Raw genomic sequence first — 92210 nt, forward strand, 5'->3', positions numbered from 1 at the left:
ATCTCCTGACCTGCCTTTTGGCGCTCACCTGCCTGCGGCTTTTGGAAATCAAGGTGAAAGGGAAGTACAGCGGCGGAACCATCATGGAAGAAATGCAGAACCTGAACTGCGTCCTCACCTGGAATAAGGGGGAAAAGTCCCCCAAGGTGCGGATTGAAGATCCCAACCCCATCCAGGAGGAGGTCCTGAAGGCCCTGGGATACGCCATCAAAGACGGTTGGGTTCTACAGATATAGCTGAAATATCGTCCATTATATCAAATCATTAGGATGCATATAGGCCATTAACTCTGAAAGTCCTGTTAAACAGATTACGAACGGGCATCCAATAATTATTAACCCTTGTATATGAGGAGGAATTGCAGTATGGGGGCCAATCGCAATTGTGCCAATCATTATACAAAGAATGATTTGTGTTACCAGTTTCATGTAAGCTCCATAAAAGAAAAGAGGCTTAACGAAGTCAAATACTTTGTTGTCAAGTTCTGATGATCTCTCATGTATCGGGCAGTATTCAAATCCACTCGATCAATAGCCATCTCCCGCAGGGAACATAAACTTTTCACAATTGTGGCAAGTCAATTGCTTCAAACATGGCGTTCTGTTTGATGGTAATTTGAGGTTACCTCTTTATGGGGTCGGTTCCTCGTTTCCATTCCCACTATTGCTACTTGATCCAGTACCATCGTGAGCATCTTCCCCTGAGGACGAGTTAGTACCATTCTGAGAATTGTTGATGCTATTTTGATTACTCTCGTCTAAAGACAAAGGGTCATCTTCGCCTTCATCATTAGAAAACCATCCTCTGATCTTTTTTCCAAGATAGGATTTGGCAATCTTTCCAGCTAAATTTGCAAAATAGCCGGCTTTGGCAGCCTTGTCTCCATCCTGTGCCACCCTTTCTACTGTTGCCTCAAACTTTGGAGCTTGTGGGTTGCTAAATGGTACGGGCTCAATCGTTCCAATTTTTGTTTTTGGCGGTGAAACAGCTTCTTTTACGCCTTGTGCTACAGCCGTTGCCCCAACAGTAGTCACAACTGTAGTAAGTTGCTCATTAACGGAGTCCGGCGAATCCAAAGGCTCTCCCTTATCTGTTTGGTTAGCCGCATTATTTATCATCCCAAGCCCGACTGCCTCAACAACCCCTATCTCTGGTTGAGTTGCCACAATACCGCCAAAAGCGGCTCCTCTCGCTAAACTACCACCATACTCTGCTCCGGTCATTTTACCATTTTGGTAATCATCAAAATTTTCAGTGTGATTGGCATATGCTCCTAATGCCATGGCGAGTCCTGCTAACAACCCCGCCGTTAATCCACCATCATGCCCCGTCGGATCAACATAAATCAGCGGATTATTGCTGCAATAGGCGTAGGGGTTGAGCTGTTGGGGATCGAATTGATCAGGTATCAAAGAATCCGGGCTGATGAACCGGCCGATGGCGGGATCATAGTGCCTGGCGTCGTAATTGTAAAGGCCCGTGGATGCGTCCAGTTCCTGGTCCGTGTATTTGTAGGGCGTGGGTGCGGCTACGGTTCCGGTGTAAAAGCGGTCCTCGCCGAAAGGCCGGTAATCGGCCTGCTCGACCACGGCGCCGGAGTCGTCCGTCACTACCGTGGAGCTTCCCAGGTGATCCTTGGAAAAATACTGGACGCCCTCGCCGTCCGTGATCTTGGCGATGCGCCGGTCCGCGCCGAAGATGTACTTGGTCGCCGCGCCGTCCTTAACTTCATACAGGCTGCCCGCGTAAAAGGTGGTGCTTTCGCCGAGCACTTCCTTGCGCACCCGTGCGCCGTTTCCGTCATAATAGAAATTGGTGGTCACGTCCGGCTGGTAATGGTTGAGTTAAATTGAGCCAAAAATGGTCGTGTAAAATTGAGCCGCCCTGCGGGGGTGACGGGAGGATGTTCTGAAGCAGGTTCCTTTGTTTCCCTGCCGTGCAAAAAGGGCATGTTTCCACTTTTACCCGCAAAACAACAGAGTGGTTTCGGGCTGAGGACTCTCAGGGCGGACAATAAAATGACTCCCCATACACACGATAGAAGAGAGGCCAAGCCCCTGCGCCCAAGAGCCGGCGCCAAGCCTAAAGCAAAACAGGGCCTTTTCCTCGAAAGGAAAAGGCCCTGTTTTAAAATCATATTGGGCGAAGCCGGGGCTTGGTCTTCTGTTCGGCTACTTCTTTTTGCTTTCCTCCCGAATCTCCTTGGCCAATTTCATGACCTGCTCGGCGTTTTTACCGTCCAGGTCTTTTTTCATATTGGCCATCATGTCTTCGGGGGATTTCATGCTGCTCATTACGTTGCCCATGCTTTTAAATCCAATGACCATGAGCGCTTTGTCAAATTCCGAAGCCTTTTCCGGCTCCAGGGAGTTCCTGACTTCCGTGATGGACTTTTTGAAGGCCTCGTCGCTGGAACCGTCGATTTCCGGTCCGCCGCCGCATGCCGTAAACGTAGCGAGCATCAACACAACCAACAGGGTGAACAGTCTTTTCATATGCCGCTCCTAGAAAGAAGGCGGGAGCAAGAGCATCCCGCCTCTGAATCGAATCAATTCTGCGTGCGCTCTATTCCTCGATGGTGATGCTGTTGACTTTCACCGGAGTCTTGGGGCGGTCCGTGGGGCCGGTTTCCACCTTGCCCAGCTCTTCCACCACGTCCATGCCTTCAATGACCTTACCGAAGACGGGGTGCTTGGAGCGTCCGGGGGTGAACCAGTCCAGATAGTCGTTATGGACCAGGTTGATGAAGAACTGGGAGCCGCCGGAGTTTGGCATGCCCGTGTTGGCCATGGACAGGGTACCGGGCTCATTGGAGAACTTGGCGTCTTCCGGGAACTCGTCCTTGATGCAGCCGCTGTCCGGTCCGCCGGTTCCGCAGCGGGGGCTCAGGGGATCCTTGCTGTGGGGGCAGCCGAACTGAATCATGAAGTCGGCGATGATGCGGTGAAAATGCAGGCCGTCGTAAAAGCCCTCTTTGGCCAACTTGATAAAATTGCCGGCGGTGACGGGCATTTTATCCTTGTAAAGTTCCGCCTTAAAGGCGCCCATGCTCGTGTCAAAAACGGCGACAGGATTTGCCATGGTGAATTTCCTTTCATGCTTTGTAAGGATGGCGAAAAAGCAAAGCGGGGAGGCCCGGTCGCAGGACTCCCCGCTTGTTGATTACGGGTGACTATTTTTCTTCAGCGTCGCAGCCCTCAGCCATTTGCTTGAGCACCTGGTACCTTTCGCCGAGTTTTTCCTGGAGGCCGGCGTTCAGCTTTTCAAACTCCTCGGGGAAGGTCTTTTGCAGGGATGCATAGCGCACTTCGCCCTTGAGGAAGTCGGCCAGGGTTCCGTCAGGCTCTTTGGAATCCAGGGAGAAGGGATTCTTGCCTTCGTCCGCCAGCACCGGGTTGAACCTATACAGCGGCCAGTAGCCGGAGGCCACGGCCAGTTTTTCTTCTTCCTGGCTCTTGCCCATGCCCTTTTTAATGCCATGGTTGATGCAGGGCGCGTAGGCCAGAATCAGGGAGGGGCCTTTGTAGGACTCCGCTTCCTTGAGGGCCTGGAGGAACTGCTTTTTATTGGCGCCCATGGACACGGAGGCCACGTAGACATAGCCGTAGGTCATGGCCATGCGGCCCAGGTCTTTTTTGCCGGTCTTCTTGCCGGAAGCCGCGAACTTGGCCACGGATCCCAGAGGCGTGGCCTTGGAGGACTGGCCGCCGGTGTTTGAGTACACTTCGGTGTCCATGACCAGCACGTTGATGTCCTCGCCGGAGGCCAGGACATGGTCCAATCCGCCGTATCCGATGTCGTAAGCCCAGCCGTCGCCGCCGAAAATCCAGATGGAGCGTTTCAGGAACAGGCCCTCCATGGAGAGGATTTCGTCCGCCAGAGGCGTTTCGGGTTCGTCCAGCAGCAGGGACACGATTTTATCGCCGGCGGCTTCGGAGGCTTCGGGATCTTCCCGGCCTTCCAGCCATTCGTCGATGGCGTCTCCCAGTTCGCTGGAGCAGATCTCCTTCATTTCAAGAAGTTTGGACGCCAGGGCGTCGCGCTGAGAGGTGACCGCCTGCAGCATGCCGTAGCTGAATTCCGCCGGATCTTCGAAGAGGGAGTTGGCCCAGGCCGGACCGCAGCCGTCTGCGTTGGTGCAGTAAGGCACGGAAGGCGCGGAGCCGCCCCAGATGGAGGAGCAGCCGGTGGCGTTGCCGATCATCATGCGTTCGCCGTAAAGCTGGGTGAGCACCTTGACGTAAGGAGTTTCGCCGCAGCCTGCGCATGCGCCGGAGAATTCCATGAGGGGCTGCTCGAACTGGCTGCCCTTGACGGAATCGCGGCTCATGGGGTTGGTTTTGTAAGGAATAGTGTCGGCGAATTCCTGGTTGGGAACCTGCACCTCGGTCTGGGTGGCGATGGGCCGCATGACCAGAGCCTTTTCCTTGGCCGGGCAGATGTCGGCGCAGTTTCCGCAGCCCTGGCAGTCCAGGGTGTTGACCTGAATCCTGAAGCTGAGTCCGTCAAAACCCTTGCCCTTGGCCTCCAGGGTCTCGAAGGAGTCGGGGGCCTCGGCTTTTTCCTCTTCAGTCAGGAGGAAAGGCCTGATGGCAGCGTGCGGACACACAAAGGAGCACTGGTTGCACTGGATGCAGTTGTCCATGATCCATTCGGGCACTTCGATGGCCACGCCGCGTTTTTCAAACTTGGTGGTGCCCAAGGGGAAGATTCCGTCCGGGGAGAAGGAGGAAACCGGCAGGGCGTCGCCTTTGCATGTGAGCATGGGGCGCATGACGTCCTTGACGAATGCAGGCTCGTCCGCGGCGGCTTCTTCTTCGTCCTGAGCAGTCGCCCAGGAGTCGGGAACGGCAATTTCCTGAATGTTGGCGATGGTTTTGTCCACGGCGTCGTAGTTCATCTGGACGATTTCGTCGCCTTTTTTGCCGTAGGCTTTTTTGATCTCGTCCTTCAGGTAGGCGATGGCGTCGTCAACGGGAATCACGTTGGCCAGGTTGAAGAAGGCGGTCTGCATAATCATGTTGATGCGTCCGCCCAGGCCCACTTCCTTGGCGATGGCCGTTGCGTCGATATTGTAGAACTTCAAGCCTTTTTTGGCGATGGTCTGCTTGACGTCCGCGGGCAGCTTTTCATCCATCTGATCCTGGGTCCAGGTGGAGTTGAGCAAAAAGGTTCCGCCTTCCGCAATGCCTTCCAGCACGTCGTAGATGTTGACGTAGGTGGAGTTATGGCATGCGATGAAGTTGGACCGGTGCACCTGGTAGGTGGACTGGATGGGCTGCTTGCCGAAGCGAAGGTGGCTGATGGTGATGCCGCCGGACTTTTTGGAGTCGTAGGAGAAGTAGCCCTGGGCGTACATGTCGGTCCGGTCGCCGATGATCTTGATGGCGCTCTTGTTGGCGCCCACGGTTCCGTCGGAGCCAAGACCCCAGAACTTGCATGCGATGGTGTCGATGGGAGCGGTCTCGAACTTCTCGGGAACTTCCAGGGACGTATGGGTGACGTCGTCCACAATGCCCACGGTAAAGTGGTTTTTGGGCTTCAACACGGTCATGTTGTCAAAGGTCGCCTTGACCATGGCCGGGGTGAATTCCTTGGAGCCCAGGCCGTAGCGGCCGCCGACGACCACCGGAGCGTCTCCGGATTCGTAGAAGGAGGTGCACACATCCTGGTACAGAGGGTCGCCGATGGCGCCGGGCTCTTTGGTGCGGTCCAGGACGGTGATGCATTCCACGCTTGCGGGCAAGGCGCTCAGGAACGCGTCGGAAACCCAGGGACGGAACAGGCGGACTTTGACCAAGCCAACCCTTTCGCCCTTGTCAACCATGTAGTTGACCACTTCTTCAATGGTCTCGCAGGAGGAGCCCATGGAAACGATCACCCGTTGCGCTTCGGGATGGCCCACATAATCGAACAGCTTGTAGGAACGGCCTGTGATGCCTTCCACCTTTTTCATATAAGCGGAGACAATGCCCGGAACGTCCTGGTAGAAGATATTGGAAGCCTCGCGGCCCTGGAAGTAGATGTCAGGGTTCTGGGCCGTGCCGCGGAGCTCCGGGGTCAGGGGGCTCATGGCCCTGGCGCGGAATTCCTCGATGGCCGCGAAATTGGTCAGGCTGGCCATGGCGTCGTAGTCAATGACTTCGATCTTTTGAATTTCGTGGCTGGTGCGGAATCCGTCGAAAAAGTGCAGGAAAGGCACGCTGGACTCAATGGCGGCCAGGTGGGCCACCAAAGCCATGTCCATGGCTTCCTGGACCGAGTTGGAGGCCAGCAGGCTGTAGCCGGTCTGACGCACGGCCATAACGTCCTGATGGTCGCCGAAAATGGACAATGCGTGCGCGGCAATGGCGCGAGCGGTTACGTGGAAAACGCCCGGGAGCAATTCACCCGCGATTTTGTACATGTTAGGAATCATGAGCAGGAGGCCCTGGGACGCCGTAAACGTAGAGGTAAGGGCTCCGGCGGAAAGGCTGCCGTGCACTGCAGCGGCCGCGCCTGCTTCCGACTGCATTTCACGAATGCGAAGGGTTTGACCAAATATATTCTTCCTGCCCTGAGCGGCCCATTCGTCCGCGATTTCGCCTATGGGAGAAGAAGGGGTGATGGGGTAAATTGCCGCGACCTCGCTCATGGCGTATGCCACATGGGCGGCCGCGGTGTTTCCATCCATGGTTTTCATTTTTCCGGACATTTTTTGCTCCTTTTAATCGGGGTTTGTCGTCTTGCACAAACTTACTGATTGCGATGCGTTGCGTTACCTGCCTTGTTTTGGGGGAACGTGGGCAGGAAGGCCTAAAGTGACGGTGAACGCCGCGCAAATCAACTTGGAACTTTAATTTGTAAAAACAAACCGTGGGTAAAGTCAACTCATTTCGGGGTAAAAAGTCCTCAATACTTAAATATTGTGCTTCAGGACCTTGGCATTATACACGTCCGGCCGCCTCCGGGAGAGAAAGGACGTCATGCGGTGGCTCCGCACCTGATTGATTAAATCCGCCCTTAAATCAGCAATCAGCAGGCCTTCGCCCCCTTGCAGACGGGCCTCCACCCGTCCCAGAGGGTCCAGAACCAGAGCAACGCCGGGAAAGGAAAGCCCCGCCTGGTTTTCGCCGGACTGGTTCACAGCCGCCACATACAGGCCGTTGTCATAAGCCCTGGCCGTTAGATGCCTGAGCCAGGATTCCTCTTTTTCCTGGGGGGTTCCTCGGGGGGAGGCATGGGGAATAAAAAGGATGTGGGCGCCAGCCAGGGCCATGTTGGTCGACAGCTCGGGAAAATGAGCCTCGTAACAAAGTTGGATCCCGAATGCATAATAGCTGTTCCTGAAGACGGGCAGCTCGCTCCCCGGGGTCAGCCAGGCTTCCTCCACAGTGCTGAGATGGGTCTTTCGATGAAAAAACACCCGGCCGTCGGGAAAACACGCCAGGTGGGTTGCGTATTTATTGCCCCGGGGGCCTGCCTCCAGAAGGCCGGCCAAGACGGTCAACCGCCTGGAGCGGGCGATTTCCGCCAGCGCCTGGTATTCCGGACCGTCCCTTTCCAAGGCTTTGGGGAGCGGCTCGGAGGCGCAGTAGCCGGTCAGCGTCATTTCGGGCAAGACCAACACCTCGGCGCCGCAACTGCGAGCTTCCTTGGCGTAGGCATCCACAACTTGCAGGTTCCGATCCGATTCCCACAAGGGGCAGTGCATGGGGGCCGCTGCAACCCGCACATCTTTTCTCATGGGTTTAAAATCCATGGCAAAGGCTTTGCTCGCACCCTAACCTGAAAAAGCCGGGGGGCTATAACTCGAACTGCGCCCTGATTTTATAGACATTGGTGGCCGGCAGGTTGATAATGTCCTCCACCCCGGTTTTTGCAGAGATTTCGCTCAGGTTGGCCTTGATTTCATCCATGGACGGAGAAATAAAGGTAAACCAGATATTGTAATCGTTTTCCCTTAAGTAATTGTGGGTCACCCCAGGGTATTGGTTGACGGCTTCCGTAAACATTTCCACCTTGTCTTTCGGAACCCGTGCGGCGCAAAGCGTGCTGACAAAACCCAGTTTGTCCGGCACGAAATTGCCGCCTATCCGGCGGATGATCCCGGACTCCTTGAGCCTGGAAACCCGTTCAATCACCTGGGCCTCGTCCAGGCCGAACTCCTGGCCTATGGCGGCGTAAGGGCGCTCGGTCCTGGGAAAATCGGATTGAATACGATTGATAATGGCCTTGTCTGTTGCGTCCATGGCAAACTTGTCCCGATCCACTGTCATTAGTATTTTTCGGCCATTCAGGCTGACTTATAAAGCGACGACTCTGACCTTGCGCGTCCTGGGGCCGTCAAACTCACAAAAGAAAACGCCTTGCCAGGTTCCAAGGACCAATCGGCCTCCGGAAACTTCCACCAACACGGAAGAGCCCATCATGGAGGACTTGATGTGAGCCGGAGAATTTCCTTCGGCGTGGCGATAGTCCAGGTCGCCGGGAACCAGGATGTTCAGGGCCATGATGATATCCCGGGCTACGTCCGGGTCGGCGGACTCGTTGATGGTCACGCCGGCCGTCGTGTGGGGGACGAACACCATCACGGCGCCGTCCTGCACGCCCTCTTCCCGGACAAAATCCTGAACCCGCGAGGTGATGTCCACCATTTCGGTTCTTGATCGCGTGGAAACCGTGAATTGCATGGCCATACTCCATCTGCTGGGAATTGCGGCGAATCAGCAGGGTTCAAAGCCCGCCCCATTAAATAGAAAAAGCCTTGCGCAAAGCAAGGCTTTTTCAAGATGCAACTTAAAAAACTGACAGACTACACGCAGCCCGTGGGTTTGGGCAGGCCAGCCATTTTACAGGCTCCCTTGCCGGGTCCGGACGGGAACAGCTCGTAGATGTGCTTCAGTTTGAAACCGGTGACCTTGGACAGAACGCGAACCATAGGAGCGATGCCGTTCTTTTTGTAGTAGTCTTGCAGAACGTTGATCACTTTCCAGTGTTCTTCGGTCAGTTCGTCAATGCCTTCCACGCCCTTGACGTAGGTGACCCATTCTTCGGACCAGTTCTCAAAGGAATCGATGAATCCGTCTTCATCAACGGTAAAGGATTTTCCTTCAAATTCGATTGTTGCCATGTCCAACTACCTCCTTTTATACAGGATTTATCAATCTGGCTTTCTCGCCATTACATGCCGCAATACATACTCAGGGTGTAATATAGGACACAGTGGTCAATGTCAATAGCAAATATTACAGTTCCTTGCCCATATTCTTCCCTTCCACAAGCCTGTAGCACAGGAGTAAACTTCTTGCAAACCATTCCACTAACAGATAAAAGGCCCTGTATGAACGCCAGGATAACCATACCAAAAGAGTCCATTCCCTCCTCCAATTGCGCGGCCGCCATATTGGCCGGAGGCGCCAATTCCCGCATGGACGGACGGAACAAGGCTTTTTTAAACATCAACGGCAAGTCCATTTTTGAATACCTGGTGGGCCGGCTAACGCCCTTTTTTAAAGAGATTTTCGTCATCAGCAATAATCCCAGGGAGTATTTAAAATACAATCTGCCCGTATACTCGGATCTTTTTACCAAGCGCTGCTCCTTAAACGGGGTCCACTCCGCCCTGACTTACGCCAAAGCGCCCTTTGTTTTTTTGGCGCCCTGCGACATGCCTTTTCTTCGGGACGAGATGATAAGCCTTTTGCTTGGAGAGCGGGATTCGAAATTTGATATTATTATACCCAAGACTCAGGCCGGGTACGAACCTTTGTGCGCCATATACTCCAAGCGGTGCCTAAAGCCGGCGGCCAGAATGCTTGAAAGCGACCGCCTGAGCATCCGGAGCATTTTTTCGCAGGTCCGGGTGAAAGAGATTCCCGAAGATAAACTTCATGCAGCGGACCCGCAGCTTGCATCCTTTATAAACGTTAACACGCCCCAGGACCTGGAAAAGGCCAGGCACAAGGAGGAGCTTGATGGCTGATTTTTCCCATTTGGATGAAAAAGGCAGAGTGCAGATGGTGGACGTCTCGGAGAAAAAAACCACTGACAGGCTGGCTATCGCCGTGGGGAAGGTCTCCATGAAGCCGGACACCCTGGCATCCATCCTGGATCAGGCCATGCCGAAAGGCAACGTTTTGGAGACGGCGCGGATCGCCGGAATTATGGCGGCGAAAAAAACCTGGGAGCTTATTCCCATGTGCCACCCCTTGGAACTGACCCATGTGCGAGTGGATTTTTTCCCCGAGAAAGAAACCTCCAGCATCCGCATTGAGGGCCAGGCCCGGGTGGCGGGCCGCACCGGCGTGGAAATGGAGGCCCTGACAGCCGTCTCCGTGGCCGCCCTCACCATTTATGACATGTGCAAGTCGGCGGACAAGGCCATGGCCATCGAACAAATTCATCTTGTGCGGAAATACGGGGGAAAAAGCGGCGAGTTCGTCAACGAAGGTTAGAAGCTCAACTTTCGGGATTGCACTCAAAAAGCCGTCTGATCCGTTTAAACCAACATGGGCCCTGGCGTGGGAGCGGCGTAAGCCATGAGCTTTTCCCGGTTTAGCTCGCCCAAAGACACGGACAAGGCCTCGCCCCGGCTTTTCGCCAGCCTGAACCAGTTTCTCAACTCAGCCAGAAGATCTTCCTGGCCCACCCCCAAAGAGGGAACCCGGTCCCCGATATTATTGTCCATTCTGCCGGAATTGATGTAGGTCCATTGGTCGTCCCGGGCCGCCACCACGCCTGTATGGCCGCGCGTCCTGGTGGACAGGGAAAGGATGCCCCCGTGCCTGAGGTTGGGGCCGAGGCTCTCGTACACCTCTTTAGCCAGGGCGTCCGGATCGTTTATATTAATATAGGTCCCGTTAAACAGATTGTTCCCGCAGGCGTTGACCAGGCCCTCGCCGGTAAGATAGGCGTTGGACGGCAGGCTGGAAGCCAGAGCCCGGTTCATGAGGGCGTCTTTCAGCCCGCCGCGGCCGCTGTATTGGATTCCCAGGCTGGAAAGGCCTTTTACCACCAGTTCATAGCAGTCCACATCCTCGTAATTTTTTCCTATCTCCTGACTCACCGCCCGGACCAGGCTTTCCGCCAGGGAATCGGCTTCCTTGGAAAAGTCCGGAGAGCGCCGCACATGAACGTTTTTGCGGGTTTGCACGGCCGGCTCGGCAAGATTTTCCTGGCGCCAGGAAATCTCCTTTGTCTCAGGATCTATCCAAACCTGGGCGCCTGGTTGAATTTTAGTAAAATCTTTATTTTGGTTTATGGGGCTATGTATGATATTCCATGTGTCCGCCGCGAACTTGCTGTTTCGGACCAAAAGGTGGGAAACAGTGTAGTTTTCGGCTGTTATAACGCCCAGAGACTCTTTGGCTTGCGGAGTTAAGGGAGCGGACGCGCCGTCTTTCCCGGCTCTGGCCAGGACGGCGGAAAAATTCCCTTTGTTTTTTGAGGTTTTTTTTATCGAGGATTCCGATAAAACGCCCGACTGGGGGCCTGTTCGCGATATTTCGGACATGCTTTTTCTCCTGAATTTCCTGGCAGGGCTTCACCGGCCCTGTCCGAAAGAGAAGCATCTTTCGTGCCAGTTTTTGGGAAGCCGGAGAGAGCCGACAAAAGAATTCAACTGACGCTTGACAAAATGGGCGGTTCATGTTGTACTTGCTGGTCTTTGTATGGGCCGGGGCGGGCCTGAGTGAACGACCTTGTTCCGACCCCACGACTACGACGATAAAAAACTGATTAAATGCAGGAGACATTAATATGAAAAGGACGTTTCAACCCAGCAAAATTAAAAGAGCCCGCACACACGGATTTCTGAAGAGAATGTCCACCAAGGCCGGGCGCCGCATCATCAAACGCAGAAGGGCCAGGGGCCGCAAGCGCCTTAGCGCATAGGGACTATGGGTTCGTTCTCCTACACCAAGGAGCAGCGCCTTCGGAAAAGGCCGCAATTTCTGGCTCTTGGCGAGCGGGGAAAACGGGTTCAAAACGCTTACTTTATCGCGGTTTTCGCCCCTGCCCAGGGAAAAGTCTCCCGATTGGGCGTTACAGTGACCAAAAAGGTCGGAGGCGCCGTCACCAGGAACAGGATCAAACGCTGTGTGCGCGAGTACTTTCGCCTGAACCAGCATAGGCTCAAAGCCCCTGTTGATATCAACGTGATTGCTAAAAAGGCTTGCTGCCAGCAGGAGTCGCCCTTGCTGGCAGCCTCCCTGGACCATCTGTTCAACAGGGTTTCGGAGGGCTCCCGCCATTAAACGATTATTCATCATTGCCATCCGGATATACCAGCGTTTTGCGTCCCCCCTATTGGGTCCTCATTGCCGTTTTTACCCCAGTTGCTCTCAGTACGCCGTGGAGGCCATAGAAAAACACGGACCGGTCAAAGGCGGCTGGCTGGCTGTCCGAAGAATTTTACGGTGCCATCCCCTGAACCCAGGGGGGTTTGACCCGGTGCCCTGACCTGGGCAAATTACTCGTTTGCCCCCAGGAGTTTAGGTAGCATGGAAAATATTCGTCTTATCCTGGCCGTCGTGCTCTCCATGATGGTTTTTATCGCATACCAGTATTTTTTCGGCCCCAAGCCGCCCCAAGGCCAATCGCCCGTGGAAAGCCAGGAAATTGCAGAAGTGCAACAAAGCGCCCAAGCCCCCGCCCAGGAAGCCGCTGCCGCAATAACCCCTGCGCCGGCCGCCGCTCCCATCCCTGAAATCGAGGCGCCCCCCGGCCGCCCAGCCAGGGATATCATAGTGGATACGCCCCTGTATCACGCGGTGTTCACGGAAAAAGGCGCCGGATTAACAAGCCTGACCCTGAAAGATTATTTTGAAACTCAGGGCGAAAACGCCGATCCTAAAAAAGTGCTGGATCTTCCCCCCGGCGCCGCCACCATGCTGAACACCATGCAACGAGGCAGCCTGGGCAATCTGGAAACCGCGATTTTCCAAGCCCAGGAGTTGGATGACATTCAAATAAAGGACCAGGATCATTCTCTGACCTTTACCTACAAAGCGCCGTCCGGAATCGTTGTAAATAAAATCTATACCTTTCACCCCAACTCCTATGCCATGGATTGTCAGCTTACCGTGGCCAACAATACTCTGGGGCCCATCAACGACAACCTGACGTTCATTCTGAACAACACGATGCCCACGGATAAGTCCTCCCGCATTGTTTTTAACGGTCCTGTGGCCTTGGTGGACAATACCCTGGAAGAGTTTAAAGTCTCGGAGAAAAAGCCTGAAAAAAGCATGGAGGGAACCGCCAAGTGGGTTGGTTTGACCTGGCGCTACTTCATGTCCGGCATAATTTTCCCCGACGCCCAGGAAGGCTCCGTAAAAGCCGTTATGGAGTCCCTGGACGATTTGGTTCAAACCCGTTTTACAACCAACCCCATTGTCATACCCCCGGGCCAAACGTACTCATTTTCCAACTCAGCCTTTTTTGGACCCAAAGAAGGGAATATTCTTGAGCAAGCCGGCATGGATCAAGCGCTGCATTTTGGATTTTTCCACGTTATTGCAAAGCCCTGCCTATGGCTCATGAAGCATCTTTACAATTACATCCCCAATTACGGCGTGGTAATTATTCTATTGACCCTGCTCATCAAAGTCGTCCTCTGGCCCCTGGGCAACAAGAGCTACCGGTCCATGGAAAAAATGAAAAAGCTCCAACCGCTCATGCAGGAGCTTCGGGAAAAATACAAGGACGACAAGCAAAAGATGAACCAGGAGGTTTTTGCGCTGTACAAAACCTTCAAGGTCAATCCCATGGGCGGCTGTTGGCCCATGCTCATCCAAATCCCTATTTTCATCGCTTTCTACAAAATGCTGTACGCCGCCATCGAGCTGCGCCACTCCCCATTTATTTGGTGGATCACCGACCTGTCAGCGCCTGACAGGCTGTTCCACCTGCCCTTTAAAGTGCCTTTCATGGCAGAGCCTTACGGAATCCCCGTGCTTACACTTATAATGGGCGCCAGCATGCTGCTGCAGCAAAAAATGTCCCCTCCCCCAGGGGACCCCACTCAAGCAAGGATGATGATGCTGTTGCCTCTTGTATTCCTGTTCATCTTTATCAATTTTCCGTCAGGCCTGGTCCTTTACTGGCTGGTCAATAACGTCATTTCCATTGCCCAGCAGTATTATATAGGCAAGACCAGTTCCTGAACGCGGAGGAACCATGAATTCGAACGTGGAATTTGAAGGAAAAACAGCGGACGACGCTGTGGAACTCGCTTGTAAGGAATTAGGAGTCGTTAAAAAGCAACTTAAATACGATGTATTATCCTATGGATCCACTGGTATTTTCGGCCTGGTGGGCGTAAAAAAAGCCCGCATTCGCGTCTATCCTCCGGCTGCCAGCGCCGAGGCGAAAAAGGGCCGCAAGTCCGGCTCCGCCAAAGGAAAGGGGAAAAAACCCAAAAAGGCCGCAGAACCAACGCCTGTACAGGCTGAAGAAGAAACTGCGGCGCCGGAGACGCTGGAGACTCCGGAGACGCTGGAGCCGGCTGCGGAAAAGGCGCCCGAACCCGTGGATGCAAAGGTCGCCGAGGAGGCTCCGGAACTCCAGGAAGACCAGGCGGATCTTGAAACGGATCTTGAGGAGGTCCAGGCAGTGGAGGCCGACTTCGCAGACGATGCAGACGAAGACGAGCCCAGCCAAGCCGCCGAAGACGATCCCAACCTGGAGCAATGCATGGACCTGGCCATAGAGGCATCCGTGACCATGGCCCGCACCATTGCCGAGGAGTCCACCGGAAAGGCTTCCCAGAACGAGGACGGCGACATTGTCGTCACCCTGGAATGCGAAAAGCCGGCGGTGCTTATTGGGCGCCGCGGCCAGACATTGGACGCCATCCAGTACCTGGTGGAGAAAATCGTCAACCGCGCCCGCAGCAAAAAAATCAGGGTGCGTGTGGACGCCGGCGATTATCTGCTCAAGCGGGAGGAAAGCCTGATCAAGCAGGCCAAGCGTTTAGGCGCCAAGGTGAGAAAATCCGGCAAGCCGGCCAGTTTCAGCCCCATGAGCGCCCATGACCGCAGGATCGTGCACCTTGCCTTAAAAAGCGAAAAAGGCATTCGCACCCAAAGCAAAGGCAACGGGTATTTGCGCAAGCTGGTCATATTCCCCCAGCGGGGGCAAGCCAAAAAACAGTCCTGAACTTAAGCGCCCGGGCCTGGAAAGCAGGCCCGGGTTTTGTTTGACGCCATGAACCTTTCTCAAACCATTGCAGCCATCGCCACCCCTCCCGGGGTAGGCGGCATTGGCGTTATACGCATATCAGGCTCCCTGTCCTCCTCCATCTTAAAAAGCATTTTTCAGCCCGCGCACTCAAGCCTGTTCGATATTTGGCCGCCCCAAGCCTATAAACTGATTCGGGGAAAAATCGTCGATCCCCAGACTTCGGCCGTTAAGGACGATGTGCTAGCCGTGTTTATGCCCGGACCCGGAACCTATACCGGAGAGGACGTGGTTGAAATTCAGGGGCACGGAGGCCCGGTGGTTTTAGGCGCCGTGCTGGAGACGGTGTTGTCCCAGGGCGCTCGCCTGGCGGAGCCCGGGGAGTTCACCCGCCGGGCTTTTTTGAACGGCCGCATGGACCTTTCCCAGGCCGAAGCCGTGGTGGACCTCATTCACGCCCGCACCTCCCAGGCGGCCAAAACCGCAGCGACGCATGTGGGCGGCGGTCTTAAGAATCAGGTGAAAGGCATACTGGAATCCATCATGGAATGCCGGGCCCATGTGGAGGCCGCCCTGGATTTTTCGGAAGATGCGGGGGACGGCGAAACGGAATCGATCCTGGCCAAACTGGACCAAGGGGTCATTCCTCCGTTGAGGGAGCTGGCGGAAGCCGCGGAACTGGGCAAAGCTTATATGGAAGGGCTAAAGGCCGCCATTGTCGGCCGTCCCAATGTAGGCAAGTCCAGCCTTATGAACGCTCTGGCCGGCCAGGAACGATCCATCGTCACCGAGACTCCGGGCGCCACCCGGGACGTGGTTCGCGAGCCCGTGCTTATTCGAGGCCTGCACTTCACCTTGTCCGACACAGCGGGGATGCGCACCTCTTCGGACGCCGTGGAGATGATCGGAATTCAGCGGGCCAAGGACGCCATGGGCGAATCCGATTTGATCATACTAGTCGTGGAGGCCGGGAGCGACCTTTCCCCTGAAGACCAGGAATTGCTGCGTCAAGCCGAGCGCTCCTGCAACCGCGTTTTGATGGTTTACAACAAATTAGACCTGCACCCCGGATTTAACCCCTCCCCACTCGGGGATTACACCCCTGTGGCGGTCAGCGCCAAGACGGGCCAAGGCCTGGAAGGCCTTCGCCAAGCCATGGAAAAGGCTTTAAGGCAGGGGCGGGAGCTGGACGCTGCGCCCGGAATCATTCCCAACCTCCGGCAAAAAGGCGCCTTGGAGGACGCTTTACAAAGCGCCGCTCACGCCCGGGATCGCATTTTGGAGGAGGCCTGGGAGCTTGCCGCCTTTGATATGGAGGAGGCCCAAAAGTCCCTGGAGCAAATCCTGGGGATTGGCGTTTCCCCCGACATATTGGATCGCATTTTTTCCTATTTTTGCATTGGAAAGTAGGCGTTATACAGAGGTATACACCATCTGGGGGTTGAAATTGTTCCACGTGGAACATCTTGGGGCCGGCCCGGGGCATGGCCCCTGTATTGACAAGCCAGCCAGGGCTCTTACTTTGTAGGGAAAGGGCTTAAGCCCCTAAACCCGTAAAGGAAAAGGATATTAGCCTTATGAGTTTTGAGACCAAAGAGCAAATTCTTGATAAAATCATGCACACGCCTGTTCCTGTATGCCCGCACTGCCGGCAGGCCATGAAAATCTGGGAAGTTCCGCCCGTAAACTTCTCGGACGGCCTGGGATGGGGCGAGCCATACCTGTTTGTCTGCTTCAATGACGAGTGTCCGCCTTTTGTCTCCGGCTGGAGCCATTTTGAAGAGGAGCACGGGCATTGCGCATCCACGCGGTGCTTTTGCTATCCCAGTTCCGGGCAGTTTGAGTTCATGCCTGTTTTTTCCAAAGTGGGCGGCACCGGGCAAATTGTGGACGAGGATATTTTAGCCAAAATGGAGCAGGAGAAAGTCGCCATCAAGGAGGGCTTCGCCTCCCTGGCCCAGGCTTACGCGGACAAGGACGCCAAGGTTCCTCTGGAGTTTCTTTTGGACGCCTGCGCACCCGGCAGGGTCCGCATTAAAGCGGCGGATATGCTGGAGGAGTTGGGCGGCGTGGATTGCCTGGAGGCTTTGCTAAATAAGAAATTCGGGAATCGGCTGATTAAGGAGGCTGTGGAAAAAACCATCAAGGCGGTCATGGAACGGACTTTCACCAGGGAGTGCCCTTATTGTGCGGAGATTGTCAAGCAACGCGCCCAAGTGTGCAAGCATTGCGGCAAGGACCTGACGCAATAAACAGCCGCCCAAACCTGAAAATACAAAAGGGCCGGATTTTCATCCGCCCCTTTTTTTTGCGCGTTTTTTACGCTTCTAGGCTTTGCGGGCTACATTCACGTTATCCATATCGTAGGACCTGAATATCAGGCGCTCCCGCATAAGGGCTTTTCCCTCCAGGGGTTCCGGGGTGTAACCGGTAAGGATTTCGATAGCTTGGCTTTTGTCCGGGACGGAATCCGCGCCCCGCCCCATCTGCTTGCCGGATTTAACGTCCCACAGCAGCCATTCGCTCCCGTCAGTGGACGCGGCGATGGGCGGGATGGGATCAATGCATACCCGGGCCGCGGCGATGACTTCCTTTTGCCGGGAGTCCAGAGAGCCTGCCGCGCATTTGATCACCATCACGGGTGTGCCGCCCACGGAGACCAAGAGGTCCAGGGCTGAGGTGTAATCCTGGCCGTTCACCTCGATGGACACGGGAGTATCAACAGCGATATCCTCCTTACTGAAGCCCTTCTTCTCCAAGAGGGTTTCCTCCGCTTTTTGGCGATTGACTTCAGCCCCTATATTGGAAACCAGCTTCCCTGTTACCTTGTCGATGACATAGGCTATTTCCTGGTCTGTCTTAATCATTGAAAACTTCCTCTTCATTTTCCGGCCGGCCCTTGGGATAATAGCGCTTGGCGTCCGCCCACAAGCCTTCCAGATCGTAAAAATCCCGGGCGGAGTCATGGAATATATGGACGATGACATCGCCGTAATCCAGGAGCACCCATTGGCCCTCCGTCTTTCCCTCCACGCCCAGGGCTTTTTGTCTGCGTTTTTTCATGTGGCGCTCCACATGCTCGGCCATGGCCGCCACCTGCCGGTTGGACAGGCCGCTGCAGATGACCATGAAGTCCGCCACGGAGGATATGCCGCGCACGTCCAGCCCCACCAAGCCCCGGGCCTTTCTTTGCCCCAAGGCGTCAAAGAAGGGAGCCAACTCCTGCGGTAGGTCTTTGCTCATAAATATAGTCCTTGTCGTTTAATATATTCTTCCACGGATTCGGGCGCCAGAAAAGCAATGCTTTTTCCCTGGTTCACGGCTTTGCGTATATGGGTGGCGGAAATATCCAGCGCCGTTGTCTGTGCAAAGTAAATCCGCTTGTTTGTGTGCATGGTCCTGAAATATCCCCCGTCAGGCTCGGGGACGGCCAAACCGGCCAGGTTCTTCCGGATATAGTGTTCCACGTGAAACATTTCCGCCCTGCCTCCCTGCCAGGGGCGGGCCAGGACCAGGAAGTGGGCCAGGGAAAAAAGGCGCTCATACTCCCTCCAGGTATGAATCTCCAAAAAGGCGTCCAGGCCCAGGATAAAGAAAATCTCCCTTTCAGGAGACTGCAAAGCCTCCAGAGTGGCCACGGTGTAGGATGGGCCTCCCTGCCGTATTTCCATGTCCGAGGCTTCCAGGCCGGCCCGGCCCTCCACGGCCATGCGAACCATGGCCAATCTGTCCCGGGTCGAGGCGGCGGCGCCGTTTTCCTTATGGGGCGGCGTGTTGCAGGGAATGAGCATGACTTTATCCAGGGAAAACTTCTCCTGCACCTCCACGGCCATGCGCAAATGGCCGATATGGATGGGGTCGAATGTTCCTCCGTATATTCCTAAACGCATTCTCGTTTCCCGTCGCTCCCGGCGCTTGCCGGGATGATGCAGTAAATTCCTAAGCTTCGTCCGGCCCACTGTCCTGTTAGGATATCCCAAATAAGGGAAAATGAAAAGGAAAACCCTGGCACGGAAAAATGGCACAGGAACATGCCGTGCACATGCCCTGTGCATCCTGGGTACAGGCGTGGACGGGTCCGCCAGGGAAGGAGTCCGGTCATCCATGGGCAACCCCTTGAAACAGCGTGTATTTGGAATGAGCCTGAGACTTGGCGCCAAGATTGCCATAACGAACAGCGCGTCGGTTGCGTCAATAACTCAGGAGGCGTTTATGAAATCGCAAAAACAGGACATATGCGTGTGCGTGGGGCTGCCGGAGGAATACCGAAAGCATGTGGCGGAAACCTATGTGCGCACATTCCCCCACAAGTTTGAAACCATTATGGGAGGGGCGGAAAAGGCCCGCCAGGTGCTGGAGAAGGATTTGAACCGGGATTGCGCCATTGTGGCCTCTTGGGACGGTGATTTTGCAGGCGTCGCAGGGATTAACTTTTTGGGAGCCCGGCTGGTGAAAACCCGCAAAAGAACCTTTGTTCGCACCTTTGGCCTGTTAACCGGATTGTTGCGCTTTGGAGCGTTTCGGGCCGTATCCGGAAAGGCTTCGGACAAGGAGCTGCTTTTCGACGGACTGGTGGTGGAGGAAAAAATGCGAGGCAAAGGCGTAGGGTCCAGGCTCCTGCAAGGAGTGGTGGATTATGCGAGAGACCGCGGCTTCTCCGTGATTAAGCTGGACGTCCTGGACACCAATCCTCGAGCAAAAGCCTTGTATGAGCGGAGCGGCTTCAAGGCCGTGAAAACTGTAAGCTATCCCTATTTGTACTCCTTGGGGTTCTCCGGGGTGACCACCATGGCCTTGTCTTTATGATCTATTTCCGTATTGAAAAAGGCATTATGGGAAAAACTATTTATTTGTGAGGTGATTTTTAAAAAAGTGTGAATAATATCATAGATTTCTTCGGTTTCTTATGATACCGCCTATATCTGGTGTATGCGCGCCCTTATTTCCATACCTGAAAACAGGAGACACGCAATGAGGCTGAGAAATCTTTTATCCATATTGGAGAATGCGGATCTAAACGGCCTGCAGCTTAAAGCCAAGCAACTGGATACGGGATATTCCTTTTCGGACGTCCAAACCTTTAAGAAGGCCATGGAATCCCTATCGGCCGTTCCGGTTTTCGAGGCGCCCATCAGCGCTTTGCGGGATTCGGCCATGGGGGCGGAGGAAAAGGATTATCTGGATCAAAGAAACCAGGCGCAGGCGGAGGATATAAAGGAATCCGCAGCCGCCCTGTTCCACGGCGCCAGGGCACTTTTGATGACCCTTCGCCAATTGATGCCGGCGGACGCCGCCAATGTGCTGAATATCCAAATCCCCGAGCCGGTAAACATCAAGAAGCTCATGTATGTTTGCAGCAAATTGGAGAAAACGCTCCAGGGTTCGGTAGTCGGGGATTATACAAAAGGCAAGTCCGCCATCTGCCACATCGACCCGGCCGCCAACTGGATTGAAATCGACGTGGGCACGGAAGCAGCCCTCTGCCTGGCCGGCGATCTTGCCTGGTCCGCCGCGGTGGTTTACGGCAAGTACCAGGAAGCCAAAATTTTTGAAGAGCATGTCAGGGCTCTGAAATTAAGGCCGGAGAGCCTGGAGGATATCAAAAAAGGCCAGAACGAGGCTATTGTGCGTTTGATCCATATGGAAAGCCATAACCTGGTGGAAAGGCATTTGAACGGAAACGGCGGGCAGATGGAAAAACTCAAGATTCCCATCAAGCTGATGGCGGATCTTATCAAGGACGGAGTCCGGATCTATCCCCCGGAAGACGCTCCTGACAATGTTAAAGCCCTGTTCCCGGACTATGACAAGCTGGGCGAAATAGAGTCCCGGGCGCCCGCAAAAAAGAAGGCGCCCGAACCCGAACCCGAGCCGGACCCGCAGCCGGAAGAGCCTGTGGAGCTGGACGTGCAGCCCGAAGCCATTGAAGAACAAGCGGCTGAAGAGGCGCCTGAAGAAAAGGCGGACGAAGCTCCCGAAGCCGACAAATCAAAAACCGAAAAGCCGAAACCGGTTACCGAGCCTAAGGTTCCGGTTTTGCCCAAGCAGGCGAGCTTTAACGATACTGTCGATTTGGAAGTCTGATCCATGCATGTTTGCGAAGCGCGCCTGCGGGCGGACCTTTTCCCGGATGTGGATGTTTATCCTTTTAACCTGGATGTCTTCACGAAGACGGAAAGCCTGGAATTTACGCGGCCTGTGACCTTTTTTACTGGGGAAAACGGCACGGGGAAGTCCACGTTGTTAAAGGCTATCTGTCAAAGGTGCGGCATCCACATCTGGGAGGGCGCCCACAGGGTTCGCCTGGAAAACAATCCTTGGGAAAAAACTTTGTGGAAGGCCGTGCAGGTGACCTGGGAAAAAGGCCGGGTTTCCGGGGCTTTTTTCGGGTCTCAGATTTTCCAGAACTTCGCGTTTTTGGTGGAGGAGTGGGAAACCACCAGTCCGGGCGTCCTGGAGTATTACGGAGGGAAATCTCTGGTAACCCAATCCCACGGCCAATCCTTGATGTCTTTTTTCTCCGCCGTGACCAAAAGGCCGGGATTGTATTTTTTGGACGAACCGGAGACCGCTTTATCTCCAAAGACTCAATTGGTTCTTTTGGACCTGCTGGCTCAGGCCAACAAAAAGGGGGAGTCTCAGTTTATTATCGCGTCCCATTCCCCCATATTGATGAGCTGCCCCGATTCCGTGATCTATAGTTTCGACCAGGCGCCCATCAACCCTATCGCATACAAGGACACGGACCATTTCAAGGTTTACGCCCAATTTATGGAAGGCATGAAATAAGGTTTTTCCCGTAGATCTCCCCTGCCCTGTTTGCACTCCCTTCTTGACAGTCCGGCCTGCTTGTGTTTCTTGAGAGTCCATGAAAGTTTTACTCATATATCCTCCTTTCCTGAACAAAAGGGTTTCCTCCGATGATGTGGCCTCCGTTCCCATAGGCTTGTATCATGTAGCGGCCGTACTGCGGGACGCGGGGCGCGACGCCCAGGTGGCCAACTGGCATTCGCCCAACCTGGACATGATCAAGGCCGTGGAGACCGTGGAGTCCTTCGGGCCGGCGGTGGTGGGGTTTTCCATTGTCAACGGCAACCGGTTCGGCGCCCTGGACATGGCCGCCATGCTCAAGGAAAGAAATCCCAACCTGACTATTGTATTGGGAGGAATTGGCGCAACCTTTTTATGGGAGCATTTTCTCACGCACTTTCCCCAGGTGGATTACGCGGTTGTGGGCGAAGGCGAGGAGGCCATGGCCTCGCTGGTGAAATGCCTGGAAATCGGAGATACCCGGGGAATTGCCGAAATACCGGGAGTCGCTTCCAGGGTGGACGGCGCGCCGGTCCTGACGGAGCAAAAGGGATATATAAAGGATATTGACGCCCTGCCCCGGCCTTCCAGGTTTTACAAGTTTCAGCACCTGTCCCTTTCCCGCGGATGCCCGCACAACTGCACCTTTTGCGGATCCCCCAAGTTCTGGGGCCGAACCATGCGTTTTCATTCGGCGGATTATTTTGTGCGCCAGCTTCATACCCTGGCCAAATCCGGCGAAAAGTTCTTTTACGTCTCCGATGACACCTTTACCTTAAAAAAAGACTTGGTCATCACGGTATGTAAAGAAATTATCGCGGCGGGCCTGGATATATCGTGGAATGCAATCAGCCGGGTGGACCGGGTGGACGAAGACATCCTTTACTGGATGCGGAAGGCCGGATGCATCCAGATAAGCTACGGGGTGGAAAGCGGCTGCGAGACCACTCGCGACATGTTGAACAAAAATATGTCCACCCAGGATATTTTGCGGGCTTTTGAACTGACCGCCCATTTTGGGATTTTGTCCAGGGCGTATTTTATTTATGGGTGTCAGGGTGAAGGCCCTGAGGTGCTGCAAGCCAACCTGGACCTCATGGACGCCATCCAGCCTTTAGGCGCCGTGTTTTATATCCTGGACATGTTCCCAGGAACCAAGCTGTATGAAGAATATTTGCAAAAAAACAACCTCAGGGACGACATCTGGCTGGAGCGGGTGGAAGACATCATGTATTGGGAGACGGACCCCGCCCTCACCCAGGAATTGATTGAAGAAACCGGCGACGCCCTGCGCAACCATTTTTATCGAAATCTTCCTGATTATGTATATAGCCTGCAATTGGAAAACCATCCGGATTTGACTTTGGAGCACGGCGACTTTTTCTCCCGCCTGGGCATGACTTTCACTGCGGGTGATTACGCAAACGATTCTCGTATTCCCAACGCGTCCGGGGTTGCGGAGTTTTTATTTGAAAAGGCCCTGACTTTTGCGCAGGATCCACGGGCTTATCTTGGCTTAGGATTGCTCCGCCAGAAATCAGGCCAGTTTGAAAAAGCCTTGGGAATTTTGGAAAAAGCTTTGGAGTTGTTCCCCAACAACGAACAAATCCGCCTATGCCTGGGGACCAACCTCATGAACCTGGGCGCCTTTGGCCAGGCTTTGAAGCATTTTGAGTCAATGCCCCACCTTCCCGGGGCCGCCAAATACGCCGAACAATGCCGGGCGTGTATAGCCGGCTCTTATAGATAGCCGTCCCCATTTTTATCAACTCTTCCATTGATTTTACAAGGAATAACCTGGATTTTTGGGTTTGCCCTTGACTTCCTAATGAATTCATAACAAAACCCTAACAAAAATTGTCTTGCTTGCCTTGGCTTGCAACCAATAACCACTCAAATTAGGAAGCAGATAATCATGCCCGAAACAGTAGTACTCATCGCAGGGTTTTTGCTCGGCTTTTATATGTCCTGGAACATTGGCGCCAACGATGTAGCCAACTCCATGGCTTCGGCCGTGGGCGCCAAGGCTATTACTGTAAGACAAGCTGTTGTAATTGCTGGAATTTTAAACATTGTGGGCGCCGTTTTCATAGGCTCCCATGTAACCCAGACCATCCGGAAAGGCATTGTTTCCACGGAGGTGCTTGCAGACCCTCACCTGGCTTTGGTGGGGGCGATGTCCGCCTTGCTGGCGGCGTCTTTGTGGATCAGCTTTGCAACATGGCGTTCCTTGCCGGTTTCCACCACGCACTCCATAGTGGGATCCATGATCGGCTTTGGGATCATGGCTTCGGGCTTTTCGGTAATCAATTGGGGCAAGCTTGGCCAGGTTGTGGCCAGTTGGGTTATTTCGCCCGTATTCGCCATGGTGCTTTCCTTTTTGATGTTCAAATTTATCGTGGGGTTGATTCTATCACGGGAGAATCCTTTTGAGAGAGCCCTGCGATGGTCCCCTTTGTTTGTGGGGATCGCCTGCTTTGTAATTTTTTTATGCTTCCTGTTTAAAACGCCTTTGGGAAAGACCTTTTCCATCAGCATGCCCATGGCATTGACCTTGGCTTTCGGCCTCGCTTTGATATTCGGGTTTATCGGCAAGTTTCTTCTTGCGAAGTTCATTTCTTCCGACAATCCGGATGGAACGGAGGAGGTTTTCAGGAAGATTCAAATCGGCACGTCCTGTTATGTGGCTTTGGCTCAGGGCGCAAACGATGTGGCCAACGCAATCGGTCCTTTGGCGCTGGTGTATTTTCTGGTCAAGGACGGCAACGTGGGGGCCAGTCTGCCCGTGCCCTGGTTTTTACTGCTTTTCGGCGGCATAGGCATCGCTTTGGGAGTCGCCATGGCCGGCGAACGGGTCATGAAAACAATCGGCGAAAAAATTACCACCCTCACCAACACGCGGGGTTTTGCGGTGGATTTTTCAGCCGCCACCACGGTGATGGTAGCCTCCAAAATGGGCTTGCCGGTATCCACCACGCATGCCGCTGTGGGCGGCGTCCTTGGCGTGGGTTTCGCCGGCGGCGTGGACGCGGTGAACGTAGGCATCATCGGGAAGATTGTCTTGTATTGGGTGCTTACGGTTCCGGCGGCGGCTTTGACCAGTATGTTTTTGTTCCTGATTTTAGAACCCATACTATAAGAGAAGGAGTTCTCCATGCGTATACCGTTTTCGAGTCTATTCGTTACATCACCGTTTGAGGGGCTTCAGGAACATGCGGAAAAGGTGAAGGAATGCGCCTGGGCATATCAGCAAGGCATAGAATGCTACGTTACGGACAAGTGCGAATCCTTTGAAAAATTTCGCCACGAAGTCATTCGGTTGGAGCATGAAGCCGACGCCATAAAAAGGCGGGTCAGGGGCCATTTGCCGAAAAACACCATGCTTCCCGTGAGCAAGTTTCTCATATTCAGGTACATCCGGGAACAGGACTGCGTGCTGGATTCCGTAAAGGACTCCCTGAACTGGTTGTCCTACCGTCCCCAGAATGCCATTCCCAAGGAATTGGAGAAGGATTTCTTCCTGCTTGTGGACTCGGTGGTGACTCCCATTGAGGAACTTTCGGCCATGGTAAAAGAAGCCAGGGAATACTTCAATACGTTCTCAGAAAAGCAGCGTATTAAAGCCAAGGAAATCATCGCCACCATGCGCAGCCTGGAGCATGAGGCCGACATTTGCGAGGACCGGTTGAACCGGAAGATATTTTGCTGCGAAGCGGACCCTGTTACGGTTATGCATCTTCTTAAACTGACCGAGATTACAGGCTCTATTGCAGACCATGCGGAAAACGCCGGAGACATGATGCGGGCCATGCTGGCGAAATAACCTGCCGGAACAATTTTGACCGAAAATAAAAACCGGACGGGAAAATCCTCGTCCGGTTTTGTAATTCTTGGGTGTTCCTTTTTACAATCAGCTTCTGATCTGGCCCTGGCCTTCCACCACAAACTTGGTTGCGGTGAGCTCTTCCACGCCCATGGGACCGAATGCGTGGAGCTTGGAGGTGCTGATGCCTATCTCCGCACCCAGGCCCAATTGCCCGCCGTCGTTGAACCGGGTGGAGGCGTTGACCATGACTGCCGAGGCGTCCACCTCGCGGCAGAACCTTTTTGCGCGGGAATAGTTATTGGTCACGATGGTTTCAGTATGAAGCGAGCCGTATCTGGCGATATGGTCCATGGCTTCGTCCATATCCTTCACTATCTTGACCGCCAGAATCAAATCCAGAAACTCCGCGGGCCAATCCTCTTCCTGGGCGGGCTTGGCGTCTTTGAGGATTGCGCAGGTTTTGGGGCAGCCCCTGAATTCCACGCCGTCCTTGCTCAATACTTCATAGACCTTGGGCAGAAAAGCCGCCGCCTCGGCCTCATTGACCAGCAAGGTTTCCACGGCGTTGCAGACGCCTGGACGCTGCACCTTGCCGTTTTGGCAGATATTGACGGCCATGTCATGATCTGCTGAGTCATCCACATACACGTGGCATACGCCCTTGTAATGCTTCAGCACGGGAATGCTGGAGTTGGTCACCACAAAACGGATGAGGCCCTCCCCTCCCCTGGGGATGACCAGGTCGATGTATTCTTCCTGGGCCAGCAATTCCTTCACCGCCTCGCGGTCGGTCATGGGCACAAGCTGCACTACGGTTTCGGGCAAGCCGTTTTTGGCCAGGGCCTTGGCGATAACCTGACCCAGCGCCCGGTTGGAATGAATGGCTTCGGAGCCGCCGCGCAGCACCACGGCGTTTCCGGCTTTAAGGCAAAGGCCTGCAGCGTCGATGGTTACGTTAGGGCGGGATTCGTAAATCATGCAGACCACGCCCAGGGGGATGCGCATTTTCCCTACGGACAAGCCGTTGGGGCGCTGCCACATTTTAACCATGGAGCCGACCGGATCGGCCATGGCCGCCACTTCTATCAAACCCTGGGCCATGGATTCTATGGTGGCTTCCTTGATGGTCAAGCGGTCGATCATGGCGGAGCTCAGGCCGCTTTCCTTGGCCGCCTCCAAATCCTTGGCGTTTTCTTCGTATAAAAAGGATGCTTCTTCCTTAAGCAGGGCGGCAATGTCTGTGAGCACCTTGTCTTTTACCTGGCCCGAACATTTGCCGATTTCCCGGGAGGCCGCGCGGGCCGCCTTGGCCATATCGAGTATGATTTCATTTACACTCACGGATTTTCCTCCTGATCTTCAAATGTAACGACTAAATTGTCACGATGAATGACTTCGTCATAGGCTTTGTGCTTTAAAATGCCTTCCAATTCGGAGCTTGGCTTGCCTTTTATCTTTCTGGCGTCGGCCGAGGAATAATTGGTAAGCCCTATCCCCAACTCCCTGCGATCCAGGTCCACAACGCGAACCGGAGCGCCCACGCCAAAGGCGCCTTCCACGGATTTTATACCCACGGGAAGCAGGCTTTTGCCATTATTGACCAAGGCGTTGGCGGCGCCCTTATCGATCATAAACAGCCCCTTTGGATTGGCGGCGAAGCCCAGCCAGCATTTTTTGCCCGCCATTTTTTTATTTTTGGGGGCGAATAGGGTCCCTACTTCTTCCCCATCAAAGATTTTTTTTAAGACGCCGGGAGTCGCCCCGCCCGCCACAATCATGGGTATGCCGGCGGCATGCGCCTTTTTGGCGGCGATAACCTTGGAAGCCATGCCTCCGGTGCCGTGCTGGCCTGTATGGCAGCTTGCCGACTGTTCCAGGGCTGAGGTTATCTTTTCGACGTATGGGACTATCTTGGCGTCTGAACAGGTTTTGGGATCGCTGGTGTACAACCCGTCGATATCCGTCAGATTGATCACCACGTCCGCGTCCAGCAATTGAGCGATCATGGCGGACAGGTTGTCGTTATCCCCGAATTTTAACTCAGCAACCACCACCGTATCGTTTTCGTTGATAATAGGCAACACCTTCCAGGCCAATAGGGTCTGAAGGGCGTTTCGGGCGTTCAGGTAGCGTCTGCGAGCCGCCAGGTCATCCCGGGTAAGCAGCACCTGGGCGACCTTTATATTATGCTTTTCAAAAGCCAGTTCGTATTCATTGATAAGGCTGGCCTGCCCCACGGCGGCTGCGGCCTGCTTTTCCGGAATTTCAGTAGGCCTTTTGGCAAGCTCCATTTTGCGTACGCCTGCGGCTACAGCGCCGGAGGATACCAGGATAACTTCCCGGCCGGCGGCATGCAGTTCAGCCAGTTGTTGGGAAAGATTTTTGACCATTTTCAAATTAAGGCCGGTTTCCTCGGTCAATATGCCTGAGCCGACCTTGACCACCACCCGTTTGACGCAGGAGAAAAACTCCTTGCGATTGCCAGCGCCTGAAAATACAGCGCCATTATTATTGGCTTGGCCTTTCATAATAAACCTGAATTCTATAGGAAATGATAAATAAAGCTGAATGCCGGCCTGAATAAATCAGGATGGTCGGCGGCCCGGTTCGCGGAGTTGGGCGAATATGGCTTCAATAAGTTCGTCCAGTCCCTCCCCTAATATAGCAGAAATCTGCAATACCTGCAGATTCCCACAAGATTGCTTAAAAAGGCAAGCGCCTTCTTCAGCTTCGGGAAGGTCCATTTTATTTAAAACCACAATTTGGGGCTTTTCGCCCAGAGCCTGATCATAGGAACTGAGCTCCTTATTGATGGCCTGGTACGATGCCAAGGGGTCTTCGGCAGTCACCTGAGAGGCGTCGATGAGATGGATAAGAAGGCGGTTGCGCTCTATATGACGCAAAAACCGGTGGCCAAGGCCTGCGCCCTGGGCTGCGCCTTCAATAAGGCCGGGGATATCGGCGATGACAACAGGCTCTCCGTAGGGATCCTGAAGCACTCCGAGACTGGGAGCCAGGGTGGTGAACGGATAAGCGCCGATTTTGGGTCTTGCGGCCGTAAGGGCTGTGATGAGGCTGGATTTGCCTGCGTTGGGCAAGCCTACAAGGCCGACGTCCGCCAGGAGTTTGAGTTCCAGCTTAAGGGTTTTCTCCTCGCCTTCCTCGCCTTCCTGTGCGAACTTGGGGGCACGGTAGGTGGAGGAGGTAAAGTGCTTGTTGCCTTTACCTCCCCTACCGCCGTGACAAACTATGCACCGTTCCTCTTCAGCAGAAAGATCCGCTATTATTTCGGATGTTTCCGCATCGCGGACAATCGTACCCACGGGCACTTCAATAAGGAGATCCTCCCCATTTTTTCCGTGTCGGTTGGCTCCACTGCCGTGTCCTCCACGTTGCGCCTGGAAACGATGTTTATAACGAAAATGATAGAGGGTGTGCTTGGCTCGCGTGGCTATAAGCACCACGTCTCCGCCTTTGCCTCCGTTGCCTCCGTCCGGTCCGCCCCTGGGGATGAACCTTTCGCGCCGGAAGCTGACGCACCCTCTTCCGCCATCGCCTGATTGTACAAGCAAGGTGGCTTCGTCTACGAATTTCACACCGGGTATACGCTCACTTTTTTCTTATCGCGGCCCTTGCGTTCGTAGGCGACTTTGCCATCGATGGTGGCGAACAAAGTGTAATCGCGGCCCATGCCCACGTTTTCGCCGGGATGAATTCTGGTGCCCACCTGGCGAACCAGGATGTTGCCGGCCCGAACGATTTCTCCGCCGTAGCGTTTTACGCCCCGGCGTTGGCCGTTACTATCCCTGCCGTTTCTTGAGCTACCGCCAGCTTTCTTATGTGCCATGACTCAATACTCCTGATATCGCTTAGGCTCCGGCCTCGATCTTGTTGATCTTGAGAGCCGTGAAAGGCTGCCGGTGACCTTGTTTTTTTCTATAGCCCTTGCGCCTTTTAAACCTGAAGACCAAGACCTTTTTGGCTTTGCCCTGTTCCACAATCTGGGCGTCTACAGCCACATTTTCCACAGTGGGCTGACCCACCTTCACGTTTTCGCCGTCGGAAAAAAGCAGGACCTGGTCCAGGCGCACGGTGTCTCCGACCTCGCCGGGGAGTTTTTCCACCCGGACGATTTCGCCTTCACCTACTTTGTATTGTTTTCCGCCGGTAGCTATTACGGCATACATTGTTATTTAAACCTCCTTGACATCATTTCAAAAAACCGGTCAAGCAAAACCGATCTTATAAAGACAAAAATCCGACCTGTCAACGGAAAAAGAATCAACCACCGGATATTGGGGCGGAGTCCATGAACTCCATAATCTCAAAACGTTCAATATGCAGGGCGGGATCCGCCTGAATTAAAATGGGCGTTTCAATCCGTTGCTCCAAGGAAAGAACGGTGGTGTTTTCCTCTTCCAATAAAAATCGGGCTATCTCCGGATGCGCCTTTACGGATATCCGGGATCCTTGGATATCGTAGGATTGGCGCAAAATTTCCCTGTAAATATTGTGGCAGATGCTCTTTTTGGAAAGGACGATGCCCTCTCCATCGCAATAAGCGCAAGGCTCTGACAACTGGCGATTGATGTTTTCCCGGGTCCGTTTCCGGGTCATTTGAATCAATCCCATTTCCGACATGGGCAGGACGTTGGTAGTGCTCCGGTCTTTTTTCAGGGTTTCCACCAGAACCTGATACACTTTGTCCCGGTCTTCCAGCTTTTCCATATCGATAAAATCAATGACGATGATTCCGCCGATATCCCTCAACCGCAACTGATAGGCGATTTCCTTCAGCGCCTCCAGGTTGGTCTTGAGGATGGTTTCGGAAAGATCCCCCTTGCCCACGTAACGGCCGGTGTTTACATCAATGGAAACCAGGGCTTCGGTCTCCTCGATCACTATGTAGCCGCCGGACTTGAGCCACACCTTTTTCCGGCCCAAGCGGGAAATGTCCCCTTCCAACTGATAGGCGTCGAAAATTGGCTCGCGGCGGTCGTAATACTGCACGGCGTCGCGCAATCCGGGCATGTTGGGCTCCAGAAAATCCTGGATTTCCCGATATCCTCTTTCCGAGTCGATCACCAGCCTGTCCACTTCCTTGGTGAACAGGTCCCTGACCGACCTCAGGCTGGCTGAAAGCTCCTGATGCAGCAAAGACGGGGCCGAGCACTGCCAATAGCGATGGACCACGCGTTTCCAGACCCTGGTGAGGAATTCCACCTCGTGGGTGAGTTTTTCAGGCCCTATTCCTTCGCACACGGTGCGCACGATGTAGCCAAAAGGCTCCTCCCGGGACTGCATCAGTTGCTCTTTTAAGCGGTTGCGCTCTCCGGAATCCGTGATGCGGCGGGACACCCCAATATGGTTGGTGGTGGGCATGAGCACCAAAAAGCGGCCGGGAATCGTGATTCGGGAAGTGACTCTGGCGCCTTTTTTTCCAATGGGCGACTTGGCCACCTGCACCATGATCTCCTGGCCTTCCCGGATCATATCCTCAATACTGGGCCGAATGCGGGGAGGCCTGATTATTCTGGCGGCCTCCTCGATTTCATCTTCCTCGTCCCCGGCGTCCAGCAGAATGACTTCCTGATCCTCCTCATCCTCTTCCTGCATGAGGGGGGAGCCGGTTTCATCCGAAGGAAAGTCCATGACCACGTCGTCAACATATATAAAGGCGGCCTGATCCAGACCTATATCCACAAAAGCGGCTTGCATGCCGGGCAAAACCCGCATGACCCTGCCCTTATATATATTGCTGACAATATCGGATTCTCCGGTGCGTTCGATATATAACTCGGCAAGAGCGCCGTCCTCCACCAGAGCCACCCTGGTTTCAAATCCGGCGTCATTAATTATCAGTTTTTTTTCCATTGCATTTTTACCCCTTATTGCTAAGGGTCAACTCCCTGCGTTGGGTGCGGGCTGCTTAACCACGCGGCATCCCGCCAACGATTCGGGAGAGAGTCCCAATATATGACCGAGAATCTCCATGGGCCGGATGCTCTTTCCCGGAATATTTTTTACAGACAAGAAAAAGGCTCCATCCCCCATTGATTGTATTTCAACCAATTGGGCCAGATCAAGCTCCCATTGCTTTCCCTTATGATTCGTATGCGTTACTATATACTCTTTCGCCTCGTTAAAGACCATTATTTTTTCATCGTGCTCCGGTTCGAGCCTGACCTTGTAATATATAACGTCCGGCTCTCCCGCCCTGGCCCCTTTGGTAAAGGGTTCGCACCGGAACACTTCCAAACCCTCGGGCAAGCGCCCTTCAAGGCGTTCCAACATGTACTCGGGCTGAAAACGGCTGTCTACCGTTATGACGAAATTTTCTTCCAGGCTTTCCATTCCCACCGGCAAGGCCTGAGAAAACGAGACCTTGGGCATGGGATGGAATCCCTTGGAATACATCATGGGAATGCGCGCTCTCCGCAAGGCTCTGTGGACCTGGCTGATCATTTCCAAATGGCCCAGGTGGCGGGCTTCATCCGTTTTGGAATAATAAACCATCAGCTTCCTGTAGTTTATATTTTCCGAGCCCTCCCCGGATTCCTGGTTTTCGATTTTTTCAGGATTTTTTGAAAATATGGGCTGTATATTGGAAAAATCGCACACCCCGCAGGCTGAGCAGGTTTCCTTGCTGCAGCCCGGGGTTTTTTCCACGTTCAGGGCCTTTTGCAACTCTTTTTGAAGGAATTTCTTCGTGGCGCCCATGTCTATATGATCCCAGGGCAAAGGCTCCTCCGTCCGTTTGCCGCCGATGTAGTCATCCGGATTGATGCCGCTGGATTCCATGAGTTCCCGCCAAAGATGAAAATCAAAATGATCGGACCAACCGTCAAACCGGGCGCCTTTATTCCAGGCGTCGACCAGCAAGGGGGCCAGTTTTCGGTCCCCGCGGGAAAATACCCCTTCAATAACGCTGACCTGGGGATTTTGCCATTTTGTTTTAACGCCGGGCCGTTTAAGCCTGTCTTTGATGTAATCCAGGCGCTCCCAAGCCTCATCAATGGAAATCTGGCGAGCCCATTGAAAAGGAGTGTGCGGCTTAGGCACAAAAACCCCAATGCTTGCGGTGATGTCGGCTTTCTTTCCGGCCAAATCCTTTAATTTGTGCACCAGGTCCACGATGCCTTGGACGTCTTCCTGGGTTTCCGTGGGAAGGCCTATCATGAAATACAGCTTAATCAGCTTCCACCCCATATAGAAAGCGTCGGAAACGGTTTGAATGATTTCCTCTTCGCTGATATTTTTATTGATGACGTCCCGCAAGCGCTGGGTTCCGGCTTCCGGCGCTATGGTAAATCCTGTCTTACGGACCTTTTTGATCTCTTCCATCAGAGGCCGGGTAAGGGTTCCTGCACGCATGGACGGGAAAGAAACCGCCACTTGCTGCTTGCTGAATTCCTTCATGATCCCGCTCATGAGCCAATCCAGACAGGAATAATCCCCCACGCTTAAAGACAGGAGGGATATGTCCTCATATCCGGTTTGGGTCAGGGATTTTCGGGCATACTCCATAAGGTTTTCCGGCGTTCTCTCCCGCACCGGGCGGTAAATCATCCCGGCCTGGCAAAACCGGCATCCTCTGCCGCATCCCCGGGAAATTTCCAGGCGCAGCCGGTCATGCACCGGATTGGAATAAGGAACGATGGGATCAATAGGGAAATGCGTTGCATTTAAATCCGGAATAATCGTTCGTTTAACGGAGCCTTGCTTGCCGGGTTTGGGAGAAAGTTTTCCTGATGCTGCGTCAAACTCAAAATGGGAAGGAACGTAGACTCCGCGGATTTCGGCCAGTTTATCCAGAAGATCGCTTTTTACAGGATTTTCCTGATTTTTCCATTCCAGCCAGGCGTCGGCCATTTCCAGGACCGCCTCTTCTCCATCTCCAATCAATATGGCGTCAAAGAAATCGGCAATCGGCTCCGGATTGCAGGCGCAGGGACCTCCACCTATAATCAGGGGGTGATTTTCGCCGCGATCTTTGGAATAAAACGGAATGCCTGACAGATTTAACATAGTGAGCATATTGGTGTAATTAAGCTCATAAAGCAGGCTGATTCCCATCCAGTCGAAATCCCTTAAAGGACGATGGCTTTCCAGAGTGAAGAGATCGATTTTTTCTTCGCCAAGCAGTTTTTCAAGGTCGTCGTCAGGCGCGTAAACCCTTTCGGCCAGGATGTCTTCCCTGCCGTTTAAAATGCTGTACAGAATCTGAATTCCGAAATGGGAGGTTCCAATCTCATAAAGATCGGGAAAAGCCAGTGCGACCTGCAGTTTAACCTCATCAGGCGATTTATGGACGGAATTGATTTCAGTTCCCAGGTATCTTCCGGGCCTGCGGACCCGGGTCAATATTTTGTCTTTTTCCAGTTTATTCATAGCAGCTGACGCTAATACTGCGTCCGATTTTCCCCCTAAAACAGGGATCTAAAAAATTACATTGGGGGAGACTCAATAAAAATGAGTTCTCCCCCAAAAAATTAATCAAGCGGAATTTCACCTGCAATCAAATATCCAGCTGGGTGACCTCCAAGGCGTTGCTCTGGATGAAATCCCTGCGGGGCTCCACCTCGTCGCCCATTAACAGGCGGAACATTTCGTCCGTTTCAATGGCGTCCTCCACCTTGACCTTAACCAACCGTCTTTTTTCAGGATCCATGGTGGTTTCCCACAGTTGGTCCGGATTCATTTCACCCAAACCTTTGTACCGCTGCAGACTGATGCCTTTTTTGGACTCTTCCATCAAGTGATGAAGCAGTTCTTCCTTATTGGGCAGCTCCACGGTTTTTTCTTCGTCTTTTCCCCTGGGCCAAACAACAAAGGCGTCGCCGTTTGCATCCAGGGCTCTTTTGCTGAGCACGGCGCATTTTTGAAAATCGGACGAATAAATAAAACCGCGGCCGATTTTAATGGGCTCCAGCTTATCATAGATGGATACTTCGCTGGTGTCGCCCTGGCCTTGGGCTTTGGGAAGCGGAGTGACCATCAACTCGTACACCCGGCGTTCGTCTGAATAATCCAACTCGCTGACTTCATATCCCTTGGCGATGAGATTGTTCCGAAGCTCGATCATCTTGGCCTCATCTCTGAGCCCGGTCTTGGATATAATGCCGGCCTTGATGACTTCTTCCGCCATGTCGGCGGGGATGCCGCGCCTGTCCAACCTATCCAGGGTAGAGACGTATTCGGTAAGATCGCACAGGAACAAATACATCTGATGTTCGGCCATGGGTTTATCTTCGGTGGTTCTCCTGATGTTTCTGGATTCGCAGATGCGCCTCAGGAGGTATTCGCTCATTTCCTGGTCGTCTTTCAGGTATTTGGCCGCTTTTCCTTTTCCCACGCGATACAAAGGAGGCTGGGCGATGTACAAAAAGCCCTCGTCCAGAATTTCGGGCAATTGGCGGTAGAAAAAAGTCAGCAGCAAGGTGCGGATGTGCGAGCCGTCGACGTCGGCGTCCGTCATGATGATGACTTTGTGGTACCGGATTTTTTTAATGTCGTATTCTTCGGCGCCCACGCCCGTGCCCAAAGCGGTGATCATGTTCTTGATTTCGTCGCTTTGCAATATTTTGTCGAACCGGGCTTTTTCCACATTCAGGATCTTGCCTTTAAGCGGCAAAATAGCCTGGAACTTACGATCCCTCCCCTGCTTGGCGGAGCCGCCGGCCGAGTCGCCCTCAACCAGAAACAGCTCTCTTAACTTGGGCTCTGAAATCTGGCATTCGGCCAGCTTGCCCGGCAGGGTGGAGTCGTTCAATGCGCCTTTCTTACGAGCCAAATCCCTGGCCCTGCGAGCCGCTTCCCTGGCTCTGGCGGCTTCCACCGCACGCATGACCATCTTTTTGGCGATAGAGGGATTTTCCTCAAAAAAGGCGCCCAATTTCTCATTGACCAAACTTTCCACCAGGCCTTTTACTTCGCTATTGCCCAATTTGGTTTTAGTCTGGCCTTCAAACTGAGGATCGGGAATGCGGATGCTCACAATGGCTGTCAGGCCTTCACGAACGTCGTCGCCTGAAATTTTGGTTTGGGCGTTTTTGGCGACATTATCGCTGGAAGCGTATTGATTGATGGTCCTGGTGAGGGCCGCCTTAAAGCCGATCAAGTGGCTTCCGCCTTCCGCCGTGTTGATGTTATTGGCGAAGGTCAGGATGCTTTCGGAAAAAGCGGTGGTGTATTGCAGGGCCACCTCAATTTCAATATTGCTTTTGGCGCCGGACATAAAAATGGGCTTATGCAGGGTGGTCCGGCTCCTGTTGAGGTATTCCACAAAGGACATGATGCCGCCCTTATACAGAAATTCCTCTTTTTCCTCATCGGAGCGTTCGTCCTCCAGAGTAATTTTGATGCCCGCGTTGAGGAAGGCCAGTTCACGCAGCCTCTTACTCAGGATGGCGTATTGGTAGTCCTCATCCGTCATAATAGTGGTGTCGGGCTTGAAGTGGATTTTGGTGCCGCGTTTTTTGGTCTTGCCAATAACCTGGAGGTCGCTGGTTTTCTCTCCCTTGGAGTAGGTCTGATAATAAATCTCCCCGCCCTGGTATATTTCCACTTCCAGAAAGTTGGACAACGCATTCACCACCGAGACGCCGACGCCATGGAGGCCGCCGGAGACTTTGTAAGTGGTGTTGTCGAACTTACCGCCGGCGTGGAGCTTGCACATGACCACTTCCACGGCGGGAATGCCTTCCGTCTTATGGATGCCGGTGGGAATGCCGCGTCCGTTATCTTCTACGGTGACGCTGTTGTCTTCATGAATAGTCACCTGAATGTGGTCGCAATAACCGGCCATGGCTTCGTCAATACTGTTGTCCACCACCTCGTAAACAAGGTGATGCAACCCTTCGGTACTGACGTTTCCAATATACATGGAAGGTCTTTTACGAACTGCTTCCAGTCCTTGTAAGACCTTGATATTTTCAGCGGTGTAGTCTTGTGTCATTATTTTACATTCTCATGGGCATGATGACGGACAGATATCTCGGATCTTCGGGGCCTTCCAAAATGCAGGGCTTGCTGGAGTCCAGGATATTAACCTTGATCATGTCGCTTTTCATAGGATTTAAAGCGTCCAGAAAAAAACGGGGGTTAAAGGCCGCTTCAAATGCCCCGCCATTAAAGGCAATGGGCATTTCTTCGTTGGAATCTCCCAATTCCGGGTTATTCACGCTTACTTCCAGGCGCTGGGGATCCACCTTGAATCGGACGGCCCTGTAACGCTCAGAACATAAGATAGACATTCTTTTCAAAATGGAAACAAAAGGCTGCTTTTCAATCTCGAAAAAAGTTTCCAGATCATTGGGGATGACCAGATTATAGTCGGGATACTCCCCTTCCACCAGTCTGCCGATGATGGTTTCGGCCTCCTTTTGAATGACGAAATAGTTTTTCTGCACCCCAAGGCTTACATTTCCTCCGCCTTCCGAAACCCGGAGGATTTCGGTCATCACCTTTTTGGGCAGGATGACTCCCTTGGCGCCGTCAAAAGCAGGCGGCTGCATGCCTTTTTCCGGTACATAGTCCACCATGGCCAGGCGGTTGCCGTCCGTGGAAACCATACGCAGCCCATTTTTCTCTTCCTGGACGATTTTTTCCAGGTACACGCCTATAAGGTGAGGGCGCTTTTCCTCTGAACTCATGCCGCCGGACAGGTTGGTTTTTTCGATCATGTCGGCGAACACGATGGAATCCAGTTCAAAAAGCTCCATCCCTTCCACTTCAGGCAGTTTTGGAAAGTCATTGGGGTCCATGCCGACGATCTTGTATTGGACCTTGTCCTTGAAAATCTGCACCCAGCCGTTTTCCAGGTCCCGGACATCTATGGCGCCGTGGGGAAACTCCCTGACTATCTCAAACAGCTTTTTTCCCGGAATGGTAATTGTGCCTTCTTCTTCCACGGTGGCTGGATAATGGCCTTTAAAACCGATTTCCAAATCAGTGGCCACCATGGTGATGGTGGAGCCCTGGGCAGAGATAAGCACATTGGCTGTGATGGGGAAGGTGGTTTTTCTACCCGCGATTCCCTGCACTTTTGTTATGCCGTCCAGAAAGATTTCCTTGCTGATTGAAAACTGCATGGCGTTCTCCAGAGTGATATTATTTTAGTTTATTCTAAAAACTTCATAATAAATATAAGGATATTTCATATCTTCAAAAAAAGCAATAGGTCTTTAAAATAATTGAAAATAAATTTTTGAAAATATGTCGACATCCTTGTGAATCAGGCGCTGAAAAATAGGGGCTTTTGAACAGGATTTTTTTCTTTGTTAATAAGTCCCGATTAATCGTCAATTTTGCCGTCCTGGATTTAAACAGCCCGCCGCCGCCAAATCCAGGACCTTTTACCATAGCATAAGATAAGAAAAAATCATACCTGATGGGACGGAAGAAGAAGGTCATTGACGGTTTTTACCGGATTAAAGGCGGCTTTGGACACTTCCACGAAAACCGTGTTCCAGCCCGACATGGATCCGTTCCACAAACCAGGGCGTTCCAGAGCCCTTAAGGGCCGGCCCTCCAGGGATTTTTCCGAAATAAAAACCGCGTCATTATCCACAAAGTCGGTCAGGTCAAATTTGTTTCCCTGATAATCCGTAACTCCGACGACCACATCCACGGGGTTGAAATGGGTGGACGACGAAAAAATATCCGTGGATTTTTGGGATTCCTTGTTGATCTGGGCGCTTTCCACGATTTGGATGGTCGTGGCGCCGTCGCTTCCACGCACCCAAAAAGGGGCGCCGCCCGGATCGCCTTCGTTTTTAACCATGCCGCAAATCCTGACCGGCCGGTTAAGCAGCTTAAGAACAGTTTCTCTGGTTGCTTCGGGAGTCAGGCCGTGAAAATGGGATTTCAGGCCGAATAAGTCCGAGACAAAGTCCACGGCTTCGTTAAGCATGGTAAAATTCGCGTCCTCCCGGGAAAGCATTCGGATGTACTTGAAAGTCCGGTCCTGGAGAAAGACCATAAAACCGCCCAAAGCCTTTTTCCACCGGGATCTTTCGGCCTTCAGGCGGTCGGGAACGACGTTGTCTATATTATTAATAAAGATGATATCGTAATTCAAGGTATTGAGATTTTCCAACAAAGCGCCGTGTCCGCCCGGCCTGAAAAGAATTTTACCGTCATCCGTTCGGAAGGGAATATTATCAGGCGTCACGGCTATGGTGTCCGTGGACGGGGATTGGACGGAGAAATCCACCAGATATTCCACGCCGATAAAGTTTTCATAGGCCCTTTTCAGGGCTTCGAACTTGTCTTTAAAATTTTCCAACTGGCTTTGGCTGACCGTATAGTGAATATGGCAAAAGTGCCCCTGGCTTCTGCCGTATTGGGCGGACTCCACCAGATGTTCTTCAAAGGGGCTTCTCATAAACTCGCCGTAGCGATGGAATTTAATAAGCCCCTTCGGAAACAGGGAGTATCCAAGACCGGAGGCGTCCAGCACCGCGTTTATGATTTCCAGGCATTCTTCGTTGGAATGCCCCGAAGGAACCTCCTTTTTATTTACGGAAAATAACCTATGAATCAGCGGGTAAAAGGCGAATTTTCTCAGATTGGAGACAAACCGCAGAATAAAAAGCGCTGTGGGATCCTTTTCTTTGGCTGCGTCCTCCAAAGCCGGGGCGGTTCCCCTCATTTGCATTTCACGCCAGGCGAACAACTCCTTGAACATCCTGGTGGAAGCTCCTGATGCCGGGATAAACTTAGCTATGGAGCGGTCCTGCAGGGCTTTATCATAAATTTGTACGAAATGTTCGACCTGGCCGGGCTCTAAAATCCTGATGCCGTCGCCGGCCGTGCAGGGCTTGACAATATCCAGATAATTAGGCCCTTTCTCAAAGATGGAAAGCTGCCTTTCCATTTCCTCCAAAGAAACGTTTCTATCCTGAAATTGTTGAAGATCCTCTTTGGTAAATTGACTCATCCCGGACATCCCGATCCTTTCCCTGGGTACAGGCTGTTTTTTAATGATTATACGCTATGTGTATATCATAAAGGTCTTTTCCAGCCAATAAAAACCGGCCTCAAAATTTGACACCGATAGAGTTGTTCATATATTATTAGGTATATGATACTTAAATATATATGTTAGAATTTCAGACTGTTAATAAAATATTAACAAAGGAGGCGCCTTATTTCCGGTTATACTCAGACGCATAAGAATGTCATGACCCTTGAAATCCTGGGGAAACAAGACCGCACCAAACTAAAGGGGCAATTGCGTTACGCGGCCAGAACCAAGAAGCCGGTGCTGGTAATGCCCTGTTTGGCCACTGAGTACACCCTGCCTGAAAATCGACCGGTATTTGAAAATATTCTGGAAAATTTACGGCAGGTTAAATATCTACATAAGGTTATTTTCGGCCTGGACGCGGCCAGCTTGGAAGACGCCATGCTGCTTCGGGATCTTATCAGGCAATATGAGATCAAGGATGCGTTTATCCAATGGAATTCCGGGCCGGTTTTTTCCAAAATTTATGACGAACTGAACGAGGCGGGATTCGGCCTGACCGAACCGGGCAAGGGAAAAAACATGTTCCTGAGCTTTGGGTTATCCCTTGCCTTGGGCTCCGCTTCCACGGCTTTGGTGGATGCAGATATCAGGAGCTTCAGCAGGGTGCAGTTGGATCGCCTGTTATATCCTCTTGTGGTTCTGGATTTTGATTTTTCCAAAGCCTTTTACACAAGAATCTCCGAAAGAAAGCTTTTTGGCCGCGTAACCCGATTGATGCTCAAACCCCTGCTTACCGCCTTAAAACGCCGGTTTGTGGAATATAAAGAATATAAAATGCTGGGTTTGATTGATTTTTTGATACAGTTTAAATACCAGCTTTCCGGGGAAGTGGCCTTTGAGCGGGACCTGCTCAGAAAAATGCGTTTCGCAACCAATTGGGGAGTGGAAATATTCACTCTGATAGAAGTATATAGAAAAGCGGCCGCGCCGGCCCAGGTGGAGTTTTCGGACGAAGCCTTTGACCACAAGCATCAGATTGAGTCGCCGACAGATTCGAGCAAAGGCCTGAACAAGATGGCCATAGACATTGTGACCACTCTGATGAACGCTATTGTCAGGGAGGAAGGGCTTGAAATCACGGATACTTTTTTTCGCGACATAGCCACGACCTACCAGGCGGTGGCCGAAACCAGCATTAAAAACTATTCGTATCTCTCTCGTTTTAACAACCTGATATACGACAGGGACCATGAGGAGTTCCTGGTTAAAGAGGTTTTTAAAAATTCTATTCTTCAGGCGGGCGAAATCCTGACCGCCAGATCGCGGGTGGCTGAAAATTTCCTGAAGGTGGTGCATACTTTTCCGGAATTCAAGCCCTTTTTGGAATCCGGCCTGGCCGACGCCATTCTTTCCATAGAATCCAAATTGGACAGGAGCATCTTTGAAATTCCCCAAACGGTTTCCTGGGAAAGAGTTGAGACAAAAATACCTGATATTTATAATAAATTAAGGATAGCCATAAAAGAAGAGAGAGCCTTCTTTGAGTTATGACGGTAAAATTTTTCCTGTAATTTTTACCGACCTGGACGGCACGCTGCTGGATCACAACACCTATGCCTGGGATAAGGCGGAGCCGGCCCTGGCCCGTTGCCGGGCGGCGAAAATTCCGGTTGTCATGGTTTCCAGCAAGACCAGGGCGGAAATGGAGCCTTTGCAGCTAGAACTGGGTTTGGAAGGTCCATTCATTACGGAAAACGGAGGCGGAGTGTTTTTTCCGGGCAAAGGGGCCCTGAAACCTCCCCCTGAAGCCGAACCGGCCGGACTTCTATATAAATTAACCTTGGGTGTTTCCTATTCCAAGTTGTGCCGGGCTTTGGATGAAACGGCTTTATCATTCAATCTGAAAATGACCGGATTTCATAATATGTCTATCAAAGATATTATGCAATTAACTGGTTTATCCTTGCAACAGGCTGAAAAAGCGGCGAAAAGGGACTTTGACGAACCCTTTGTGCTGGATCCCTCCACTCCTTGCGAAGACGAAAAACTGAGGAAAATATTCCGGGAACAGGGCTTGGAGCTTTCCATAGGCGGACGGTTTTATCACGTTCATGGCAAGGCCGATAAGGCAACAGCACTTGACAAAGTTGCGGCTTGGTATAAAACGAACGGATTCCAGGTGATTTCCGTAGCCCTGGGAGACAGCCAGAACGACTTTTCCATGCTTGGGCGGGCTGATTACGCCTTTTATTTGGGCAAAGGCCCCGTTCCCGCGGAAGAGGTTCCCGGCGTCATTCAGGCTGCGGAGCCGGGGCCATCGGGTTGGAACCGGGCTATCCTGGATTTTTTAACTGAACTCCCCAATATGGGGGCAATCAACAACCCTAACCAAATGGAGTAAGGGGGATGAGATGACAAAAGGCTGTAACACCGCATTGGTGACGCCCTTCTCTGAAGGCGGCCTGGACATCGCCGGTTTGGAAAAGCTGGTGGAATTCCAGATCGCCGGGGGCGTCGATGGCATCCTGGCAGTGGGAACAACGGGGGAAAGCCCCACGCTGTCCTGGGAAGAGCATCTGCAAGTTATTAAAATCGTAGCTGATAAAACCAAGGGAAAGGTAAAATGCATCGCCGGGACCGGCAGCAACAATACTAAGGAGACCTTGGAGGCCACGAAGCATGCAGCCAAAGCGGGCGTAGACGCAGTCTTGTTGGTTGATCCCTATTACAACGGCCCGAGCAGCCTGGAAATCCGAAGGGAGTATCTGACTCCCACGGCCAAGGCGTTTCCCGGCCTGGAAATCATCCCTTACGTGATTCCGGGCAGGACCGGCGCTCAGCTTTTTCCTGAAGACCTGGCCCTTCTTTACAAGGAATGCCCCAACGTTAAAACCGTGAAAGAAGCCACCGGTGATCTGGACAACATGCGGAAAACCCGGAAACTTTGCGGCCCGGATTATACCATCATGTCCGGCGACGACGACATGACGCTGCAGATGATGCTGGATCCTGACATCCAGGCGTCCGGGGTCATCTCCGTGCTTTCCAATGTTGCGCCCAAAGCGGTTTCCCAAATGGTCGGGGCGGCCGCTGCGGGAGATGCGGATCTTGCAAGGAATATAGGGGCCGCCTTAAAGCCGTTGTTCGGTTTGGTTGTTATCAAAACCACGGAGGAGTCTCCGGTGGGTCCGGTCATGTGCCGGGCCAGGAATCCTTTGGGAGTAAAAACTCTGATGGCGGCTTTGGGCATGCCCTGCGGGTCCTGTCGTCCTCCCTTGGGAAAAATGTCCAAACAGGGCCTGGACGTGGTGGTGAACGCCGCCAAGGCCGTCCTAAAGGATAATCCGGAAATTTTAGCGCCGGCGGCCGAGTTCTTTAACCTGGATTTTGAGCAAAGGCTGAATGATCCCGACGTATTGAAGGACCTGGCTTATGATTCCTACTAATGGTTTAAAACCGTTATCGGAGTCCTGATGTTTGATATAAAGATCCTGTTTTCAACTTTTATTATGGTGTTCCTGGCGGAGCTGGGGGATAAAACCCAACTGGCCACTATGGGATTTGCAGCAGAATCAAAATCCATGGTTTCCGTATTCATCGGCTCCGCTTTGGCGCTTTGTTTATCCAGCGCCCTGGCCGTTTTGGCCGGGGCCTGGATCGCCAAGCATGTGTCCCAGGACGCCATCCGAATGACGGCCGGAGGGTTGTTCGTATTCCTGGGCTTATGGATGCTTGTTTTTTCCGGCAAATGATTTTGCAGGGGAAAAACAAAAAAATCCGTTGACAATAAGTCAATCAGGGGGCATAAAAGGCGCTTGTTTGTTTTGTGGTGTCGGGATGTGGCTCAGCCTGGTAGAGCGCACGGTTCGGGACCGTGAGGTCGCTGGTTCAAATCCAGTCATCCCGACCACAAGCCCCTTTTGCCCTTCCAGGCCGATCCTCCCCCTGCTCCAGCAGTAAAAATATAAAGGACTCAATCCATGAGGATACTTATTACCGGCGGCGCCGGGTTTATTGGTTCGCACCTTGCCGAGGCCTATTTAAAGCAAGGGGATGAAGTGTATGTCATTGACGATTTGTCCACCGGTTCTTTGGACAATCTGGCTCATCTTCAGGCCGACGAAGAATACGCCAAGCGTTTGTTCGTGCATGTGGACACCATCCTGAACCATGATATCCTCCTGCAAATGATAGGGACTTGCGACGTGGTCTTTCACATGGCCGCGGCGGTCGGCGTTCAGTATATTCTGGATAATCCGCTCCGTTCCATCCGGATTAACATCCGGGGCACGGAGCAGGTTCTGGATTTGTGCGCCAAGTTCAAGAAGAAGGTGCTTATCGCCTCTTCCTCCGAAGTATACGGCAAGCATTTGCACGCTCCCTTGGTGGAGACCGACAACATCATTTACGGCCCATCCTCCAAATTCCGGTGGAGCTACGCCGCGTCCAAGCTCATGGATGAATTCACCGCCCTGGCCCATCACCGCGAAAACGGCTTGGAAGCCATTGTAGTCCGCTTTTTCAATACTGTGGGCCCGCGTCAGACCGGGACCTACGGCATGGTCATCCCGCGCCTTGTAAGCCAGGCTTTGGCGGGCAAGGACCTGACCGTTTACGGCGACGGCGAACAGTCCCGCACATTCACTTATGTGGAAGACGTGGTTAAGGCGGTCATGCTTTTGGTAAATCAGCCGGACGCCGCAGGCGAAGTATTCAACATCGGCGGCGTTGAAGAAATCAGCATAAAAGACCTGGCCTATAAGATTGTGGAAAAATGCGGATCTTCCTCTCAGGTAAAGCTCATTCCTTACGAAGAGGCCTTTCCCGCCGACTTTGAAGACATGCAGCGCAGGCTTCCCAGCATCGAAAAACTGAAAAACCTGACCGGATACGCGCCCACGACCGATCTGAACGCGATTTTGGACAAGGTTATCGAATTTTTCAGGAATAAAAAGTAGACCGACCCAATTTAAAAGGTCAGGACGTGAAGCCCTTGCTTGAGATAATCAGTCAAGGGCTGTCCCATATAAATGACCTTGCAGCCCAACTCCTTCAGAGCTTCCGAAACCCCGTACTGGTCCGCACAAGCCTTGCAGGCCAGGATTTCCACGCCTTCTTTTTTCATGTAAGAAAGCTCCGTCTGCAGATTTTCGTTCTCCGAAAGCAGCTTGGCGGAGGGCCCCCAAACCACCAGCTTTACGGACTCCCACCATCCGTGGATTTTGGAATTCTTGCAATACATAAAGACCATGTTCATGGCGACTTCAGGGTCTTTGGAACTCCAGATCACAACCAATGCGTTTTTTGAATGGGCGTCATTCATGGCAAAATCCTTTCTTCATGCAGCTTGATATGGCTTTCGGATTACCAAAAAAAACATTGGGGTTAGCAGTTTTCACCGGCAATTCAGCTTCATTCCTTCATGACTGAGAACCATCTCGTTTCATGGCATGCCGGGCATTTGCCCCAAGTCTTCTTCCTGGACCGTGTAGCTTTATATCTGATTCCTCCAGCGTCCCAGACTGAAATTTTCCAACCGCACGGGCATAGCAAAAACCATGTTTTGGATTCCTCCTCCATGCGGGAAAAGAGGCCGCTAGGACACAGAAACTTAACTATTTTTTGCAGGCGGCTCATATTCCTGTCATTACCTTTTCTAACGCGGCATGGTATGAGTTGTTAAGGGTCAATCATCTTTTTGTATAGGAGGATTATCATGAGTGAACTTGCCAAGGATATCCTACACGCCGTCAAGGATCAAGCCTCCATTCTTTCCTCAATTCCCGGGGTTCGCATGGTCGCCATGTCTTTGGGATATTCCTTTGTGGAGTTGGAAAACGAGCGCATGGGCATATGCTTCACTCCGCGCGCCTCCAGCCCCTCCTGCACGCACTACAGCCGTGCCGGAAGCCTTTCAAAAATGGGCTTGCTTGAATTGGCGGGTTTAATGATTTCGGGCAACCTCCTGGAAAAAAGCGTGGGCATAGCCGCTGTTAACGTGCTTTCCCAGATGATTATGGACCAGGCGCCTGATAAATATCAATTCGCGGATCAGGACCTATTGGATCTTGCTCCTAAGGGGCCTCTTAAAGCGGGCATGGTGGGGTATATTGCTCCGTTCGTTCCCATGCTGCTTAAACGCTATGAGTCTCTGACCATTGTGGACGACAATCCCGAATTCAACCCGGGGAGGCAGGCTAATGGTTGTTTGATCAGCCGAAATATCAGCGATTTGTCTGAAGCGGATGTGTTGATCGTAACGGGATCGGCGGCTGTTGTGGGGGACTTTGACAAAATCCTTAATGCCGCCAACTCAACGCAATTTATTGGAATAGTAGGCCCTTCGGCGGGATGGCTGCCCGGCCCGGCTTTTGACAAAGGGGTTCATGCCGTGGGCGGAACTAAAATATTGGACATTGAAGGCGCCCGCAGCGCCATTCTTGAGGGGGGCGGATTTCCCCATATCAAAAAATTCGGCCTGAAATACACCTTGGTCAATAAATGATCTGCCCGGAATTTCCGGGCCGGGTTTCAATCAGTTTATGTTCGTCACGATGTTGCTTATGGTGAAGGTCTGGTATTTCGTTCCCGGGGTGTATGTCCCGCCTTCGTACAAACCGTCCGTCGTAGCACCTGTTGAGGAGCCTTCAAAGTAAAGATCGTAGGATGCTCCGTGACTTAAGGCCGGCATGGAAAAGCACACGGACTGATAGTTTTTGGACGGGGCGAAGGTAAAGATTGCGTTTCCGGAGGTATCCTGCACATGAATCAGGGTTCCGGCGGACCTGTTAATATTTCTATTTCTGTACAACACCGAGTATTGGGTGGTGTCTTGATAGGTCGGCGCTTGGGCCATGCCGGCGCTTCCGGCGGCGATGAGGTATCCGCCTGTAAGCACGAATTTGGTGTCGTAATCCAACGCGCCGTTGCCGTTTTCTTCAGGGCCGTTCACCAGCACGGTTCCGCCGCTCATATAAAAGGATCCGTTTACGTCAATGCCGTCTCCATCAGCGTCCACCACAATATAGCCGCCGTTGATATGGAGAAAGTTATTGCTGGTGTCAGGCCACATGCCTCCGCCCGAACTGTCCGCGCCCCCGGCCACGTTCAACCCGTCGTCGCTGGCTGTGATGTGAAAATTTCCGTCGTTGATGGTGATGACAGTGCTTTCCATGCCTTCGTAGCACTTTGTAATGGCGAAAGCCCCGCCGTCAATGGTGATCTTAGAGTCCGAATGCACGCCGTCGTCGCCGGTTGCTATGGAGAAGTCGCCGCCTGTGATCGCAATATCCTGGTCCGAATGAACCGCGTCGTCCGCCGTATTGATGATAAAATTGCCGGCGTCTATGTTGATTTCCACAACCGCCTTGATTCCCTTGGCGGAATCGTCATCGCCGATGGTTGCGTTGCTGCCGCCTCCGGCCGTCAGGTTAAAGGCTCCGCCGGTGATGTTAACGTCCGTCTCAGCCTGGATGCAGTCATTTCCCGAGACGATGGTAAAGTTTCCGCCGCTGATAGTGATATACCCCAGGTCTGGGTCTTCGTCTTCCGTGGACTTGAGGCCGTCGCCGTCCGCGTTTACGGTAAAAACTCCGCCCTGGATGTTCAGATAATCCTTGCCCTGGATGCCGTCATCCAGTGAGTTGACCACAAACACGCCGTTTTCTATAACAAGGCCGTCCTTGCTTTTTATGGCGTCGTTATAATTGGCGTCCACGTTAAGCAGGCCGGATCCCCGGATGGTCAGATCGTCCTTGCTGAAAACCGGGGCGTCAGGCTCGTCTTCTCCCTCTTCGAATACGTAGTTGTTTGTATCAACAAAGTAGTTTTCCGTGTTTTCAGCAAGCTCTATAATTGTTTTCTCCGCGTTGGAGACGAAAAAGGGCGCCGTGGTTGAGCAAGTGACGGAAACTCCGTTTAAGACGATATTCACGGCTACGGAATCGTTGGAGTCCACAATAATCCGGCCGTCGTTCAGGGTTCCGGTGATGCTGTACGTCCCGCCTGCACTGATGGTGACGATGGCGCCATCCACCGTGGCGCCCTCGCCGTCCACGGCTACGGAGGTGTTGTTCAAGGTGATGTAGGTTACTCCATCAAATCCCAGGATGGAACTCAGGATAAAAAGGGCTTCCTGTAAACCGATGCCGCCGTCGCCGTCCACGCCGGATCCGCTGTAGATAACGGAGCCAGTATCCATGCCCGCCATGATCTGCAAGGCGAGAATGGCGTCTTCCATTTCTACGCTTCCGTTGCCGTCGATATCCCCTATTGATGCGGCCAGTTCCGAATTCTCAGCGCCGAAGCTGGGGACGAGCTTGACAAACTCCCCGGTTCCGTTGGGATACCGGCCGGTGCTTACGTCCGTCTCCTGGGCGCCGAAGATAACCTGATCCAATATCGATTCATCCGGGGCGGATAGAATTATGGCCTCTCCTGACTTGGAGAGCTTAAAATTTGTGTGAATCCCTTCATCCCCCTCATCGTCATCCGCCCAGATGCAAAGGTATCCGCCCGCCGGAATGGTTGCAGCGGGGAAGGTCCATTGGGCGGGATTTTCCAAGTCGTCGGAAAGATAATAGCCTTCCAGGGATATGGAGAAATCCCCGGTGTTATATATTTCGATCCAGTCCTCGTATTTGCCTTCCGGGTCTGTGACGGTGGCGTCGTTATCGGCCATGAACTCATTGATTACCAAAGCGCAATATCCCTGTTGCGCGCCAAGAGCGGCAAGCACGGCAAACAGGCAAAAAGCCATCGTCAGACCATTTTTAATCGGTGAACATATTCTAAAACGGGAGTGCATAGTGAGTATTTTTTCCCCTGGGCGTGAGGTATTCAACTAACTGAAAACGCTTGATAACAGAAATTTTACTTAATAGACGCCAAATCATTTGTTAAAGTTACATTAGGAAGAAAAATATTAAAAAAGCCTCCCGTCCAAAATTTTTATTAGGGCGGGAGGCTGACTTTTTTGTTCCGTCCATTATCCAATGATCTTTAAAAAATCGCCCCCACATAACCCACAAAGCTCTCGTTGGGGATCACGTCGCAACTGGTGGAGTAAGCCAAGATCTGCGACTTTTCAGATCCAAGGCTTTTGGCGGCGGCCATGGCCGTGGCGGCGGCGCCTCCGCAGCATGCGTTGGAGTTTTCCATGGCCTGGTCAATCACCCCTTGGGGGTCCATGGCTTCTATTCTTTCCACGAGCTTCTTGTCGTTTTCGTTTTTAACCCATTGGATGGCTTTGGGCCCGGACCCAACGGGGGAGAAACCGTAATTGGCGCCGTAATGGGTCAGGTCGGTGGAGCCGATCACCTTTGCGGTGTATCCAAAGCGCCTAACTATATTCACAAAAGCCTCGCCAATAGCCAAAGACCGGGAGACGGGCGGAACGCCTATAGGGACGATGCGTACATCCGGAAAGAAATATTTGATAATGGGCAATTGCAGTTCGATGGTGTTATCCTGCACATGCCTGTCCGGGGATTCGATTTCGAACCGAAACCCTTTGGCAAGCTGCCCCGCCACGTCCTCGGCGATGACCAAAGGCCCGAAAGGCGTTTCCCACGCGCCGGAAGCCATGATAAAATTGGGATGCCTGGGCCCCAGATGCATGCCGAAAACGGCAATGACGTCAGGCGGGTTGTCGTCTTTCAGGGCGGCGATCACCTGGGCCGCGATTTTTCCGGAATAGACCCATCCTGCATGGGGGACGATGCCGCCGACCCTTTTGACTTCGGGCTTTACCTGGGGCAGGTCTGCGATAAAATCCTCTATTTTTTCCCGGCATTCTTTTTCCGAGGCCGGATACCAACTGCCCATAAATTGCGCTCTGCGGATTTCCATGGTCTTCCCCTTTGCGATAAAATCATTATTATTATCTCAGTTTAACCATAAGAACCGGATATCGCAAATTATTTATGGGCTTTTCTTTGCAATTTGGTTTTGGCATGGAATATGATAAGAGTATGGGCTGGTCTGAAAGGCCTAAAATACTACAAGATTTTGAGGGAATAATATGGCCCTGTTAGCTATTATGGGACGCCCCAACGTGGGCAAATCAACCTTGTTCAACCGCATCACCAAAAGCCGTAAGGCCATGGTGGACGACAGCCCCGGAGTCACCCGGGACCGCAACTACGCCGACGCCGAGCATGACGGCGTAAAGTTTTCCGTGGTGGATACGGGCGGCTTTTCCAAAAACGACCCGGACGCCTTTGTGGATTTGATTCACTTTCAGGTGAACCAGGCAATCGAAGAGGCGGACGCCATTGCCATGGTCTTTGACGGAAAAGACGGCCCCTCCCCTTTTGACCGGGACCTGTTATCCGTGCTGCGGCCTATTGACAAGCCGATTTTTTACCTGGTTAATAAAATCGACTCGGCCGACCTGGAATATCTTATGGCCGACTTCGCCGAATTGGGCGTGGGCGAGCTGCATCCCGTCTCCGGTGAGCACGGCTACGGCATTCCAACCTTTTTGGATATGATCGTGAAGGTTTTGCCCAAAGCTTCCCCCAAGCTGGAAGAGGATATGATCAGCATCGGCGTGGTGGGCAGGCCCAACGCGGGGAAATCCTCCCTCATCAATAAAATTCTCGGCCAGGAAAGGCTTTTGGTCAGCGACACTCCCGGCACCACCCGGGACGCCGTGGATACGGTTTGCCAGGTGAATGGAAAGCCTTATCTCCTACTGGACACCGCGGGCATCCGGCGCAAAGGCAAGGTCAAGCACAAGCTGGAAAAATTCTCCATAGTGCGGGCTTTAAAGGGCTTGGAGCGATGCGACGTGGCCCTGGTCATGCTGGACGCCACCGAAGGCATTACGGATCAGGACGTGCACATTGCGGGATATGCGGAGGAAAGAAAATGCGGGTGCATATTCCTGGCGAACAAGTGGGACTTGGTCAAAGACAAAGACTGGGCGTTGAAGAAGATCAAGGACGATGTTCGCATGAACGCCAAGTTCCTCAACTACGCCCCGTTCATGACCATTTCGGCCCTGACCGGCCAGCGGGTGCATAGAATCTTCGAACTGGTGGACAAGGTGTACGCCCAATACACCACACGCATCTCAACCAGCAAGCTGAACCGCATGCTGGAAAACGCCATTACAAGGCACGAGCCGCCCTATCACAAAGGCCGCAGGCTCAAGTTTTATTACGCTACCCAGGTGAGCACGAAACCGCCCACCATTGTATGTTTTGTAAACCATCCCGATGCGGTGCACTTTTCCTATAAACGTTTTTTGATCAACCATATCCGCGAGGAAACCGGCCTGGATCAAACGCCGATCCGCCTTTTATTCAGGCAGCGGGACCGCAAGGACCTGAAGGTTTTAAAAAGCGGGGGTTAACTGCAACATAGTCGACGGCAAACTTTTTAATCATTTTTGTCGAGGTAATCATGGATTACGCACAGGCCTTCCAGGCAGTGGAAGGCGCCAAGGATTATCTGGTAAAAACGCTTCAGGAGCTTTTGGCTGTTGACACCACCCTGCCCCCGGGAAGCAACTACCGCCGGTTTCTGGAAGTGGTCGAGCCCCATTTTTTAAACCTGGGGTTCTCCACAAAACGGGTGACGGTTCCTGACGAGTTGGTAAAGCAAATTCCGCTGAATCTTTCCGGACCGCGGGAAAATCTGGTCGCCTCCCTGGACTTGAAAAAGCCGAAAGTTACGGCTTACGCCCATATGGACGTGGTTCCGGCGGATGACTCCTGGACCTGCGAGCCGTTCAACGGAAAGGTGGAGGACGGAAAAGTCTACGGCCGGGGCGCGGTGGATATGAAAGGCTCCATCGCCTGTTTTCTGGGCGCCATGAAGGTTTTGAAGGAATTGGGCGTCGAGCCGAAATTCTCCGTGGACTGCCTGTTGTGCACCGATGAGGAGATCGGGGTCTACCCCGGCGCCAGGTATCTGGCCGAGCAGGGTTATTTTTCCAACCATATTCTATGGCTGGAATTGGGGTATATAAAGCCCGGCGTAATCATGGAAACCCTGGGCACGGCCGGAAACCTGCAATGCCGCATCAGCGCCGTGGGCAAAAGCTGCCATTCGGGCATGAATTACCTGGGCGTCAACGCCATTGAGGAAATGATTCCCATACTCAACGAACTGGTTGAGTTGAAGAAAAAGGTCCAGGCCCGTTTATCCCATTTGCCTGCTTTCCCGGATCCAAGAAATCCTTACGACATGTTGACCCCCATGTTCAACCTGGCCATTATAAAAGGCGGCATCAAGGAAAACATCGTGCCGGGAGTCTGCGAGCTGGCCATTAATCGCCGCTACACCGTGGACGAAGACCTGGACGAGGTCATGGACGAAATCCGCCGGGCCGTGGCCAGGGGGCGGGAAAAATCCAGGCTGTTGGACGTGAAAACCGAGTTTATCCACATGTATCCGCCCATGGAAATCAACCCCGAAAACCCGGCCGCCGTCAAAGCCCGGGAAGCCCGCAAGGCCGTGCACGGGGATTTACCCATCGTGGCGGGAGGCATATCCGCCTCGTCAGACCTGGGGTTTGTGGCGCAGAACATCCCGCCGGAGGATTTGCAGGTGGCCATCCTCGGTCTGTTCCGGGCGGACAACATGCTGGCCCATTGCGCGGACGAATTCACTTACGTAGACGACCTGGTCGCCATGACCAAAGAGCTTGTTTATTATTTGGGATTTTAAGGAGTTGCATGTCGCTTTTTGACCGGAAAAACGCCGAGCCCCTGGCCGAGAAAATGCGGCCCCGCACCCTGGATGAGTTCATTGGCCAGGAAGCCGTGGTGGGGGAAGGCGGCATCGTCCGCCGGGCCGTGGAGTCGGATCATCTGTTTTCCATGATTTTCTGGGGACCCCCGGGCTGCGGCAAGACTACCCTGGCCCGCATTATGGCCAACGCCTCGCAAAGCCATTTTATGCAGATTTCCGCGGTGGGATCGGGCGTCAAGCAAATCCGGGAAGTGGTGGAGGAAGCCAAGGACCGCCGCAACTTTCATGCTCAAAAAAGCATTCTGTTCGTGGACGAAATCCACCGCTTTAACAAAGCCCAGCAGGACGGTTTTTTGCCCCACGTAGAGAGCGGGATTATTACGCTCATCGGCGCCACCACGGAGAATCCCAGCTTTGAAGTCATTTCGCCCTTGCTTTCCCGATGCCGGGTGGTGGTGCTCAAGCCCCTATCCGCCGACCATATGAAAACCGTGATCCAAAACGCGGTGCAGGACGAGGAAAAAGGCCTTGGCATGTACGACGTCGCCCTGGAGGAGGAAGCCCTGGAAAACCTGGCCCAGGGCGCGGACGGAGACGCCCGGAAGGCCTTGAACACCCTGGAGCTTGCCGTGTTTCTGGCAAGGCCGGACAAAGAAGGCCGGCGCGTCGTCACCGCGGAGCATGTGGCCCAGGCCTGGCAGAAAAAGCAGCTCAACTACGACAAGGGCGGGGACCAGCATTTCGACATTATCTCCGCACTGCATAAAAGCCTGCGGGGCAGCGACCCCGATGCGGCGGTATATTGGCTCATGCGCATGCTGTCCGCCGGGGAGGATCCCCTTTACGTAGCCCGGCGCATGGTGCGGTTCGCGTCCGAAGACGTGGGCAACGCAGACCCCCACGCCCTGGTCATCTGCATGGCCGCGGTCCAGTCCTATCAGTTTTTGGGATCGCCGGAAGGAGAGCTGGCCCTGGTGCAGGCCTGCCTGTATCTGGCTACGGCGCCTAAAAGCAACGCTGCGTACATGGCTTTAAAAGCGGTGAAGAAAAAAATCTCCCAAACCGGCGCCAAGCCCGTGCCCATGCACATCCGCAACGCCCCGACGGGCCTTATGAAAGAACTGGGCTACGGCGCGGAATACAAATATCCCCACGATTACGAAGGCGCCTACGTCCCCGAAGAATACATGCCCGAAGGTCTGGAAGGGACCAGCTTTTACAGGCCCACGCCCCGCGGCTATGAAAGCGTCATCAAAAAACGCATGGACCATTGGTCAGGCATAAAAAAGAACAAGAAAAATTCGGATTAGCACGGAGTTGCGCGGTTCCCGCGCCAAAGAATAAAACGGCGGAGCAGGGCTGCATTAACAGCCCCGCCCCGCCGGCATTGTTTTTTGGCGATGGGAGTAATCCTGTTTTGGAAATTATTCGCCCTTGAACTCGGCTTTGCGTTTGTTGATGAAAGCGTCCATGCCTTCGGCGCGGTCCTTGGTGGGGAAAACCATGGACATGGATTCGCGTTCAAAAGCCAATCCGGCTTCCAGGGTGGTGTCGCCGGCCATTTTGATGGCCGTCTTGGAGCGGGCCACGGCGATGGGCGCCTTGGAGGCGATGGTCTTAGCTATTTTCATGACCGAGTCCATGAGTTCGTCCGCGGGATACACGTGATTGACAAGGCCGACGCGCAGGGCTTCGGCTGCATCGATCATTTCGCCGGTGAAGGTCATTTCACTGGCGTAGCCGCGTCCGATAAAACGGGGAGCGCGCTGGGTGCCGCCAAATCCGGGAAACAGGCCCAGGTTGACTTCGGGAAAGCCGAATTTGGCTTTTTCGGAGGCTACGCGGAAATCGCAGGCCAGGGCCAGTTCGCAGCCGCCGCCCAGGGCGAATCCGTTGATGGCCGCGATGACCGGCTTTTCACACAGGTCAATGGCGTACATGGCTTTTTGGCCGTTGGCTATGAAAGTACGGAAATCCTGTAATTCCAGGGAGTTCATCTGCTTGATGTCAGCGCCCGCCACAAAGGCTTTGCCCGCGCCGGTGATGACGATTACGCGCACATCGTCATTTGCGCCCAGTTCAGTGACCGCGGCTTCCAACTCGGCGACCACGTTGGAGTTCAAGGCGTTCATGGCCTGGGGCCGATTCATGGTGATGGTTGCTATATAATCCGCTACGGTTACTTCCAGATCCTGGTAATCTGCCATGTTGCGTCCTCCTGAGATGAATGTTGAATAACCCGCCCGGACGTCCCGGGATTTTTTCAAGTGCAATCAAATACCGGTACACCGCACAGGCCCGGGAGTCAAGAGGCGGGATGGCTTTCAAACCCGGAAAGAGAAGGGGTGTGTCACATATCCTGCAGATTCCGCACATAGCGGCCGGGGGTGACGCCGGTGACACGCTTGAATGCGCGGGTGAAATGGCTTTGATCGGTAAATCCTGCATCCAAAGCCGCGTCGGCGAGGCTTGATCCCTGCTCCAGTAATTCCCGGGCCTTTTTGATTCGGTATTGAACGAGGAAATCGTGAGGAGATATTCCGGCGTTTTCCAGGAACAGGCGCTGAAAATAAAAGGGGCTCAGGCAGGCGACTCCGGCCAGCTCCTTGAGCGTCAGGTTTTCGGCGTAATGGATTTTGATGTACCCGCGAGCCCGGCTTACGGCTTCAACATGCGGGCTGATCCGGCGGAGTTCAGGCGGGTCGTCCCCGTAGCGAAGAACGGCCGTGGAAAGGACGGAAATCAGGCTGGCTTCCTTTTCCATGGTAGAACCGGATTCTTGAACCAACAGCATGAACTCTCGAATCAGGGAGTTCAGCTCCTCGTCCTTGGCGGCTAGGCATGAAAAATAGGGCGTTTTTTGGGCCTTTTCCGAAATCTGCGAGGCAAGGGATTTCAGGGCTTCCGGTTCCACGCAGATGGTGAAATACGTGTGCATGCCGTCCTCGGATTTGCATGCATGGGGTTGGCCGGGGTTGATCAAAAAGACGTCTTTGGGTCCGATGACCATGGAGGCGCCTTTTTGGTCTATCACGCGTTTTCCTTCCAGGACGATCCCGATGGAAAAGCCGTCATGGACGTGACGCGAAAACGCGTTGGTCACGTGGAGTCCATGGACGGCCTGAATATGGGGGATGTCCGGAAAGCTGTAAAACCGGACGTTTTCCTGATTGGATGTCCTCACGCCTTGGCGGTCTCCGCTGCGCAATTTCCTAAACCAGCGCCGGGAAAAATTTGGCCAGCAAAACCAGCCCGCTTTTTCCGGACGCGACTTTATGCTCCACGCCTTCGGGAATTACTCCCAGACGTCCGGGATGATAGGACGTTTCCTTGTTTTGCAGAAAAAACGCGCCCTCGCCTTCGATGACTTCATGAAGCTCCCACTGGTCTTCGTGAACATGCTCCTCCAGGACGGCTCTGGGGTCGAGTTTCACTATATGGCAGCTTAACCGGCCCTGGGTGTCCGCTCCTTTGACAAGATGCTTCAAGTACACGCCCTTGAATTTGGGGTGCCGGCTCCAAGGGATGTCTCCGGCCGCCTCTTCCTTATCTATGTAGGTTATGGCGCCGTTCGTCAAGCAGTCGGTAATTTCTTGCGTTTTCATGGGTTCTCCTTTCGTGGTTAAGCGTTATAATCCGTGCTTTTGAAAGGAGTATGGACCATGGCATGGATTCCGTATTGTAGAATCTTGCTATTTTTAAAGGGAGGTTTACGGCGCTGGGGTCTGAATAAGCTGGATTGTCCGCTTCATCGAAGCCGTCCCCGTTTAAAAATCGGGCATTCAGGCCTTTGTGAAGCGGGATAGCATTGGATAATTACCTGAATTTATGCTGCTTTGGTATGCATTCCCACGACAGCATGGGAACGAGAAATAGTTTTCAGACCACAGATAGCACGGAAGCCACAGAAATCTTCTTTCCATGTTCTCCGTGCATTCCGTGGTTGATTGCAAACGTGAGCGTTGGTTGGAATAAAAAAAAAGGGAGCCGCCGGTTGATTCCAGGGCTCCCCTTGTTGAATGCCGTCAAACAGCAGGCTGCTTATTTGCTTGCGCTGGCGTAGGCCTCGGCAATGCGGGCGGCGATGTAATCCGCCTTGGCCGGGTCGGGGTCGTCGGCGTCAAAGCAGTAGCCGTCCTGGCCCAGCAAGCCTTCGGGGATGAGGTCGCCCTCTTCGTCGGGATCCGTGATCATGTCCCCGTAAAAGCAGACGGAAAGCCAGCGATCCGCGGGATCGTCGTCCACCACGTCAACCATCACGTACAAAGGCCGGTCGGTCTGGGCCGGATGTTTGGCGCGGAGCGAGTAAGACACTCCAGGCCGGGCGTTAAATTCCAGTTCGGCGCTGTCCTGGCTTTCCAAAAGATCCTTGAACTTGAGAAAGGCGGGTTTCATGCCATTCGTGTCTTCCCATTCCTCGATGAATTTTTTCAGTTCCTGCATTTTTCATCTCCTTGGAAATTGGATTATTTGATAAGTTCTTTTAAACGGGATTCTATAAATTCCGCACATTCCTCTGCTTTGGATTCCGGCATGGTCTTTACGCTGGAAATCAGCTCTTCAATCTTATCTTCTTCCATGCCGGTGGTTTTTTGGACCAGAAAATCCTCCACCTCTCCGTCTTCGAACAAGGCGCCGCAACCGCCGATGGTTCCCAAAAACTCGTCTCCGGAGAAAATAGGCACGGAAATCTTCACCATGCCGGCGTCGCATTCGCTAACCACGGACCGACGGGTTTGCTTTGCCTGGGCCGTGAAGCTCTGGGCCGCCGTGGCGCAGATGCTTCCCAGGGCCTCGGGGCATTTTTTAATTTCAGGACAAAGGTCGTTGCACCATTTGCCGGCGTGGGTTACATGCCCGCCTTCAGGGTCTGACACGGAGCAGTCCAATCCATATTTGTCCTGAATCTCCCTAACAAGGGCTTCCCATTCTTCCACGCTCATAACATCCGTCAAGGTCATTTTATATTCCTTTCGTATATGTCAGGTTGCCGCGCGACCGCACTTTTATTCGCCTGCGAACGGCAACCGGAAATTTATGCAACAGGGGCGCAAAAAAGCGCCTTTGCCGCTGAAATTGCAACACGGGCGGGCCGCTCCAGGCGGGGCCGCGCTCCTTGATTGTAAAGGTCATGCCACTTTTAAAGGAAAAAGTGAACGCCCTTTCAAGGATTAAATGTGCGTTAGGGATTTAACTGCATGTTATTGCGGGGCAATATTTTTTTTGGGTTTTCATGGAACAGCCTTTTTGTCGCGGATTCCCAGGCCTTCCGGCCCTTACAGCCGCCGGGGAGTTGGCCGGGGCCGAGGGCGCGCGGGGATTTACCGGGGCGGCTTAAAGGGCGATTGCCAAGACGGCCTTGTTTATGGTATTGGCCTTTTCTGAAATGACCAATGGTCATATAGGGCGGCGCCAAAATGCGGCCCTCATGGGTAATGTCATGATAACCTATTTATTTTAATTGGTTATTTGCCTTTGCTTCATTTAAATGATATATTCGGCCTGCAATTTTTCCAGGATCAGAGCCGTTCATTTGAACGAAGTGCTTGTTATATTTAGATGAAAGGATTTAATATGGAAAAGATAGGCATCATTCGTTGCGAAAAGAATGAAACAACGTGTCCGCTGGTCGGCTGCATCAAGCCCATGTCCGGCAAGGCCCAGGCGTACAAGGATTATGAAGATCCGCAACTGATGGGCGTTTTCACATGCCGTTGTCCGGGGGACAACGTGGTTGAGCTCGCTGGGATTATGAAGAAGAAGGGGATAGAGTTCATACACTTTCCCACGTGTTTGTTTTCCACAAAAACTGAAGACGGATGGGCGTCCGAGCCCGGCGGGTTTTGCGGCAAGCTGCCTGAATTGATGAAGGCGGTGCACGAAGCCACAGGGCTTCCGGTGGTCGCGGGCACGGGGCATCTGCCGAAAGGCCATATAGTAGAGGTTATAAAATAGGATTATGGAAAAAATCACCGTCACGATTGTTTATGACAACACCACGACCCGGGAGGATCTGGAAGCTCATTGGGGTTTTGCAGCGGTAATTCAGGCGCATGGCCATACCTTGTTGTTCGACACGGGCCACAAGTGGGAGATTTTGTCCGCAAACATGAAAGCCCTGGGTTTTTCTCCGGACGAGATCGAGGCGGTGGTTATTTCTCACAATCATTTTGATCATGCAGGCGGCCTGGAGGGTTTTTTGGCCCAAAAGGCCGTTCCTGTTTACGTCCCCAAATCCTGCCCAACTCTCTTTGAAGCGGCCAAGCAGATTAATGTCAGCGGGCCCCGGGAGATATTCCCGGGGATTCGTTCCACCGGAGAGTTGGGGGATTTTGAGCAATCCCTGGTTGTGGAAGCCGCAGACGGCCTATTGGTGATCGCCGGGTGCTCCCACCCGGGCGTGGACGTCATCCTGAAGGCGGCTTCGTCTTTTGGAGAGGTCAAGTCTTTAGTGGGCGGCCTTCACGCCTTTACCCAGATGGAGGTTTTGCGGAATCTGGAATTGATTTGCCCCACCCACTGTACGCAGCACATTTTGATGATCAAGAACCTGTATCCCATGGCGTATCGGGAAGGAGGCGCGGGAGTGGTTTTAGAGTGGGATCCTCCGCAGGGGCCCGCCTGATTGGGAGGAAGTAATTTTCGCATGTGTGAAAAATAGCTTGCAAAAAAGCGCATAGTAGCATTCAATTCCGGTCAGACATCCTGGGCGCCTGATCATGAAGCATCAAGCGCGGCGGGATGATTTTTTTTGATCGGAGTATGTTGTGAAGCGAATCGTCCCCCTATTAGCCTTTCTTACGGCTTTTCCCGCCCTGTCCACGGACATGTATCTGCCGGCCATCCCCATGCTGGTGGAGCAGTGGAACCAGCCTTTGGTGGTGGTCAACCTGACCCTCATCGCCTTTTTTGCATCCTTTTGTACGTTTATCGCCGTATACGGCCCCTTGTCTGACCGGTACGGAAGGCGGCCGCTGCTGTTGGCCGGGATAACCATATATATAGGCGCCAGCCTCGGCTGCGCCCTGTCGCCGTCGGTGTACATGCTCATTGCAGCCCGAATCGGGCAGGGAGCGGGGGCCGCCTCGGCTCAGACCCTGGCTTTGGCGATTATTCGCGATAAATTCGACGGCCTGGAGCGGGGGCGGATTCTGGCCCATATGGTGGGCATCATGGCCGTTGCGCCCATGGTGGGGCCGGTCTTCGGCGGATGGATGCTTACATGGTGCGACTGGCCCTGGCTGTTCGTATCCCAGGCCTGCCTTGGGGTGATTGGATTTATTGGCGTGTATTGCATGGAGGAGTCTTTAAAGGATCCGGTCAAGGTTTCCGCGCTGCAGGTTTTCGCCCGGTACGGCGTGGTTTTCAAAAACGGCCCTTTTATGAAGCTGAATGTGGTCATGTCTTTGTTCGGGCTGCCGTTTTTTGGGTTTATCGCCTCATCCTCCTATTTGTACATCAAGGTTTTTGACCTGACCGAGCAGCAATTCGGCTATTTTTTCGCCTTTACGTCCGGCGGGTTCATGCTGGGGCCTATGGTGCTCAACCGTTTATCCAATCACATGTCCTACAATAAGATCATCGGCATCGGGCTTAGCGGGGTCACCCTGGGCGGATTGGCTCTTGCTCTGAACTCCCACGCCACACCCTGGCATTTGGCCTTGCCTATTTTTTTATTTGTCTTCAGTTTTGGCGTATTCAGGCCCGCGGCCACCAATATGGCTTTGGAGCAAGTGACCACGGACGTGGGAAGCGCATCCTCCGTGCTGGTGTTTTTTTACTCCATGGTGGGCGCCGTGGGAATGTGGATGATTTCCCTGGAATGGCCGGATAAAATGACGGTGCTGGGATCGCTGGCCGCCGGCATTGGAATACTGTCGTTGATATTTTGGTTCACAAGCTCCGGAAATTACAAGATCGGCGGAGACCAGCCCCAGGAAGCGCCGGCGGAGGAATAAATCCAGGCTTGATTTTTCAGAAAAAATGAATCCTATCCTGGGGAATTTCCACCCACACTTTGGCGCCAGCGTCCAGGCCCATGGACATCAAGGCGCTTTTGGCGGCCGCAGCCACCAGGGTCTGGTCCTGATAGTCCAATAAAACCTCGCAAAAAATGCCGTAATCCACCATGCCGCGAATTTCCGCGGGAAAGAGCCCGAACTGATTATCCTGGACAGGTTTTCGCTCCAGCAGCAACAGGTGCTCGGGCCGGACGGCGGCGTATTTGGGCTCCGGGCGTCCGTTGGAGGGCATGGACAGGTTCAGGCAGTCCACGCGCACCTGGCCGTTTTCGCCGCAGGCGGGAAACACGTTTTTCATGCCCACAAAATGAGCGACAAAGGGCGATGCCGGGCGGTTGAAAATGTCCTTCACGCCCCCGCATTGCTCCACGCCGCCCTTGTTCAGAACAGCAGCCCGCTGACTGAGAAACAAGGCTTCGGAAAAATCGTGGGTAACCATCAGGCATGTGAGGGATAATTGGGAATGCAGCTCTTTAAGCAGGTTGCGCAGGTCCTCCCGAAAAGCCGGATCCAGGGCGGACAAGGGTTCGTCCAGCAGCAAAACCCTGGGCTTGACCGATAGAGCCCGGGCCAGGGCCACGCGCTGCTTTTCTCCGCCGGACAGGTTTTCCACGGATCTGCCGGCCAGAGGCGCAATGCCAAACCGTTCCATGAGCCATTTAACCCAATCCAGGCGCTTTTTTTCCGTCTTTTTTTGGTAGCGAAGGCCGTAGGCGATATTTTTTTCTACATTTAAATGTGGAAACAACCCTGCGTCCTGATACACAATGCCCACCCCGCGGCGTTCGGGCGGGAGGCGGGTGATCTCCGCTCCGTCCACAAAAATCCGGCCTGAATGAACAGGCCCCACGCCGGCCACGGACTCCAGGATCAAGGTCTTCCCCGCTCCGGTGGGGCCCAGAAGGGCGAAAAACTCCCCTTCCCGCACATGGATGTCCACATTGTTCAGGGAGAAATCCGGCAAATCCATGGAAAGCTGTTCAATGCGAATCATGCCGTCACCCCGTTTTGGCCTTGGAAGCGGATGGAAGCGTTATAAACCGAAGCCCCAGGAACAAGGCCAGGGAAACCAATATCAGCCACACGGCCACAGGCTGGGAATATTTCAAGCCGTACGCCGTGAAACGTTCGTAAATCAGGACCGGCGCCACCATGGGGTGGTAGGCCACAATCACAATGGCCCCGAATTCGCTGATAGCCCGGGCGCAGCACATGATCAAGCCGGCCAGCATGCTTCTCCAGGCCAGGGGGAACACCACCCGGAAAAAGGTCTGGGTCTGGGAGGCGCCCAGGCTGCGGGAAACCTTTTCCAAACGCTCCGGGATGCTTTCCAGCCCGGCCTTGACCGTATTGATGTAAAAAGGCAGGCCCACGAAGGTGAGCACGGTCACGATGCCCGTGGTCGTTCCCATGATTTCCACGCCGATGGACTGAATGGCCCGGCCGAACCAGTGGTTGCGCCCTGCTATGCTGAGTATGGCGATGCCGATGATGGGATGGGGTATCATGATGGGCAGATCCACCACGCTCTCCACCAGGCGCTTGCCGGGAAACTCCTTTCTGGCGAGCAGATAGGCGGTGGGCGTGCCCGCAACCAGGCTGATGATCGCAGCCAGGCCGGATGTGCTGATGCTCAGCCAGATGGCTTTGCGTACGTCCTTATCGTTAAAGGTTTCCCACAGGGATTCCATGGAAGGCGCTGCAATGACGTGGACAAGAGGCAGCAGGATAAACGCCAGGATTATCCCGGCGGAAGACAGGGTGAGCCAGAAAAAGGGTTCCTTTTTAACGGGCATGAAACACTCCCGGGCCGTGCAAAAAAGAATGCGCCGGCCCATTAAAGGACCGGCGCGCGGGTTGATTTATTCCTTGATTTCCACCAGCTTTTTCAGGCCGCCGGGCAGCTTGTCATACATTTCCTGCGTGGGAACGCGGCAAGGGATAAAAGGAGGCTGACCCATGTCCTGGAGGATCTTCAGGCCGCCTTCGGGGTCCATGAGGTATTCCAGGAATGCGGTTGCGGCCTCGGGATTCTGGGAGTCCTTAATAAGGCAAATGCCGTAGGTGCAGGATTTTCCCGTACGGGTGATCGTGGTTCCGGGCTTTTTGCCGGTGACCTCCACCTGGGCGTTTTTGTAGTTGCTGTCGTATTTGTAGTTGCCAAGGTTGATTTCGTCGGGCAAAGCCACGTATTTCAACTCGTGCTGCACGGCTACGGAAAGATATTCCCATGCGTAATCCATGTTACCGGTTTTCAGCAGGCTGATTAATTCCACGGACTTGGGACGCACGTTCTTTTCAGGACGGTTGGCAATGGCCTTGTTGTAGAAGCCCGGAATTTTATAATAGGACTCGGCCAATTGGAGCACCATCAAGGAACGGTATCCGCAAGGGTCCAGGTTGGGATCGGAATGGCCCCAGACCACGCCTTCGGTCATGAGGATTTCAGGCCAGTTTGTGTCGTTGATTTTGCCGGCCAGGCGGCTTTGGTCCGTATAGCACAGCACAAGCTGGTTGGTGGCGAAACGGATATTCATGTCGGTGAACTTGCCCAGCAGGTTTTTGTCGATGACGGTATAGTCGGCCGAACCCATAATATCGGCCGGCTTGCCCACTTCGGAGATCAAGCGGGCCATTTTGGTGCTGCCGCCGGATTCCCTTTGAATGTCCACTTTGGGATATTTTTGTTCGAAATTTTTTTCAATTTCTGCAAAAGGTACGGACAGGCTTCCGGCGTGAAAAATGGCAACCTTTCCGGCCGGCTCCGCCATGGCTTGGGAACTGAAGACAAGCAGGGATAATACTGCCAGGATGCAAAGGGAAAAACGTAGTTTCATGAGTAATTACCTCCTGAGGATAAAATTTGAAAACCGTAAAAAGCCCTATTATTCGTATCGAATATCCACCTATTCGATAAATCCGTTATGCTCCAAGGGTACAAACGCCTTTTACGAAATTTTTGCTTATAGGTCAATGAAAGTGCGCATTTTTCCATGATAACCGTTTTGTTCTTGCGGTGCATCCTGCAGGGATTTAAAGGTGTAAAGAGAGACTTAAAATGACAAAGGAAAGTATGGCGGTTTTATGAAGAAAAACAGCTTGGCCTCCACCTATTTGAAATTATTATTGATGGCCTTATTCTGGGGCGGCACCTTTGTTGCGGGCCGGTCCCTGGCGGGCAAGGTTGGGCCTTTGTCCGCGGCCTTTTTGCGTTTTGCCATGGCCTCGGTTTTTTTAACCGTAATCGCCTGTAGGAGGGGGGAAAGGCTGTTTTTTCCCAAGGGAAGGCAGTTGGCTTCCATCCTGCTATTGGGCTTGACCGGCATCAGTTTTTACAATTTTTTCTTTTTCAGCGGGCTGCACCACATTGAGGCGGGCCGGGCTGCTGTCATTATCGCCAATAATCCCATTATATTGGCTTTGCTGTCAGCCTTGGTTTTCAATGAGAAATTAAACCTTCAGAAATCCGTGGGCATACTGCTTTCCGTTTCCGGCGCGGTGGTGGTCATAACCAAAGGGCATCCCCTGTCCTTATTTAATGAAGGCGTGGGGCCCGGCGAAATGCTGATCGCCGGCGCGGTGTTCAGTTGGGTGGCTTATTCCATGATCGGCAAGGTGGTGATGGCTGATTTATCGCCTTTGCTTTCCGTGACCTACTCCGTAATAGCAGGCACGGTGATGCTGGCGATTCCCGCGGGGATGGAGGGGGTTTTCAGCAGCCTGTTCTCGTACGGACCATGGCAGTGGTTCTCGTTGTTTTATCTGGCCTTTTTCGGAACCGCGCTGGGCTTTGTATTCTATTATGAAGGGATTAAAACGATAGGCCCCACCCGGGCGGCCTTGTTCATCAATTTTGTGCCTGTGAGCGCCGTGCTTTCCGGATTCGTTATTTTAGGAGAGGCGCTTACGCTTTCTCTCCTGGCGGGGCTGGTTTTAGTCAGTTCGGGAGTGTATTTGACAAACGCTCAAAACCTGTTTCGCCGTCAGGATAAAAGGTCGGAAAATAATTCTTCGTAGGTGCAATCCGCGATTAATTCCACTTTTTCCTGCATGGCCTCAAAACGCTCCATAAGCTCCAGGGCGAAGGGCGTCAGCTTGGAGCCGCCGCCGGAATGGCCTCCGATTTTGCTTTCAAGCAAGGGGTGGCCCAGGCGCTCTTCTGCGTTTTTGATTCTTTTCCATGCGCCGCGATAGCTCATGTTCAGGCTTTGGGCTGCGGCGTTGATGGATCCATGCTTTTGAATGGCTTTTAAAATCTTAATGCGTCCGTGTCCGAATATCACATCCCCATCCCTGTTTTGCAGCCAAATCTTTGAGCGAACGCACGTATTTTTTTCTTTTGACGGCATAATCTCCTCATAAAGTTTCTAAGAATGGATTTCTTTATCACTTACACCAAATTGGCTAAAAAGAAAAGCAAATCCCGAAAATCCGGAAAATGCATCCCGCTTTTACAGCTTGACAAAGAATGCGACACCCGAGACGGTCGGGACAATTCCAGGTGATTCTCTGGTTTTTACAACATATTAATATAGCACAAAAAAATTTTATTTTTACGGATGGTTTTTCAAAATCCTCCTGGCACGGCCGTTGCCTATATATCTGGCAGGCCAGGGCGGTCGGTTACTCAGTTAACCCTGCAGAGCAAAGGAGATGGATATGGAAAAGAAATACCAGCCAGGATATTACAAGTCCGATAGGCCGGATATAAAGAGCTTGGTGGACCATTTTTTTGAGGCCTGGGAAAAAGAAGCGGCTCTTTCGGCGCAGAAGGAGCTCGTGCTTCCGCCCAATATTTGCTTCTCCCGCAAAATTGGGGTGGGCGCTTTGGAAGTCGCCGACCTGGTGTCCAACGACACAGGCTTTCCGGTCATGGACAGGGAGATTATCGAGTACATCTCCCTTGCTTCGGACCTTTCCACACGCACCGTCAAGATATTCGATGAGCGCTACCCCGGAACCGGGACGAATTTTTTCAGCATGATCCTCGGGGAAGGCTCCTTCATCCTGAGCGACTTCAGCAGGCAGCTCGCCCAGGCCGTCGCGGCGTTGGCGGGCTTAGGCCCTCTGATTTTCGTAGGGAGAGGCGCTCACCTGATTTTACCCAGAGACAGGGTGCTGGCCGTGCGCCTAGTGGCTTCCAAGGAGTACCGGATCAAACGCGTGGCCAAGATCATGGAGCAAGACGAAAAGCTGATTAAAAGGGAAATCGACCGGGTGGACGCTGAACAGGCCGGTTTCTTTAAAAAGGTTTTCGGAAGAGGCGACGCACCCAACGAGGAGTTCGACCTGGTGATTGTCCGGGACAATTTTCCCGACGCCCGGCATGCAGCCAAGCTGATTCAGGAAGCCTATAAAATGAAGTTCGGCTAGGCGTTATGCCGGCGATAATGCATTCAAAGGGAGCGGGCGGCTTCCCGCCTGCTCCCGGGTTTTTGCATTGAAAGGAGGCGGCCATGCAGCTAGTGCCATGGAGAACCTTAGGAGAGGTAAGCGCTCGAGCCAATGAGTTGGAGGATCTTTGGAATCGCCATTTTAACCATGCAAGGCCTTTCAGGACCATGTCGGCGCCCCGGCCCCCCATCATGGACGTGAAAGAGGCGGAAAGCGCGGTTGCGGCGACGGCAGAGCATCCCGGGGCGGAGCAGGAAGCCGAAAAATGCTAAGATAGATGTTCAATACAAGAAGTAATTTGGTGTATACTGGGGTTTATGCACGGTTCATTGAACCCGGCGCTCAGGGGGATTTTTAGCGTGATCCATAAACCCGATACAAAGGCCTCCTCGGTTGCGGCGTCCATGCCTACCGCGCCGCAGTTCGAGGAGGCCATGACAAATCCCGCCTTTTATCCTTTTCCGGCGGACAAGGTGGAGGTGCATCGCACCCATATCAGCCTGGTTTTTTTGGCCGGAGATTTTGCCTTTAAGATCAAAAAGCCTTTGGACCTGGGATTTCTCGATTTTTCCACCCTGGAAAAAAGAAAAAAAGCCTGTGAGGATGAACTGGTCCTTAACAGAAGGCTTGCGCCTGAAATCTATTTGGCGGTCATCCCCATCTTTATGGACGAACAGGGCGCCCTCACGCTATTTCCATCAGGCAGGCCCGTGGAATACGCCGTAAAAATGAAGCGCCTGGACCAGTGCGGCATGTTTGACGTTTTATTGCAGCAAGGCAAGCTGGATAATAAAGCCATGGAGGAGCTGGGGGGAATCATGGCGAATTTCCATGCACGGGCCGACGCCCGCCCCAGCGTGAACGCCTATGCTTTTCCTGAGGCGATCCTTAATATGTGGGCGGAAGACCTGGCCCAGGTGCGGGAGCACATCCCCAGAGTGATCCCGCCTGAGCCCATGGACCTGGCGGAGGCCTTTTCCAAATCGTTTGTGCAAAATAACGAAGCCCTGCTTCTGGAGCGCATTCGAGAAAACCGGATTCGAGACTGTCACGGCGACCTTCATCTGCAGAATATCTGCCTGAATCAAGGCAAGGTTGTAGTCTTTGACTGCATTGAATTCAATGAAAAATTCCGGTGCATGGACGTGGCTTCGGAGATCGCCTTTTTGGCCATGGATCTGGAGTGCCGGGGCGCAACGGCTTTGGCCCGGGCGTTCACCGCCTCCTACATCGAGCACGCGCAAGACCCGAACCTGAAAAAGCTCCTGAGTTTTTATAAATGCTACCGGGCGCTGGTCCGGGCTAAAATCATGTGCCTCCGCGCCAATGGGGAGCCTTTGGGCGACATGGCGAACCAATACGCCATGCTGGCCGCCCAATACGCCGCGCCCTTTGCCCGCCCCACCCTGATTTGCATGGCTGGGATAACCGGCTCCGGAAAAAGCGGCGTAGCTCAGGAGATGGCGAACTTGACGGGCGCTGTAGTTTTTGCGAGCGACGTAATCCGCAAGACCATGTTTGGATTTGAGCCCACGGAAAAAATTCCGGAGCCCGCCGTCAAGGAGGTTTACGGGCAGGCGGCGTCTCAAAAAGTCTACCAAAGCATGCTGGATCAGGCCCGGGAGAATCTCGGGAAGGGAAAAAGCGTGATCCTGGACGCCACGTTCACCTTATCCCAGGGGAGAAAAGCCGCTTATGACTTAGCGAAGGAATGCGGCGTTGATTTTTTTCTGGTTGTTTGCAGCCTGCCGGACGAAATCGCCAAAGAGCGCATTTGGGCAAGATATAAGGACGGCCAATCCGTCTCGGACGGAACCCTGGCCGTTTACAAGGCCCAAAAAAAGGAATGGCAGCCCACGGAGGGAGTTCCCGGGTCCCGGATTATTGACGTGCAAACCCTCCGCCCGCCATGCTTGCTAGCCTGCAAGGTTCTTACTAAGGCAATTAGCTTGAAAAAAGGTTGATTTTCACTTTTCATACAGCCGTTTTTATTGTATATTATTAGGTATACGATTTTTTCAATCGTCGAAATCAAACTGGAAAGACCCATGAAATTTTATGAAAATATGGACCCGATTGAACGGGAACTCATGATTCTTAAAGCGGTATTAGGAAGCGTTTCTTTGGAAGGGATGAAGCGAGCCGCTGAGGAGTGCGAAAGCGAAATTGCCAAGTTAGAAGATAAACGGCATTTTAAATCTACCTTGAAACCAAAGGATCAAACAGGCTGATGAGCTTGGAATAATCTACCGCCCTCCAAACTTCATGAATTGCTTCATGATACTTTTTTGCAAAGTCCGTATTGTAAAACTCTGATACAGCCATCGGAAGATAATTCGCCTGCATTAACAGCAAGTCGCAAAGCAACCTGGTAAAGCGGCCATTGCCGTCTCTGAACGGATGAATAATGATCAGTTCTCCATGAATTTTTCCCAGCCTGGCCAATATCTGCTCCTTATTTAAATCCTCAGAAAACGGAGTCAATGGAGTCAATGCTTCCAGTGCAATGGAGAAGTCCTTCATATGATTTTTAATATAGGCGGCGTGGCAGAACCTAATATTTTCGGAAGACAAGTCAACAGTCCTGTACTTTCCCGCCCAATCATACAAGTCTCCCAAGAAGAGCTTATGAATATCGCAAACATCTTTCTCTGAAAAAACATGGTTTTCTGAGAATTTTTCGGCGGCCTTTTTGTATGCCTTGACAAGGCAGTCCTTTTCTCTGGACTGAAGTTCTTCAGGGTCTTTGATCCCGAGTTTGTTTATCAACACCCCATGCTTATGATCAAAATAACTGTCATTAACGTCATATTTAACCATGGCCGCTCCATTGAATTACAAGGGGGTTTTACACACCGCATTTTCCACTTGTGCGTACAAGGGTTCGAACTTGCTTCTGTGGAGCTTCCTGCTTTTATGTTGGACCCGATCCTGGGTGTACACCAGTATCTGGCGGGTCGCTTGTTTGGGATGGGACAGCAATTCCATGTAATTCAAATTGTTGCAGGGGACGTGGACTTTGCGGGAAGGCCAGGGGTACTCCAGGACGATTTCCGATTCCCAGGCCTGGAGGCCGGTGAACCTGTGGGAGCAGGACCAATAAGAGCCGATTATGAAGACAAGTAAAATGACGCCCCACAAAAAAAGGCCAAGTCCTTTGTAGGATTCGGTGTTTTTTAGTTCCCGCTTGCGGAGACCGGGATAGGCCAGAGCCGCGTAAATGGCGGCGCCCACAAAAAAGCCCGACAGAACGACAAGAAAAAAATCCTTCATAAGATCCGAAGAATTGCCGAAAACAAAGGTGGTCATGCCGGGCTCCTTGCCTGAAAAAGGCGTTTTTACCGCTCATGCCTGACGGTTCAAAAAAATCAGGATATTTTCAGGCCGGAGCACAAGACCTCCGTCATTTCCTCGCCGGCCTCCAATAGGCTGAACTGGCTGGACGGCAGGCACCAGTTGTATATGAGGCCGCGGATGTTATGCATAACCACCTGGGTCAGAATTGTGGAGGACGAGTTATCCCGAAATTCCCGGCGGGCCTGGCCCTCCTGTATCAACTCCTCCACAATGCGGTACAACTCCCTTTTTTCCGTCATTTGGCCGGACAGCTTGGCGTTATGGCCGATCTGAATCAAATAGGCCGTCCTTATCACGTTTTTTCCCAGCAGTTCCATGTGTTCAAAAACCAGACGGCAGAATAATTTCAGCTTGTCCGAAACCGAATTCATGGCTGCCAAGCGCGGGAATATCTCCTCCCGATAATGGGAGTCCGCCGCCAGAATCCTTTCCACCACCAATTGGTCTTTGGACTTGTAATGGGCGTAAAAAGCCCCTTTGGTCAAACCCATTTTACCGCATATATCGTCAATGGAAACATTGTCATACCCTTTTTTCATAAACATGGGTATGGCGGTTTCAAAGATCTTTTGTTTGGTGTTGCCGGACCGGCCCCTTGGGCGACCAATTTTTCCCCCGGACATGAATCCCCTCTCTGATTGCAGGTTAAGAAGCGAACAGGTTTCGGATCAGGGGGGTACAGATTCCCTGATTCCTCAAGTTTGTATAGGCTCGGAGGGCAAGGTACAAAAATTGCTGTTAATCGTCAAGAAAGATTGACAAAATCGTCTCAGTAACGTACCTTGGAATCATACCGGGGTATGTTTTGTCGTACGCTTCGGGGTCTTGCCGCAAATCCAATCATTCTTATTCATCATTTAATGTGCATCAGAGGGAGGGGCTGTATGAATGATTTTCAAACCACTACGGTTCAGGCGCTGGCTATCAATTCCGCAAAAAAGAACTGGGACCTGCTGTTCACCAACCTGGAGGACCGGGCGGTTTTGTACAAGGATTTTGATAAGAAATCCAATAGGATAGCCAATGGGATAAAAGCCTTGGGGCTGGGCGCCAACGACCGTATTTCCGTGATTTTACCCAACGGCCTGGAATACGCGCTGGCGGATTTCGGGATTTACAAATCCGGAGCCGCTTTGGTTCCGTCCAATATGATGGTGGCGGAAGGAGACATCGCCCACATATTGCAGGATGCTTCCGTGAAGATGGCCTTTGTCCACGAGAGCATGGCGGAAAAGGTCCTGGCCATGCAAAAAAATCTGCCTTTGTTAAAGCAAATTGTGGTGGTTGGCGGCGCCAGCCGGGACGGCCTGACGGGATGGGAGGATTTTCTGGCTCAAAATTCTGAGGAGCCGTTAACCCCCACAGCGTCCGAAGCGGACGACGCCCTGATCGTCTACACGGGCGGCACCACGGGCAAGCCCAAGGGGGTGTTGCACAGTCAGCGGGGCCTGTTTTTTGACGTCATCGCCCATGTGGTGGGGCTGCCCCTGACCCATAAGGACAAAATCCTGCTCATGACGCCCATGTCCCACGCCACGGGCTGGCTGCTTTTCGCCGGTTGCGTCAAGGGGACCAGTTTTTGCTTTGAAATGGTTTTCGACCCCTTCAAGGTCCTTGAAGTGATCGAGAAGGAAAAGGTCACCATGACCATGATGGTGCCCACCATTATCTACGTGTTCCTGGACATCCTCAAAGGCATGGAGGTGGACACCAGTTCGCTGCGCATCATCGGATACGGCGCCGCGCCCATCGCCGCCTCCCGCCTGGAGGAAGCCATGGAGCGTTTCGGCCGGATTTTCTACCAGAAATACGGCCTGGTGGAATGCCCCAACATGATCACCACCCTGACCGTGGAGGATCATGTGCGGGCCTTGGAGAAGCCTTCCATCCTTCAGAGCTGCGGCAAGCCGGACCATATGGTGTCGCTGAAGATCATTGACGATGACGGCAATGAACTGCCCATAGGCCAGGTGGGGGAGATTGTGGTCAAGGCGCCTTACGTCATGAGCGGATATCTGAACCTGGAGGAAACCACCCAGGAAACCCTCAAGGACGGCTGGCTTTACACCGGCGACATGGGCAAGGTGGACGACGAAGGCTACGTCTACATTGTGGACCGGAAAAAGGACCTTGTCATCACCGGCGGCATGAACGTATTTCCTGCGGACGTGGAAGCCTGCCTCATCAATCATCCCCAGGTCAAGGAGGTGTCCGTGATAGGCATACCGGACGACCACTGGGGCGAGATGGTCACGGCCTGCGTGGTCGCCGAGGAAGGCGCCGTAGAAGAGGAGCTGATCCAATTCTGCAAGGGCAAGGTGTCCAAGTATGCGGTTCCTAAAAAGGTGATTTTTGTGAAGGAACTGCCCAAGACCATCATCGGCAAGATCGACAAAAAAGCCCTGCGCGCGCCCTTTTGGGAGGAAAAATTAAGGCAGGTGAACTAAGCGGCTAAAAAATACTCCCTTGACGCCCGGTAACATTGGGGAGTAAAGCCCAACATAAGGGCGGTTGAAACCGCTGTTGCGCTTTGCAAAGGGCCGCAAGACGATAAGACGCCGTTTTTCAAAGAAACGGACGCGTTAAGCAATTGAAATAAAATGAACCTCCCCGCAGCGAACCGCGGCCTGTCTCAAGGTGTAAGCTCGGCAAGCCGCGGGGTATTTACCCACTCTAAAACAGAAAAGGGCCACGAAGGTCCGGCTCCCGAACAAAGGGAGACGGCTTTTGCGGCCCTTTTCTTTTGGGGGCGCCGGGTTCTGGCCCGTTTGTCGCCCTTGATTGTCTTCAGCCATTTTATTGCTGGAAAGGAGAAAGCCCATATGTCTTCTGAAATGAACCTGACCTTAAAACCCATAGGCAAGGTGCGGAACTCCGTTGCCGAGCCGATTTTGAATGCGAACGACGCGGATATTGAACTGGCCGGTAAAATGGAGGCGATTCGGGAGTTTCACAAGGGCCTCCAGGACGCCGTCAGCGAATTGGTCGTCTTTCCGGAGTGGGAGGAGCTTTTGGACGGCATTGAGGATTTTTCCCATGTGATGGTGTTGTACTGGCCTCATCTGATTGATCCGGAGCGCAGGAACCTGAAGAAAATCCACCCCATGGGCCGCAAGGACATGCCTTTGAAAGGCATTTTCGCCACCAGAAGCCCGGCCAGGCCCAACCCTGTATTGGTTACCGTGGCTCCCTTGGTGGAACGGAGCGGCAACGTGCTCAAGGTCAAGGGAATGGATGCGGTGGACGGAAGCCTGTTGGTGGACATCAAGCCCCATCTGCGGTCTTTCCACGGCGAAGACAAGCCGGTCATGGCCCCCTGGATGGAACAGCTTTTCAGGGAGTTGGACGAGCCTTAGCCCTCCGCGCCTTCTTCCGGCTGGGACGGCGCCGGCATATAACTAGATCAGGCTTGCTAAATTGCAGGGGGGCCGCTGCGCCTCCCTGCCTTACCCTTCCAGTTGCAGCAATGCTCTTTCCCGTTGACACCCCAAGCTCTTACAGCCCATAATTCCAATAAAAAGGCGTGTTCATTCATTTTTTCGGAATCGACCGGAAAGTCTGGTTATGTACAAATTCAAGAAAATAAACTCCCGGATTACGGCCTATTTGCTGGTTCCCGTGGCCCTGCTGCTGCTTGTTATGGGATGGACCGGCTATGACCTGGCCAGCGATCATTTGCAAAACCTCTGGGCCGAAGCGGCTACGCTGCAACTTCAGCGCGCGGCCCATCAGGTGGATATGCGCCTGAAAGAACCGAAAACCCTGATCAATCTGTTTGCAGACGCCTCGGGAAAATCCGGGGCCAGGCTGGCCCATGAGATCATTCTGGAGCAGCTAAGAAGCCTGGAAGGCGTGGTTCGGGCGGAAGTGACCGTCAACGACGAGGAGTTTGCGGAGCCGGAGGCCCCGGACATGCGGGGGAGGATGGGCCGCGCCTCGGGTTCAAGCCGCCGCATGGATCGCCTCAGTGAAATGGCGATTCGCCGGCGGGGCAAGGTCCAGGTGGCTGCGCCGGTTTTTGATACGGATGAGTCGGCCAAAACCGTTTCTTTATCCAGCGAGTTTTTGGATGAAGCCGACAACCCGGTGGGCAGGCTGGAAGTGGTTATGGAATGGAGCCATCTGATTCAGGCCGTGCAGACGGAGGGCTTTTGGAAAACCCGCGAGGCCATTCTTGCGGACAATCAGGGCGATATTCTGGCCTGCAACCTGCCGACGATCCGGAAATCCCTTGGCGAGAGCGGAGATCCCCTGGAGTTGAAAACCCTGGAGGCCATGAAGGCCAAGCCGTTCGGCACGCTCATACACAGTGAAAACCCCCTGGAATTCAGCGGGTATTACAGGCTTGATGAAGCGCCCTGGACTTTGGTCTTGATCGCTCCCGGGGATGAGGTTCTGGCGCCCATCCTGAGCTTCCGCAATTACTACATCGCCGGCGCGGTTTTGGAGTTTTTCATCATCCTGCTATTAATCCGCATGGTCATCATGAAAACCGTGGGATCCATCAAGGAGGTTTCGGACGCCGCGAAAAAGGTTTCCCGGGGGGATTACTCACCCCATCTTGCGACCAAATACAGGGATGAAATGGGAACCCTGGTTCGTGACTTCAACACCATGGTCGTGCAATTGGAGGAGCGGGCGCGTTTGAAAACCTCCATCAATCTGGCCATGGAGGTGCAGCAGAACCTATTGCCCCAGGATTCCGTTAAATTCCAAGGTCTGGACATCGCCGGGACGAGCGTGTATTGCGACGAGACGGGCGGGGATTATTACGACTTCATCCATTTCGACTCCATGGGGGAGCAGTGCATGGCCGTCGCCCTGGGCGACGTCTCCGACCACGGCATCCCCTCGGCCCTGTTCATGACGACCGCGCGGGCCTTGATCCGGTGCCGGGCCTCTCTTGGCGGCGGTCCGGCCGCCATCGTGGAGGATGTGAACAGGCTGTTATGCCGCGACACCCAGCAATCCGGCGCTTTCATGACCTTGTTTTACCTGGAGCTGAACGCGGGAAATAACAGGCTCACCTGGGTGAGGGCCGGGCACGATCCCGCCCTGTTGTACGATCCGGCCTCGGACGCTTTTGAAGAGTTGGGCGGCAAGGGGCTGGCCGTGGGCGTACGCTGCCAGTGGGGGTATGAGGAGAATCATTCCACGGCTTGGGGGCCGGGTAAGATTATCCTCCTGGCCACGGACGGAATCTGGGAGGCCCGCAATCCCCGGGGAGAGCAGTTCGGCAAGGAGCGTTTTAAGGAGTCCATCCGGCGGCGCGCTCATTTGGGGCCGGAGGGAATCATTCAGGGGATCTTGGACGACTTGGCCGCCTTCCGTCAAGACGCGGCTATTGAAGACGACATCACCCTGGTGGTGATTAAAGGCGAATCCTGAAAGACAGCATAGGCGTCTTTAGGATATAATGCCTGCACGCGTTCAAAGAAAATATGGCCCCTGGCCGGCGCCGGAATCCGGGCATGATGGATAATCATTAGGGAGAGACCATGGACGAGGACAAGGCGAAAATCCTTATCGTTGATGACGAGAAGATCCATATCAGCGTTCTGGCGAAATTTTTGTCCGATGATTATGACGTTAGTATCGCTTTGAACGGCGCCGAGGCCCTGATGCGGGCCAAGGCCGATCCATCTCCTGATTTGATTTTGCTGGACGTGATGATGCCCGAAATGGACGGCTTTGAAGTCTGCCGGCGGCTGAAAAGCGACAAGTCCCTCAAAAACATCCCGGTCATTTTTCTCACCACCAAGGACGACGAAGAAAACACGGCCAAAGGCTTTGAACTGGGCGCGGTGGATTTTATCCGCAAGCCTTTCAGGCCGGCCGTGCTGTCCGCCCGGATTCGCACCCATCTGGCCATGTCCAACCAAAAGCAGCTTTTGGAGCAGCAGGTCAAGGAGCGCACGGCCGAGCTGGTGAAATCCCAGAAAAAGCTCCGAGACGCCATGGGCAACCTGTTGACCATCCAGGTGGCGCCCGGGGTGTTGTGGGTGCAGGTTCCCGAGGCGGACTTGCGCATTCTTTGCGGCTGCCCGGGCGAGGTGGTCAAACTGCTGATGCTGAAAGGGCTGAATGCCCCGGCCTTTAAGGACGGCGTGAATTTCGAGACCGGACCTAACGTGATATTGCTTTCCGACTTGCTGGTCCAAAACGGCCAGTTCGCCAATTTGTCCGAGTTTCCGGTTTTGCAAATGCTGTACCGCCAGGGCATGATGATCCCCGGCCACCCTAACAACACGGGCGTCAAGCCCATGCTCATCGGCTCCGCGGAACAGGTTCGCGCCCAAATGGAGTATATCCACCATGGCAATTACGGGCTTTTGAGCAAAGAGGAAATCATGGCCGCAGGGATAGATGAGGGCCTGGCGGAATCCATGATGCGCGTGAAGCTGAAATTTGCATTCGGCAAGATCAAGAAGCCATATGAGTTTTTGGACACCCTGGAGATCGACGATACTCTTCAGGAAATACGCAACGGCGTTTTTGTGCGGCGAATCGGGTTTAACCAGTTTCGTTTCCATTACCGCGAACGATTCGCCGATATTGACCTGAATCTGCCCAAAGACGTCCACTATCCCTCGCCCTACCCCCTGGGGCGCCATCGCCTTCAGCGCCATTATTTTTCCGTGCTGCACACGGGCGAAGGCGACGGCTGGAACACCAAAAAGCCCAGCATGAGCAGCGTGCTTATGTTTCAGGGCCGCATCTATCTGGTGGACGCCCCGCCCAGCGTCATGAACGGCCTCACCGCCCTGGGCATTGACATCAGTGAGGTGGAGGGCATTTTTCACACCCATTCCCACGACGACCACTTTGCCGGCCTGCCTGACCTTGTGCACACGGACCGGCGGTTGAAATATTTCGCCACGCCCCTGGTGCGCGCGGCCGTGGCCAAGAAGTTTGCCGCCCTGACCTCTTTGCCCGAGGAAAAATTCGAACAGTTCTTTGACATCCACGATCTGGAATTTGATGCATGGAATAAAATCGGCGGCTTGGAGGTAAAGCCTGTGTACTCCCCTCATCCGGTGGAGAACAACCTGTTTTTATTCCGGGCGCTGGACTGGAACGGACACCGCACCTACGCCCATTGGGCCGACCTGACCTCCTTCGAGGTCCTGGATAAAATGACCGGCGAGGGGCCGGAAGACGTTCCGCCGGATTTTGCGGAAGCCGTCAAGAAGAGTTATTTGATCCCCGCAGCAATTAAAAAACTCGACATAGGCGGCGGCATGATCCACGGCGTGGCTTCTGATTTCATGGATGACGACTCGGAACGCCTGATACTCGCCCATCTGGAACGGGACCTGACCCCGGAGGAAATGGAAATCGGGTCCGAGGCTTCATTCGGGGCGGTGGACGTCTTGATTTCCGGGGAACAGGGGCATTTGCAACAAAAGATTTTCGATTATTTAAGGGAGATGTTTCCCGAGTCGTCTGAGGACGAAATCCGCATGTTGATGAACGCGCCCATTGTGGAGCACAACGCAGGCGCCATTCTCACCAAAAAAGGCGAGGACGCCGATTTTGTCCGCATGCTATTGGCGGGCGCGGTTTTGTTTGTGGACTCCGAGCTTGGCATAAGCAACCAACTGGGGTTCGGCTCTTTTATTGGACTGAAGCAGGTTTTCGAAAAAGACGCCAGAACCTCGGGAACCTACCGGGCTGCCTCTCATGGGTCTTCGCTGCATATCCACAGGCGGCTCTTCAGGACTTTTTTGAAGAATAACGGAATCATGGAGGATTTCGCCGAGCGCTTGAAGAAAATCCAGTTTCTCCGCCGCACCTGGCTGTTCGGGGAAAACACGTCGTTTTCCTTTCTCGACCGTCTTTCCAAACAGGTTAAAACCACGTATTTCCTGGACGGGGCTCAAATCGATTTATGCTCGGACGCGGGCCTCTGCCTGATAGAACAAGGGGGGGTAACCGTGACCAACGGCGCCGGAGGCGTCAAAGGCGAGCTCAAGGCGGGGGATTTTTTCGGCGAACATTTTCATACCAAAGAGAATTTTGAAAGTCCGGTTTTTTCGGCCAAAGGCGATTGCGTTTTAATCAACATTCCCAGGGATGAGATTTTCAACGCCCCCATCGTGCATTGGAAAATCTTGGAAACAAGACGTAAAAGAGTCCGGGTGCTGTATTAAAGGAAGGCGCTGCCGAAATGTTGGGCCTGAAATCCGGCGCTTTGCGATCCAGAATGGATAAGATGGGGATCGACAAAAGAAGGCCGCCCTCCCCTTGATGGTTTTTTTAAGAAGGTTGAACCATGTCCAGGGCGCCCATGGTATGCCGGGAAAACAGGGAAGTCACTTTGGGATTTCGGCCCAGGCCCTGAGCATGCAGCTCCACCTGGAGACCTTGTTCCTCAAAGGCTGACTTCCACGAATCCTCCTCGCCCGCCAGATCCTCCTCAAAATGCACGCCGGAAACCAGCATGAAGGGCGCCAGCAGCACGCGTTTGAACCCTTTGTCTTTGACCTCCCGCACCACGTCCTCCTGCTCGGGAATGCCCTCTTCCACAACGCCCACAAAGGCTTTTTCGCCGTAAGTCTTTCTCAAGACGCTGGCCATGGCCGTGTACATGCTCCAGGCCGGATGGTCCGTGCCGTGGCCCACCAGGACCACAGCCTGATCCTTGGGGCCTTGGAACAGGGGCTCAAGAATCCCGGCGACCTCCATGCAATCCTCGGGCGAGGAAAGCAGCGGCAGGCCCATGGAAATTCTGATGAGGCCGGATTTGGCGTCGTCCACTAGTCGATAGAACTCGTGGCCGCAAGTGAGGTGCAACGATTGCAGCACCGCCCATTCATGACCAGCCTGGCTCAACAGGTCGAAAACCTGGTACGGATGCAAAACCTCCCGGCCCGCCTTTTTACGAAGCTTGGAAGCCACCATCCGGGAGGTGAAGGCCCAGTGGATGTCGTGGCCGGGAAAGGTTTTTTTGTAATAAGCGTCAATGTCGTCGTACGCGGCCATGGCGCGGGTGGATGTTCCGAATGCCGCCAATATAATGGGAATGTTCATCACTATTCTTCCTGATGGTTATGTTTCTTCAATAAAATGGAGTAATTGATTCGTTCCTGAAAGCGCTTGGTCCGCAAGCTGGCTGTATCCAGAACAATGGAGGCGGCCCCGGTTTCATCCTGGGAATTGACCGTCCAGGGGCCGTGGCCTTCCGGCGGGAGGATAACCCCGGATTGGTCATGGGAGCTGTATGCCAGGGCAAGGCGGTCCAGGGTCCTGCCGCCCATGAGCATGTAGTCGTCAGGGGCAAAGCATTCCTCGGAAACCACAACCAGGTCGCAGCCTTGCTTGGCCAGGGAAACCGAAACCTCGGGGTGTTTTAGAGCCTCCTTTTCCAAAAAGGCCATCCTGAGCGGGCCGAAATCCACAGTATGCAAGGGTTCATCGGGATTTTGAGCCAGGCTGGAAAACGGGGCTGTTTGGGCTATTTTTCCCGGTTCAGCCAGGATTGCCATGGCCGGCGCTCCGTTTTCCTGCAACAGGGCGGCCGCAGCCATGTTATGTTCATTGGCCAGGTTCTTTAGAGATTCAACAGGATTGTCCTGTGTAAAATTCTTAGGTAAAACAGCCAGCCGGGGCGCATCGCCGCCGCCCATTAAGACGGTTTGCAAAAGGCCTGGAATATCGCCGCCGGTGAGCGCGGAAACCCTTATTTTTCCGGGTTTGGGCAGGTTCAGCCAGTCGGTCTGGTCCGGGATCATCCTGAGATCCAGATAGATTTCTCCGTAATATCCGGGCTTTCTTTGCTCCATGATTTTACGCCTGCGGCTGGAAGCCAGTTTGCCGTTTTCCAGCAGAGGGAGATCCGCGACAAACACGGCGGAATCCTGGCTGGATTCCACTAAAAGCGCCTTGCCCTTATGGTCAATGACGCAGGATTGAGCGTCCGCGCAATCCATGAGCCGATCCTTGCCGGTGCGGTTGCAGACCGCCATGGCGAATCCGTTTTCCAAGGCTCTAAGCCGCCAGAGGTCCACCGGGTCCATGCCGGAAGGAGGCCAGTTAGAGGGAACGGCCACCAGGTCCGCGCCTTGCAAAGCCAACGTACGGGGCATGAGGCCGTAATAGGCGTCCGAGCAAATCAAAACGCCCACCCTGCCCCAGGGCGTTTTAAAAACCGGGTTTTGGTTTTCGGACCCAGGGCAGGCCCAGCGGGCCTCGCCGTTTACCTTGCGGTAGGTGCATATTACCTCGCCATCCGGCCCGATCACCACGGCGCTGTTGTACATAATGCCTGTGCTTTCGTCCTTTTCAGGCATGCCGACCACGATATAGGCCTGGTTTTCCCGTGCGATGAGGGCCAATGCTGAAACACTAGGGCCTGACAAGGGCTCGGCAAAGGGAAAAACGTCCTGCCTGCCGGTGAATGAGTAGCCGGACACCCCCATTTCCGTATTCACGATGATTTTAGCGCCATGGTCCGCCGCCTTGCGGTTCAGTTCGACCAAAGCGGCCCGGTTTTGTTCCGGCTCTTTATATTGTACATTCAGGTGAATCAGCCCGATTCTTAAAGCGTGAGTCATGTTTGTTTTTTTTCCTGTATTCATGGTTGCAACCGCTCACCCTTTCCGCCGGCAGAGGCCGGACGTAAGGCAGCAGTTCCAATGGGTTATCGCAGCTTACCCCGAAAGCGCCCAGCGAGACGGCATGGTCGAAGCGGCTTTTCAGGTCGTGCGCTCCCCACAAGTATACAATAACCGGGGCTCCGTGTTTGTTAAATTCTTCAAAGCCCCGATAGGGAAAGGACCCCATAAAAAAGGGCTAAAGGCGACAAAAAACGCGCTGCATTCCCAAAACTTGTTCATTCAGTGCAGCCTTTGTAATATGATATGGGTTTTCCGGCGCCTGGGAGCGGTTTGCAGACGCCGGAAAACCCTGGGTGGAAAAGCAGGCGATCCGGAGGAGACATCCTCTATAGCCTGCTTTTCCGCTTACTTGTCTAATCCCCGGCGCCAGCTTGAGGACGCCGTGCATCAGTCCATTTATCCCGAAAGCCAAACCCTAAAGCCTTGAGCGCCAAGTCCAGAAACTCTTGACCGGTCATGCCGCCGGAACAAGGCGCCAGTTCGTTCCGGTAATCGTTGAATTTGGAAAAATCGCCGGATACGGAGCACGCGGCCAACGCGGCCTGGCCTCCCATGATTTCAGGCAGGCAGGTTTCCGGCAAAAGCCCCCAGGCGTATTTATCTTGAAGATGCACCAAAGCCATGATGGCGCCGGCGGCGGCCGGATCTTTGTCCATGCACGAAAAATTGTCTTTAAGCAGGCGCTGGTCCGCGTCATCCAGCCATGCGCCCATTCCCCGGAGCATGGATTCTTTGGTTGCCCCAAAACGCTGCAAATGGATGCGGCAGGAGCGTTGCCCCTCCGGGCTCATGCCGTTTTGCTGCAAAAGGGTTTGCCTGATCGCTTTTTTTACGGCCAGACCGATCAATTCGCCCAATTTGGAATGCTTACCTGCTCCTGTCAGGGGCTTGCCCGTGTTTAATTTGGAAGCCACTGCGATTTGGTCCGTGCCGGTGCCTGTGGCCAGGCCGTCGGAGTATCGGGAGTTGACGGCCAACTCCTGCAATACGGCGGTCTTGGCCTCCGTGGCGGTCATGACCACCCGGACCATGGCGCCCCTGGCAAGCTCCTTGTTAATGCAGATCATGGTATTGATGGTGCCGTGGGGCGGCGGCTGGGGCGCTTCCAGCTTTTCGTGGCCGGTTTCGGTCTCCAAAAAGGAAGCCGGATCGCCGACCCGGCCTGCGTTGGATTCCACGCCGCCGGTGCAGGCGGCGACCACTTTAAGGCCGCGAAAGGACTCCACGGCCACGGCTGCGCAGTTCATGTTGGCGGCGGTGCCTAAAGTGGCCCACTTATCCGAGCCAAGGCCGTGTTGTTCGCACGTCATTCTGCGGTATTCGGCGGGATCGTCCACGGCGGTCTTGTGCGCGGCGTGCATGTGGTTTGTCGGCTCGCAGCCCTGCTGGTTGTAGATGCCGTCATAATCGTCGGCCAGGCCGCCGCCGGCCCGGCATGTTGAAACGACCCGATGGGGCGAGGTAAACCGGACAAACAGGATTTTATCCTTCCGGTGCAGTTCCATGCCGTCATAATACTTGTCCATGAGCATCAATCAAATCCTTATGTATCGAATCCCTCCAGCGGGATTACTCTGTCAGTTCTTCAATTTCGCCCTCGATATCCAGATATTCCTGCATGAGGGCGTCCTCCATTTCGTCCGAGGCGTTCCACATGCCCCGTTTGATGGCCTCCAGCAGCTTGTCCAGGATGTTTTGCAAGGCGTATGGATTGACCTCTTTCATCCAATCCTGCATTTCCCGGTCCAGGGCGTATTTATTAGCGACCCGCTCGTACATCCAGTCGTCCATAACGTCCGCCGTGGCGTCCCAGCCCAGCATGACGTCCATCATGTGGGAGATGTCCCCGGCGCCTTTGTATCCGTGGCGTTTGAGGCCGTCCAGCCACTTGGGGTTGATAAGTCGAGACCGGAGAATATGCTTGGCCTCCTCCTGCGTGGTGCGCATCTTTACCCGTCTCGGGTCGGAGCTGTCCCCCATTAAGGACAAGGGCGCCTCGCCCCGGACGGTTTTGGCCGCCACAATCAAACCGCCGTAATAATTGTAATAATCCGTGCAGCTCATCATGTCGTACTCGCGGGAGTCCTCATTTTTAACGGTGGCGTCCATGCGGGATAAGACCCTGCGGAAGGTTTCGGGCTTTTGAGCGCCGTAGGTTCCTTTTCCATAGGCGTGGGAGGAATAGCGGATGTAGTTGGCGGCCAGGTCGTTCTGCGTGTCCCACTGCTTGGATTCCACCAGTTCCGCAACGCCCGCGCCGTAAGCGCCGGGAGGACAGCCGAATACCCGGAACGTGGCTTCCCGAAAGGCTTCGTCTTTACTCATGCCGGATTCCATATAGGTTTGCATGTCCGTGACCACGTGCTTGCGGATCAGGTTGGATTCCTCGGGCTCGTCCAGGGCGGCGGCCATTTGGGCCGCTTCATCCAGCAATTCCATGAGATTGGGAAAGGAATCCCGGAAAAAACCCGATGTCCGGGGGGTGACGTCGATTCTCGGCCTGTTTAATTGCGAGTAAGGGATGACCTCCAGGCCTGCAACCCTGCCGCTTCCCTTGGCCCACACAGGTTTCAGACCATACAGATAAAGGATCTCGGCGATGTCATCCCCCCGGGATCGCATGGTAGGGCCGCCGTATATGATGATGCCTACGTTTTCGGGATATTTGCCTGTTTCCTCCAGGGCGCGTTCAATGAGCGCGTCGCCCAGCCGCACCCCCGCCTCCCAGGCGCCGGGCGTGGGGATGGTCAGGGGATCCACGGAATAAAAATTGCGGCCCGTGGGCAATATGTCCGCCTGCCCTCTGGAGGGCGCGCCGGAGGGGCCCGGCGGAACGAACTCGCCGTTGAGGCCGGCCATGGTTGCGTCCATTTCTTCGGTAGTCCGGGCTATATTGGGCGCCAGGGACCCGGCGATGTATGCCAGGGTTTTTTCCAGCATGAGGTCGCGCTTGCCAACAGCGTCCTCGACAATAGAAGGGACGGCGTTTTTATCAAAACCGGTCTTGTGGAAATTCCCCACCATGGCCAGGGCGGTCTCGTGAGCCTGGCGAATGCAGTCTCCACCAGTTTTTCCGTTGTATTGAGGCAGGGTTTGGCCTTTGTTTTCCAATAGCACGTCCATGTCCCAGCCTAATGTTTGGCACACGGACTCCCGCAAGGACGGGACGTCCCCATTATCCAGGCGGGTGAGCTGGACAAGGAACTCCACCAACTGCTCGCCTTGGGGCGGAACGGAGAAGGTGTGCAGGCCGTCCTCGATCATGGTGTCGGAAAGCTCGTGCATGTAGGCATGGAGCTTTTCCAGGAAAGCGTCAAAGTCGGCAAAAACGCTTTCCTCCGCCGCCTCCAGGTCCTTGTCCAAATCCGCTTCCACAACCGCTTCCCAGACTAAAGGCTTGAGCACATCGCACTTTGCCGGATCTTCTTTTTTGGCGTCCTCGTATTCCTTGACCTTGGATTCCACCCTGGTCAGGTCTTCGTACAAGTCCGCGTTGGTGAAGACCGGGGTCAGGTGGTCGATTATGCAGCAATAGGAACGCCTTTTGGCCTGGGCGCCCTCGCTGGGATCGTTGATGATGTACGGATAGATGTTGGGCAGATCCATGATGGCCGAGTCGGGATAGCATTCCTCGGACAGGCCGAGAGCCTTGCCGGGCAGCCATTCCAGGGACCCGTGCTTGCCAATGTGCATGACGGCGTCGGCCTTGAACACGTTTTTAATCCATCGGTAGTGCGCCGGATAGTGATGGGGCGGAGAAAGGTGCATGTCGTGATAGATGGCTTCCGTGTTTTCGAAAAAGCCCCTGGGCGGCTGGATGGTCACGAACACATTGCCGTTGACGAATCCCGGAAACATCATTTGCTCTTTGTAGACAAAGAGTTCTCCGGGGATTTTTCCCCAATCGCGGGTTTGCTTCTCCCGGATGGCGGCGGGAAGATTTTCGTGCCAGGGATTGTATTCCTTGTCCGAGGCGAAGGCCTGGCATCGTTCCGCCATTTTATCGTAGGTGAGCCACCGTTGGTCGCAGGTCATGCAGCCCAGGATGCGTTCGGCCAGTTGCTGGCCGTTTTTAAAGCATTCCTCCACCTGGTATCCGTCGTTCTTCATCCTGTCCAGCATGAGCTTGACCGACTCGAAGCTGTCCAGACCCCGGGCGCAGCCGATCCGGTCGTTTCGGGGCGGGTAGTGATGAAAGACGATGGCGACCTTTTTCTCGCTGTTTTTCAATTTGGAAAGCCTGCCCCAGTTGAGCGCCAGGGAAACCATTTTGTTGCTGCGGTCTTCAATGGGCTTGTACCGGCTGAGCAGGGCCCCCGTAACCGGGTCAACGTCCTCTTCCTCCCGGCTGGCTACGGGCACGGTGATGAGGGCGCCGTCAAATTCGGGCTGGGCTGCATTGTAGGAGACCTCCATGGTTTTCATGCCCTGGATCGACTCCCGCCAAACCTCCTGGGGCTGCATGGTCATCATAGCCTGGATGACCGGGACGTTCATGGCGGGATAGAGTTTTTCGTACTCCTTGGAAACCATGGTGAGGGCGAACATCATGGGGTTGATCAGGACGTCGACGGCGGATTTTCCGTCCTCCATGAAAAATTTTTCCACCACGTAATCCGAGCCCCGGTTTTTAACCACAACGTCTTTGAAGCGCTGGTGAAACACCGGAATGACATTGGCGCCCCGCCGCTCTATCTCTCGTATAATGGCGTCAATATAGGCCAGATTGTTGTTCACCCAATAGGATTGATAAAACCACAGGCCCACGGTCAGCCTGCCCGGGCGGATCTTTTTCTCCTTATATTCCTCAATGGAGGGGATGCCGGGAAAATCCGGGTGGTATATTCCCTCCTGGGGCAAGACCTCGGGCAAAGGCGCATCAGGCGCCCGTTTGTCCAGAAAGGCTTCCAGATACCGCATAAGGGAGCAAAAATTCATGGCGCCGCCGTAGGATAGATAGGCGCAGATATCCTTCCATTCCGGGGAGTCGAATCGGGTGGAGTATTCCTGAGCCAGAGCCATGGATTCTTCGTCTCCGCCGGTGGGCTGGACATGGAGCAGGGGCTTGACCCCGTCCTCCTGTTCCATGGCTTCCACCATGGCGTCCCAGGCCGGGCAGGATTGCTTTCCGCCGTGGAGGCCTATGATAACGATATCGGAAGCCATGGCGCGTTTGACAAAGGAATCAATTTGCCTCTGGTCGAAAAGCTGGCTTTGGGTCCGGGCGAAAACCCGGGCCTGGCCGCCCTGGTCCAGAAAACGTTGAATTCCTCCGGACAAGGATTGGATCTCCATGGACGTGGCGCTGAAGTAGCTAAGGTTGAATTGGCTCATAAGTTTTCCCTGATAGTTTTTTAAGCGGCCGAAACCTTTTTAAGCAGCTTGAAAAGGGTTTGTGTCATAACGCAGGATAAAGGCGCCCCGGTTTCCTTGTTGTAATAAAGCCGGGAGGGACATTCCCCCGGGCAAACCTCCCTGGCTTCGCAGGTGCGGCACTCCCGATAGATGGAATGCTTGATAAGCGCCGTGCATATAGGCGGCGCTGCGCCCTCTAAAATGCTTCCCTTAAAAAATGCCGGATCTCCAATGGTTTGCCCGCAAGGATACACCCCGCCGTCAGGACTCACAGCCAGGCTTTGCCCCAGTTGAGCGCGGCAATAGGCCTTTGTTTTTCGGGTTGAAGAAGGGTGAAGCAGCCTCTCGGCCTCCCGAAGGACGATGGGGCTTTTTCTGCGGGCGTTTACAAAGTCAAGGCAGCGCTTCAAATTCACAAGCCCATCCACCAGCGCTTGATGAGAAGGCGGAAAAACCCCGGATTTCGGCTGCGAGCCTTTACGCACTAAAAGGTCCAAAGCCATGCCCTGGATGGTTGGGAACGCGGAAAGAAGCAGGGCGGTTTTGCCCAAGCTGGCGGCGTTATCCGCAGTAACGACAGTGGTGGTGCGGAACGGAACGCTATAATCGGTAAGGAGGGCCAGGCTGTTCAATGTCTGCTCGGCCTCGCCCCGTAATCTATTGTGAAGGGTGATGGAGCCGTCCAAAGAAACGCCCACTTGGACCTTATGGGCAAGCAAGGCTTGGGCGATACTGTCGTCAATAAGCGTTCCGTTGGTTTGCAGGCCCACGCTGGCCTGAACCTCTGATTTTTGAATATATTCGAGAATTTCCAGGACAACGCCCCAGGCCAGCAAAGGCTCTCCGCCCGTGATTTGAACATGAAAGCTCTCGGCGTGGGCGGCCGCCAGGTCAATGGCCGTTTTCGCCCATTCGGGCTTCATGACGTCGTTGTTGGGTTCGCCCCGGTAGCAATATTTGCAAGCCAGGTTGCATTTGCCGGTAACCGATAGGGTCAGGTATTTGATGGGGCGGTTTTCCATGCTTATTCTCCATGCAGCCCGGGCCGGCTGGCGGCCAGGAGCTTTTCCAGCAGTTCGGTGGAGCTGTTGCACAGGATCATGGACGAAGAATCCTTGCCGTAAATTGTCTGTGCGTCCTCTTTGGAGCGCAGGGAGAACACGGACTTGTGGGCGGAAAGGGCCGCCTGGATCAACCGGATGTTATTTTGGTTGGCCGGGCCGATTTCGTAACCGGCGTCCACAATCAAGTCTGCTTGGAGTGCGGACTTCAGGGCGTTATCCAGGGAGTCGCCGCCCACGGGCTCCTGGGGGCTTTGAATAAAGCAATCGGCTCCGATGGCGGAAGCCACAAAGCAGTCCAGGTCGTTGGCGTGCACGACTCCGGCGGCCAGGGAAAATCCGTGCTTGGAAAGGAGCCGGAACAGACCGGCCCCGCTCCCCATGCCGGAGTTTACAAAAACCTTTTCCCGGCTGGCTTTGGGGCGCATTTCCAATGTGCAAAGGCTCGCGTCATAGCTGGCGCCTTCGAATTCATAAAGTTCGGCCACCCGGTTTTCTGAAAGCACCTGTTCCGTGGGGCCGGAGCGGGCCTCCCTGCCCTTTGCCACGCACACGGCCATGTCCGATACCCTGGCTGCTACGTCCACGTCGTGGAGGGAGGCGGCCACGGCCAGCCCTTTTTCCCGGCAAAGCTGGCGCAGAATGCCCATGACTTCCATGCGGTGTTTCAAGTCCAGGTGCATGGTGGGTTCGTCCAAAAGAATGATTTCCGGCTCCTGGGCCAAGGCTCGGGCGATGGAAACCTTTTGGCGCTCTCCGTCGGAAAGCTCTCCCATTTGCCGGTGGGCCAAGTCTGCTGCTTTGACCCATTCCAGGCATTCCCTGACCACGTCCAGGTCTCGTCCCGACAACCGGCCCATAAATCCGGTGTGCGGGTGGCGTCCCAGGGAGACGAATTCAAACACGCTGAAGACGCCGGGGTTGACCTTTTCGGTCAGGACCACGGAAAGCCGTTTGGCCAAAGCCGAGGCGGAGTAATCGTATAAATTTTTCCCCTGCAGAAGGATTTTTCCTCTGACAGGGGGAAGCAAACGCGCCAGCGTGCGCAGGAGGGTGGTTTTACCAGCCCCGTTGGGACCCAGGAGCGCCGTAAATGTCCCGGGCGGAAAAGAAAGATCCAGGCCGTAAAGAACTTCCTTGTTCCCATAACCCACACAGAGGTCTTGAGTAAAAATGGCTGCATCGGGTTTACCATTCATGAGACCACCCTCCTGCGCAACAGTAGTCCGATAACAATGGGCGCGCCGAAAAAGGCCGTGATGGCCGATATGGGCAATTCCACCGGTGAGAACAGCAGCCGGGCAAGGAGGTCGCAAACACCGGTGACCACTGCTCCCAACAGGGCCGCCCCCGGCGCCAGTACATTGTTATCCGAGGTCCTGAAAACCAGCCTGGCCATGTGGGGGACCGCCAGGCCTATGAAGGCTACAGGACCGGCCATGCCCGTCACCATTCCGGCGAGGGCGCAGGCCGCCAAAAGGATGAGGATGCGGAACAAGCGAATATTCACTCCCATGGAAGCTGCATACTCCTCACCCAGCAAGAACGCGTTGAGGGGCTTGGAAAGCAGATACACGCCGAACGCGACAGCCCCTCCACCAAAAAACAAAATATATATTTCGGATTGATGAAATCCCGAAAAACTGCCTAATTGCCACAAAACAAAGCCCTTGACCTGCTCCTTTTCGGCGAAAGCCACCAAAATACTGGTCACGGCATGGCAAAGGTAGCCGATCATGAGGCCTAAAATTAACAGCGTCACCCCCTGGCGAATTTTCGCCGCAGCAGCCAGGACCAGCATCATGGCGCCGTAGGCTCCTGCAAAGGCGGCCAGGGTGGTGAGATAGGGCGCAATTTGGGTCAGCCCCAATTGAAGGGACGTAAGCATGACTACGCTCACCATGAGGGTGGCGCCGGAGGAGATGCCCAGGATATACGGCCCCACCACAGGATTCCTGAAATACACCTGGAGCAAAAGCCCTGCTATGGCCAGGTAGGCGCCGCCCATGGCGCTGGCCAGGGCCCGGGGAATGCGGATTTTCCACAGGATGGTTCCCAGCGTGCTTGCGTCGTCCCCGCTCATGATGATGTGCAAAGCCTGGCTGAAGTCGATTTTCACCGAGCCCAGAAATATATTGGCGCATAAGACGGCCATCAAGGCGGCGGACAAGCCAATAAACCCGGAGGTCCACCGTTGTTTGGATATTTGTGCAAAATTTTCCATCTATGCGTCTTTCTCGGGCAGTTCGGTAAAGTATTTCCGTTCATAATTAGGGTACAAATCAGGGTGCACAATGGCGGCGATCTCCAGCAAGATTTCGTCCAGTTTGTGCCCGGATTGGGAATAATGCGGCAAAGGCGCAAACACTTTGCCGGCATGCAAAGGCTGTATGGCCGACATGGACGGATTGGTTTTAGCCAGGGCTTCCTTGGACGTGGCGCCCGTCAAGGGCGTGCGATAGGTAAAGAGGATTTCCGCGTCTTCGCCGCCTGTGAGGAATCGTTCCATGGAAATTTCTATGCAGGAAGCGCCGAACACGTCGTCAAACACATAATCGCCCATGGCCAGGCCAACCAATTCGCCCACCCAGGCGTTGCCAGGCTCCACCAGCACGCGTTTTTCGTAGATGTCGCCCCACATGACTTTGGGGTGTTCCTCTGCTTGGGCGGCTTTTTCCGCGATTTCCTGCAGGACTCCGGCCACCTGGCCGAAATATTCCGAGGCTTCCGTTTCCTTTCCGAAAAAGGGCGCCAAAAAGTTTACGAATTTCATTTTGGCGTTCAAACACATGGCCACGGGCGTGGAGGTGATGAGGCACGGAATGCCAAGGTCCTCCAAAATGGGGATGACGGAGTGATCCCAGGTCATGGCCATTTCCGGGCCTGTTTTCTTAAGCACTTCAAAATCTATGGAATTATAGCTTCCCAGGAAGGCGATCTTGCCGGATTCCATGCCTTGAACCACTTCCGGGATGACCCATTCGTCCTTGGGAGCGGTCACGCCCACCAGCACGTCTTCGATAACGCCCAGGACCTTGAGGATGGAGATGTCAAAATATCCGTAGGCGGCAACGCTGCGCACCGGAGTTTCCACAATCCGGCTTTTGGGAAAGCCCTCCAAGGGGGGCTTGCCCCGGGGAACCAGCAAAAACTCCCGCTTGGCGCCGTCCCGAACCTTTACGTAGCCGTCCTCCAGGTATTCCACGGAAAACTCGCCCAGGGCCAGAAAGGAGGCGGGCGTGGGCGCGGCTTTTTCCGCATTTTTCTCCTGGATGGAGGCTTCGGACGAGGAGTTGCAGCCCGTGCAAAAAAGCAGGGCTGTAAAGATAAAAGTAGATAAGATCAATATTTTGTTTTTAAAATTAAGCATAACTACCCCGCATATGCCTTTCACCCCAGGGGGTGATGGAAAAAACGTAAAAAATCAGGCCCAGAACGAACAGGGCCATGCCTGCATAGTAAATGGGGATGCCGGGGTCCTGGCGGACCGTCAATCCCGCGTATTTGCGCCGAACCATGCCTCCTTCGGACCGGGGCGCAAACTCCGCCATGTGCACGGACAGGCCCTGGAACCGGGCGGGGCGGTTAATGCCGGCTTGGGCGGTTTTGGTTCGGCCTTTGGAATCCTCAAAAAGGAGCGACGCGGTCGCGTTGATGGCGCGGCCGTCAAAGGGGGCCATGCGCTTTCCCTGATAGGTCCGGGTCTGCAAGCCGGTCAGGGTGATGGTTATGGACGTGTTTTCCACCCTGGTCGGCCGGTCGGGCAATAGGATCAGGCTGGTCACCGTATTGGCGAAGATGTAGCTGGTCAGATACCCGGCCAGGATGATGATCAGGGAGTAGTGCATGATGTGCGGAGACAGGCGCAAAACCAGGGACGTCCGGCTCGGGAGCCTTTTCCGGTTGCGCCAGATGGCGTTCACCCGGTCCGTGGTGCACACAAGGGTGTTCAGGCAGAGCAAAGCCAGCAAAGCCAGCAGGAGGAAAAACCACCACGTCACGGAGATATGGGTCAGCCCCCAGGTTTTGGCCCATGATATTAGCGAAAGGTCCTGCAGGGGCTTGAACACATGCACCTGGCTTCTGATCAGAAAGTATCCGATTCCGGCGCACACGCAAAGGCAGGTCATGCACACGAAGGTAAGACGCACGCTTGCCAGGGCATGCCATATTTTTTTTATCAAGGCATCCATGTCGGCGGAAAAAACCTCCCCATATCCGGTAAGCAAGCGAACACAAAGGCGATGACCGCCCCAAACACGGCAGCCCAGGCGATGCGATGCGTTTCAAAAAAGCGTAAAAGATCCAGGTGCAGAAACAGGGCGTAATAAAACCATACGACCATGCCCGCGATGACGGCCGGATCCTCCCACACTATGGGGGCGCCCCATCCCAGGTAGGACCATAACTCCCCGCTGAACATGGACGCCGTGAACAAGGCAAAGCCCCAGACCGTCCACTTGCGCCAGGAGGCTTTGGCTATTTTGGCCGGGTGTTCTCCCTCAGGGGAAATCAGCCAGGCGCCGGCAACGCCCGCAGCGGCGAAAAAGCACGCCCGGGCGCCTGCGCCCAACAGCATGAACAAAAAGGCGAAAATGGTTCTCGTCCGGAGAAACGGCAGGTAATGGTCTTTGGGGAAGAACAAGGCCAGCAGGGATAGTGCGGCCAGCATAACGAAAAACAGCCTGCGCTCCCTGTTATCAGTGAAAGAGCGGAACAGGCAAATGCCAGCAAAGGCCCAGACCGCAAAATACGGCGCCTGATACAAGGCCAGGAGCGGATGCCATTTCATCAGGCGCAGAATGCATGAAATTCCGGCCAGGAGAAAGCCCAACCCCACAAAGGATTCTGCCAGTTTGTTCGCTGAAAAAAATGACGATAAGGCGGCTATGCAATGCGCCATGCATGCCCAGAAAAATATGGCTTTAAAAACAGCAGGTTCCATGATCCAAAACAAAAAAGCCCTGCCTGTCGGGGAACAGGCAGGGCATGATGCGCCCTACAAAGCGAAGATCACGGATATAACGAATCCGCATCCCGCCTTAGACCCGAAGGCGAATGGAACGGCAACGGTTACGGCAGGTTTCCTGGCTCGTGTATCATCCTACTTGCCGCGCCTTCCCATTTGCCTTGGCAAACAGTGGCTTGTGCAGCTTTCGTCCTCACTTACAGTGGCGGGTCCGCAGCGGATTTGCACCGCTTTCCCATTTTAACCCCAAAGGGTCCGTAACGACTAATTTTGCTTGGCTATAAGGTTTTTTTTAGCGCTCTGTCAAGGAAAAACGGGCGGAAGGCGTAAATTGCGTTGATGCGGCCTATGGATAAATGGGCGGCAAAAAGGGCCATGCGCTGATTTTGCCAGGCTGCCTGTAACAAAGTCATGGGGCGGGGGGAGACGCATAAAGACACTGGGTCCCCGCTTGCGGACGATCCTGAAAACCGGATCGCCCTTGCGGGGATGACGATCTGCACGGATGAAATAAAGTGATAGGAACAGAAAATCATTTGTTGGGTTTCGCACGTATGTTTTCGGCGTTGATCATTATTCCGGCGAAGACTGGGCAGCCTTCTTTTGAAATGTTCTGCAAGCTCTACCCAATCTACTATTTTTGATGGCCCGGCAAAAAGTTTCCGGGATTAATGCCCCCACAATCAGGGCCGGTTTTTTGTTGTTTTTATAGGGAATAATGCTTGCCGCAGGATCGGATTTATGCTACTATCCATAATTAATTCAAATAATTAATAGGAATACAATGATTCGAATCCGTGACAATAAGCAACTCCCCCTGTTCGACCCCTGGGCCTATCTCGGCCCCAAACGCAGAGCCATGCTGGACGCCTCCTGGGCCGGCCTCTTCAAGGAGCATTGCCTTCCCAATCTGCCCGTGGAAAAGTTGGCCGCCTGCTTCAGCCAAACTCAGGGCCGCCCCT

The 92210-nt window shown here is 53.7% G+C and carries 83 protein-coding genes, 1 tRNA gene, 1 pseudogene and 1 riboswitch; of the genes and pseudogenes, 38 read left to right on the forward strand and 47 right to left on the reverse strand.

What is annotated here, in order from left to right:
• Nucleotides 1-236 (forward strand): annotated as a pseudogene (locus tag BUE18_RS17355) (IS1634 family transposase); the annotation flags it as partial.
• Nucleotides 237-629: 393 nt separating this feature from the next.
• Here BUE18_RS17355 and BUE18_RS28520 read toward each other — a convergent pair.
• The 8 genes from BUE18_RS28520 to BUE18_RS17395 form a co-directional block, all read right to left on the reverse strand.
• Nucleotides 630-1823 carry an RHS repeat-associated core domain-containing protein gene (locus BUE18_RS28520; protein WP_244549336.1) on the reverse strand — a complete coding sequence of 398 codons (1194 nt, stop codon included), beginning with the start codon at nt 1821-1823 and terminating at the stop codon, nt 630-632.
• A gap of 348 nt (nt 1824-2171) precedes the next feature.
• Nucleotides 2172-2495 (reverse strand): DUF6694 family lipoprotein, encoded by a 324-nt coding sequence (locus BUE18_RS17365; protein ID WP_073477460.1) that lies wholly within the window; start codon nt 2493-2495, stop codon nt 2172-2174.
• Nucleotides 2496-2565: 70 nt separating this feature from the next.
• Nucleotides 2566-3081 carry a peptidylprolyl isomerase gene (locus BUE18_RS17370; RefSeq protein ID WP_073477461.1) on the reverse strand — a complete coding sequence of 172 codons (516 nt, stop codon included), beginning with the start codon at nt 3079-3081 and terminating at the stop codon, nt 2566-2568.
• Between the two features lie 91 nt (nt 3082-3172).
• On the reverse strand, nt 3173-6694 hold the full coding sequence (gene nifJ, locus BUE18_RS17375) for a pyruvate:ferredoxin (flavodoxin) oxidoreductase (protein WP_073477462.1): 3522 nt from the start codon (nt 6692-6694) through the stop codon (nt 3173-3175).
• Between the two features lie 204 nt (nt 6695-6898).
• A complete protein-coding gene (locus BUE18_RS17380; protein ID WP_073477529.1) occupies nt 6899-7726 on the reverse strand; it encodes a nitrilase family protein in 828 nt (275 codons plus the stop codon).
• Nucleotides 7727-7784: 58 nt separating this feature from the next.
• Nucleotides 7785-8231 carry a siroheme decarboxylase subunit alpha gene (ahbA, locus tag BUE18_RS17385; protein WP_073477530.1) on the reverse strand — a complete coding sequence of 149 codons (447 nt, stop codon included), beginning with the start codon at nt 8229-8231 and terminating at the stop codon, nt 7785-7787.
• Between the two features lie 54 nt (nt 8232-8285).
• Complete coding sequence (locus BUE18_RS17390) at nt 8286-8678, reverse strand: secondary thiamine-phosphate synthase enzyme YjbQ (protein WP_073477463.1); 393 nt, start codon at nt 8676-8678, stop codon at nt 8286-8288.
• Between the two features lie 116 nt (nt 8679-8794).
• Entirely contained in the window at nt 8795-9112 is a 318-nt protein-coding gene (locus tag BUE18_RS17395) for a TusE/DsrC/DsvC family sulfur relay protein (protein ID WP_015948871.1), read from the reverse strand.
• Nucleotides 9113-9322: 210 nt separating this feature from the next.
• Here BUE18_RS17395 and mobA point away from each other — a divergent pair, with 210 nt between their 5' ends.
• Nucleotides 9323-9964, forward strand: coding sequence for a molybdenum cofactor guanylyltransferase (gene mobA / locus BUE18_RS17405; protein WP_170868397.1), 642 nt, complete (start codon nt 9323-9325; stop codon nt 9962-9964).
• On the forward strand, nt 9957-10436 hold the full coding sequence (gene moaC, locus BUE18_RS17410) for a cyclic pyranopterin monophosphate synthase MoaC (RefSeq protein WP_073477465.1): 480 nt from the start codon (nt 9957-9959) through the stop codon (nt 10434-10436). The genes mobA and moaC overlap by 8 nt, the downstream gene beginning before the upstream one ends.
• 44 nt (nt 10437-10480) lie before the next feature.
• Here moaC and BUE18_RS17415 read toward each other — a convergent pair whose 3' ends face one another.
• Entirely contained in the window at nt 10481-11494 is a 1014-nt protein-coding gene (locus BUE18_RS17415; protein ID WP_073477466.1) for a hypothetical protein, read from the reverse strand.
• A 245-nt stretch (nt 11495-11739) separates the two neighbouring features.
• Between BUE18_RS17415 and rpmH the strand changes: the two genes are divergently transcribed.
• From rpmH to BUE18_RS17450, 7 genes are all read left to right on the forward strand, one after another.
• Nucleotides 11740-11874 carry a 50S ribosomal protein L34 gene (gene rpmH, locus BUE18_RS17420; protein ID WP_015948867.1) on the forward strand — a complete coding sequence of 45 codons (135 nt, stop codon included), beginning with the start codon at nt 11740-11742 and terminating at the stop codon, nt 11872-11874.
• A gap of 5 nt (nt 11875-11879) precedes the next feature.
• The gene (gene rnpA / locus BUE18_RS17425; protein ID WP_073477467.1) at nt 11880-12236 is read left to right on the forward strand and encodes a ribonuclease P protein component; all 357 of its coding nucleotides are present in this window, start codon (nt 11880-11882) and stop codon (nt 12234-12236) included.
• Nucleotides 12142-12441, forward strand: a complete 300-nt coding sequence (yidD, locus tag BUE18_RS17430) for a membrane protein insertion efficiency factor YidD (RefSeq protein WP_425290496.1) — start codon at nt 12142-12144, stop codon at nt 12439-12441. Before rnpA ends, yidD begins: the two co-directional genes overlap by 95 nt.
• 41 nt (nt 12442-12482) lie before the next feature.
• Complete coding sequence (gene yidC / locus BUE18_RS17435; protein WP_073477468.1) at nt 12483-14147, forward strand: membrane protein insertase YidC; 1665 nt, start codon at nt 12483-12485, stop codon at nt 14145-14147.
• A 13-nt stretch (nt 14148-14160) separates the two neighbouring features.
• Nucleotides 14161-15141: an RNA-binding cell elongation regulator Jag/EloR gene (gene jag / locus BUE18_RS17440; protein WP_073477469.1), complete on the forward strand. Its 981-nt coding sequence runs from the start codon at nt 14161-14163 to the stop codon at nt 15139-15141.
• Nucleotides 15142-15177: 36 nt separating this feature from the next.
• A complete protein-coding gene (gene mnmE / locus BUE18_RS17445) occupies nt 15178-16572 on the forward strand; it encodes a tRNA uridine-5-carboxymethylaminomethyl(34) synthesis GTPase MnmE (protein ID WP_083611108.1) in 1395 nt (464 codons plus the stop codon).
• A gap of 167 nt (nt 16573-16739) precedes the next feature.
• The gene (locus tag BUE18_RS17450) at nt 16740-17414 is read left to right on the forward strand and encodes a zinc ribbon domain-containing protein (RefSeq protein WP_073477470.1); all 675 of its coding nucleotides are present in this window, start codon (nt 16740-16742) and stop codon (nt 17412-17414) included.
• A gap of 75 nt (nt 17415-17489) precedes the next feature.
• Here the strand turns inward: BUE18_RS17450 and BUE18_RS17455 are convergent, their stop codons facing one another.
• Genes BUE18_RS17455 through nadD form a run of 3 tightly spaced genes read right to left on the reverse strand, consistent with a single transcriptional unit; the run spans nt 17490 to nt 19052 of the window.
• A complete protein-coding gene (locus BUE18_RS17455; protein ID WP_073477471.1) occupies nt 17490-18029 on the reverse strand; it encodes a type I restriction enzyme HsdR N-terminal domain-containing protein in 540 nt (179 codons plus the stop codon).
• Nucleotides 18022-18405, reverse strand: coding sequence for a ribosome silencing factor (gene rsfS / locus BUE18_RS17460; protein WP_073477472.1), 384 nt, complete (start codon nt 18403-18405; stop codon nt 18022-18024). The genes BUE18_RS17455 and rsfS overlap by 8 nt, the downstream gene beginning before the upstream one ends.
• Nucleotides 18402-19052 (reverse strand): nicotinate-nucleotide adenylyltransferase, encoded by a 651-nt coding sequence (nadD, locus tag BUE18_RS17465; RefSeq protein WP_073477473.1) that lies wholly within the window; start codon nt 19050-19052, stop codon nt 18402-18404. Before nadD ends, rsfS begins: the two co-directional genes overlap by 4 nt.
• 322 nt (nt 19053-19374) lie before the next feature.
• On the opposite strand from nadD, the gene BUE18_RS17470 reads away from it, so the two are divergent.
• From BUE18_RS17470 to BUE18_RS17495, 6 genes are all read left to right on the forward strand, one after another.
• A complete protein-coding gene (locus tag BUE18_RS17470; protein WP_073477474.1) occupies nt 19375-19968 on the forward strand; it encodes a GNAT family N-acetyltransferase in 594 nt (197 codons plus the stop codon).
• A gap of 165 nt (nt 19969-20133) precedes the next feature.
• Nucleotides 20134-21246, forward strand: coding sequence for a hypothetical protein (locus BUE18_RS17475; protein WP_073477475.1), 1113 nt, complete (start codon nt 20134-20136; stop codon nt 21244-21246).
• 3 nt (nt 21247-21249) lie between these two features.
• Nucleotides 21250-21951: an AAA family ATPase gene (locus tag BUE18_RS17480; protein WP_073477476.1), complete on the forward strand. Its 702-nt coding sequence runs from the start codon at nt 21250-21252 to the stop codon at nt 21949-21951.
• Between the two features lie 79 nt (nt 21952-22030).
• Nucleotides 22031-23722: a B12-binding domain-containing radical SAM protein gene (locus BUE18_RS17485; RefSeq protein ID WP_073477477.1), complete on the forward strand. Its 1692-nt coding sequence runs from the start codon at nt 22031-22033 to the stop codon at nt 23720-23722.
• A 165-nt stretch (nt 23723-23887) separates the two neighbouring features.
• Complete coding sequence (locus BUE18_RS17490; RefSeq protein WP_073477478.1) at nt 23888-25111, forward strand: inorganic phosphate transporter; 1224 nt, start codon at nt 23888-23890, stop codon at nt 25109-25111.
• A gap of 15 nt (nt 25112-25126) precedes the next feature.
• Nucleotides 25127-25795, forward strand: a complete 669-nt coding sequence (locus BUE18_RS17495) for a TIGR00153 family protein (protein ID WP_073477479.1) — start codon at nt 25127-25129, stop codon at nt 25793-25795.
• A gap of 87 nt (nt 25796-25882) precedes the next feature.
• Here the strand turns inward: BUE18_RS17495 and BUE18_RS17500 are convergent, their stop codons facing one another.
• From BUE18_RS17500 to BUE18_RS17545, 10 genes are all read right to left on the reverse strand, one after another.
• Nucleotides 25883-27139: a glutamate-5-semialdehyde dehydrogenase gene (locus tag BUE18_RS17500; RefSeq protein ID WP_073477480.1), complete on the reverse strand. Its 1257-nt coding sequence runs from the start codon at nt 27137-27139 to the stop codon at nt 25883-25885.
• On the reverse strand, nt 27136-28326 hold the full coding sequence (gene proB, locus BUE18_RS17505) for a glutamate 5-kinase (RefSeq protein ID WP_170868398.1): 1191 nt from the start codon (nt 28324-28326) through the stop codon (nt 27136-27138). Before proB ends, BUE18_RS17500 begins: the two co-directional genes overlap by 4 nt.
• A gap of 57 nt (nt 28327-28383) precedes the next feature.
• Nucleotides 28384-29394, reverse strand: a complete 1011-nt coding sequence (gene obgE / locus BUE18_RS17510; protein WP_073477481.1) for a GTPase ObgE — start codon at nt 29392-29394, stop codon at nt 28384-28386.
• Entirely contained in the window at nt 29391-29645 is a 255-nt protein-coding gene (gene rpmA, locus BUE18_RS17515) for a 50S ribosomal protein L27 (protein WP_015948848.1), read from the reverse strand. The genes obgE and rpmA overlap by 4 nt, the downstream gene beginning before the upstream one ends.
• A 22-nt stretch (nt 29646-29667) precedes the next feature.
• Nucleotides 29668-29985: a 50S ribosomal protein L21 gene (gene rplU / locus BUE18_RS17520; protein WP_015948847.1), complete on the reverse strand. Its 318-nt coding sequence runs from the start codon at nt 29983-29985 to the stop codon at nt 29668-29670.
• A gap of 94 nt (nt 29986-30079) precedes the next feature.
• A complete protein-coding gene (locus tag BUE18_RS17525; protein ID WP_073477482.1) occupies nt 30080-31672 on the reverse strand; it encodes an Rne/Rng family ribonuclease in 1593 nt (530 codons plus the stop codon).
• Nucleotides 31673-31699: 27 nt separating this feature from the next.
• Nucleotides 31700-34189, reverse strand: a complete 2490-nt coding sequence (locus BUE18_RS17530; RefSeq protein ID WP_073477483.1) for a TIGR03960 family B12-binding radical SAM protein — start codon at nt 34187-34189, stop codon at nt 31700-31702.
• A gap of 127 nt (nt 34190-34316) precedes the next feature.
• Nucleotides 34317-36755 (reverse strand): DNA topoisomerase (ATP-hydrolyzing) subunit B, encoded by a 2439-nt coding sequence (gene gyrB / locus BUE18_RS17535; protein WP_073477484.1) that lies wholly within the window; start codon nt 36753-36755, stop codon nt 34317-34319.
• A gap of 4 nt (nt 36756-36759) precedes the next feature.
• Nucleotides 36760-37890 carry a DNA polymerase III subunit beta gene (gene dnaN / locus BUE18_RS17540; protein WP_073477485.1) on the reverse strand — a complete coding sequence of 377 codons (1131 nt, stop codon included), beginning with the start codon at nt 37888-37890 and terminating at the stop codon, nt 36760-36762.
• 290 nt (nt 37891-38180) lie between these two features.
• Nucleotides 38181-39740, reverse strand: coding sequence for a DUF4301 family protein (locus tag BUE18_RS17545; RefSeq protein WP_073477535.1), 1560 nt, complete (start codon nt 39738-39740; stop codon nt 38181-38183).
• Between the two features lie 243 nt (nt 39741-39983).
• Between BUE18_RS17545 and BUE18_RS17550 the strand changes: the two genes are divergently transcribed.
• The 6 genes from BUE18_RS17550 (at nt 39984) to BUE18_RS17575 (ending at nt 44728) form a co-directional block, all read left to right on the forward strand.
• Nucleotides 39984-41321: a glycosyltransferase family protein gene (locus BUE18_RS17550; RefSeq protein ID WP_073477486.1), complete on the forward strand. Its 1338-nt coding sequence runs from the start codon at nt 39984-39986 to the stop codon at nt 41319-41321.
• A complete protein-coding gene (locus BUE18_RS17555; RefSeq protein WP_073477487.1) occupies nt 41311-42171 on the forward strand; it encodes an HAD-IIB family hydrolase in 861 nt (286 codons plus the stop codon). The genes BUE18_RS17550 and BUE18_RS17555 overlap by 11 nt, the downstream gene beginning before the upstream one ends.
• A gap of 10 nt (nt 42172-42181) precedes the next feature.
• Nucleotides 42182-43216 carry a 4-hydroxy-tetrahydrodipicolinate synthase gene (gene dapA / locus BUE18_RS17560; RefSeq protein WP_073477488.1) on the forward strand — a complete coding sequence of 345 codons (1035 nt, stop codon included), beginning with the start codon at nt 42182-42184 and terminating at the stop codon, nt 43214-43216.
• A gap of 27 nt (nt 43217-43243) precedes the next feature.
• On the forward strand, nt 43244-43522 hold the full coding sequence (locus tag BUE18_RS17565) for a TMEM165/GDT1 family protein (RefSeq protein ID WP_073477489.1): 279 nt from the start codon (nt 43244-43246) through the stop codon (nt 43520-43522).
• Between the two features lie 81 nt (nt 43523-43603).
• Nucleotides 43604-43680 (forward strand) — tRNA-Pro (locus tag BUE18_RS17570).
• Between the two features lie 70 nt (nt 43681-43750).
• Entirely contained in the window at nt 43751-44728 is a 978-nt protein-coding gene (locus BUE18_RS17575; RefSeq protein ID WP_073477490.1) for an NAD-dependent epimerase/dehydratase family protein, read from the forward strand.
• 11 nt (nt 44729-44739) lie between these two features.
• On the opposite strand, the gene BUE18_RS17580 is transcribed toward BUE18_RS17575, so the two are convergent.
• Nucleotides 44740-45093: a DsrE family protein gene (locus BUE18_RS17580; RefSeq protein ID WP_073477491.1), complete on the reverse strand. Its 354-nt coding sequence runs from the start codon at nt 45091-45093 to the stop codon at nt 44740-44742.
• Nucleotides 45094-45486: 393 nt separating this feature from the next.
• On the opposite strand from BUE18_RS17580, the gene BUE18_RS17585 reads away from it, so the two are divergent.
• Nucleotides 45487-46275, forward strand: a complete 789-nt coding sequence (locus tag BUE18_RS17585; RefSeq protein WP_073477492.1) for a Rossmann-like domain-containing protein — start codon at nt 45487-45489, stop codon at nt 46273-46275.
• Nucleotides 46276-46305: 30 nt separating this feature from the next.
• On the opposite strand, the gene BUE18_RS17590 is transcribed toward BUE18_RS17585, so the two are convergent.
• Together BUE18_RS17590 and amrB are read right to left on the reverse strand one after the other, a co-directional pair.
• Nucleotides 46306-48528, reverse strand: coding sequence for a carbohydrate-binding domain-containing protein (locus BUE18_RS17590; RefSeq protein ID WP_073477493.1), 2223 nt, complete (start codon nt 48526-48528; stop codon nt 46306-46308).
• 242 nt (nt 48529-48770) lie between these two features.
• On the reverse strand, nt 48771-49619 hold the full coding sequence (gene amrB, locus BUE18_RS17595; protein ID WP_073477494.1) for an AmmeMemoRadiSam system protein B: 849 nt from the start codon (nt 49617-49619) through the stop codon (nt 48771-48773).
• Nucleotides 49620-49791: 172 nt separating this feature from the next.
• Between amrB and der the strand changes: the two genes are divergently transcribed.
• Genes der through BUE18_RS17610 form a run of 3 tightly spaced genes read left to right on the forward strand, consistent with a single transcriptional unit; the run spans nt 49792 to nt 53782 of the window.
• Nucleotides 49792-51129, forward strand: a complete 1338-nt coding sequence (der, locus tag BUE18_RS17600) for a ribosome biogenesis GTPase Der (protein WP_073477495.1) — start codon at nt 49792-49794, stop codon at nt 51127-51129.
• A 50-nt stretch (nt 51130-51179) separates the two neighbouring features.
• Complete coding sequence (locus tag BUE18_RS17605; RefSeq protein ID WP_073477496.1) at nt 51180-52448, forward strand: M20 family metallopeptidase; 1269 nt, start codon at nt 51180-51182, stop codon at nt 52446-52448.
• A gap of 8 nt (nt 52449-52456) precedes the next feature.
• Nucleotides 52457-53782, forward strand: a complete 1326-nt coding sequence (locus tag BUE18_RS17610) for a replication-associated recombination protein A (RefSeq protein ID WP_073477497.1) — start codon at nt 52457-52459, stop codon at nt 53780-53782.
• Nucleotides 53783-53896: 114 nt separating this feature from the next.
• Here the strand turns inward: BUE18_RS17610 and BUE18_RS17615 are convergent, their stop codons facing one another.
• The 5 genes from BUE18_RS17615 to BUE18_RS17635 all read right to left on the reverse strand — a co-directional run bounded on the left by BUE18_RS17615 (nt 53897) and on the right by BUE18_RS17635 (nt 57433).
• Nucleotides 53897-54679 carry an enoyl-CoA hydratase/isomerase family protein gene (locus BUE18_RS17615; protein ID WP_073477498.1) on the reverse strand — a complete coding sequence of 261 codons (783 nt, stop codon included), beginning with the start codon at nt 54677-54679 and terminating at the stop codon, nt 53897-53899.
• Between the two features lie 143 nt (nt 54680-54822).
• Complete coding sequence (locus BUE18_RS17620) at nt 54823-55656, reverse strand: AraC family transcriptional regulator (RefSeq protein ID WP_139264788.1); 834 nt, start codon at nt 55654-55656, stop codon at nt 54823-54825.
• Between the two features lie 28 nt (nt 55657-55684).
• Nucleotides 55685-56077, reverse strand: a complete 393-nt coding sequence (locus BUE18_RS17625) for a cupin domain-containing protein (protein ID WP_073477500.1) — start codon at nt 56075-56077, stop codon at nt 55685-55687.
• A 436-nt stretch (nt 56078-56513) separates the two neighbouring features.
• Nucleotides 56514-56915 (reverse strand): hypothetical protein, encoded by a 402-nt coding sequence (locus tag BUE18_RS17630; protein WP_073477501.1) that lies wholly within the window; start codon nt 56913-56915, stop codon nt 56514-56516.
• Nucleotides 56916-56938: 23 nt separating this feature from the next.
• Nucleotides 56939-57433 (reverse strand): PocR ligand-binding domain-containing protein, encoded by a 495-nt coding sequence (locus BUE18_RS17635; protein WP_073477502.1) that lies wholly within the window; start codon nt 57431-57433, stop codon nt 56939-56941.
• A 613-nt stretch (nt 57434-58046) separates the two neighbouring features.
• Between BUE18_RS17635 and BUE18_RS17645 the strand changes: the two genes are divergently transcribed.
• The 3 genes from BUE18_RS17645 (at nt 58047) to BUE18_RS17655 (ending at nt 60430) form a co-directional block, all read left to right on the forward strand.
• Complete coding sequence (locus tag BUE18_RS17645) at nt 58047-58427, forward strand: CGGC domain-containing protein (protein ID WP_073477504.1); 381 nt, start codon at nt 58047-58049, stop codon at nt 58425-58427.
• 4 nt (nt 58428-58431) lie between these two features.
• Nucleotides 58432-59097, forward strand: coding sequence for an MBL fold metallo-hydrolase (locus tag BUE18_RS17650; protein WP_073477505.1), 666 nt, complete (start codon nt 58432-58434; stop codon nt 59095-59097).
• Between the two features lie 142 nt (nt 59098-59239).
• Nucleotides 59240-60430, forward strand: a complete 1191-nt coding sequence (locus BUE18_RS17655; protein ID WP_073477506.1) for a multidrug effflux MFS transporter — start codon at nt 59240-59242, stop codon at nt 60428-60430.
• A 16-nt stretch (nt 60431-60446) separates the two neighbouring features.
• Here the strand turns inward: BUE18_RS17655 and BUE18_RS17660 are convergent, their stop codons facing one another.
• The 3 genes from BUE18_RS17660 to wtpA all read right to left on the reverse strand — a co-directional run bounded on the left by BUE18_RS17660 (nt 60447) and on the right by wtpA (nt 63330).
• Nucleotides 60447-61487, reverse strand: a complete 1041-nt coding sequence (locus BUE18_RS17660) for an ABC transporter ATP-binding protein (RefSeq protein WP_073477507.1) — start codon at nt 61485-61487, stop codon at nt 60447-60449.
• A gap of 4 nt (nt 61488-61491) precedes the next feature.
• Nucleotides 61492-62289, reverse strand: coding sequence for an ABC transporter permease (locus BUE18_RS17665; RefSeq protein ID WP_073477536.1), 798 nt, complete (start codon nt 62287-62289; stop codon nt 61492-61494).
• A gap of 66 nt (nt 62290-62355) precedes the next feature.
• Nucleotides 62356-63330 (reverse strand): tungstate ABC transporter substrate-binding protein WtpA, encoded by a 975-nt coding sequence (gene wtpA, locus BUE18_RS17670; protein WP_073477508.1) that lies wholly within the window; start codon nt 63328-63330, stop codon nt 62356-62358.
• 247 nt (nt 63331-63577) lie between these two features.
• Here wtpA and BUE18_RS17675 point away from each other — a divergent pair, with 247 nt between their 5' ends.
• Entirely contained in the window at nt 63578-64510 is a 933-nt protein-coding gene (locus BUE18_RS17675) for a DMT family transporter (protein WP_073477509.1), read from the forward strand.
• Here the strand turns inward: BUE18_RS17675 and BUE18_RS17680 are convergent.
• Nucleotides 64477-64842: a winged helix-turn-helix domain-containing protein gene (locus BUE18_RS17680; protein ID WP_028315069.1), complete on the reverse strand. Its 366-nt coding sequence runs from the start codon at nt 64840-64842 to the stop codon at nt 64477-64479. The two genes, BUE18_RS17675 and BUE18_RS17680, sit on opposite strands and share 34 nt — an antisense overlap.
• A gap of 310 nt (nt 64843-65152) precedes the next feature.
• On the opposite strand from BUE18_RS17680, the gene BUE18_RS17685 reads away from it, so the two are divergent.
• From BUE18_RS17685 to BUE18_RS17695, 4 genes are all read left to right on the forward strand, one after another.
• On the forward strand, nt 65153-65866 hold the full coding sequence (locus BUE18_RS17685; RefSeq protein ID WP_073477510.1) for a cytidylate kinase-like family protein: 714 nt from the start codon (nt 65153-65155) through the stop codon (nt 65864-65866).
• An 83-nt stretch (nt 65867-65949) separates the two neighbouring features.
• Complete coding sequence (locus tag BUE18_RS27565; RefSeq protein ID WP_139264789.1) at nt 65950-66159, forward strand: hypothetical protein; 210 nt, start codon at nt 65950-65952, stop codon at nt 66157-66159.
• Between the two features lie 87 nt (nt 66160-66246).
• A complete protein-coding gene (locus BUE18_RS17690; RefSeq protein WP_170868399.1) occupies nt 66247-67851 on the forward strand; it encodes a bifunctional aminoglycoside phosphotransferase/ATP-binding protein in 1605 nt (534 codons plus the stop codon).
• Nucleotides 67852-67935: 84 nt separating this feature from the next.
• Complete coding sequence (locus BUE18_RS17695) at nt 67936-68118, forward strand: hypothetical protein (protein ID WP_073477512.1); 183 nt, start codon at nt 67936-67938, stop codon at nt 68116-68118.
• Here the strand turns inward: BUE18_RS17695 and BUE18_RS17700 are convergent.
• The 3 genes from BUE18_RS17700 to BUE18_RS17710 are packed head-to-tail and all read right to left on the reverse strand — an operon-like array spanning nt 68087 to nt 69867.
• On the reverse strand, nt 68087-68707 hold the full coding sequence (locus tag BUE18_RS17700) for a Fic/DOC family protein (protein WP_073477513.1): 621 nt from the start codon (nt 68705-68707) through the stop codon (nt 68087-68089). The genes BUE18_RS17695 and BUE18_RS17700 overlap by 32 nt on opposite strands.
• A gap of 15 nt (nt 68708-68722) precedes the next feature.
• Complete coding sequence (locus tag BUE18_RS17705; RefSeq protein ID WP_073477514.1) at nt 68723-69196, reverse strand: hypothetical protein; 474 nt, start codon at nt 69194-69196, stop codon at nt 68723-68725.
• Between the two features lie 59 nt (nt 69197-69255).
• A complete protein-coding gene (locus BUE18_RS17710) occupies nt 69256-69867 on the reverse strand; it encodes a TetR/AcrR family transcriptional regulator (protein ID WP_073477515.1) in 612 nt (203 codons plus the stop codon).
• A gap of 261 nt (nt 69868-70128) precedes the next feature.
• Here BUE18_RS17710 and BUE18_RS17715 point away from each other — a divergent pair, with 261 nt between their 5' ends.
• From BUE18_RS17715 to BUE18_RS17735, 4 genes are all read left to right on the forward strand, one after another.
• Complete coding sequence (locus BUE18_RS17715; RefSeq protein WP_073477516.1) at nt 70129-71691, forward strand: AMP-binding protein; 1563 nt, start codon at nt 70129-70131, stop codon at nt 71689-71691.
• 375 nt (nt 71692-72066) lie between these two features.
• The gene (gene tsaA, locus BUE18_RS17720; protein WP_073477537.1) at nt 72067-72600 is read left to right on the forward strand and encodes a tRNA (N6-threonylcarbamoyladenosine(37)-N6)-methyltransferase TrmO; all 534 of its coding nucleotides are present in this window, start codon (nt 72067-72069) and stop codon (nt 72598-72600) included.
• Between the two features lie 208 nt (nt 72601-72808).
• Complete coding sequence (locus BUE18_RS17725) at nt 72809-74632, forward strand: SpoIIE family protein phosphatase (protein WP_073477517.1); 1824 nt, start codon at nt 72809-72811, stop codon at nt 74630-74632.
• 110 nt (nt 74633-74742) lie between these two features.
• Complete coding sequence (locus tag BUE18_RS17735; protein ID WP_083611117.1) at nt 74743-77397, forward strand: response regulator; 2655 nt, start codon at nt 74743-74745, stop codon at nt 77395-77397.
• Nucleotides 77398-77503: 106 nt separating this feature from the next.
• Here BUE18_RS17735 and BUE18_RS17740 read toward each other — a convergent pair whose 3' ends face one another.
• The 10 genes from BUE18_RS17740 to ccsA all read right to left on the reverse strand — a co-directional run bounded on the left by BUE18_RS17740 (nt 77504) and on the right by ccsA (nt 91119).
• Nucleotides 77504-78277: a sirohydrochlorin cobaltochelatase gene (locus BUE18_RS17740; RefSeq protein WP_073477518.1), complete on the reverse strand. Its 774-nt coding sequence runs from the start codon at nt 78275-78277 to the stop codon at nt 77504-77506.
• A gap of 2 nt (nt 78278-78279) precedes the next feature.
• Complete coding sequence (locus tag BUE18_RS17745) at nt 78280-79800, reverse strand: carbon-nitrogen hydrolase family protein (RefSeq protein ID WP_073477519.1); 1521 nt, start codon at nt 79798-79800, stop codon at nt 78280-78282.
• 416 nt (nt 79801-80216) lie between these two features.
• Nucleotides 80217-81395 (reverse strand): adenosylcobinamide amidohydrolase, encoded by a 1179-nt coding sequence (locus tag BUE18_RS17755; RefSeq protein ID WP_073477521.1) that lies wholly within the window; start codon nt 81393-81395, stop codon nt 80217-80219.
• Between the two features lie 37 nt (nt 81396-81432).
• The gene (cobN, locus tag BUE18_RS17760) at nt 81433-85197 is read right to left on the reverse strand and encodes a cobaltochelatase subunit CobN (RefSeq protein WP_073477522.1); all 3765 of its coding nucleotides are present in this window, start codon (nt 85195-85197) and stop codon (nt 81433-81435) included.
• A 20-nt stretch (nt 85198-85217) separates the two neighbouring features.
• On the reverse strand, nt 85218-86240 hold the full coding sequence (locus BUE18_RS17765; RefSeq protein ID WP_073477523.1) for a radical SAM/SPASM domain-containing protein: 1023 nt from the start codon (nt 86238-86240) through the stop codon (nt 85218-85220).
• A gap of 2 nt (nt 86241-86242) precedes the next feature.
• A complete protein-coding gene (locus BUE18_RS17770) occupies nt 86243-87478 on the reverse strand; it encodes an ABC transporter ATP-binding protein (RefSeq protein WP_073477524.1) in 1236 nt (411 codons plus the stop codon).
• Nucleotides 87475-88503: a FecCD family ABC transporter permease gene (locus BUE18_RS17775; protein ID WP_073477525.1), complete on the reverse strand. Its 1029-nt coding sequence runs from the start codon at nt 88501-88503 to the stop codon at nt 87475-87477. The genes BUE18_RS17770 and BUE18_RS17775 overlap by 4 nt, the downstream gene beginning before the upstream one ends.
• Nucleotides 88504-89649 carry an ABC transporter substrate-binding protein gene (locus BUE18_RS17780; RefSeq protein ID WP_073477526.1) on the reverse strand — a complete coding sequence of 382 codons (1146 nt, stop codon included), beginning with the start codon at nt 89647-89649 and terminating at the stop codon, nt 88504-88506.
• Nucleotides 89642-90472: a cytochrome c biogenesis protein ResB gene (locus tag BUE18_RS17785; RefSeq protein ID WP_073477527.1), complete on the reverse strand. Its 831-nt coding sequence runs from the start codon at nt 90470-90472 to the stop codon at nt 89642-89644. The genes BUE18_RS17780 and BUE18_RS17785 overlap by 8 nt, the downstream gene beginning before the upstream one ends.
• Nucleotides 90460-91119, reverse strand: a complete 660-nt coding sequence (gene ccsA, locus BUE18_RS17790; RefSeq protein ID WP_170868400.1) for a cytochrome c biogenesis protein CcsA — start codon at nt 91117-91119, stop codon at nt 90460-90462. The genes BUE18_RS17785 and ccsA overlap by 13 nt, the downstream gene beginning before the upstream one ends.
• A gap of 220 nt (nt 91120-91339) precedes the next feature.
• Nucleotides 91340-91523, reverse strand: a riboswitch (cobalamin riboswitch).
• Between the last annotated feature and the right edge of the window lie 687 nt (nt 91524-92210).

It is taken from the genome of Desulfatibacillum alkenivorans DSM 16219 (genome assembly GCF_900142135.1).
Lineage (GTDB): Bacteria > Desulfobacterota > Desulfobacteria > Desulfobacterales > Desulfatibacillaceae > Desulfatibacillum > Desulfatibacillum alkenivorans.

Excerpts from the sequence above, each read along its gene's own strand:
- BUE18_RS17625 (WP_073477500.1), bottom strand. The coding sequence starts at position 56,077 with ATGAAAACGCAAGAAATTACCGACTGCTTGACGAACGGCGCCATAACC.
- mobA (WP_170868397.1), top strand. The coding sequence starts at position 9,323 with ATGAACGCCAGGATAACCATACCAAAAGAGTCCATTCCCTCCTCCAAT.
- dnaN (WP_073477485.1), bottom strand. The coding sequence starts at position 37,890 with ATGCAGTTTTCAATCAGCAAGGAAATCTTTCTGGACGGCATAACAAAA.
- BUE18_RS17780 (WP_073477526.1), bottom strand. The coding sequence starts at position 89,649 with ATGCTTAATTTTAAAAACAAAATATTGATCTTATCTACTTTTATCTTT.
- BUE18_RS17565 (WP_073477489.1), top strand. The coding sequence starts at position 43,244 with ATGTTTGATATAAAGATCCTGTTTTCAACTTTTATTATGGTGTTCCTG.
- BUE18_RS17415 (WP_073477466.1), bottom strand. The coding sequence starts at position 11,494 with ATGTCCGAAATATCGCGAACAGGCCCCCAGTCGGGCGTTTTATCGGAA.
- BUE18_RS17610 (WP_073477497.1), top strand. The coding sequence starts at position 52,457 with ATGTCGCTTTTTGACCGGAAAAACGCCGAGCCCCTGGCCGAGAAAATG.
- BUE18_RS17395 (WP_015948871.1), bottom strand. The coding sequence starts at position 9,112 with ATGGCAACAATCGAATTTGAAGGAAAATCCTTTACCGTTGATGAAGAC.
- jag (WP_073477469.1), top strand. The coding sequence starts at position 14,161 with ATGAATTCGAACGTGGAATTTGAAGGAAAAACAGCGGACGACGCTGTG.
- rplU (WP_015948847.1), bottom strand. The coding sequence starts at position 29,985 with ATGTATGCCGTAATAGCTACCGGCGGAAAACAATACAAAGTAGGTGAA.
- BUE18_RS17735 (WP_083611117.1), top strand. The coding sequence starts at position 74,743 with ATGGACGAGGACAAGGCGAAAATCCTTATCGTTGATGACGAGAAGATC.
- BUE18_RS27565 (WP_139264789.1), top strand. The coding sequence starts at position 65,950 with ATGCAGCTAGTGCCATGGAGAACCTTAGGAGAGGTAAGCGCTCGAGCC.
- cobN (WP_073477522.1), bottom strand. The coding sequence starts at position 85,197 with ATGAGCCAATTCAACCTTAGCTACTTCAGCGCCACGTCCATGGAGATC.
- moaC (WP_073477465.1), top strand. The coding sequence starts at position 9,957 with ATGGCTGATTTTTCCCATTTGGATGAAAAAGGCAGAGTGCAGATGGTG.
- BUE18_RS17365 (WP_073477460.1), bottom strand. The coding sequence starts at position 2,495 with ATGAAAAGACTGTTCACCCTGTTGGTTGTGTTGATGCTCGCTACGTTT.
- BUE18_RS17725 (WP_073477517.1), top strand. The coding sequence starts at position 72,809 with ATGTACAAATTCAAGAAAATAAACTCCCGGATTACGGCCTATTTGCTG.
- dapA (WP_073477488.1), top strand. The coding sequence starts at position 42,182 with ATGACAAAAGGCTGTAACACCGCATTGGTGACGCCCTTCTCTGAAGGC.
- BUE18_RS17380 (WP_073477529.1), bottom strand. The coding sequence starts at position 7,726 with ATGAGAAAAGATGTGCGGGTTGCAGCGGCCCCCATGCACTGCCCCTTG.
- BUE18_RS17475 (WP_073477475.1), top strand. The coding sequence starts at position 20,134 with ATGAGGCTGAGAAATCTTTTATCCATATTGGAGAATGCGGATCTAAAC.
- BUE18_RS17785 (WP_073477527.1), bottom strand. The coding sequence starts at position 90,472 with ATGGATGCCTTGATAAAAAAAATATGGCATGCCCTGGCAAGCGTGCGT.
- BUE18_RS17575 (WP_073477490.1), top strand. The coding sequence starts at position 43,751 with ATGAGGATACTTATTACCGGCGGCGCCGGGTTTATTGGTTCGCACCTT.
- BUE18_RS17685 (WP_073477510.1), top strand. The coding sequence starts at position 65,153 with ATGGAAAAGAAATACCAGCCAGGATATTACAAGTCCGATAGGCCGGAT.
- nadD (WP_073477473.1), bottom strand. The coding sequence starts at position 19,052 with ATGCGTTTAGGAATATACGGAGGAACATTCGACCCCATCCATATCGGC.
- BUE18_RS17470 (WP_073477474.1), top strand. The coding sequence starts at position 19,375 with ATGAAATCGCAAAAACAGGACATATGCGTGTGCGTGGGGCTGCCGGAG.
- BUE18_RS17590 (WP_073477493.1), bottom strand. The coding sequence starts at position 48,528 with ATGGCTTTTTGCCTGTTTGCCGTGCTTGCCGCTCTTGGCGCGCAACAG.
- BUE18_RS17585 (WP_073477492.1), top strand. The coding sequence starts at position 45,487 with ATGAGTGAACTTGCCAAGGATATCCTACACGCCGTCAAGGATCAAGCC.
- BUE18_RS17450 (WP_073477470.1), top strand. The coding sequence starts at position 16,740 with ATGAGTTTTGAGACCAAAGAGCAAATTCTTGATAAAATCATGCACACG.
- BUE18_RS17650 (WP_073477505.1), top strand. The coding sequence starts at position 58,432 with ATGGAAAAAATCACCGTCACGATTGTTTATGACAACACCACGACCCGG.
- BUE18_RS17680 (WP_028315069.1), bottom strand. The coding sequence starts at position 64,842 with ATGCCGTCAAAAGAAAAAAATACGTGCGTTCGCTCAAAGATTTGGCTG.
- BUE18_RS17550 (WP_073477486.1), top strand. The coding sequence starts at position 39,984 with ATGACCCTTGAAATCCTGGGGAAACAAGACCGCACCAAACTAAAGGGG.
- tsaA (WP_073477537.1), top strand. The coding sequence starts at position 72,067 with ATGTCTTCTGAAATGAACCTGACCTTAAAACCCATAGGCAAGGTGCGG.
- BUE18_RS17660 (WP_073477507.1), bottom strand. The coding sequence starts at position 61,487 with ATGATTCGCATTGAACAGCTTTCCATGGATTTGCCGGATTTCTCCCTG.
- rpmH (WP_015948867.1), top strand. The coding sequence starts at position 11,740 with ATGAAAAGGACGTTTCAACCCAGCAAAATTAAAAGAGCCCGCACACAC.
- BUE18_RS17495 (WP_073477479.1), top strand. The coding sequence starts at position 25,127 with ATGCGTATACCGTTTTCGAGTCTATTCGTTACATCACCGTTTGAGGGG.
- BUE18_RS17775 (WP_073477525.1), bottom strand. The coding sequence starts at position 88,503 with ATGGAAAATTTTGCACAAATATCCAAACAACGGTGGACCTCCGGGTTT.
- rsfS (WP_073477472.1), bottom strand. The coding sequence starts at position 18,405 with ATGAGCAAAGACCTACCGCAGGAGTTGGCTCCCTTCTTTGACGCCTTG.
- nifJ (WP_073477462.1), bottom strand. The coding sequence starts at position 6,694 with ATGTCCGGAAAAATGAAAACCATGGATGGAAACACCGCGGCCGCCCAT.
- BUE18_RS17755 (WP_073477521.1), bottom strand. The coding sequence starts at position 81,395 with ATGCTCATGGACAAGTATTATGACGGCATGGAACTGCACCGGAAGGAT.
- BUE18_RS17525 (WP_073477482.1), bottom strand. The coding sequence starts at position 31,672 with ATGGAAAAAAAACTGATAATTAATGACGCCGGATTTGAAACCAGGGTG.
- BUE18_RS17580 (WP_073477491.1), bottom strand. The coding sequence starts at position 45,093 with ATGAATGACGCCCATTCAAAAAACGCATTGGTTGTGATCTGGAGTTCC.
- BUE18_RS17545 (WP_073477535.1), bottom strand. The coding sequence starts at position 39,740 with ATGAGTCAATTTACCAAAGAGGATCTTCAACAATTTCAGGATAGAAAC.
- BUE18_RS17765 (WP_073477523.1), bottom strand. The coding sequence starts at position 86,240 with ATGGAAAACCGCCCCATCAAATACCTGACCCTATCGGTTACCGGCAAA.
- ahbA (WP_073477530.1), bottom strand. The coding sequence starts at position 8,231 with ATGGACGCAACAGACAAGGCCATTATCAATCGTATTCAATCCGATTTT.
- amrB (WP_073477494.1), bottom strand. The coding sequence starts at position 49,619 with ATGGAAATCCGCAGAGCGCAATTTATGGGCAGTTGGTATCCGGCCTCG.
- BUE18_RS17485 (WP_073477477.1), top strand. The coding sequence starts at position 22,031 with ATGAAAGTTTTACTCATATATCCTCCTTTCCTGAACAAAAGGGTTTCC.
- yidC (WP_073477468.1), top strand. The coding sequence starts at position 12,483 with ATGGAAAATATTCGTCTTATCCTGGCCGTCGTGCTCTCCATGATGGTT.
- BUE18_RS17635 (WP_073477502.1), bottom strand. The coding sequence starts at position 57,433 with ATGACCTTGACGGATGTTATGAGCGTGGAAGAATGGGAAGCCCTTGTT.
- BUE18_RS17490 (WP_073477478.1), top strand. The coding sequence starts at position 23,888 with ATGCCCGAAACAGTAGTACTCATCGCAGGGTTTTTGCTCGGCTTTTAT.
- BUE18_RS17700 (WP_073477513.1), bottom strand. The coding sequence starts at position 68,707 with ATGGTTAAATATGACGTTAATGACAGTTATTTTGATCATAAGCATGGG.
- BUE18_RS17605 (WP_073477496.1), top strand. The coding sequence starts at position 51,180 with ATGGATTACGCACAGGCCTTCCAGGCAGTGGAAGGCGCCAAGGATTAT.
- BUE18_RS17745 (WP_073477519.1), bottom strand. The coding sequence starts at position 79,800 with ATGACTCACGCTTTAAGAATCGGGCTGATTCACCTGAATGTACAATAT.
- rpmA (WP_015948848.1), bottom strand. The coding sequence starts at position 29,645 with ATGGCACATAAGAAAGCTGGCGGTAGCTCAAGAAACGGCAGGGATAGT.
- BUE18_RS17645 (WP_073477504.1), top strand. The coding sequence starts at position 58,047 with ATGGAAAAGATAGGCATCATTCGTTGCGAAAAGAATGAAACAACGTGT.
- BUE18_RS17370 (WP_073477461.1), bottom strand. The coding sequence starts at position 3,081 with ATGGCAAATCCTGTCGCCGTTTTTGACACGAGCATGGGCGCCTTTAAG.
- BUE18_RS17695 (WP_073477512.1), top strand. The coding sequence starts at position 67,936 with ATGAAATTTTATGAAAATATGGACCCGATTGAACGGGAACTCATGATT.
- proB (WP_170868398.1), bottom strand. The coding sequence starts at position 28,326 with ATGAAAGGCCAAGCCAATAATAATGGCGCTGTATTTTCAGGCGCTGGC.
- BUE18_RS17615 (WP_073477498.1), bottom strand. The coding sequence starts at position 54,679 with ATGGCAGATTACCAGGATCTGGAAGTAACCGTAGCGGATTATATAGCA.
- BUE18_RS17740 (WP_073477518.1), bottom strand. The coding sequence starts at position 78,277 with ATGAACATTCCCATTATATTGGCGGCATTCGGAACATCCACCCGCGCC.
- BUE18_RS17770 (WP_073477524.1), bottom strand. The coding sequence starts at position 87,478 with ATGAATGGTAAACCCGATGCAGCCATTTTTACTCAAGACCTCTGTGTG.
- rnpA (WP_073477467.1), top strand. The coding sequence starts at position 11,880 with ATGGGTTCGTTCTCCTACACCAAGGAGCAGCGCCTTCGGAAAAGGCCG.
- BUE18_RS17665 (WP_073477536.1), bottom strand. The coding sequence starts at position 62,289 with ATGCCCGTTAAAAAGGAACCCTTTTTCTGGCTCACCCTGTCTTCCGCC.
- BUE18_RS17715 (WP_073477516.1), top strand. The coding sequence starts at position 70,129 with ATGAATGATTTTCAAACCACTACGGTTCAGGCGCTGGCTATCAATTCC.
- BUE18_RS17530 (WP_073477483.1), bottom strand. The coding sequence starts at position 34,189 with ATGAATAAACTGGAAAAAGACAAAATATTGACCCGGGTCCGCAGGCCC.
- BUE18_RS17630 (WP_073477501.1), bottom strand. The coding sequence starts at position 56,915 with ATGCAGGAACTGAAAAAATTCATCGAGGAATGGGAAGACACGAATGGC.
- der (WP_073477495.1), top strand. The coding sequence starts at position 49,792 with ATGGCCCTGTTAGCTATTATGGGACGCCCCAACGTGGGCAAATCAACC.
- wtpA (WP_073477508.1), bottom strand. The coding sequence starts at position 63,330 with ATGAAACTACGTTTTTCCCTTTGCATCCTGGCAGTATTATCCCTGCTT.
- gyrB (WP_073477484.1), bottom strand. The coding sequence starts at position 36,755 with ATGACACAAGACTACACCGCTGAAAATATCAAGGTCTTACAAGGACTG.
- BUE18_RS17390 (WP_073477463.1), bottom strand. The coding sequence starts at position 8,678 with ATGGCCATGCAATTCACGGTTTCCACGCGATCAAGAACCGAAATGGTG.
- BUE18_RS17480 (WP_073477476.1), top strand. The coding sequence starts at position 21,250 with ATGCATGTTTGCGAAGCGCGCCTGCGGGCGGACCTTTTCCCGGATGTG.
- BUE18_RS17705 (WP_073477514.1), bottom strand. The coding sequence starts at position 69,196 with ATGACCACCTTTGTTTTCGGCAATTCTTCGGATCTTATGAAGGATTTT.
- BUE18_RS17455 (WP_073477471.1), bottom strand. The coding sequence starts at position 18,029 with ATGATTAAGACAGACCAGGAAATAGCCTATGTCATCGACAAGGTAACA.
- BUE18_RS17675 (WP_073477509.1), top strand. The coding sequence starts at position 63,578 with ATGAAGAAAAACAGCTTGGCCTCCACCTATTTGAAATTATTATTGATG.
- BUE18_RS17710 (WP_073477515.1), bottom strand. The coding sequence starts at position 69,867 with ATGTCCGGGGGAAAAATTGGTCGCCCAAGGGGCCGGTCCGGCAACACC.